This is a genomic window from Flavobacterium piscis (assembly GCF_001686925.1).
In the GTDB taxonomy this organism is placed as follows: domain Bacteria; phylum Bacteroidota; class Bacteroidia; order Flavobacteriales; family Flavobacteriaceae; genus Flavobacterium; species Flavobacterium piscis.
Genome location: NZ_LVEN01000038.1, coordinates 1 through 115,343, shown reverse-complemented (window position 1 = coordinate 115,343; position 115,343 = coordinate 1). Strand labels below are relative to the sequence as shown.

Sequence of the window (115,343 nt, the reverse complement as noted above, 5' to 3'; positions counted from 1 at the left end):
CCGACAAGGTAAATATCTCGGGCAGTTCTGCTTTAAACACTACTGTCACATCGCCTTGTTTGGACAGGATGCAATCGTGCTCTACATCCATAATTGGTAAAATATCATCTATCATCTTTTCCATCATCCTTTTTTTTTACCGCTCAGCTAATGCTGAGCAAATTCTATTTCTTCATCATAAATATTTTTCTGCTTTGCGATTTCACAGCTTTTGGAATCTGTCGTTTCGCTAAAGCTTTCATCATTCCATATTGACCGTATTGATGGCTCATTTTATATATTTTCAAAACCCACAATGTTCCTGAAATACCAATAATTCCGATACAGATTAAAGAGGGTAATCCGGCTATGTACATAATGGCAAACAGTATCATAAGCACAATGACACCACCACCCAAATACCAGATATACTGCGCTTTTAACCCTTTAAACTCGATGCTCTGGTTAATTCCTTTGTTGATTTGATACACACTGTTTGACATGGTCTTTATTTTAAAATTTCATCCTGCTGCTGCGTCTCATCTCCGAAAAAGAGCGCTCCTGCCATTTATCACTATTGCTTTCTGCCGCTTTGAAACCCTGTGATTCTTCACTGCTTTTTACTGGCAGTTGAATTACCAGAGTTGTATCCGTTAGTTTTGTTTCATTACTGAGACTAGCTTCTTGCGGATTGGCTTCTTTCAATTGGTTCTCCTGAATTTTCAGGGCTATTTCCCTTTCCAGACTAAAGAGGTCGCTTTTCATTTTTTGAAGCTCATCTTCCTGACTAAATACTCTTGTGCTTAATTGCTGTAATTGTGGTAGTTGGTTTTCAATATCATTCAGGGACTTTTGGTATTTTGCTGTGAGATGTTCCACCTTATCAATGGCATTTAGAAAATAGCGGGCTGCCAATTTTGGATTGTCCACATTTGGAGTTCCTCCATTGGAAGTATATTTAATGCCATCTTCCAAGCGTTGTGCATAAAAGCTGTTGGAGTAACGGTACTGGTACAAACCATCATTTTGATAGGCTTCACGTTCTCTTTTTACATAGAGTCCAAAATCATATAACTTCCCAATTTGTTTGGCCTGGTTTTCTCCTTCTGGAGGTTTCCAGTTTTTATAGAGCAGGATAATTTCTTTGCCGATACTTTCTGGATCTGCTGTCTTGCAGTTATACAACTCTATAGGATTTACTTTGGAACCATCAGGCTCATACTTTAGGTTGTTTTTGTAAAAGTTGTGATCAGCAGTTAGTTTGTCCAGTGTTCTAGAGGTGATTCCTTTTTCCTCCATTAGGTATTCGACCTGATATTTAGTTCTGGAAATTTCCTTGTAATGTGCTTTTTTAAGGCTTTCCATTACCGTTACTTTTTTCTCCAATTTTGATTTTTCCAGTAATGAAGTATCACCTGATAATACTGCGATATATTCTGAAAAGTTCATTCCGCTTTGCTCGTCCATAGCTCCCTCATCAATAGTCCTCACATTAAGTTCACAGTTTTTCATCTGACTGATAAAAGTCTGTTTGTTCTTCAAAAGGTTGAATTTGTAATTGTCCAGGGATTGCTCTGTGGCATAGATGAAGTTCTTTACTTTATTACCATAATGCTGTTTGGCAACTTCGTTCCCTTGTCTGCTGCCCCGGCCGTTGCGTTGTCCCAGATCTGATGGTCTCCAAGGAATATCCATATGATGCATCGCCACAACACGCTTTTGTACATTAAGCCCGGTTCCTGCTTTTTCTGTACTGCCCAGAAGAATACGTATCTCACCTGTATTCATTTTAGAAAACAATTCTGGCTTCTTCTTATCGGTCCAATCGTGTATATAGGTAATCTCATGAGCCGGGATATTAAAATCCCTTACCAGTTTTTCTTTAAGGGCATCATACATATTAAAGTCATCTGGCTTGGGTGTCCCGATATCCGAAAAAACAATCTGAGTACCTTTATGCTCCATGGAAGCATGGTAAATTTCATTCACATTTCTGGCGCATATATTCACTTTATTATTCGGATGATCACCATATCTTTCATTTATCAGCCTCATATCGGCAGCCATTTTTTTAGCGTAATTAGTAGCTATAAGCATCCTGCCTTTATCTTCCTGCGAGGTAAGAGGTGCCCTGCCGATAAGTGTCGCATTACCTGTTTTGGCAAACTGCATGAGCTGGGTAATAAACTCGCTTTGCTCAGGTATAGGACTGATATTGACAAGTCGCTCGTCAATTTCAGGTTTGTCCAGATCAATATGTTTTGCTGTTTTGTAATCGGTTATCTCATTATAAAACAGTGCCAGTTCCGGAACTTTAATAAAATGGCGAAAACGCTCCTTTGCAATAATCTCATTGGTGACCGAAAATTCAAAATCAGTTGTTTTTCTGGCAAAAACAGCTGCCCATCCGTCAAAGTTTTCAATATGCTGGCGTTCCATTTCTTTAGGTCGCAGGTATTTGAAAAGAAGGTACATTTCTGTCAGACTGTTTGAAATAGGAGTACCTGAAAGAAAGGTCACACTTAGATCCGAATCGAATTTTTCCTGAAGCGTGCGTACCGCAAATAACATATTAAGCGCCTTTTGACTTCCCTGCATATTTCCAATTCCGGCAACACGGTCATGACGGGTAGTGAAAGTCAGATTTTTGAATTTGTGAGATTCATCTACAAACAAATGATCAATCCCCATTTCTTTAAAGTTGATGCCGCTGTCCTTTTTATCTTCTATATCTTTCAGCAGTGTTTTTAGTCTGCCGTCCAGATTATTTTTTCGTATTTCAAGACCTTTTAATATTTTCTTGGAGATATCGCCTCCCAGATTTCTGGCCGTATCAAGGTCCCGTTCTATATTATCCAGCTCATTTTGTAAGATCTCTTTTTGTATTTCGGGTGACTGCGGAATTTTACCAAACTGATCGTGGGTTAAAATGATACAGTCCCAATTATTATTTTTAATCTCATGGAGGAGTCTCATTCTTTTGGCCGGAGTAAAATCATTTTCACCAGGTGCCAATATTCTTGCATTGGGATAAGCCTTTCGATAGGTTGCTGCAATTTGATTTACATTGGCATTCAATGCCAGTATTGCAGGCTTATGAATAATCCCTAATCGTTTCATTTCATTGGCAGCCACAATCATGGTTAATGTTTTTCCAAGCCCAACCTCATGATCGATTAAAGCGCCACGGTTCTGAATAATACGCCAGGCCGCATTTTTCTGAGAACTGTACAAGTCTTCAATCTCCAGGGCTTTTTTATCCAAACCCGGAAAGCTCAGATGACTTCCATTATATTCTCGCAATACGTAACAATTAAACGTATTGTTATAGAGATTTTCCAATTCATTTTTGTCATTTATTGGCAATTCCTGCAGCCACTCAATAAAACCATTACGGATGTTTTCAATTTTTTGATGGGCAAGCTGTATAGCTTCATTATCGGGCAGTCGGATGGGTTTTCCGCCGGCTCCCTCAACTTCATAGGTAAAAAAGGGAGCTGTATTTTCGAGCGCATGCTCCAATATCGTGTAACCATAAGTGGTTCTGCCGCTTTTGGGAGTCACCGAAAATTCTCTGTCTATTTTGGTATTGTGACCTGTACTTACTTTAAAGGTATCCAGTGATGGGAAATAATTAATTTCAGTTGGCTGGTCAAATAATTTTCCGGCAAAACTTTCATAGTATCGGTTGGGAATCCATCGCTCGCCAAGATTGAAATCGAGTAATTCAAAAGGGATACGCTCGGGCTGTACTTTTTCCAGTGCCTGCAATCCTTTATAGTATTGTGTGTTTTCAGGGTATAACTGCACAGCCTGTTTAGCCTGTTGTAACTTTTCTACAACATTGCCGCTTAAATAGAGGTCTGAAGTTTCCCAATTCTGATCTGTAGGATTCAAATAGATATGATGGTTCAGACGTTCTATAACCTCGTTTTGTTCAAGTCCTGTCGAGGCAGTTATAAATCCTAAGTCAACAGCTCCTTTTTCATTCAGACTTCGGGCCAGCGCTTCAACAGGATCATCTGTATAATAGCGCTCTTGCTGTTTTACTACAGATTCTATTAAAATATCCGACTTCACATAACGTTCGCCTTCTTTGCGTTCCAATGAAGAAAGAATGGTGAAACCGAAAGCGGAATCATGCATGATTAACCTGCGATTCTCGGCACCGTTCAAAATACCATAGTGGGACACAAATTTGGTATACTGCTCATCTAGATTTTTCCGAACCTGTTCACTGCCAGCTTTATCTGATTGTTCTTTCTCAAACAATTCCAGATAATGATCCCGAATAGCAATATAGGAATCATAGAATTTCAGATTGCCCTGTGATGCTAATGGCTGGAAAAAGGCTTGTTTGTGCTGCTCATTGATATCACTGATAATTCCAACGGATTCTGCAACTCTAACAAGAGTACCTTCTGTATAAAAAGATTTCAATGAAGCAACTTCTTCATAGAGTCGTTTTTCAAGGTTAAAAGCAGGTTCAAGGGTTTTATCTCCTTCATAAATATATTTGTGATCATAGTATTGAAGGGTATTGGATAAAGCCAATAATTCATGTGGCAGTAATCCGCCATTCATCCAATTGGCTGAAAAGCCATTGATTTCTTTTACATTGGAATATAATTTATACAGGTATCGATTAGTCTTAATTTGTTTAGCAGTGATAAGCACCACATTTTCATGTGAGGGATTATCATTTGTGCGTATGGTACTGAGTATTCGTGCTGTTTTTTTATCCACTACAGTTTCATCAAGAGGATTGATGTAATCCATAGCACGGTTGATATTCTCTGCAGGCACAGTATCAAACAAGCCAAGCTGGACTGAAATACCGCTTGCTTTACTCTCCGGCATGGGTAAATAAGTGAATTTTTGTCCGATTGCTTCAGCGGGCTGAACTATCTCCGTTTTTTGAGCCTGCTCAAAGCGTTCCGGGTTAAAGTTTTCTTTTAATCCCTTGGTAATATTTTCTGCAAGACGATCTTTAATAGAATTGATATCACCGTTTTGTCTCACACTTTGGTGTGCCTGTCCGTATTGGTTTTTACCGGCTTGTATTTCATTCCCAATGATGAGCTCTTCTCTATTGTGCAGATATTTATTAATACAGTATTTTCCAAATTCATTTTCGAGTTCAACGGTTTGCAGCAGCTCATTTTCATTGTCAGACAGCGTTTGTTTATGCTCATTTTTCTGAACAATAAGCAGATGATTAGGAGCATCGGTATTTCCGGTTTCCTTCATCAGGTTATCCGGCATAACTGCTACACTCACAAAATCTGCTTTTTGAAAAAGATATTCTCGCACACTCTGATTGGAAGGACTGTTTAAAAAACCGTCTGTAGTTATGTATGCCATAAGACCTCCATCAGCCAGTTTGTCCAGTCCTTTTGCAAAGAAGTAATTGTGGATTTTTCCTGAAATCGTTTTATCGGGATAGGTTTCGTCATAAACAGAAAAATTACCAAAAGGAATATTGCTGACCACAAGATCATAACTCCTATTATCATTTGTTGGAGCTTCTTCCAGTCCTATTACATGAGTGGTATTTTGGGTCGAGAGTGTACTGCTTAATACTGAAAGCACCAGTCCGCTTAATTGGTCTTTTTCCACAGCAGTAATTTGTTCCAAACTTGAAAATGCACTGTCTGCTTCAGTCATAAAAATGCCTGATCCTGCTGATGGCTCGTATAATCTTTTAGGGCTGATGCCTTCTTCTTTTAAAACATTATACAAAATCTTAGGTACAATTTCCGGCGTATAAAATGCGGTAAGGACACTATTACGAAGTGAAGAAACAACTGAATTATACTCTTTTTCAGAATAGTGTTTCTGAAGTATTGTGTGCAGTCGTGTCATTTCAGGATGCAGCTTCAAATCTTCTTTAGTAGCTCCTGATTTTGTCCAGTCTTCAATAGTACCATGTGGGTATAATACAACCTTGATGCCTCCAAAGCCGGCATATGCCTTAAGCGCAGCAACTGCTTCTGCCGATAAAGCATCACCTTGCAGCCATTGCATTGCAATGGTAATCGCCTCAATATTGGCACTTAGTTTTTGGGATAGATTGTAAGCCATAATTACTCCTTTTCATACTACATGCTATAAATAGCTCAATTCAAATAGTCAGCAATCTGACCAATAAGGGCATTTCTCAAATTAGGATCTTCTTCATTTTCTTTAGTAAAGCCAATGGTTTCAAAAATGGGTTTGCAGTTCTCCTTAAGATTGATTACTTCGTAGGTCAGGATACCTGATTCCTGAAAAGCGGCATAGGTTTTCTCAAACTCATCTGAAAGCAGCGAGCGGATATATAGAAACCGGGAAGGTTTCAGGTCTTCGGTAAGTACATTGAGACAGATTTCTTCGATGATATATTGAGGTGTACCATCAGATAACATATCATCCAATATGGATTTAACGCCATCTATTTTCTCATTGAGATAATCCAATACACTATAATCTTCCTGTAGTGTGAACATCAAATCTGGATTGTTATGAATAATATAGAACCATAACTTTTCTTTGAGTAGATCTTCCATGACGACCGTTTTTAAATCCCAAAGAAGGATTTGATTACGGTGGCCACTACTACCAAAAAAACACAGCTTCCAAACCAGGCTGCGGCTACTTTTCCGGTATCAGGATCACCTGCATTCCATTTTTGATATACTTTTACAGCACCAATAAGACCTAATAATGCCCCTACGGCATACATCAGTTCAGTTCCTGCATCAAAGTAACTTCGAACCTGTTGGTTGGCTTCGTTAATTCCTGCCAGACCATCCTGAGCATAGGTTTCATAACTGATCGCAAAAAGGATTTGTACCAGAAGCATACAGATACTATCTGTTCTTTGCTCAATAAACTTTTTAAAATTCCAGTTCCATTTTTTCATCACTCATTATTTTTAAAGTTTAAAAATTCAGATAAAAACGGAGGTGAAGCCGCTGTCGCAGTTCCACTTTCCTGTTACATATGCCATACTGCGCCGGGATGGACAGGGGCAATTCCTCCGTTATATTGTTTAGAGTTTATTCCCAAAGGGCTTCTGCTTCCTTCTGGGTTAAAGTAATTGATTCGAGTTTCTCACATTCTGAGACTATCAGTTCACTTATCGAAGAATTAAAAGGGGAATTTTTCACTGAAGGGAATTCTCTTAGGAGAAGCTGCAGATAATAGGTAAATTCTTTTTGGACTAATTTTTTCTTTGCTGCATCGGCGATAAAACTTTTTAATCGTGCCACCAAAGTATCAACGTCCTGAAAGGTAGTGTCAAACTCTCCGAAGGAAGTTTGTTCTGAGATTGCTTCAGGTGATTCCTGATAATTTAATTCGGGTTCAATATCTTGGTAATTTGGATTTTCAAATCCACGGAATTGAAGTTTCCGCTTTCCTGATATGACTTCTTTGAGGTCATCAAAATAAAATCGAAATCCAACAAATAAATACCAGCTTGCCAATAGCAGAATAACTACAACCATGTAATTACCCCATGAAATGTTTGTAAACATACCTCATCATTTTATCGTTCTACATTAGTTTCTCACAATCCCGGTAAATTGATAATTCCAAGCCAGGATCTTCATTATTACAAGGCAAAGAAACGATAGAGATAAAACTGCTACAAGTACAACTTTTTGTTGTACCCCTATTGTACCCCGTTGAACCCCCAGTAAAATCAAGGAGAAAAAAAATTAAAAAAATGCAAAAAAATAAAAAAGTCTCCCAAATGGAAGGCTGATTTGATGATGAGATAATTATTTAAGATAGTTTTTTAGTTCGAAAATTTTACTAACTTTTAAAATGAATTCAAAAGTGTGTCATCTGTTTTTTTTTACAAAAACATAATACAGTCATTCTAGCTCATAAATTTTATCAGCCAATTCAACTTCCTCTTCTAGTTTTATATTAGTTTATTTTTGGTGACATTAAAAAAAAATCTAAATTATTTACGGTTAAAAGATTCTTGGTTTTCAATTTTCGGTGATTCTGGAGTTGTCCTATATTCTTTAACTTCTTGAATAATTAATGTTGCGATATAACCAAGAAAACCACCAATTACATATTTTAGAATATCTTTTCTCATATCATCCGATTGAATAATATATTTTTTAAATGCCCATTTAATTCTAAAAACTTGGAATTGATTTGGTTTTATATTTATTATCTTAGTTTCTTCAACATCATTATGATATAATATTCGATATGTGAATTTTAGGTTTTTAGAATATTTTTCATAGAAGATTTTTTCTATACCATATTCAGAATTATATGAAGGTTGGTAATTAGTAAAAAATTCATTATGGTCAAATTTTATTTTTTGAATTTTGCCAAATTCTATAATTACATCACAAGGCACAAAATTTAAAATTCCATCTTTTAGATAATAACCTTTTAAATTTAATTTCATATTTATTTCTTAATGTTTTTTTTTAATTAACTACCAACGTTACCACGCTTAAAACAGTTTGCTATCTTTCTAAAAGAGTATTTCCTGATAAACGAAATACGATTAGAAACGGTAATTACACTAAATTTGCAAATTGCTAGAAACGTATGTTTGAACTAGTTTCATTTTCCTTTAGTAAACAACATTCTTTAAGTTGCTTTCCACTTCCACAAACACAAGGGTCAGTTGGCCTCATATAAGTGGTTTTTGTTACAAAATCAGGTTCCCCATCAAAAGTACCTTGTTTACCAGTTTCAGTTGCCTTTAAAATTTCTTCAAATTCTTTTCTTAATTCCTCCTGACTTTTAGGATGAGCTTTTAGAAAGTCACTTAATTTTAAATCGAAAACTTTATCCCATATCCTATATGTTTCAGTGTCCTTTATTGGTGGTCTATCATTTATTTCTCCAGTCTCTATTTGATATTTATGGAAGCTATTTAAATCACCTTTTAAAGAATTTGAATTTATAAAAAAAACATTTTTTGGGTTAATTAATTCAAATAAGAAAATCAAAAATTTATCATTGCTACTAAAGACTCGGCAACAAGGTGTGTAGTAAAGGTACTCCAAGTCTAATAAATTAGTTTTCCTTTCACTAAACAGTTTATTGTTTATTCCCACATAATACATTGCAGCTATGCTTATGCAATAAAAAGCATAAGGTGCGAAGTTGGAAATAGAATTGTTTTTTTCGGTTTCCCATCTGTAAAATATTTGTGCAGCTAAATTATAGTCTAATTCAAAATAATCAATTACTAAACTTAAATATTGCTGTTGTTTTTCAGGTTTATTCAATTCAATAAATAAAATATCTCTTAAGGCTTTTAAGTTTTCTAAATTGTCACCTAATTTTTTCTCCAATTTGATAAGAGAAAATTGCTCCATTTTGTTTTTAAATAACTGTACTACCTCTTCATCTTTACCCGTTGTTCTCCAAAACCAAGACATTATTTCATCTATAGAATTAAAATTTCCATCTTTCCATCTTCTGATGGATTTTTCATCTTCTGTTTCTTCAAATACAAGTCCTTGTTTTTTACCTGTGTTAATTGACTTACTTGCTTCTAGAAAAGGTCGATTATTTAGTTCAATTTTATTCCCAAGGAGAGATAGTTCCAAGAGCTTTTTGTAATTTGTATTTACATAAGTATTTGAAGGAAAAATTTTATTAGCCAAACTGATTACTACTTCTTTTGGTAACTTCTTGTTTTCAACTTCTTCTTTAGACAAATCGCCTAATATTTCAGAAACAAGAAGTGGTGTTACATTTATAATGTAATATCTATGAAGTTGAATTAATTCATCGTGTCCTAAACTCTGAAAAGTTGACTTGTCTAAAATAATTGGTAATGACATATTTTAATAATATTTTAAATTTCCACTTTTATCATTTGTAGAGTTAGGTTATTGAATTCTCGGAGGTTTTTCAAAATTACTGCCAACATTCTGGCTGCAGCGGGTTTGGCACTAAATTATACCCTATTTTCAGATTTGCCAAATCATTCCAAATACAAAACCAATTTCCATTAAGCCTATTGCTCAAATCCGTTTAGTAGCTTTTGTATACAGTTTTTATTCAATCAATTTCTCCAACGATTTAAACTCCAATTTACTATTCTCGAAATTATTTATTTTTTTGATTAATTCAGGATTTACATCAATATCGGAAAGCCTAGAAGAAACTTTTACTAGCCAAAAATATAATGCTATACAATCGCTGAGTAATCTAACCTCATGAAGATTCATTAAAGCTTCTTTTTGTGCTTCTGTTCTATTATTCTCTCTATCTAAAATTACTCCTAAAGCAGTTTCATCTGCGTGAATTAAATGACTTGATTGGGTAAAATTCCTTGCTAATCCTAATATCTCTCTGAAGTCATAGTTCACTGAAATAGTTTTTATCATTTCATTATATGACCAAGGTTGTTCTTTTCTCTGTCGCATTTGTTTAGTCCATTTTTCCGCCAAAAGTATTTGGTCATTTTCATTTAAAACGATGTCTGTTAAGAAAGCAGAATCAATATTGGTCAATTCAATAATCTGTTTTGCCTGATTTGATTGTTTTAGTCTATTTATTTCCGCTAAGTCTACCCAAAACTCGCGAACTTTTTCAATTCTCGTAGTTTCATCAAAAGAAGAAACATAGGCAAACTTTACAGTGCATTCAGCAATTGGTCTTAAAATAATATCTGCGTCCCAAAGACAACCATTTTGGACAAGTAAGAATAAAGTTTGAGTTCGTGAATGTATAAATGAGTAGTATGACCGAAGTAATTTATAAAATTCATCATTCTTTTTTAATGTTAATTCACAAATTGACATATGAAGTGAATCAAGAGTATCTTTGAACGTCTTTCTGAATTCCTTTGTTGGCATAGCTTTCTTTAAAATTGCCTATAATTTAGTTATTCGAGCCATAAAATGGTACCCAAATACAATTTTCAAATTGGCTTTGAGCTATGAGGTGGCTTTTCAAGCGAATATAAGAAATATTTTTACTACAATTTTATTAACTTTTGAATTAAAATAAAAATGATTTTTTTCAGTTTTATCTTATTGAAATTTTCTTTACGTGGTATAATAGAATGAGTCACTAACAAATTCTTAAAGATCAATAAATAGGAAATTTAAACAGGTCAATTTGATACATTACTGACTAATAAGAGTGTAACAATTTTGTAATAGAACTAATAATACAATTATGGTTGCCTACGTAACTTTTTGAATATCTAATAAGATAAAAATTCAATTTCCGACCTTTTATCCAACAACTGCCAGCCATCATCGTTTCGTATAAAATAGACTTCATGATTAAGTGTATCTTTCAATCCGTTTTTAATGGCAGCAGCAAAAATATTCTTTCTTCGAATCGTAGTGTATTCTACAATTGCCTTATTACCAGAACTCATCATCCTTATTTCTTTGATTGCTCCAAATTCTTCATCAGCTACTTTTACTCGCTGTATTTTACTTATTTTATCATCTGCTGGTGTATGTAGTAAATACGGTTTTGCTGCAGGAGTAAAACTCACAAACGAAGTTGTATCACCAAATTTCTTGCTTTGAAGTACTTTTACAAATCCTTTTTCTACGAGTCCGGATTTAAAAATGGTGTAAGCATGTGTCGGATCACCGCAAAAAATGTCATGGTGTACAATAGCAGGGTAATGATTTTTTTCCAGAATAAGGTTTATAGCCAGTTTCTCATCCAGCTTTTTAGGCTGGCAGCCTATGATTATCAGAATCAATGTCGCTAAAATGTAGGATAGCTTTTTCATGTTTTTAAATTTTAAATTAGTAGTATTTGATTAATATTCTTTGATCTGTTTGATCATGCGTTCCAATGTTTCAATTGCTATTTGCTTATCCCTTTCTTCAAAAACATAAGCCTTGCTCCGCATGGCATTGTATGAAAGATCTGCTTTGTTTGGAGTGGATAAAAAAGGAACGATTGTTTTAAATAAATGATTCATTGATTTTGAAATAAGAATTTTTAATTCATCGGATGCCCTTAATATTAAGGCTGTTTGATCGGTTGAAAGTTTACATAATACTTTACCAGAAAAGCCATTCATTACTATAGGACTAGTTGTCTTCCTTTCAACAATTTGAAAAGGGGCCGTTAAATAGTTTGCGAATCTTGATTCTATAAAAATTATTAATTCATTCAAACAGGATATTAAAGTAGTTGTTACTTCTTTTAGACTATCTCTGTGTAAATCATTACTATTATTTATTTCTGTGATTTTATCTAAAAGAAATAGTAATGTGGAATAATAATTTCCAACTAAAATTTTTATCTGTTTCTCCTTAGTAAGTGAAAAAACCTGTATAGTAAACTGTGACTGAATAAAAAATGTTTGTTCATTCGCTTTTTCAATAATCTCTCTTGATTGAATTGGAGAAATCATAGTAAGATCGGTTTTGCTGGGATTAAGGGTTGAAGTCACCGTTAAGTCCATCCATTCTAAAAGATAGGTTTGAGTCATTTCTTTTACTTTTATTTAGTAAATATTTCTCCCGACTTGCAATCGACAGTACTCTAAATCAATGCTTATAGAACATTCTTAACCCAGTCAAAACATGTGTTGTTAATATTAATTAGAATTTAATCGTAAACGGTATTCGGAAGGAGACAGGGAAGTATGCTTCTTAAAAAAAGTACTAAAAAAAGAAGTATTGGCAAATTTCAGTTCTTCTGAAATATATAAAATGGTTAAATCATTATTTTGAAGCAGGATTTTGGCCTCCAGAATAATTGCATTTTCGATGCATTGTTTCGCTGTGATCTCCGTAACCTGTTTGACAGTTTTAGTAAGATGCCCTGCAGTAACATTTAGGATATTTGCATAGAATTTCACACTGTGTTCTTTTCTGCAGTGTAGTTCTACTAACCTAAAAAAATGGATAACTATTTTTTCATTTCCAGTATGTTTGACATTATCGTACCAGGATGATCGATAGTATGTTCCTGCCAGTTCATAAAGAAAAAGATTAAAACTCAAAAGCAATGTTTCCTTTTTCAGAATATTCTTATTTGAACTTCTGACCTTACTATTGATTAATTTAAGTAAACCTACAAGTAATTCAATTTCTTTATTTTTGAGAAAAATCTTGGAAGTATTTTTTGCAATAAAAAATTCAAAATATCCTATGTGCGGCCATCTTATACTATTAGCAAAAGCAAACTCCGAAGAGAATGAAAGCTGGCATATTTGCAATTGATTACTCATTATTAAAACTTCACAAATAGACTTTTTTGGAATGACGATTAGTTCATTGATAAATAAATGAATCTTTTTACTGTTGATCAACAGGCATACTGCTCCGGAATTTATAATCAAAACTGTAAATCGATTCAATATAATTGATTCTTTAAAAGCAATTCTGGAGGAGAATGTTTCAAAAATGTAGACTTGTAAGCCTGATGGGTTATATTTTGATTTTAGAGATGCCAAAATAAGCGTTTTAAAATGTTTAATTTTGCTAGAAAGTATTACTTATCAAATAATCTGGCCATCAATGAAACGCAAACGAACAATAAATTTGATATGCCGTTTACAAAAAATAGATATGCCAATTTTCTGGGAGAATCAGTTTTTATCCCGCCATCGGTTAAATAGCCTATTATTTCATCATAGGATAATAGATCTATGATGAAATAAAGGCTTACAATATTGAAAAGAATCAAAAACACGCAATACGCATATTGCAATTGTTTTTCAATCGACTCAGGTATATACATAACTATTGTGTTAGGAGATTTTGAATTATGAGTCCTGTCACTATTGATTTATTAATCGCAGTTGAAGAATTTGCTACTGCACCTTGTACCGCTCCAACACGATTTCCAACAGAAGCTTCCCAATCCTTATCTTTACGTTCTTTAGCATAATACGATGAATATCTTGCTATAGAGGAAGTCGTGAGAATGATCCTCTTATCCTCATTGCTAAACTGTGTGTTAGATATAACGGACGCCTCGAATGAGATTATGGATTGATGAATGATAGCATATTCATTAGTTTCCCATAATAGTATGGAATCCATAAAGTTGGAAAGAGAAATTTTAGCGGCATTTGTCATTGAGGAATTTACAATCGCTTGCTCTAATTTTATTTGAGGACCATCGACAGTTTCTTGAATTTCCTGAAAGTTACAGGGAAGACTTGTTGCCATATTTAATAGATCATTATTCAGAACCGAGATAGAATCTACTTTTTGGCTGATTTGAGCAATCGTATTGAATGTATAATTTCCAGACAAGTAAACATCAAGGATGTCATTATGTATTTTACCTGCTATGTCATATTCATTATCCGGATTTTCAGGACTTAGGGTCTGAAGTAGCTTTTCTGTTTTTTTAGATTTATTTTCAATAAGACCATCATCTAAAATTTCAGTATTATAAATACTATCGTTGGTACAAGAAACAAGTAGTGATGCTAATACAACTAGCAATAATAAAAGATTTTTCATGATTAAAAGTGTTAAATGTAAAGACTGTTTTTTTCAGTCAGTTCATTTCACCCGGGTTAGCAGAACTTTAATCCGGCACGATGCCAAATGTTTTTTGCTATTGAATTCAAGACAAATCTAGAAGTAGATTTTTTGATTTGCAAAACGTTGTATATGGATTTTCCGAATTTAGGCTATCGATTTTCCGAAAATCGACATACCTTTTTTTTATTTAAAATAGACTAATTCTAAATAGATTGCAGTATATTTAACATTGTTTTAAACAAAACACAATGTTATGTTATATTTACACAATAGTGTTTTTCGCTGATAAAAATGCATTTTCACATCAAATAATGTCTCATTTTTTAATTTAACTTATGATTAAAAATTATATATTATTAGTAATTCTTTGCTTTGGAAATCAATTGTATGCTCAGGAAATGGAATCGAAAATTTTCGATACGCTTAAAAGAAAAAGTTATGATTATCTTTTTGAACGTATAGAAGCAACAGCTGAGAATAAAGTTAAACAGGCATACTATCTTAAGTACTTTTTGAACAAGGCAAAAAAGGATAAAAATTCCGAGGAAATTGTAAATGGATATAAAAATTATTTATTCTATGCACCTGAAAAATCGAAATTGATATATGCAGACAGTATGATTTACACTGCCAAAAAAGCCAATAATAATGCTCTTATCGGCTCAGCTTATCTTTCAAAGGGAATTGTTTACTATGCCAGAAAAGAGCACAAAAATGCATTGGATAATTACCTCATAGCTGATAATTTTATTTCCAAAACCAATGATAAGTACTTAGTGTATAAGGTTAAATATAATATTGCTATCATAAAATATTTTCTAGGGTTTTATGACGAAGCTATTTCTTTGTTTACTGAGTGTACTGATTATTTTAAAGAGAAAAATACAAGAGCATACTTAAATTCATTGCATTTACTCGGTTTGTGCCATAATAGGATTGGTAATTATGGATTATGTTCTGAAATAAATAAAAAAGGAATTGAAGAAGGGATAAGAATGTCAAATACTGAAATGAAAAATTATTTTATTCATTCAGAAGGCATTAATCAGTACTTTAAAAACAACTATGCAGAAGCTATAAAAAAAATTAATTATTCCATTCCATCTATAAAGGAAAATAAAGATTTTGGCAATGAGTCTGTTGGGTATTTCTATATTGGAAAAAGCTATTGGGATCTCCATAAACCCGAAATGGCTTTGCCATATTTTTTTAAAGTTGATAAGATTTTTGATGATAAAGGATATATACGTCCGGATTTACGGCAGAACTACGAGTTACTATTAAAGTATTATAAATCTAAAAAAGATCTTCATAAACAGCTCTATTATACGGATAAGCTACTAAAGGCAGACAGTATATTAGACAACAAGTTCATCTATCTTTCCGGCAGAGTTCGCAAAGTGTATGACACGAAAGTATTACTAAAAGATAAGCAGGATATTGAAGAATTGTTTAATAAGAGGAAGTATAACGATTTTATTTTTACTGGTATTGTACTAGTATTATTTTTAATCGTATCATTCATTGCTTACAGGCATATCAGGAATAAGAATGTTTATAGGCAAAAATTTGAGGAATTGATGGCAAAAAATGAGGCAGTTTCTAAAGTGGAAGTCAAAAATGTAAGTAATGGAATCGGAAATATAAATAAAGATACTGTTGCTGAAATACTTAAACAATTGGAAAAATTTGAAAGGGATAAAAAATTTCTTGCAAAAGACTTGAATTCTGCAAAGCTTGCCGCTATCTTCAATTCCAATCCAAAATATTTATCACAGATAATCTATCAATACAGAGGAAAGAAATTTGTGAAATACATCGCTGATCTTAAAATCAATTATCTAATAAAGTTATTAAAAGAAGATAGTAAAATAAGGAAATATTCTAATAGTGCATTGGCTGAAGAAGTTGGCTTTAGCAGTACTAAAACATTTACTCAGGCTTTTTTTGCAGAAGCCGGGTGTCCAACGTCTTATTTTATTGAAGAACTAAATAAGATGTCTCAAGAAAACAAAATTCTTTAATAAATAATTCAAGAAAATGTTTTCTATACTATTTATAAATTAAAAACGTTTAATGTGCAGCAAAGTTGCTATAAAACGAGCAAAATTTTACTTTTGCTGCCTTAATTTAATAAAAATATATCATGAAAGATTTAGTAGCAAAAATAAACGCCGAAATCGAAACATTTAAAACAGAATCTGAGTCATTAATTGATAAAGGTGTTAAAGCAGCGGGAGCTAGAGCTCGTAAATCAACTTTGGAAATTGGAAAACTTTTAAAAGAGTTTAGAAAAGTTTCTATTGAAGAATCTAAAAAATAATTCATTCTTGCTTATTGGGGCTGCTTTTAAAAGGCAGCCTCAATAAAAATATAACCTTTTAAAGACATTCTTTGCTAACCATTAATTTTTTCCTCCACCTCTGCTAGAGGAATAAGCTTCATTATTTGGATTCATCTGATTTGCATGATTGTCCATTTCATCATTTGAAGAACTGCTCGTTTCATGTTCCCAATTATCTGGTCTTTCACTGTAGCCCCTACTTTTCCAATAGGAATCATTATTGGGGTTTAATTGATTTGAGCGATTATCTAAATCATCTTGCGTTTGAGCGATTTCCTCTTCAATTAGTTCTCGCCAATTTTCTGGACGTACTATATATCCTCTACTTTTCCAATATGCATCGTTATTAGGATTGTCCTGATTGGAATAGTTATTTTGATTAAAATTTCTCTTGGAGTTCTCATATGAGGTCTTATACAATACTTGGCGGGATTTTTTTTCAGTACTTTTGTTGTCTTGAAAAGTATTGGAAAAATGCTTCTTATAGTATGCTGCTAAATTTCCATTAACAATTGATATGCAAAATACAAATGCAACTGGCTTTAAAAATATCCATGCTAGGTTAGATTTCTTTTTTTTAGTAGGTTCTCTTTCCATATATTTTTTTAGCGCAGTTTCAGCTTATTATCTTTTTAATTTTTACTTGTTCTTTTTTTGTTTCTATATGAGGCAGTATTTCAAACAATACTTTTTTTCCAACGAAAATATTCGGTGTAAGATGAAAGTTAGATGAAACTGAAAAGTAATATTTTTGTCCATTGCTTTTTAAAAATCCATCTTTCCCACGTTCATTGTCGTTTCTTATTTCTATAATTTCTCCCTCAAAGTTATTGTTTGTTGCTGTTCTTGATTTATCAAATGTTTTTATAGGTGTCGTATTGAAACTATCCCAAAATTTTTGAAGTTCCTTTTTTAATTCTTTTAATTCCGTTAGTGGAACTTCTGTAAATGTAAAACCTCTTAATTCTTCAAATAACTTTTGAGGCAATTTCCATTCTTCTGATTGTCTAACTAATTTTGAAAGCGTAAAATGCTTGAATGATAAATCTAATTTGTCTTGCTGTTTGAGGATTTTTCCAATCAAGTACAACAAATCAACTTTAAACTCCAAAGGTCCAAAATTATTTATTGCATTTATAGCCATTTTAAAAGCTAAATCAATGTTTCCTTTTTCAAGATATAATTCGGCTAATTCTTTTTGAATAAACCATTCACGTTTTTTTTTAAGAATTGTTTCAAGTTCTTGAATTGTATCTTCTGTATTACCAAGATTTTTTTTCGCTATTGCAACACGTCTTGAAAACCAAGCATCGTTTGAGTAATGAAAATTTTCAATTTTTTCAAGAGCTTCTTTTGACAAATCTAAACATTCTTGCCATTCGCCTATTTTTGTTAATGATTTTGTTTTGTAAGCATACCAATTTTCGAAATCAGAAGCCAATTCCATATCTTTCAATTGACCTTTTCTTTCGACTTGAATAGTTGAACATTCTTTTGAAAGGTTTTCATTGCCTATTTTGTTGCAAAACTCATTTACTAATCTCCAATTTGGTGCCGGTTTTTTCTTTTCTGATTTTAAAACAATTGAAAAAAGATTAGATGATAATGTTTTTGTGAAATCGTTATTTAGCGAATTTAGAATAGGAATTAAAGTTTCAACATTTAAAAGCAATTCACTTTTATCTAAATTGAAATTTTGATTGCTAATTTCTTCATCTTCCTCGTCAAAAAAATCTTCTTCGATTGCTGAATGTCCGTTAATTCCATTTTCAGCTTTATATTTTGCCCAAAGCAGCCAACCATAAGCACTTAAAATTCTTTCTTTTTGGTCAAAATTTATTTCAATACCATAAATGCTCAAAAATTGAAAACCTGCATCTAAATGATTTGCGTGTCTCAAACAAGAAATCATATCAGAAACGATATACACATTGTTTGCTATTTGATCTTTTGTAAAACTGTTTTTATTTTCTCTGAAATACAAAAGTGCTTCTGGAAATTTCTTTTCCTTTTTTAAAGTGGCAATTTGTTGGCTAAATTCAAATAGTGTAGGCATTAGTTTTCTTTCATTTTGTTAAAAATGAATTGAATTTCATCCCAAAATTCAATAGTTGTACAAGAAATTGCAATTATTGAAGTGAAAAATCCGCCTCCGTCGTAATACAATTCTGCAACAAGTGTTTCTTTACCATTGTTTAATTGAATGGTGTCTTTGTAAGGAACTTGTATAATGTAACTAAAACCAATTTCTTTTGATTTTAATTTTTGATTTAATTGCTCGTATGCTGATTTTCTCCAATTGCTTTGAATAAAAGTAAAGTCAGAAATTTGGTTTTCAGATTTTAAAAGATTGATAAGTTCTTCTCCAAATTCTTTTGGTGTTGATTTCATCAAATTGGGCATTTTAAATTGCCCTTTGTTGTTGTAATAAACTGAAAATGTTGCGTTTTCGCCAGAACTACCATTAATTTCATAAAGTTCTTGATAGTTTGGATGATTTAATAAATTTATTGATAAACCATTTTGAGCAATTTTATTTTCAACAAACTGAAATAATTGCAATAGTGATGATTGGTTTTCAGTATCAGGGAAATTAAATTTTTCTGATATTGTTTTATTAGAGGTTGAAAGGTCAGCCGTTTTGTCTGCAACGTAAAACAATTCTTTTCCCTTGTCGATTTTTGGAACAGAAGGATTTATAGTTAATATGAAAAAAGGACTAATTGGTTCGTAGTTTATTAAACTAACTTGTTGAGTTGCTCTAATTAAACCTGTGTAAATCCATTTAAAATAAGTTTCATTTGTTTTTCCGCCACCAGTTTCAACATTGAAATAGATTTCATTCCATTTGTAAGACATAGATTTATGGACGGTTAAAGCCCAACCGAAACGGATTTGTGCGGAATTTTTGTATTTGTAATATTCTGACGATGGAATGCTACGCAAATGTTTTTTAAGTGCTTTTTGTAGTTTTGATATTCCTTTTCGTGTGTTGGGAACGTATTTTTCTAATAAACTTTTTAGGTCTTCGTCAGCATAATATTTACCGTTTTTGAAATTGGATATTTCTTTTTCGGCAAGTTGATTGAGTAAAATATTAAATGAAATTATTTCCTCTTTTGAAAGGTCGCCTTTGTCACTCAAACGAAAATTTTCAAAACTTAAAAATGAAAGAACGTGATTTGTTTCTTTGAGTTGTATTTTCGTTTGACGAAAATACAATGGCGCAAGAAGTCTTTCATCTTTTTTGATTAAATCTGAAACACTTAATATTGTTCCGAATTGACCGTTGTAAATTTTCTTTGGTTCTGCAAATGGGTCATTTTCATCTTCAACACGAATGTTGTTTCCGAAAATTATTAAATCTTCATTTGTTAATTCATTTCCGTTTTTTAGAATAGAATTTTTAATCCAATAGTTTACTTTTTGCGCGTCAGAATTTGAATAACAAAGAATTTTTGAATTTTTATTTATAGAGTTTTCTATTTCGGATTTTAAATCTTCTTTCGCTAATGTTCTTATGTTTTCTGAAAAATTAAAAGCAAGATTATTGAATGATTGTTGTCGAATACACTTAACTGCTTTGAGTGCTTCTGAAACAATGATTGATTTATTTTCTTTGTCAATTAGCTGAAAAGCATTGTTTTTGAAACTGTATTCTTCACTCAAATATTCGGGATTTAATGAAGCTTCTTCTTTTTTTCCTAATGATAATTGAAAACTGTCTCCAATAAAAATTACTTTTCTTTTGGTGTTTTTTAAATCAGTAAATTCTAAAAAATCGTTTAATAACTTTCCAGAACCAAATCTTAAATCAACAGATTGATGATAATTATCAGAAATTAAATGTGCTTCATCAACGATAAATATTGCTTCTTCTGTGTCGTCAGATTTTAAAAGTGGAACGATTTCTAAATTTAAAGAATTTTCGTTTTCTTCTTCATTTTCTTTCTCGTCTATGTTTGTAGAATTACCACCATAAATGTAAGAGTAGATACTTTCAAATTCTAAATTTGAACTTTTTAAAAGATTGTTTGCTATTCTGCTTGAAGAAGCAAATAATTTTACTTCTGCAACTTGATTATTAAACGCAACTTCTTGAATGAAAGGAATTAAATGCGTTTTACCGCTCAATGAAGTTCCTTGAAGTATAAAAATCTTTTCTTCTTCTGATTTGATGAAGTTTTCAATTTCATTGAGTGCTGATTTTTGGTCAGGATAAAGATTGTCAAAATCTAATTCGGTATAATAAGACGTAAAGTCGTTTGCTTGGTCGTATTTTTCAGAAGTGTCAAATAGGTCAGCTCTAAAAATTTCTTTAAAAATGTCAAACGAGTTTTTGGATAATGAAACTTCTTTGTCGGAAATATCAATAATATCTTTGATTGTTTCCAGATAAGTATTTTTATCAAAAATGAAGAAGTTCAATTCTTCATTTGACGGAATTTTTCCAATTAATTCAATAGGTTTCTGAAAACAAACCGCTCTAACTGTATGATAAGCATTAAAACTGTCGCTTGGCGACAGTTTTTTTAAAATTTGCTTTTCAACAACTTTTATAAATCTTTCTTTTTGTGTTTTTAGTTGAATAAAAGGATTTATAGAACTTCCACCTTTTATTTGTTCTCCGTTTTTATTTGTCCACTTACCAAAGTCAAATTCGGATTTAGCATTTTTCGGTAAAGTTATTTTACCACCGAAGTTTTTGAAGTCAATTATTAAAACTGCTTTTTCCGTTACAAGTAAAGCGTCAATTTGAAGTCTTTTTTCAGCTTCGCATTCAGAGTTTGCAATCAGTAAACCGTCAAGCGAATATTTGTCAAACATCTTTTTTAAATTGTCTGCAAACTCTCTAAAAAATGTGTTCTCATAATTTTTTGTCGCTGTTCCTTTTCTGATTTCTAGCATTTCTGTCGGTACGGTTTTTTGTTTTGTGCAGTGTCGTTGTGCTATTGGCTATAACGTTCTCAAGCCTTGCGCCGTTTGCGACTTACGAAGACGAGTATTTTCGGCTAAACGAAAATACGATAAAAAACGGTAATTCCACTAAATTCGCAAATGGCGCAAGACGTGTGTTGTAGGGCGTAACAATATGCGTAAACTCTTGCCATTTCTGTTTATCTATTACATAGTTCTTTTTACAAATGATTTGAACTATAATGTTTATTGATTTATAATTTCAGCATCTTCGATAACTAAAATACCTTTTGGATCTTTAATTAATATTCCTTTTATAGTGACTAAATCGATAATTTTAGAGTCAACAGGCTCATTTGTATTATCAACATCATTTCGGGTAGTTACATACGTTTTGTTAGGATCAAACATTTTTAATTTTTTTAAATCTCTAGGGTTTTTTAAATGTGCTACAAAACTTGGTGAACTTAACATTAATTTATTTAAGTTGTTTCCATTAAGGGATTTAGTGTCGTTTTTTTCATAACCATAAGTATACACATATGTATTTGTTTTTTTATCATAAGGAGTACAATAAAGTGTACAAGAATTATAACTACTAATATAACTATATGTTTCTATTAAAAAATCTGAAATTTCAATTCCTTTATTAAGATTTTCATCTAAAAAAAACATGTCTTTTTTTATAGAATTTACGAATTGAAATGAAGTAATTGTTTTATTTTCACTTACGGTTTCTTCCTTCTTTACTTTATTTTCAGTATCACTGTTTTTCTTATTACAAGAAGAAGAAAGTACAGTTAATAAAAGAAATGTTGAAATGCTTATTTTTTTTTTCATTATTAAAGTTTTAGGTTATTTTTTCGTTATTTAAATTTCAATATTTTTTGCGATAGGCTATTGAATTCTCCGATTTTCTTCAGTTATGCCCTACAACGTTCTGGCACTACAGCGGGTTTCGGGTTAAATTAAGCTCTATTTTCGGATTTGCCAAATCATCCAAATACAAGACCATTTTCCATTAATCCAAATGCCCAAATCCGTTGTAGTGGCTATTGTGTGTAGTTTATATTTCTACTATGTATGAATTTGCAATTAAATTAATTTCTTCCATTTCTATTTCATCAAATTCGGGAGAATCATCAATATCATAAACTCTGAATAATTTATAATTGTCTTTATTGTTTTTATAAAATTCAAATTCAAAATTTGATATATAGAAGCGATTTGCTTGATAATCGCCTTTTTTTCGTGTTGTTGTTTTTACTTCGATAAAAATATGGTTTTCGTTCTTGTCACAAGACTTAATATCATATCCAAAAGAATCAGATATTAAAGACATGTGAAATAAATATTTATTATGTTTTATATTTAATTTTGTTAATCTTTTAATTTCATTTTGTATAATAAATTTTTCACCCTTTAATCCAATTAACGCTTTTCTTTCAGCTTGCTTAGCTCTTTGTTCGGGAGTTAAATATGAATATTTTATAATTGATTTTTCGGTTCCTTCAGATGGAATTAATGCCATTATGAACATAAGCATTTTAACATAAAGCGTCAAGATAGTTAAGTCAATTATTCCATTTTCATTTGGTTCTAATTTATAAACTAATTGACAATCTTGTGGATTTGAAGCAATAATATTCAACCAGTTTTCGCTATCAACTTTATTATTTGCAGAAATAGGTTGGAATCCAAAATCTATTAAATCTTCATATTGCTTTCTTAATTCAATATTAGATTTGATAGAGGATGATAATGTGTTTCCTAAAAACTGTAATCTTTCAAGATCAGGAGATTGACCTCTTGAAGAAGCTCTTCCAAAATAAAAACCAAGATCTATTGATTTGTTTTGTTCATTAACTACAAAACTTATCTGAGCTGAATATTGTTTGTTTTGTGCTCCTTTGAAAATTCCTGACCAAACTCTGTTAAGTTTTGTGCCATTAAACTTTATAGGGTTTCCTGAGGATGCATTAAATGTAAATTCTCCGAACTCATCATTAAATTGATTTTTAAAATATTCGGCTAATGATTTTAGTTTCTTTTTGAATAACCTAAACTTTATTCTTTCTTCTTCACTAGAGTTTGAATTCATAGTGTTACCAGTGTAACTTCTCTTAGATAAATCATTTATAAATTCAAGTTCTTTCGAGTAAATTTCTATCATTGACAATTTTTGTTGTTAAATTACACACAACGTTCTCGCGCTACACGCAGGCTGGGATTAAAAATGCGTAATGTTTCGGTTAAACACTAATTTTTCAAAAACAAAACTATCTTCAAATTAAGCCAAATGCCCAGCTTGCTTGTAGCGTGTGTTGGCGGTCGTTATTTTAGCTCATCATATCTAATCTTAAATCTTTCAGCATTTCCTTGAAATTTATCAATCATAAAAAAAGCTTCTTTATGCTCTTCAAAGGTTTGTCTTTTGGATTTATGTAATTCCATAGTAAATTTCAAACGAAAATCGTGCATTTTGTTTCGGTCAGTCATTTTGATACCTTCTTGCTTAATTCCATCTTTAAATCTTTCGCCTATAGCTTTTGGTGTAAATTTTTCTGAAAAATATTTTTTATTGACGTTTATAAATGTTTGTTCTGAATTAATAAACTTAAATGATGACTCTAATTTCGGATTAGCATTATGAAGTTTTTCAACTGCTTTATTAAGATCAAAACTTTCCAAGAATTCCGTATAAAATTCATTGTATCTAATTACAAGATCATAAACGTATATTTCTTCAAATGACCCAATAATTCCCCAAAATGGTGACGCTTCATTCACTTTGATTAATTTCATGATAAATGCACCGAAGCATACTGCCATTGTTATAAAAAGATTATTTTCTATGATTGTATTTAAATCCCGTAAATCTTTGACAAGCTCTTCCCATGTTACAAGTTCGTTTGATTTTAGGACGAGACCTGTCTTGTCTTCACTGCCATGTATTTCAAAATGAAGAATTGGGAAGTAACCTTCGGTTATACTTTCATTTTTAATATGTTCGAGTTTTTCAAAAAAATCTTTTTTATTTTCAATTTGAAATAATTCAGCTTTGAAGTCCTTTATTTGATATGTCTTTCTTCTCAATAAGTCCTCATATAATTCCTGACCTGTAAGTTTATCATCGTTTGAATCTAAAGATTCAATTACGTAGATTTTATTAAATTTGAAACCACTCATTTTTTTTTTAGTTTATGTTTGTTATAATGACCGCCAACGTCTTGGCACTACAACGTGTTTGGGATTAAATTAAGCCTATTCTTCGGATTTGCCAAATCATTCAAATACAAGACCATCTTACCATTAAGCCAAATGCCCAAATCCGTTGTAGTGGCTGTTATGTGACGAATTTTTCTGCGTATTTTTTGAACTTTTCAACGATGTTCTCGGGTAAGTTTAGACTTGCTTGAGGAAGTTTTTCAGGGTTAAAATCCTTTATTATTCTTATTTCCGTTTCATTATCTTTAAATATCTCAAAAGCTAAATCTTCAAATATGATAAATACATATCTTCCAACATTCCAAAATTTTTGTTCTTTTTTATAGTTTAAATGTAAATCATAATATTGAAATGGATAATTTTCCATTTCTACTTCATTATCTTCTTCATCAAGCCAGTACATTTCGTCTAAAAAACCTACTCCGCCAAGCTCATCGTAATTTTCTTTGTATTCATCAAATGATGTGAGCCTATCATTTGTTGTAATCTTTTTTAGATGTTCCAAAACTCTAATTATTATTTTCCCGTCAAAATCCCCATAATAATCATTTCTGCCTTCAAAAGCTTTGTATTGTTCATAAAAGTTTAAGATTATAAACCCTAAATCTTCTTTATCTAATTTATCTAAATTAATGTTTTCTATTATTTCTTTTAATATTTCATAACTTGGGTTTATATTAAATTTTATTTTATAATCCTTCATATCCTTAAATAACTTCTCATATTTATTCTCGGAAAAATAGCGTTCAACCAAATCTGAATATTGAACAATTCTATTTTTTAAATCAGGCCCTTCAACTAATAAAATTTTGTATTTTTTTTGTGTAGAAATTTTTTCTAACCAATCTCTTGCTGAAGTTGTAATATAAGAACTTACAAAGAATACTAAAAAATTAGGTTGTTCTGCATCTGCCCAAGCAATTTTTGAATTTAAATCGGCTGGAGGAACTCCTGCTGAATAATGTTTACACTCAAAAAACCATTTTTGTTCAATAGTGCTAAAAGGGTTTAAATAATTAGAATTCCCTTCAATATCTCTTCCGTTATCACTACCGCCATCTCTCCATATCAGATTATGAAAATTATAATTTACCAATAAATCGTAGCACAAGTTTTCAAAAGCTTTTGGAGTAATTTTTGTAAAATTTATATCTTCTATTTTATATTTCATTCTTTTACAGTTTGTTGTGGTAATTTGTCACATAACGTTCTGGCGCTTGGAGAGGTTGGGGAATAAAGATGCGGGATTTTTTGGTTAAACACAAAATTTTCCAAATACAAAACCAACTTTAAATTCAGCCTAAAACCCCAATCTTGCCAAACGGCTGTTAGCGGTTGTGTTTTTATTCACTTTTATAATTCAACTGTTGCGTTTTTTTGCCAACAATCTATACACATTGTAATTCCACTTTTACCTAATCGTTTCATTTCTTTCGGATTAAATTCCATCCCACATTGTTGGTCATATTCATAGTTTAACCAAAATGTTATATGTTTTTTCTTAATTCCTATTTGTTTGAGTTCGGCAAATTTTGGTTCAATTATATCTAAAAAATTATTTATGAAATCATAATATGGCGTTTCGAGGTCATCTTCATCAAAAGTATAAGTCCATAAACTATATAAATTTTCGTCTTTTTTTTCGGTATTAAATTCCGTTGGCTTAACTCCAAGAATTTCAGTTATTTTGGAATAAGTTTCAAAATTGTTTTTGCAGTCAATATGTAATCTATAATATTTCATCTTTTCCGATTCGTTCTTTCAACATAACCGCTAACTCGTTTATTCATGCCATATAATGGCGTACTACCGTACATTTTCAGATGGCTTTATGCCATTTTTAAGCTTTTAATGCCAAACTTAAAGAACCACTTTCATTTTCTTTTACGGTTTTCCATAATTGTCCCTTGAAATGGCAAATTAGTTTTTTAATAAATAGAGAAACCCCGTATAAATACGTGTTTTTATCTTTCACCTAAATTAAAAAGATGCCTAAGCATCTTTTTTTATGTATTGTCGAATATACCACTATCAAAAAAATCTTTAAGTGTAATTTTTAAAGCTTTACAAACTCTGCCGATAGAATAAATGCTCATTCCTCTTCCAATCTCCAGTTTTTCCCATGCCTGAAAATTTTGTCTATCTATCTCAACATCTTTCGATAGATTAGACTTATTTTGGCTTGCTTTTTCTCTTAACTCTTTAAGCCTTAATTTAATCTGATCTCTTAAAATTATATCCTCTGGTCTTAAATTTCCCATATAGCAATTTCATTTTTTTTTATATTTTTGATGTAATGCATTTGCATTACATATTTTTTTTCTATACTTTTGAATAGAATTATTAAATTTGCGATACTTCATTTGAAAATATTTGAAGCATTCGCTTTGAATCCTGCTCCTTAAAACTGGTAATTTTCGTACGCGCAGGACGATAAGTGTAAATGCTCACGCCTTAAAGGGCGTGGGCTCACTTATTCGCGTACGGGTATACCAGTACCTTAGGAGCAATAAGCTGAGTACCTGCCCTTTTTATTTTTTTAAGCAAATCCTTCAGTTTTCATTCATAGCACCAATCTTCATTGTTTTTTAGGCTCGTAAAAATTCTACTTAGTTTAACTAACCAAAATTTAGTGCCCATGATTTAACAAAAATGGTAGTCGATACCATAAACCATTCAAGTTACCGTATAAAAAATGACCCTCTACTTCGTCTCGCAAACTAGTATAGAGGATCATAGCTAATCAAATCTTAGTTTAACTAACCAATCCAATATTATGAATTATTTTTCATTTTACAAGGATGGGAAAGATCTTTATTGCCTATTCTTTATATGGCTTTGTTTTTCTTTTTCATCTCTTTATTCCAAAAATACAATCCGGCACAGTACTATTTTTACTCAACAACATCAAATACAGGGAACTATAACCGATGGTATTAATCCTTTGCCAGGCGTAACTATTGCAGTAAAAAACAAACTTAATGTTGCAGCCATTTCCGACTATAGTGGCCAATACACCCTTTCCGTCTCTGCTACCGATACCTTAATTGTTTCGTTTATAGGTTTTAAAACTGCCCTTGTCCCAATAAATGGGCGTAAAACTGTAGATGTTCAATTGATTTATGACACTACAACCTTGCAAGAAGTTCTTGTGAATGCTGGATATTATTCCGTAAAAGAAAGTGAACGTACAGGAAGTATTACCCAAATTACTTCAAAAGACATAGAGAAACAGCCAGTAACAAATGTGCTTGCCGCCATGCAGGGGCGGATGGCCGGAGTAAATATTACCCAGACAACCGGTGTTGCAGGTGGAGGGTTTGATATTCAAATTCGAGGAAGAAACAGCATTCGAAGTGATGGAAACACACCTTTGTATATTATTGACGGAGTTCCCTATTCTTCACAAACTGTCGGCAGCAGCCGCAGTACCGTTGTGCTTCCTTCTGCTTCTGATCCGTTAAATTCTATTAATCCTGCTGATATTGAAAGCATTGAAGTGCTGAAAGATGCTGATGCGACTGCTATCTACGGTTCGCGTGGAGCGAATGGTGTTGTTTTGATTACAACCAAAAAAGGAAAAGAAGGATTGACTCGTTACACAGTAGATGTACGGCAAGGTATAGGCAAGGTTACAAATTTTATGGATCTGTTAAAGACAGATCAATATCTGGAGATGCGTCGGGAAGCTTTTGCTAATGACGGTATTGATTATGGCCCTAGTGATTATGATGTAAATGGCACCTGGGATCAAAGCAGATATACCAACTGGCAGAAAGAACTTCTGGGAGGAATGGCAAATTATACAGACATTCAGGCATCATTATCCGGAGGTTCTTCAAAAACACAATTTCTTATCAGTTCTGCCTTTCATAAAGAAACAACCGTTTTTCCGGGAGACTACCACTATAACAAAGCAAACGTGCGTTTTAATCTTAATCATCAATCTGAAGATGGCAGATTTCAAATCAACACGACAGCAGGATTTACGGCACAGAAAAATAACCAGCCGGGAATTGACCTCTCACAATTTGTGGTTCTTCTGGCTCCAAATGCACCTTCTTTATACGATGAATCTGGAAACCTTAATTGGGAGAACAGCACTTGGGAAAACCCTCTGTCTTATCTGGAGGGCAAATATAAAACTGCAACCAATGACCTGATTGCAAATACAATGCTATCATATGCAATATTGCCTAGTTTAACTGCAAAAGCAAGTCTGGGTTTTACCAATACAAATCATAACGAAACCCGCACCCAGCCTTCTACTATGTTTGATCCTGCCTATCAGCTCGGAAGCGAATATTCTATTATAACTGCAACCGACACCCAAAGGCAGTCATGGATTATAGAACCCCAAATCGAATGGCAGAAATCCTATGGAAAATTAAAAACACAGGCATTATTGGGTAGTACATTTCAAAAATTATCCGGCAGTCAGCTTGTACAGGAAGCAACCGGATTTACAAGCAATGCCCTTATTTACAGTTTATCTTCAGCAACGGTTCTAAAAGCAATAGCAGATACTGAATCCATTTATAAATATCAGGCAGTATTTGCCCGTTTGAATTTTGTTTTTAACGAGAGGTATATTTTAAACCTGACTGGAAGACGTGATGGTTCAAGCCGTTTTGGTCCCGGAAATCAGTTTGCTAATTTTGGCGCTGTTGGAGGCGCATGGATTTTCTCTAATAAAAACCAGACTAAAACCATTAATCCTGTTATTAGTTTTGGTAAGTTAAGAGCCAGTTACGGAACTACGGGCAGTGATCAGATTGGGGATTATCAGTTCATGGACACGTATTCTACTGCCAGTACAAATTATGGAGGCGTAACCGGAATAGCGCCAACTCGTTTATTTAATGCAGACTTTGCGTGGGAAATTAATAAAAAAGCGGAAGCTGCCATAGAGCTTGGTTTTTTCAGGGACAGGATTTTCTTTACGGGTGCATGGTATCAAAACCGTTCCTCCAATCAGCTCGTTGGTATTCCATTACCTGGAACAACAGGGTTTCCATCTATTCAATCTAATTTGGATGCATCAGTACAAAATAGCGGAGTTGAACTCACTTTAAGAACTGTCAATTTTGAAAAAGAGAGTTTTAAATGGATCACGAACTTCAATATCTCTTTTGCCAAAAATAAATTATTGTCCTTTCCCAATTTAAAGGGGTCGACTTACCAGAACCAATTTGTAATCGGTGCCCCACTTACTATAATAAAAGCCTACCATTATACCGGAATAGATGCGCAGAGCGGAATTTATAAATTTGAAGATATTAATAATGACGGCCGTATAACATCGCCCGAAGACAAGCAGACTGTTGTAGATTTCAGTCCTGATTTTTTTGGCGGATTGCAGAATCAAATTAATTGGAGAAGATGGCAGGTTGATTTTCTGCTCCAGTTCTCAAAGCAAAAAAATTATAGTGAGGAATATAGTCTTGGCTTACCAGGAGCAAAGAGTAATCAAACAACCAGAATTCTTAATAGATGGCAGAACAGCGGAGACAATGCCGAATTTCAAAGATTTAGCACCAGCGCTGATGGGGAGGTTCTGGATGCCTCGGATAAATATTTCAACAGTGACGGAATCATTACCGATGCGCCTTATATACGCCTGAAGAACATCGCAATATCCTACACATTACCTGAGGACTGGATAAAAGGAGTCCGATGCCGTCTTTCTTTTGAAGGACAGAACCTGCTGACTTTTACCCCATATAAAGGCAATGACCCTGAATTTAAGTTTGCCGGATACCTCCCGCCGTTGAAAGTATTTACAACGGGGCTTAATCTAACTTTTTAAACTAATACTAACATTATGGAAACTAAATTATATCTACGGAAGCAAATAACCCTATTTAAAAGAATAATTATCTCTTTATTAGTGATGTCGGGTTACAGTTGTGAATCGTTTGTCGAGGTTAACAGCCCATCGGGACAACTTTCTACAGAAGCAGTCTTTGAAGATAAGAGTACCGCCAATGCAGCAGTTTCAAATATTTATGCCAGCCTGCGCGATTCGGGGATGCTAACTGGAAATAGTGTGTCGATAACCACAAAAATGGGTGCTTATACAGATGAACTGAATTTCTATGGTATTAGTTCAGGCACATCATTAAATTTTTACAACAACACACTGCTGCCTACTAATCCACAAGTTGTAAGTTGGTGGAAAACAGCTTATTCTCAAATATATGCCGCCAATTCAGTAATACAGGGAATAACTGCTTCCGCTACCCTTGCCACTACAGATAAAAATCAGTTCATTGGCGAAGCCTTATTTATAAGGTCTCTTTTGCATTTCTATTTATTGAATCTGTATGGTGATGTTCCTTATGTTACAGCAACAGATTACAAACAGAACACTACAATTGGGCGTTCGAGTACAAACCTCTTGTATTCGAAAATAATAGAAGATCTTCAGACTTCGTATTCACTTCTTCCTGAGAGTTATTTGTCCGCTGATCGCACACGTGCTAATAAAGCAGTAGCAATGGCACTTCTTGCAAGGGTTTATCTGTATTCAAGGACATGGGCTGAAGCTGCCAATGCGGCTTCATATATCCTAAACAATACCGGAACATACAAATGGGAAAACGATCTGAGTAAAATATTCCTAAAAGGAAGCACTGTCACCATCTGGCAGTACAAGCCCGGAGTTGAAGGTCAGAATAGCGCAGAGGGAGGATTAATGATTTTACTTACCGGACCACCTGCCGATGTAGCACTTAATCCAAACTTTGTCAATGCCTTTGAAATTGGTGACCAGAGAAGACAAAAATGGATTGGCTCGGTATCAAAAGGAACTTCCACATGGTATTTCGCAGCCAAATACAAAGTCAAATTAAAGACTGCCACTTCAACTGAATATTCAATAATCTTCAGGCTTGCCGAACAGTATCTCATACGTGCTGAAGCAAGGGCGCAGCAGGGAGACCTAATAGGAGCCAAAGAAGACCTCAATAAAATAAGGCAGAATGCAGGATTAGGAAATACCCCTGCAGTTTCACAGCAGGAAATATTGGAAGCTGTTATCCGGGAGCGCCGATTTGAACTATTTACTGAATCGGCCCATCGGTTCTTTGATTTGAAAAGAACCGGACAGCTGGATTCACAATTGATAGGACTAAAAAATGGATGGAATTCAACAGACAATCTACTCCCTGTTCCTGAAACTGAACTGACCCTCAATCCTAATTTACTTCCTCAGAATCCAGGATATTAATACCATATAAAAGATGAAAAAGGATTTAAGATTTGTTTACGGAGTGCTTTCCGTACTCATATTTGAATTAGTAACCTGTTCCGCTTCGGGACAGGGACTAATCAAAAAAAATATCAGTGATGCTGATTACAAATTGTGGAGCACCATGGAAACAAAAAACATTTCAGAAAATGGACAATGGTACACCTACAGTTTATCTTATGAGCAAGGCTCTGATACACTGTTTGTAAAAAGCACCCAGAAAAATAAAAACTATGCTTTTTCAAGTACTCTGACAGGAACCTTTCTGAAAGAAAAATGGTTTTGCAGCCGAAACGATCAAAATGAACTTTTACTGCTTAACCTGCCTTCAGGGAAAATTGAGATTACAAAAAATGCAGATAACTACTTATTTACTTCAGACGAAAAATATTTGATTATTTTTCTGCGTACAGACAAGCAAAAAAAAATAATTATTAAACCATTAGATGGTTCTGCATCTTATGAAATAGAAAATGTCAAGGGATATGCTTATAATAAAAAATCAAATCAGCTGATCTACAGCAAATCTGTATCCAATGGTTGCAGTGTTTCGATTTTAACTATAAAAGAAAAGTTCTCAGAATCAAAAATAATAGAAAGCGACAACTTTAACTATACAAGTTTTGTCTGGCAGCAAAACACCGGATCCGCAGTATTCACAAGGTCAAAAACTGATGTAAATACAGATTCTTCAGCAGAGGTAAAAGAATTGGTTTACTACAAAACCGATACACAAAAAATGTTTATTTTCCAGCCCGACACCACTTTTGATTTTGATAAAAAATATGTAATAAAGTCTGAAACTGTTTCAGATATGATGATATCAGAGGATGGGAAAAGCGTGTTTTTTAAAATTAAAAGCCGAAATCCGAAATCCGAAAAAGCAGCAAAAAAAATCGTGCAGGTATGGAATGCAGATGACAAATATTTAGAACCTGCTGAAAAGGAAAAAGACGGCAGTGTTAAAATGCCCAAGACAGTTGTATGGTGGCCTGAAAAAAATAATTTTAGAATACTGACAGATACTGTTTTCTCTAAATTGATGCTTGACACCAATAGAAAATTTGCAATCACATGGAATCCTGTCGCCAATGAACCACAGTCAAATCTTCATGCTGCCAGAGATTACAAAACAATCAATCTTGACACTGGACAGGAACAATATTTTTTAAAAGATTTTAATTATGAAGTTGATAAAATTGCCTTATCTCCAGCGGGAAAATACGTTACCTATTTTAAAAATAATCATTGGTGGATTTATAATATTGAGAAAAATATTCATACTAATCTCACTTCAGCTTTACAGGAATCTTTCTCTGTTGAAGATTTGGATCGCGGAGACGGTCCTCTTCCATACGGAAATCCCGGATGGACACCTGATGACCAATCCATTCTGCTCTACGACCGGTTTGACATATGGGAAATATCAATCGAAAATTTGAAAGCACTAAAATTAACACATGGAAGGAGCGAAAAAACAATATATAGGATAAGGCCTGTTTCAAATGAGCAGAAGCTAAAAGGTAATTTTGATGGTGTAACAAACGCTGTAATAAATTTAAGCAAATCCACTATATTTCAATCAAAAACTGAAAATGTGAATGGGTTATGGTGGTATAAAAAAAATAGTTCCACGATTCCAATTGTATTAAGCAAAAATAAAATCTCTGATCCTGTAATGGCTTCAAAAAGTGAAAGTGTAATCTACAAAGAAGAAAGTTTTGAAACACCGCCTAGACTTGTCTTACGAAACATAAAAGAAAAAAAAGTAAACACTCTTTATCAGAGTAATTCTCATTTTAAGCATTTCAATTCAGGAACCTCCTCAGTAATTCATTACCGTAATAGGAATGGAAATAATATTAAGGCTGCATTATTTTATCCTGCAAATTATAATCCTGAAAAACTTTATCCTATGATCGTTCATGTGTATGAGAAACAATCAGCAACTGTACACGATTATATTAATCCATCGCTTTACAGTGGCAATGGTTTTAATGTCAGTCACTATACAAATAATGGCTATTTTGTTTTGCTCCCAGACATTGTGTATGAGTTTGGCAATCCGGGAAATTCTGCTGTTGATTGTGTTGTTGCAGCAACGAAAAAAGCTTTGGAAATTGTTCCGGTCAACCCTAAAAGGATAGGCTTGATTGGGCATTCATTTGGAGGGTATGAAGTAGATTATATAATTACGCAAACTAATATTTTTTCCGCTGCCGTAGCGGGTGCAGCAATCACTGATCTTATAAGTGGCTACCTTTATGTTTCGTGGAATTTCAACCGCCCCAATTTCTTTCAGTACGAGTCCGGTCAGCTTCGAATGGACGGCTCGATTTTTAAAAATTTCCTTAGTTATCTGGCTAACTCGCCGGTGTATTATGCAGATCGGGTAACAACTCCGCTTTTATCATGGGCAGGTGAGGCAGACAGACATGTAAATTATTATCAGACTATAGAATTTTATCTAGCCTTGCGCCGTCTTGGTAAAAAAAATGTAATGCTTCTATATCCGGATCAGCAGCATGTTTTAACTGATAAAGAACAGCAAAAACATTTAACAGAATATGTGATGCGGTGGTTTGATAATTACTTATCAGCAAAAAGTAACCCTGAATTTGTTAAAGTAAATTAAAAAATAAATGCAGTTCTTTTGGAACTGCATTTACCGTTTTTATTGTTGCGGTCTATAAACTTCGACCGTACAGGCACCATTAGCATTTTTTGCATATACCTGTTGTGAGGCTGGATTAGCTGACACTCGGCAAATTGCACCGAAATTATCAGTATCACATTCATAAGTCTGCTCCTCATTACATAATCCGGCCGGATTTAGCCTTACGTAACCATCAATCAATGCTGTAGATCTACTATTTTTCTCCATAGCATTAGTTGTAAAAGCACCTGCTATCGCAAGGGCAAATACGGCAGCAGGAATAACCACCTGTTTTGAAAAAATTGTTTTCATGATTTAAATAATTTATGGTTAATGATCTACTCTATCACAGGTTTTCGATCTTCCCCTGATACTGCGCTGTATATTATAATTACTTTTTGTAATGTATTGTAATACCACTGCTAAGCACGTAACTGACCAAATGAGTCCCGATAATGGCATACAATTGATTGTCACTCACAATAAAATCTTTTAGTTTTTTATTTTCAATATGGTAGACATAAAAACTGGACACATAGGATCTGTCATTTAAATTGTATACATCTATTACAGAGGCCTGATTCCACATTTTTTTATCTTCATATCTTCCAATTATTCCTGAGTTTATAAACAGCAGATTTTTATGAATAGCAGCAGATTTATTGACAATTACTGGTGGAGCGGCAAACTTTTTTTCGCCTCTGCTGCTTATATAAGCAACTTTTACTTTTTCAGGACTAAGTGTATCAATAGTATTACTTCTAAAAGCAAGATTTAAATTTTGATCTGCAACTATAAACTCATTACGGTAATAATAGATGTAAACATGTTTCCGGGAATAAAAGTCATAATAAAATCTTCCGTCAACATCAAACATTCCATCAACTTGCTTTTGTAATAAATCAGACTTTATAGTTATTTTAGAGGGATTTCCAAAGTATAAAGTTCCTAATTCACTTTGATTGCTTTGTTTGTCAATAGTTCTAAATGATATATGAACCGAATCAATGACCTGAGGCTGTGTGAATCGAATAGAACCATTCCATTTATATCTTGCCTTCCAATTTGAAATACTGCCTTTAAATATTGAAGCAACATTTCCATCAATCAAATAAAAAGAAGAGTCAATAATTTTTAACCGTACAGCGGTAGACAAAAGGTCACTATTCACTGTGATTTTATGTTTCGCATTACTTCTGAGTAAAGAATCCCACTCTGTTACCTGCAATGGACTACTTGTATTACCCAGATAGATTTTACCCTTTGAGAAACCTGAAAAATAAAAAGAATTGTATTGTATCTGTGTATCATATTTTTTTTCTGTACCCTGAGGATAGCGCCTGATAAATGAATTATCATAATGCATCATATTTTCTGACTTGATAAATAATCCGGCCGTTAGCATAACAGCCAACAAAGCACAGCCTGCAAGAGAGAGAGATTTTCGTTTTTTTTCTTTTCTAAAGCCTTCCTCTGCAGGATTTTTAAATGGGATAAGCAATATTGCAACTGCGGAGATAATAACAAAGAAAATATTAAAAACCAAATGCTCTTTCCAATTTAATTTTTCCAATATGCCTCCACAAGAACAAGGTATAAAAGAACTGTAATTTAAAATAATGTATATGTAAACTGTAAACATGACCATCAACCCAAAAGCAAAATATAATGCAAGTATTCTGGTTCTTTTAAATACAAGTAAAACTGAAATCAAAAGTTCTAAAATGATAACTCCCCAGGAAATTAGTCCGGCAAATGCACTAAGTAATGGAGATTGCGCTAATTGTATTTGAAAATTCTCAAAGTCAAGCATTTTACTTACTGCCGCATAGACAAACAATAGTACCAGCAATAAGCAAATTGAGTCCAAAATTATAGTCTTAAGTTTTGCATTTGATTTCATTGTAATTGAAATTAATTAAACGAAGCAATTAATCATATTTGAAATAATAGCAATTCTTTAGATGAGGTTTTATTCAAGAACCAATTTAGTTGCAGTATTTAATAAGTTTTAAGCCTAGCAGAAATTAACAACTTGTAAATAAAGAATTGATTTATAATGTCATAGACAAAATTAAATCACTTGCTGATATAAATTATTATCAAAAACCTGCCAAGATTTTTCAATAACATTCAATCGTAGTTAAAAAACAGGATAAGGTGCAGTTTATAATGAAAAAGATGCCATTAGAAAAAATAATTTCTAATGACATCAAAGTAATTTGTGATTTTTAACTGTTGCTACTTTATTGTATCGCCAAGTAAACTTAGTTTTTCACTAAGTTCAATTAGCCCTGCTTTTTGTAAACATTCCTCTCCAAATAGTTTTAACTCCTGAAGATTTTCTTCTTGAATACTTGTCATAAGAATCGATGGTTTATCATTGTCCTTAGCAGATAATCCACGTTCAATAACATGGTTTAATAGCAATACATTTTTTCGTGAAATTTTCAAATCAATCTTCACTACATCATTCATGCCTGGAATACTAAGTACAGTATCAAAAACCTTGGCCACATCATTTGTTGTCATAATCTTCACGTTTTTAATTAATAATTTATTTATACAAAGGTATAAAGCCAGTCTTAAAGTGTCATGGACATAATATGTCCATCATGGGTAAAATCCATTTCGCTTACTTAATTTTGTCTCTGAATTAAACAGCAAAGATCAAAATGAGCAATCAAAAACCTTCCTTAAAACAGTCAGGATTTTGTTGTTTTTAAAATTGGTTTATTGCTTTGAAAGAGCACGTTTTCAATCTAAAATTCGGAAGATAAATCGGCATAATAGTTACCAGATTATAATAGTTCTGAATTTTATGCAGTGTGCACTTTCTTTGAGTTCTAAAATAAAAATGAAATAGATTTTAGAAAAAAAACATTAAAAATTTAATGACTGTCTTTATAGTGTATTAAGTTCTATTAGCAATACAGTCAAAATATCAATTTGTCAAAAAAGAGGTAATAATTGGATATTTTGAATTTTTAAAATCTTAGAAAATACTAGAATGTCTACAGAACATTAAAGTATCAGGAGGATTGCCACGTTCCTGCAATCGGCAAGATGTCCTGTTGTTAAACAACAGCCTTCTTGCTGCTCTACACTCGGAACTCGTGAGCAGTGATACTGAAAACATAAATTAAGGTTTGATAACAATGAAAAAGAGAGAAAATGAAAAGAGAAAATTCAAACAGAACACGCATAGTTGGGTTACGCTTTACTCCCGAAGAGTATACGAAAATTGAGAAAAAATGGAAAGCTAGTACTTGCCGCAAACTGAGTGATTATATTCGCAGGCACTTATTTGAGAAATCTATAAACACCATTTACAGGAATCAGTCTTTAGATGATATGGTCCATGAAATGATGCAGTTATTCAAGCAATTAAATGGCATTGGAAACAACTTCAATCAGGCAGTAAAAAAACTACATACACTAAATCAAATTCCGGAATTTAAAGTATGGATAATAAGTGCTGAACTGGATAAGAAAATCCTTTTTGACAAGATTGATGAAATCAAAAACTACATCCGGAAAATCTCCGAAAAATGGTTGCGATCATAAAAACAGGATACGCTATCCACAAGGTTTTCTATTACAATGAAAACAAAGTAAAAGAAAATGTGGCAGAGTGTATAGGTGCCGGAAATTATCCAATTGATGTTGATCAAATGGGGCTTACTGTGAAACTGAACCGTTTTTTAAAACAGCTGGAACTAAATGAAAATGTAAAGCGAAACAGTGTACATATTTCGATCAACTTTGATCCTTCAGAAAATCATTCCAAGGAAAAATTAATGGCTATCGCGGATACTTATATGGAAAAAATCGGTTTTGGTGAACAGCCTTATCTTGTGTATCAGCATCACGATTCCGGGCATCCGCACATCCATCTAGTCTCCATAAATGTTCAAAGAGATGGTAAACGAATTGACATGCAAAATATTGGCAAAAACCGATCTGAACCGGCAAGAAAAGAAATCGAAGAACGCTTTGGACTTGTTAAGGCGCAAGGGAATAAAAACAGTACTGATTTTACGCTTAAGCCAATCATCTCACAAAAGATTCAATACGGGCGAAGCGAATCGAAAAAGGCTATTACAAATGTTCTGGGTCAGGTGCTTTCATCGTATAAATATGCCAGCCTTCCGCAGCTCAATGCAGTGCTCAAACAATACAATGTTTTAGCAGAGCCAGGCAATGAAGATTCAAAAATGTTTAAAGCAAAAGGATTGATGTATAGAATACTTGATGATGACGGTAAACCTATCGGAGTCCCCATAAAAGCCAGTCTGTTTTACAACAAGCCAACACTTAAATTTTTAGAAGAAAAATTTGCGTCTAATAAAACAAATGAAATCTCAAATATAAGAAGGGTAAAAAATGCCATTGATATGGCATTCTTCAAAACTCAAATATCGCTCGCAGAACTAGTTCAAGTACTGCAAAAAGATGGAATCAATACTGTTTTTAGAAAAAACGCAGAAGGATTAATTTATGGGATTACCTATGTAGATCATACCACAAAATGTGTATTTAATGGAAGTACACTTGGTAAACAATACAGTGCTAAGGCAATACAGGAACGCTGTACATTCATTAATCCGGCCGAACAAAAAATAACAAATTTGGTTAGTGAAAAATTACACGAAATCACATTTGAAACACCGAAATCGGAAATTATTGCAACGTTGTTTGGGGATGATTTTAGGAATAACAAATACATAGGATCTAGCACTATAATGGGGCAGTTAGCAGATATGCTCACGCAATCTGAACAAACAGCTAATTATCTTCCCTATGAGCTGAGAAACAAAAAGAAAAAAAGAAAAGGACAGTCTAATAATAGATAAAAAATGAAATCATGGCTATGCAGACAGGAGAAAACGAACAGGCACTGAGAAAGATCTTGGATATGACAAGACTTATTAGCATCATTATTTTAGTAATTCATTTTTATTATTACTGTTACGAGGCTTTTCGGGAGTGGCATCTGGTAAGCGGCTTTAGTGATAAGATAATGGGAAATATTTACCATACCGGATTATTCAGTAATTTTCATAAATCCAAACTCTTTACTTTGGGATTTTTAATCATTTCTTTAATTGGCGCAAAAGGGCGAAAAGATGAAAAACTGAATTATAAAACAGCTTTCGCTTACATAATTACAGGCATTCTGATTTACTTTATAAGTTATCTTTCACTATACCTGAAAATAGAACTAATGCTGGCAGCAATTGCCTATATGACCATAACTTCCAGTGGTTTTCTTCTAATGCTTTCCGGTGGCACATTATTATCACGTATCATAAAAAATAGGCTGAACAGTAAAGATATTTTTAATAAAGAAAATGAAACTTTCCCGCAGGAAGAAAGACTTCTAGAAAATGAATATTCTATTAATCTGCCAGCCCGATACCATTTAAAGGATAAGATAAGGGATAGCTGGATAAACATTATTAATCCTTTTCGGGGACTCTTGGTTTCCGGGACTCCCGGAGCCGGAAAATCTTATTTTGTTATACGTCATGTGATTACCCAGCACATACGTAAAAAATTCACCATGTTTGTCTATGATTTCAAGTTTGATGACCTGACAAGAATTGTCTATAATACCTGGCTTAAATACAAACATCTCTATCCAAAATTACCTAATTTTTATGTCATTAATTTTGACGATTTAACCCGGACCAATCGGTGTAATCCGTTAGAGCCATCAGGTATGAGTGACATTACGGATGCTTCAGAATCAGCGCGTACTATTTTGCTCGGACTCAACAGAGAATGGATCAAAAGACAGGGTGATTTTTTTGTAGAATCACCGATTAATTTTCTATCGGCCATAATATGGTATTTACGAAAATACAAAGACGGCGAATTCTGTACACTTCCCCATGTAATTGAACTCATGCAGGAAGATTACGATAGTCTCTTTACGCTGCTCAGAACCGAAAAAGAAATCGAAGTACTTATTAATCCCTTCGTGAATGCCTACCTAAATAATGTTATGGACCAATTAGAGGGGCAAATTGCTTCTGCAAAAATTGCCATGGCACGGCTTTCCTCTCCACAATTGTATTATGTTTTATCGGGTAGTGACTTCACATTGGACATCAATAATCCGGACGATCCTAAGATCGTATGTATGGGCAATAATCCGCAGAAAATCCAAATATATGGCGCTGTATTATCACTTTACGTTAACCGATTGGTAAAGCAGGTAAATCAAAAAAAGAAACAAAAAAGTAGTCTGATATTCGATGAATTCCCAACAATTTACCTCAACAATATGGACAGCTTAATTGCTACAGCCCGGAGCAATAAAGTAGCGACTTGTCTGGGTATTCAGGATTTTAGCCAGCTGCGTAAAGATTATGGACGAGAACAGGCAGACGTGATTATGAATATTGTTGGAAACGTAGTAAGCGGACAAGTTACAGGTGATACTGCTAAACAATTGTCAGAGCGTTTTGGAAAAATTATGCAGGACAGGGAAAGCCTTTCCATTAATAGCGGAGATACTTCTATAAGTCGGTCCAAACAATTGGAATCGGCAGTGCCTCCATCCAAAATTTCCGGACTTAGTTCCGGTGAATTCGTGGGTATGGTAGCAGATGATCCTGATTGTAAAATTGAACTCAAAACATTTCATTCTGAAATAGTAAATGACCATAAAGCATTAAAAAAAGAACAGGATCAATATGTCGATATTCCTGTTATTCGCAAAGTTGATAATGCAATGGTACAGCGGAATTACTTACAGATAAAAAAGGATATCAAGGATATTATTTATGCTGAAAAAGAAAGACTACTAAATGATATTGAATTAAGCCATTTAGTAATTAAGAAGTGATAATAAATAAAACTCAGAAATAATGTTACAGGAACAATTTACAGATATTATTCAATTAATAAAACAATCCAGATCAAATGCTATTTCAGCGGTTAATACTGAAATGATCAATCTGTACTGGAATATTGGACAGTACATTCACAATCGTATAGAAACAGCACAGTGGGGAAAATCAATAGTAAAAGAACTGGCAGATTTTTTACAGAAAAGTGAACCTGATTTAAAGGGATTTTCGGACAAGAATCTTTGGAGAATGAAGCAATTCTACCAGACATACAAAGCTTTTCCAAAACTCTCAGCACTGCTGAGAGAAATTAGCTGGACAAACAATCTTATCATTTTAAGCAGAACTAAATCAATCGAAGAACAGGAATTTTATTTGCGCCTCTCCAGTCAGGAAAAATTTAGTTCAAGGGAATTGGAAAGGCAGATAAATAGTGGCGTTTTTGAAAGAACTATTATAGGAAATACAAAAGTCTCATCAGTGATGAGAGAATTACATCCTGATATCACAAACACATTTAAGGACAGCTATATCTTTGATTTTTTAAACCTCTCTGAAACCTATACCGAAAGTGACTTACAAAAGGGGCTGATTAATCAGATGAAAAATTTCGTACTTGAACTCGGTAAGGATTTTCTATTTATCGCAGAAGAGTATAAAGTGCAGGTGGGACATAGTGATTTTTATATTGATCTGGTTTTTTATCACAGAGGCTTACAATGTCTGGTAGCATTTGAATTAAAATCAGATAAGTTTAAACCTGAACATCTCGGACAGTTAAATTTTTATCTAGAAGCATTAGACCGGGATGTGAAAAAGCAGAATGAAAACCCAAGTATTGGTATTTTATTATGCAAAGACCAAGACCATGCAGTGGTAGAATATGCTTTAAGTAGAAGTCTATCTCCTACCATGGTAGCTGAATATAAGATTCAACTACCGGATAAGTATTTGCTTAAGCAGAAACTACACGATTTATTTTAACATTTATATTTTTTCAATTAAGAAATTTACGCTCAATAAATTCTTCACATGTAGAGTCATCATCTACTTCGTATTGTAGATTAATAAATTCATCAATACTTCTTAAAAGCATACTCAAATTATGGTAAAGATTTTTAGGTTCATATTTTGAAAAAAGATCGAATTCTTTTAAAAATTCGCCTAATTCGTTTCCTTCGAGTTTTTTTTATTTAGGAATTGGATCTATTGTCTTTTTAATATGTAAAGTATAGTTAAATTTGTTAGAAAAGTTATATATAATTTAAAAGAAATGAATACTAAGAAACAAGACGATATGAAAAGATACATTGCATATTTTGACTTCCTGGGTTATAAAGAGTTTATTCTTAATAATGATAGTACATATTTAAAAGGGCGGGTAATACATATATTAAGAGATATAGAAATGGCGTTAGGCCAAGGAAAATACCATGAGCCTGAGAATGGCCGAATTTTATCTGACACGAGCCAAACAAGAATTAACTGCTTAAATATTTCGGATACAGTCATTTTCTGGACTAACGATGATAGTATTGAAAGCCTTGAAGAATTGTTAATCGTAGCTCACCGATTTAACTGGCAGGAGATTCTCTATAATTTCCCAATAAGAGGAGTGATATATTGTGACGAGTTGGAAATGATTTCTGGGAAAAAGACAAATACAGTTGGCTCAATTTATAGTGCTAACATGATTTATGGAAAAGGATTAGCGAATGCTCACATTAAAGGTGATAATTTAAATTGGTCAGGTTCCGTCATTGATCACACTGTAATTGAAAATATCTCTGATCAAACTGATATTGTAAAATTCTTAGAGCCATTTGCAAAGCTTTATAAGGTACCTTATAAAAAGCCTTACCCAGATATTGGAGAAGAATATGCCCTTCACATAAATAAAGGGAAGTTAAATCAAGAAGCTTTTGAGAATACTAAAAAGGGAATAGAAGCAACCTTTAAAAGTGATAATAAAACTTTTGACCATCCTAGAGTTCAGGAAATACTGGCAAATACAATTAAATATTTGGAAACCTATAAAGAATAATACTGTAAAATTTAGTTTTCTCTTTTTATAGATTTTTTTTTTTTAAAATTGATACAGAATATTGTTGTAAATAGTAATTAATAATCCAGTTGCAGATAGCGAAAGGTTTATAAGAATGAAACAAAAACAGAAATAGTAAATTAAAATCAATAAAATGGAATCAGAAGAAATTATAGATAAAGGCATTGAAGGTGAGAATTTCGTAACAAAATTTGCAGAAACATCTTATCTAAAATATTGGTGTTACCCCAATCCGATTGATATGACTGGTGACAAAAAAGAGATTTGTGACTTACTTATTCTGTTTTTTGATACGGCGATTATTATTTCGGTTAAAAACTATAATGTTAATGGCAATTATGAACGATTCTTAAAAAGAGTTGTTGAAAAATCATCTAAACAATTGTTCGGAGCACAGAGAAAATTGTTTGGCTCTAAAGAAATAGTCTTGCAGCATATTCTGCAAGGTGATAGAAAATTTGAACCTAATGACTATAAGAATATATTCAAAATCACTGTTAGTGTTGGCGAAGATTTTGAAAACTATGACTTTATTGACCATGATCAAGTCAAGGGTACCGTTAACATATTCAATCGACAAACCTTTGAAACTATCATTTTTGAATTCGATACAATCAAAGATCTGACGGAATATTTAATAGCACGAGAAGAATTGCTTATTGCCAATAAGGGGCTTTGTTGTAATTGCCGCGAAAAAGATTTAATAGCACAGTACCTGATGAATGCAAGGGAATTTCCCGAGGAATTACTAAAAGATTTTGAAAATTTCACAAAATCATTACAAGGAAAATGGCAAAGATATCATGCTAACAAAGAAGTGATTTTAAAAAAAATAGAAGAAGAGAACAGCTATTTTATCGATCGCTTAGTAAAAACTGATGTATTACCACTGGAAAATGGAGAACTATTAGCAAAAGAATTTATGACCATGAGCAGGTTTGAGAGAAGAATCATGGCAAATAGTTTATTTGAACTCGTAAACAAGTATGAAGGCAACCAAGATGTTTTGGCTAGAAGATATACAGTATTCAATGGCATAGGGTTTCTTTTTGTATACTATCCCAAAGAAAGGGATGAAAAAGAAATTGATGCAATATTGTTTAGTGCCCAGCAACTATATTCCTACTTCAAAAAAGATAATAAAATCGTAATGCTTGCTGCTTCCAGGGGAATGAAGCAATGGAAATTTGGATTATTTCAGGCTACCGAAATGACTCTTGGTGCAGAAAAATATTTGCAAGCTTTAGCTTTACAATTCGGATGGTTCCAAAATGAAAAGAGAGTTGAGCGCAATATCAAGGAATATCCGAATGAATAATTTTATATTACCCAAGCAATTACAAGATAGGATCCAAAGCTAAAGTAAGATCTTATCCTTAATCCTATGTTGTCTGTTCTATAATCGCGTTAGTTATCTCATCTATCAAAGGTGACCAATTTCCTTGTCTGGAAAAGCTGATAATTCTATATTTAGTTTGATCATTTTTTCTCAATTTAACTTCGTTTATGAATACATTTTGTCCTTTGTAATCATTTAGAAGTGTCAAATCTTGATAGGCGGAGTGTCCTAATAAAACAATAGCCTTTGGTTTTATAACATTGATAGTATCAATCATTCTTTGTCTGAAGAAATTTTTTACCATAGCTGATGTAACTTTATCTTTAGTTCCTATTATTTCTCCAATGTTTTTTTCTTTTGAAAGTAGATTGAAAATTTCCTTTAGTTCTTTTATAGATACAGTAGCAATTGGACAGATATTCGTATAGACGATTTTATTATGGACGTCATTTTCAATTAAATCATTAAGTTTTCTGATATCATGCTTTTTATCAGGATGTAATTTTTCACTATAAGAATATAAAATATCAATCATACGTGATGGGAATGAATTGTTTATTTTTTTTGTTTTTTCAAACCAATGATACCCATACCACTTCTTTTCTATAAACTCTCCTCTGGCATTGCCCTTTTTAAACCAGTCCAGGTTTAAGCTTTTTAAGTAAACGGGATCACTTATTATTCTTTTTGGAAAACCCTCTTTGGATTTAAGTTCCTTAAAAGCACCATCACCTGGATTTATCCCAAGTAATAATAGTTCCGGATTATGATTGATTTTACTTTGAATGGTTATAAAACCTCTATATAATTTTTTATAAATAGGATTTATTTCTAAGATTTTAATGATTGGAAGATATTTGTTTTCAATTTTTACCAATTCTTCAATTAAATTTTCATTCATATTTCACATATATTGCTGGTTAATCGATTAATGTTTACAATCGAATTAAACAAACTCTTTTTTTTACTTAAAAAAAATAGGTCTAAGTTGTTAACTAATTATATTTTAGCACAAAAGCAGCAAGTTAGTCAGCTAATAATACAATGCATTACGGTTTTCCTTCTTTTTATTGTTTGAACATTCTTTACATTAGCAAATGTAAAAGCAGTAAATCAGAAACGGGCTTTTAAAAATTGTATTTTATGAGTCTTTACCGGTTTAAAACTTAAAATGATTGAATAATTAAGAAGTCTTTAAAATCTATCAAAGCAATAATAAAAATAAAATATTTATGAACAATAATACCTTAAAATTAAAATCAATTTTTGAACTTCTAAATGAACAGTTCTATATTCCTTCTTATCAAAGAGGTTATAGATGGACTGATATTCAAGTCAAAGCTTTGCTTGCAGATATTTGGGATTTTAGAAATAAAGACCCTAAAAAGGAAGAGTTTTATTGTTTACAGCCTGTGGTTGTTACAAAACCGGACAATAGCTCCGCTATTGCGTGGGAACTTATTGATGGACAGCAAAGACTAACAACCATCTATATTATCTTAAGTTTTTTTAATAAACGCTTTTCCGAAGAGTTTAGAAATCCCGTTTTCTCGCTGGAATATCAAACAAGAACCGACAGTAAAAAATACTTAGCCGATATTAATGATGCCGAAAAAAATGATAATATCGACTACTATTTCATTCATGAAGCCTATACAGCCATAAGAGAATGGTTTAAAGGAAAGCAAAATTTCATCAACGATTTCGAATCTATTCTACTCAATAATACCAAAGTAATCTGGTATGAAGTAAATGATGATAGTACTGATTCTATTGATATTTTTACACGTATCAACATTGGAAAAATTCCATTAACCAATGCAGAGTTAGTAAAAGCATTATTCCTTCAAAAAGATAATTTTCAAGATAAAGCTACACTTAAACAACTTCAAATAGCCTCAGAATGGGATGCAATGGAAAAAAAGCTGCAAAACGATTCATTTTGGCATTTTATATACAGTACAAAAAATAACATGCAGTATGAAAACCGAATTGAATACATTTTTGATTTAATTCACGAAAAAAAAAAAGAGAACGAAGACCATTTTACATTCAATAAATTTCAAGATGAATTTACCGATGATAAAATACGAAACAACGGTATTCTGGATGTGGATGGACTTTGGCTCAAAGTCAAAAAATATTTCCTAACCATCGAAGAATGGTACAGCGAACGGGATTTATATCATTTAATAGGATTCTTGATTGAATATAAGGCAGACATAAACGAACTCAAAAAAACATCCGATAAACTTAGCAAAACGGTGTTTAAAGAACATCTTAAAACAGAGATAAAAGACAGACTAAGCACCATACAGATCGAATCTTTGGAGTATGGTCAAAATCCTTATGAAATCAGAATGATATTATTACTGTTTAACATCCAAACCATTTTAGCGACCAAAGAAGCCGATATGCGTTTTCCGTTCGACAAATACAAATCAGACAATTGGGATATTGAACACATCAATTCACAATCAGATAAAACAATAAGCCCCAAAGACCGAAAATCTTGGGCTATTGATATTTTAGAGTTTTATACAGGTTTGTATGGATATGCTTCGGATGTTTTTAATGAAAGAGGAATATCCCAGATAAATGCTCAAAAAGAAAAAATTGAAATATTAAAAGATATCACAAAAACAATCGCAAATAAATTAGTAACTATTTTAGAGAGCGAACACGTAAACGACGAACTTTTTCAGGAAGTCTACGAAGAGGTTCTTGAACTTTACATAGAAAAAGAAAACAGTCAGATTGATAACATTTCCAATCTCGCTTTACTCGATGATGTAACAAACCGAAGCTATGGGAATGCTATGTTCTTTATTAAAAGAAAACGAATTATTGAAAATGATAAAAACGGAATCTTTGTGCCGATTTGTACTAAAAATGTATTTCTAAAATACTACACTAGGCATTCTGATAATAATATGTACTGGAATCAAAAAGATGCCATTGATTATTTGGAAACTATGAAAGAAATATTAGGAGATTATTTAACGGTTAAAGAATAGAAGATGAGTCAAAATGATACATTATTACAAGGTAAAAGATTATCCTTTGTTCAGTTATTTATAGAGAATAATTACAATATAGAAATCCCTATTATTCAACGAGATTATGCGCAGGGTAGAAAATCTACTTTTGAAGTAAGAGAGCTTTTTCTTCAGGCATTACATGATTATTTAGAAGACGATATTCCAAACAGGGATTTAGATTTCGTATATGGAAGTACCGAAATAGATGGGAAAATTGAAAAATTTATTCCGTTAGATGGTCAGCAGAGACTAACGACTTTGTTTTTGTTACATTGGTATTTGGCTGTAGCTTCTAAAAATATTGAAGAATTTAAAGAAGTAATAACACATAAAAATAAATCAAGGTTTTCTTATTTAACGCGTACCAGTTCCTCTGAATTTTGTGATGCTTTATTAGAAAACACAATAGATCTTATAAATCTGTTAAAACCGGATAAAGGCGTAAAAAACAGTTTGTCTAAAACGATAAAAGATTGCGGTTGGTACTTTCTGTCTTGGTCTTATGACCCTACTATCCAATCAATGCTGGTGATGCTTGATGCCATCCATGATAAATTTCAAAATAAAGAATATTTCTATGATAGACTAATAAATATTGAAAAGCCTATTATTACTTTTTTGTATCTTGATTTGGGAGAATTTAAGCTCACTGAAGATTTATACATAAAGATGAATTCCAGGGGTAAAACATTGACATCTTATGAGAATTTTAAAGCCAAATTCGAGCAGCACATAGCAGGTTCAAAATTGAATTTGGATAAGCAATATCAACTATCTTTTAAGGATAAACTAACTGATGTAACTCCTAAAGAATACTTTTCGTTTAAAATTGATACAGCTTGGGCAAATTTATTTTGGCAGTACCGGGAGTTAAAAGGCGACATTCATACTTTTGATGACGAACTGATGAATTTCATTAGGACCATTATGTTATCCCAATTTGCAATTGATACAGCAAATAACAGCAGTGAAGTATTAGAATATTTAATAGGAACTAGTGCTGCTAAAAAACGTGATGACTATTCAGATACTATTTCATTTTACAAATACAAAAACTTTGACGTTCTCTCTGGTAAAGCGATCAAATATTTGATAGATGCTTTTGATGCCTTAGAAAATGGCAATGATAAAATAAAGGAACATCTAGGAGATAATTTTTATTTTAATGAAGCAAAAAACTTTGAAGACGTTTTACAATTTAATTTGAAATTACCTCAAATAGTTCAGTTTCATGCCTACTTAAGATTTCTAATTCTCAATAAAGATGATTTGTCAGGATTATTTCAATGGATGAGAGTAATCTTTAATTTAACAGAAAACACGAATTTTGACAAAGCTGAAGATGTTGGCACTGCTATAAAATCAATCGAAAAAATAGTGCCTTTCAGTAATGATATTGTAAAATTTTTAACCTCGAATGATAATAAAATAGACTTCTTTCTTGGTCGTCAGGTTCAGGAAGAAAAAATAAAGGCACATTTAATACTAAAATCAGACCTCTGGAAACAAGAGATTGAAAGTGCTGAACAGCATAAATATTTTGCAGGGCAAATAGCTTTTATGTTTGAATTTGCTGGTATTTTGGAGTATTATGAAAAAATGGAAAACTGCAATTGGGCAGAACAGGATGATAATAAATATTTAACAGAATTTGTAAACTATAAAAACAAATCTTTAAGTCTTTTTAATCTTTTACATACAGATAAAAATAGTGATTTTAAACTGGAAAGAGCAGTACTGACCAAAGGCGATTACTTAATAAATTCGTACTCGCGCTATAATTTTTTGAGCACAAATAAGAATTTAAGAGATTACAGTTGGAAAAGATTACTTCGTTTGCCGCCAGTTAACTCAAAAGAAGAGGAAAAAAACCATTGGAAAGCCAAGAGAAATTATGTAAAAGAATTGTTTGATGACGTAAAATTCAACACGACGGATGTAGAAAAAGCATTGAGTAGCATTGTAAAGGCAGTTCCAAAAGATTGGAGAAAACACTTTATAACAAATGAAGATTTAATTACGTATTGTTCTCAGGGATATATAGATTTTAAATCAGATGAAGAAATTTACCTTCTCATGCATTCGCAAAGAAATCATAGACATAGGGAAATGTTCACTTATAATTTGTATTTAAAATACATTGAGCCGGAGCTTCAGCATTTTACTCCTTTTCGTTTTGTTACTCATATGGAAATAAAAAGTACAGATGACATCTCAGGTATTCATCTTTATGATTGGCCCTATAAGAGAAAACAGTATCAATTTGAGATCTATAAATCACATGATTCAAATAAATATTTTATAGTTTTTAATAAATCAAAAGGAGATAAAAAGCAATCTGATTATGATACAAGCATTGGAGAAATATTGGAAAACCATAAACTTACCTGGGATCCAAAATTTAATTTTTATAGTTATGCTTTATCCAATGAAATAAAGGTTGTAGAACTTTTGAAATCAGTTTGTAAAGAATTGACTAACTTGGTTAGTGAATAATATTGGTAGTCTAAAAATATGATCATCACAATACTTTGGCTCTCTTTTAAAGACGAGTAGAAAAACAACATTTAATTAATATACAAAGAGGCAGTCTAAATAGACTGCCTCTTTTTTTTTAGCTTTTATCCGGCTTTTGCCTTGCGATTTAAGCTTTCTTTTAAAGATACTTCAAAGTTTTAACTTATAGCTTTCACTCGAAACGGACTAAAAGGGCAGCTAAGATAGTGACTTAAGCATGCCCCGTGCGCATAATGGCGGCGCTCCCCTTGCCACCCTTCGGGACTTATAGCACTTACTCATCCTTAAGCCACTTACATCTTGCTTTCTTTTTTTCCGTTTTTTCGTTTTGAAAACAATTTTTGTGGGAGCAGGATTAGAGAAAACTAAAACAGTAGTAATCTTTAAATTTTAAAATTATGGAAATCACAGGACGATTAACAGCAGATGCATCAGTTCAAAAAGTGAACAATGACAAACAAGTGGTCAATTTCAGTATTGCCATCAACGACAATTACAAACCTAAAGGAGGTACCGAAGTAAAGGAAGTAACAACCTATATCAATTGCTCTTATTGGTTAAATACTGCTACAGCACAGTGGCTTAAAAAAGGAACTCTTGTACAGCTCTTTGGGCGTATTGGCATGAATGTTTACAATAACAGCGAAGGTATGGCAGTAGGCACTTTGACCTTTCACACCAACAATATTAAAATTTTGGTTTTTCCCAAAAAAGTAGAGACTACTAAAGCCTCTTCAACAGTAAAAGAAAAGAAATCTAAAAAAACAGCAGACGTACCTTTTTAATAATAGCGTAATCACTTAAAATGTAACATCATGGCACACAATATAAATTACAACGAGAAGTGCGGAAAGCACAGTTTTTTCAGTACTAAACAAAAAGCATGGCACAATTTGGGGCAGATTATTACCGATTACCCAACAAGCGCCGAGGCAATTATCCACGCAGGTTTGGATTATGAGGTAGAAAAACGCAGACTCTTTACAGCTAGTTCTTCCGAAATTATTTTAGATAATGAAATCATTCACAATAAAATAGAAATACCAAATTACTACAGTACGGTGCGAACCGATAATGATACCGTACTCGGTGTGGTAGGCAAAGATTACCAAATTGTACAAAACAGGGATGCCTTTTCTTTTTTTGATAGCATCGTAGGGGGTGACGGTATCCTATACGAAACCGCAGGGGCACTCGGAAAAGGGGAACGCATCTTTATAACGGCAAAATTGCCCGATTATATCAGGGTCGGTAACGATGATTTGATTGAAAAATATCTTTTCCTGACCACTTCCCACGATGGAAGCGGAAGCATAACGGCGGCATTCACGCCTATACGCATCGTATGTAACAATACGCTAAATGCTGCTATGAACAATAAGACCAATACCGTGCGCATTCGCCACACCTCAAATGCCAAACAGCGTTTGGAACAGGCGCACAAAGTGATGGGTATATCTGATATGCTGTCTTCGCAGATGGAATCCATTTTTAACCATTGGACAAAAATCCGAATCACAGACAATGAAGTAAAAAAACTAATACAGTCTGCCCTTGTTCCCAATAAGGAAGTGCTGAAAACCATACAAGAGGGTAAACAAGACGAATTATCAACTTGTTTTACAAATATGGTAGATAGTGCTTTTGAGTATGCTATGAGCGACCCGACACAGCTTATGGATACCACCAAAGGGACTGTATTTGGGGCATACAATTCTTTGACAGGCTATTTTCAGAATGTGAGAAATTACAAGAACGATGAAGCTAAACTAACCTCTCTTTTGATGGGGGGTACAGGGCAAATCCGTACACAGTCGGCTTTTAACCTTTGTGTGGATTTTGCCAGTAAAGGCTCAGATACCTTGATTTTCAATTAGCTAATCAGGACAGGCATAATCTGCCTGTCCTTTTAAACCCTGAAAACATGATACAAATAGAAGATAAAAATGGAGAGAATATTGAAGTTCTAAATTTAGCAGAGACAATAAAAAAAGCAGACTACTCATTACGCAATCGCAATATAGCTAATGATGTTTGTGTGTTTATTATTTTTATTTTCAAACATCTTTAGTAATCGACAAACACGTATATAGGCTTTAGGTAGATGTTAGTTCCGTATGAACGGTTTAAATCACCTTTTGTCGATTTTTTAAAGATAAAAATCAGAAATTAATACATATATTCGCAAAAATTTTTGTGAATGAAAGTACTATTACACTTATTAATATTTTGCTCTTTTTTTAACGCTGCTCATGCACAAAATGAGACTAATATCACCTACGGATTAAAACTCGGAGGAATTTATTCTAAAATCAGTAATTTACCCGAAAGTATTAAAGGCAGGGATAACACTTTTGATAATAGTGTTATGGAAAGTAAAGGTGGCTACGGAATCGAAGGTGGATTCTTTTTAAACTGCAAACTTTACGATACACGTGTTGCCATTCAGCCGGAACTTTTATTTAGACAGTCTTGTCAAACTGTCAATTATCACGATACTACAGGCAAAGAATTTGAGTTAGGATTAAATTATTCCTATTTGCAGATTGGGGCTTTATATAAAGTATATCCTTACGAAGGTTTAAATTTAGGATTTGGTGCTTTCTACGGCATCAGTTTATCTCCTAACAATATTACTTATAAATCTAACGAAGCTGGCGGAATGTATGATGTTGCCACTAGGCAGTTCTATCAGGATGGTCTTGACGGCGCAGACGATTTTTCATTGTGCTTTGCATTAGGTTACGAACTGCACGAAAGTATTCACTTCGATTTACGCTATTATTTAGGGGTCAAAGATGTGGTAAAAAGTAATGCATCTTCTTTTCAGTTTATCGAAAATCAAAACAAAAGCGGGGTATTTAGTTTTTCTTTAGGCTACAGTTTTCATCAATGGTAATTTAAATAAAAAACATGAAAAAAATTATTTTGCTAGTACTATTAGTAAGCACAAAATCGCTGTTTGCACAAGGTGACAGAGAGATAACATATGGTCTTTTTGGTGGCGGTATTTATTCTAAAATGTCAAATCTTCCCGATGTGATAGTACCGAAAGGTGTCTATGAGGGCTATACTTTAGAAGAAAAGGGTAAATTTGGAGGAACGGGAGGGGTTTTCATTAATTGGAAATATCCTTACGCCAAAGTGAGTATCCAGACCGAAATATCCTATTCGGGACAAAGTACAGATTTGAATTATGAAGATATCAAAGGATTAAAATACAAAATGACTTTTGGATACAGTTATATCAATGTCGGTGCACAATTTAAATACTATCCTGTTGAAGGGCTGTATGTAGGTTTTGGACCATACGTTAGTTTTAATATTGCGAGCGATAATATAAAATACACTTCTAATGCGCAGGAGATATTTGCTGATTCAGGGACTTATTTTGAACCTGATGCCAATGTGCAAAAAGTACTGAAAGAATCCCTTACCGGTAAAAATTATTTCTCTGGAATATTCTCTTTGGGTTATGAATTTAATTCGAATCTTTCTATAGGAGCCCGCTACACTTTAGGTCTTACAGATGCTTTAACAACGGAAGAAAACGGGCATCGTTACAGTGAAAATAAAAACAAAATCAATAGTATTTCATTAATTATTGGTTACTCATTTGACTTTGATGATCTGGCCAATTTCTAGGAATCGATTTCATTTTAAAACATAGAGAATTATGTATAGAAAGATTTTTTCAGCATTGGTTTTTATAAGTTTATCGGCAACTAACCTGGTTTTTTCACAGCAAAAGGTATTGCCCGGAGCAGTCGAAGACCCATCTTTTTGGATTAAAACCCGAAACAACGCAGATGCCTATTACTGGGAAAGCCTTACTAAAAAGGAAGGGAAAATATCCCAAAAAAAACAGTCTGGAGCCGCTTTTAATTTTAACCCAAGTATTGTTTTTGATACGGCTCAGGATTCCCTGATCCTGCCTTTGGGCATAGAAAGTAAAAGACGTCAGACCTTATTTATGGTTTACAAAGTAAAAGACAGTTTGAAAGAGCAATTTTTATGGACGATAAACGATCCTCAAAAAACACTTTCAGTTGCGACCAATAAGCGTTTGGTGGATCTAAAAAAGTACTCCTATCAATCCTATCAGGAAAAAATAAAACCTCATAAAGCTAACATTCATTTTTTTCAACAGAATGTAACGGATAGTGTTGCAAAGTTATCGTCATTAACGATTGGGCAAAAGTCTAAACATGAGAAATTACCTCCCGAAGAGTTTAAAGGAAACATTAGCGAAATTCTGGTGTACAATAGGGTATTATCCGGTAAAGAAACCCAAAAAGTAGCCAGTTATCTCGGAATCAAATATGGCATTTCCCTTTCTCAATATAATTTTAAGAACTATCTCAACAGTCAGGGAGAAATCATTTGGGATATTGACAAGCATAAAGGTTTTGGCTCCTCTATTACAGGAGTTGGAAGGGATGATAAAAGCGGCTTGTTACAGCCTAAAAGCAGTAATATGATCGAAGAGGGAATGTTGATTATAGAACTAAAAAGCAAATCCAACACCATACCCAACAATTACTTCGCTTTTTGGAGTGACAACGGAAAAAACCTTCTGGTAAAAAAACAGGAACAGGGAGAGCCAATTGGTATTTCAAGGCAATGGCAATTGGATTTTACAAATCCAACAGATCTTAGTCTTGACTGGGCTTTTAACCCTGCTTTTATAAAAGGCACTTTACCCAAAGACACCTATTACTGGTTGTTGGTGGATTATTCAGGAAAAGGAACCTATGACGAAAATGATTCAAAATATATTCGTTTGGCAAGCACGTCAAGTACAGAAAAATTAGTGCTGAACGATTTTAACTGGGACAAACAAAAATCAGGCACAGTCAAATTTACGATAAAAGTCGCGCCTGAAATGTTCAGCAGAGTCTGGATAACGGAAGCCACTTGTGGTGTATCAGGGTCCGGGCAGTTAAATTATAGCATTGAAGGCGGCGAAGCTCCTTTTACCGTTACTGTCAAAAAAGACGGAAGCGATGTGGTTGTAAAGCAATGGAATCAGGCTGCAAAAAGTATAACAGGTCTACAGCTTTCCTCCGGAACTTATGATTATATCGTTAGGGACGCAAAAGGGAATTTATACTCCGAAACCGTTTTTGTGGCTGATAAACAAGGGACATTTCCTAATTTAAAATCAGATTATTTATTGACGGGTGGAAATGCCATAACACTTGATGCAAGTGCAGGTTTAACAACAGGAAATTATGAATACCAATGGTTTTATGAAGGCGATTTTATAGACAATAACCCTAAAATTCTAGTTGATCAGCCAGGTAATTACGAACTAAGATTGGTAAATGATAAGGAATGTAAAACGGCTACCAAGATTGCCATCGCTACGGATGGAAAAGAAATTACCGATTCGAGTATTATTATTTTATATCCTAATCCAACTACAGACGGTCATTTTTCTGTAGCTATGCAATTTCCACACAAGACTAATGCAACCATAACAGTATATTCTCCGACAGGTGCGCTTGTAAAACAAAAACAGTTGACGCAAATAGAAACTTATTTGTATGATGATACGATCAATAGTTCGTCGGGAATGTATCTGGTGTCTGTTCATTCAGAATTTGGCACAAAAACTTTTAAAGTTATTGTGAAATAATTTAAACATAAACGATTTCCCCATAATCGATTAACCTGCTTTATGAAAAATAAAATTATAATACTGGTGTTTTTAATAGGTACATTTTTGTTCGCCGCAAATTTTGGACCGTACAAAATAGCTTCTTTATTCACTGAAAGTACTTCTAAAAAAGAATCAGATGTTGCAGAAACAGATTTGATTAGTATTGTTAAAAACGAAACTAAAAACACAAAGTCATTTAGCGCTGATATTCCGGAGGGAATCATTGGTGTTGTCGATGCTTCAGATGTGGATGATGCTTATGATAACGTTTTTCATCTTAAAGTAGATGATTTACCTGAAAATGGAGAAAGCGCTTATTTAGAATACGAATTATACGGATACGATCAGGCGGCTTCGATTTCAAGAAGTTTAAACAATCAGCCAAGTATTGGAGGGCAGTTTTTATCTCAAAATAAAAACTGGACAAAACAATCAGAACTGCTTTCTGAAAAATCTTTGCGTACCGGAGATAACGTCTTGTTATTTACCGCACCAGAAGGAAATTCAAATTCCTATAAAATTAAAAATGTTCGTATTGTTTATAAATCGGCACTTGCTTCGACTGATTTTACATTATTGAAATCAGCAAATAAACTATATATCAAAGGAACGAATTTTCCTTCTCAGATAAAAAAATTGAGTATCGGCGGAATTGCTATTGATGTAAGCCAGCCTGAATTTGAATTGGTTTTAGATGCCAAAGAGACCGGAAATTCTATTGTTGTGACTAAAGAAACTTCAACTGGATTGATCACTAATGAAAAATTAGATTTAAAGCATTTTACACAAGTAGACACTTTCAGACCGATAGAAAATGCAAAAGAAAGAATTTTCAAAACCATTAATTTTGAAACTGAAAACAAATTAGCATACAAAGATTTTCAAGCCGTTTTTCCGGCTGGAGCCTTAAAAAGTAATATCTCAGTTACAGTAAGTGGACTCCGAAAAATAGACATTGCGCCGCTTAATTCAGCAATGGTGAATGTTACCGGAAAAAATGCAGGTTTCCGATTATTGCCGCACGGAACTATTTTCGAGAAAGCAGTAACATTATCATTACCATACGACAAAAAAACAATTCCCGAAGGCTACACCGAAAAAGATATCAATGTATTTTATTTTGATGAAAATAAAAGATTATGGCAGGAAGTAACCAAAGATTCATTGGACATCAAACAAGGAATCATTAAAGCAAAAACGACTCACTTTACTGATTTTATTGCCGGAATTATTAAGATGCCGGAATCTCCTGAAACTTCCGGTTATACGCCAACAAGTATAAAAGATCTAAAAGCCGCAAGTCCTTTGGTTGGAATTCAGTCTATTGCACCACCTTCGGCAAACGTAAGAGGAACAGCCAGCACCGGGTTTTCAATCGTAATACCTGCCGGAAGAGGCGGCATGCAGCCTTCACTGAATTTACAATATGACAGCGATGGCGGGCACAGCTGGGCTGGTATGGGCTGGGATATTTCGGCTCCTGCAGTAAGTATTGATACCCGTTGGGGAGCGCCTCGTTATGATGCAGCAAATGAAACTGAAACTTATTCTATTTCAGGCGAACAGCTTATTCCGAATTCTCACAGAGCGGCTTGGACTTCGAGAACCACTGATAAACAATTTTACCCAAGACGCGAAGGTGCTTTTCAGCAGATTATCCGTAAAGGATCTTCTCCTAAAAATTATTACTGGATTGTAAGAGATAAAAGCGGAGTTGCCAGTTATTACGGAGGAACCGCTTCCGGACTTTCTACCGATGGAACTTTACAAGATGCTTCAGGAAATATTGGACATTGGGCACTTTGTCTTCAGGTCGATTTAAAAGGAAACACTGTTGAATATGCGTACGACAAACGTGATGGAGAACTTTATCTTAAAAAAGTATATTATACCGGTTTTGGTTCTCAAAAAGGAAATTACAATGTAACATTTGTAAAAAATTCCGATTTGGGTGAAGCCAACCGTCCTGACGTTCAGATTTCTGCCCGTTTAGGTTTCAGACAATTGAACAATCAGTTGTTACGAAAAATCGAGGTTCGCTACAAAGATGATATGGTGCGCAGTTACGAACTGAATTACAAAGAAGGTGCCTTTAAGAAAACCTTATTGAAGTCGATTTCAGAATATGACTCCGAATCAAAATTATTCTATACCAATACAATGGATTATTTTGATGATGTTCGTGATGCTTCCGGAAAATATAATCCGTTTGGACCTGAACAAAATTGGACTGTGCCGGATGATCATTTAAAGAATAATATTTTACCGAATATAGATCTTTCGGGTAAGCATACACTGGGTAATAGTTCTAACGGTAAATCTGGGGGAATTAATTACAGGATTGGAGTTGGATTGTCAACTGATTCCGGAAATTTCAAACAAAATACGGTAGGTGCCCATGGTGGAAACAGCTGGGGGTCATCTGAAACTATTGTTACATTAGAAGATTTAGATGGCGATCAGCTACCGGATAAAGTCTTTAGGAAAGGAGATAATGTTTATTACAGAAAAAATCTCTCTAATCAGGGTTCAAATTCGTTTGGAGAAATTCAGGAAATATCATTAAATACTATAGGAAATTCATCCAGCAAGACTTTCAACTGGGGAGTCGATTTAACGATAGGATACTCAAAAGTCAGCGCCAATGTTGGTTTTGATAAACAATATTCGAAGAGCAACACCAAAAGTTATTTTATGGACTTTAATGGGGATGGATTGGTAGATTTTGCCAATAACGGACAGGTATATTACAACCGGCTAGTTAATGGAGTGCCTACTTTTAAGCCAGGAAGTGCAGAAACGCCTTCGCCGGTTTCAGGTGATGGAAAACTTACTTTAAGTTTTCCGATCCCGGCAATGACTTTTGAAGAAATGCAGGTAAAAAACCCACTGCATGACGTGGTGCGTATGTGGGAAGCGCCCGTAACCGGACAGATTCAGGTATCGCATACTTATGAACTGCAAAAAGATTTATCAAAAGAAAGAGCAGAATATCTGACCAATGACGGAAAAGATAAAGCCGATGGGGTGCAGTTGTTTTTCCAGAAAGGAAATGCTTTAGTGTGGAAACAGGCCATTGCTGCAGATGACTATATTAGTAAATCTAAACAAGATTTAATAACGGTAACAAAAGGGGAAAAATTATTTTTCAGGGTAAGTTCCCTTATGGATGGAAGTTTTGACCAAGTTCTCTGGAGTCCCAAAATAGCTTATATAACCATAAATGATAATACAGGAAGTCTGGTTCCGATACCGGATAATGCTGTAGATGCCAACTTATATTCATTGAAAAATTATGATGCTGAAAAAGACTTTTTAAGCAGTACAAATTCTGGTTTATTGGTTTCTAACGGCAACATCACATTTGCTGGGAATTTTGTAAAACCCATTACATCAGATCATATTACCCTTAAGATTTTCAGAAAAGATCTTGATGCAGGAGCAGTTGAAACCGTGCTTTATCAGAAACAGTTTAATGCAAATGAAGTAGTGTCTTTTGACCTAAGTACTATCGGTGTTGTAAATAACAGTACTACGTCACAGATTCGTTTTGTTTTAGAGAGCCAGACCAATATTAACTGGAACACGATTTCTTTTAATCCTTCGATAAATATGCCTGCAATAGCGCCTGCAGCATCGGAGAATAAAAAAATAGATGTGTTTTTACAACGCTATAAAAAACGAAAAGGAGATTATCTTTTAGAAAAGAAATCTTCTGCTATTGACGGAGTTTTAGCCCTTAATTTAGCCCTTACCGATCTTAATCTGCTTCCAGCGGGATTTAATAATCTCAGATTTAAATTAAACGGTGCTGTTATCATTACTGCAAAACAGAACAATCAATTAATAGCCCGAAAACGCTACAAAATGGTTAATGCTGTTTTGACAGAAGATTTAAGTGTTACAGAGCCGGCAACTTTATTTACTGCAGTAATACAAGACCAGCCCATTGATTTAGAAATCAGTATTCCTGCTTTAGAAAGTAATGAGGTAACACAGCAGTGTGTAGCTCTTTTTCAAATGCCGATTTATTTAACTGTACAAAATGATACCCCGGGTTTATGGACAGCAGATACCAACAAATATGCTGTTTATTCTAATTTTTATACAGAAGAATTGCAACTGGGATTAGGACATAGAGAATGGGGAGGATTTGTAATCAATAATACAGGGACTTTTGCTTCTGATTTAGTAGCCGTTTCTCAATTAAGAACATCCGATACATACAACGCAGAACCCAACTTAGATCCTGACAACCAATCAGAAACAGAACAGCAAGGCTATGATATTGCAAAAGTTTACTTTGTAAGCATGCAGAGTACCTATAGTAAAAAGAATATGATTGGTCTGGAAGAAACTACTTTTATAGACAGTAGATTTATGGGAACTTCCCGTCTTGGAGAAGATGATATTGTGTCTTATTTTGATGCAAGTCTCCCAAGTCTAGATGGCGGTGGTACTATGGCACTGAACATCTTAAGTGAAAACGAAAGCACCAGTTATTCAGCCGGACTAAAAGTGGGGCCGCTTGGACCAGGAGGTAGTAAAGGAGAAGGAAAAAGTTACGTTACCCAAACCATGGCAGATTTTAACGGTGACCGTTTTCCGGATTATGTGCGTGGAAAAGAAGTGCAGTTTACTTCTCCAACAGGAGGAATCAGCACTAAAACAACTGAAATTTATAATTACAGCCATGGAGAGAGTAAATCAGACGGAATTAGTTCTGATGGAAGTTATTCTCATGCCTTTACCAAAACCGTTCAAAAAAGTATACCTATTACAGATAGTAACGGTTGCATTACAAATGAAATTGTGTCAGAAAAAGAGGCAACAGGTATCTCTGCAACCATGTCGCTGTCCGGTAATTTAGGAAAGAACGAAGATGAATCGCAGTACATGCATATTGATATCAATGGAGACGGGCTTGCTGACAGAATCAAAAAAACAGGTGAAGTAGCTTTAAACTCAGGTTACGGATTTTTACCTGAAGAAAAATGGAATTTTGAAGGGCTTGCAACTGGAGTTTCAGAAAGCTGGGCAATTAGTCCTTCAAGTGGTATGTCTTATAAAGGAGGATCTTTTACCGGTGGATTCAATTATGGGAAAGGAACAGATAATTCCAATACTTTAATGCTGGATGTTAACTCAGACGGGCTGGCTGATAAAGTGGAATATACCGGTGGGAAAATGATGGTGGCACTCAATATGGGAGATAGTTTTATGACTCCTATTGCTTATCCTAAATTCTCAAGGATGAACGAAAACAACAGTACCAATTATGGTATGAATGTAGGTTTTAGTTATGATATTCCTATTTTCCTAATTAGGATTACCCCTAGTCTTGGAGGCTCAACAGGTTTTAGTACCAATCGTACCGAAGCTACTTTTAATGACATGGATGGAGACGGAAATTGGGATTATGTGCTTTCTGATGATGAAGATCATTTGGTTGTTCGTCTCTCGAACATCAAACGAACCAATAAACTAAAAGGTGTAACCAATGCGGCAGGAAACAGTTATGTTGTAGATTATGAGCTACTAAAACCAAGTTACGAAAACCCTTCTGCTAAATGGGTCTTGCAGTCTGTCGATGTTTTTGACGGACATGTGGGTGACGGAATCGATCATTCGAAAGCAAAAATCAGATACGAAGACGGGTATCAGGATCGCCGTGAAAGGGAGTTTTATGGATTCGGAAAAGTAATCCAGGAACAAATTGATGCCGCAGATGATTCGGTTTTCTCAACAACGGTACAGGAGTTTTATAATCAGGATTATTACCGAAAAAATCTGTTGAAGTATAGTTATATACTGGATAAAAACAACAAAATGCGTCAGGAGTCTGAAAACGAATATAGTTTTGTTGATGTAGCAACGCAGGCAAGTGTTCCGGTATCAGACCTGAATTTACCTTCGTGCGATGACAAACGTATTTTTATAGGGCTGGTACACGCCAATCAAAAAATGTATGAAGGTGGTAGTGAGTATTTGGAAACCAATACCTATAACAAATATGACGCCAACGGAAATATTATACAGTACATCGATTCAGGTAATGGAACAGCTGATGACAAAGTAACCGCGAAAATAAGCTATTACGAAAGTACAACGCCTTATTACGGTGGGATTCCGAAACAATTAGAAGTTTCTACAACTGACGGGCTTCGTCGCAAAAGGGCTACAACAATCAATACAAAGACAGCCGAAGTAACCCAAATAAAAAATTACAGTGACGCAACTAAAATTGCTATTACAGATATTGAATATGATACATACGGAAACCTGCAAAAAATAATCGGACCAGAGAATCATAAAAAACAGCGTATGACTTTGGAGTATGTTTATGATGGCGACAATCATCAGTACATGACAGAAATAAAAGATGCTTTTGGATATCAGAATAAAATGGAATATGATTACCGCTTTGGAGCGGTATTAAAAACCACAGATCGCAACGATCAAAGTATGATTTATACACTGGATAGCAAAGGAAGAATGGCAACCATACAAGCGCCTTACGAGATTACATCCGGAAAACCCTATACAATTGCTTACGAATATTTTCCGGAAGCTAAAGTGCCGTATGCTAAAACGAGAAACTATGATCCTGAGTTAGATAAAGACATCGAGATTTTCACCTATACTGACGGATTAGGCAGAGCCTTGCAGGTTAAAAAAACGGCCAGTTTATTTACTCAGGCAGGAAGTCCCGATAAAGAAGCACAAATTGTATCAGGGAAAATTATTTATGACGGATTGGGAAGACCAACAACAAGCTACTATCCAACAACCACAACAACAGTCGATAATAAGTTTAGCACAGCAGTATCAACTGTAAACCCAACAAAAACAGAATATGATGAAGTTGGGCGTGCTGTAAAAATGACCTTGCCTGACGGTAGCACTAATACAATTGTTTTTAATGTAGAAAATTATGATGGTGTACAGACCTTGCATACGACGCAAACTGATGCATTAAATAAAATAAGCCAGAGTTATACAGATGCTAAAGGTAAAAATATAGCGAGAATGCAAAATGATCTACTAACGAAGTTTGGAATAAATGCTTTGGGAGAAATTATAAAAGTAACAGATGCTATGGACCATATTACCAAAAGCAGTTACGATTGGTTAGGTCGAAGAATTGAGTTTACACATCCTGATGCAGGGACAACAAGCATGAAATATGATTTGGCAGGTAACTTAACCAGTCGTGTTACGCAGGACATTAAAAATACAGTTCCAAACGATGGTGCGATAGTTTACGAATACAATTATAACCGATTAGAAAGTATAAAGTACCCGAAGAATCCACAAAATAATGTACAATACAATTATGGCAAATCCGATGGAACAGCGTCGCGCCGGGGCAGATTGTGGTTTGTACAAGATGCCAGCGGTGGACAGGAATTTTTCTATGGAAAATTAGGAGAGATTGAAAAAGAAATCCGTACTCTTCGCATTACGCCTACAGATATACAGACCTATATTTCGGAATTCGAATACGATACATGGAACCGTATCCAGAAAATGACCTATCCGGATGGTGAGGTTGTTGAGTATACCTATAACCGCGCCGGAAACCTGCAAAGCATGCAGGGCAAAAAAGAAAGCCATACGTACGATTACATTAAACAATTGAGTTACGATGAATTTGAACAGCGCAAGTATCTAAAATACGGTAACGATACCGAAACCAATTACACGTATGACGATGTAATGCGTAGGTTGCAGCAACTTCAGGTAAAAAGCGGTACCAGACAAGTCATGAACAATACATATGGTTATGATTTGGTGGGGAATGTACTAAATATCAAAAATACCGCGCCAGTTGTTAACAATACTTTAGGGGGAACTGCTTCGCATGAATACCAATACGATGATTTTTACAGGTTAAAATCGGCAAAAGCAACTTATCAGGGTGAGTTTACTAAAGCAAGCTATGAGCTGAATATGAGCTACAACAAAATGCACAATATTACCAAAAAAGATTTGGTGCATACCGTAAATAATGAGCAGAAAGGCTATGTATTAGATTATAATTACGATAACGAATTGCATCCAAATGCACCTAGCAAAATTGCTGAAATAGGAAAAACCGAACCAAGAGAATACATATATGACGGAAACGGAAACCCAACGAGTTATACTGAAGAAAAGAGCTTTAGAAAAATGACGTGGGACGAAGAAAACCGTTTGATGGGTATCAATGATAACGGCAGGATTCATCAATTTACCTATGATGCAGCAGGAGAACGAGTAATTAAAAGTTCTGGTGATTCTCAGAATGTTGCCATCAATGGAGAAACGGCTGCAACGATTGTACACACTGATGATTATACCGGTTATGTAAGTCCTTATTTTGTAATTAACAAAGGCAAATTCACTAAACATTACTTTGAGGGTGCAGGACGAATTGTAAGCAAATTAGGAAACGGATCATTTGCACAGCCATTAAAAATAACAGCAGGAGGCATAAATTACGGTAAGCTTACTGCCGAGCAGCAAAAAGCATTGGATAATTATGTTAAAACATTGGGGGTTCCACCAGGGCCGCCAACGCAACAGGGAATATATGCAACTCCTGAATTTACAGGTGATCCTTACCCAAGTGAAACACTTAAACCAGTTGAAGAAAACCAAGAACCACCAGAAGGTTGGCCGCGAAATCCGGTATTTAATGCACCGGGTGATGTACCGGGACCACCCGTACAATTTGGTCCTCCTGTTGAACCTGCTAATGTTAAACCCGGAGAAGGATTTACGGGAATCGGTCTGCCGGAAAATGATATTTTTTATTTTCATCCTGATCATTTGGGAAGTACTTCGTATATTACAACTAAAAACGGAAGCATAAGTCAGCATGTTGAGTATATTGCCTTTGGAGAGGTTTTGTTTGAGGAGCATTCCAGCTCGTTTTCCAGTCCATATTTGTTTAATGGGAAGGAACTTGATCGAGAAACTAATTTGAGCTATTACGGTGCTAGATATTATGATGCTAAAGCAAGTTTATGGTTAAGTGTTGATCCTTTAGCAGAAAAGTTCGCTGGACGCTCTCCTTATGAATATTGCTTTAGTAATCCTGTTAGATTAGTTGATCCTACAGGTATGGGACCAGACGATCCGCCTGCATGTAAAAACATTTATATAGTTTTAGATTATGACGGAAACAATAGTAATGATCGTAATCGAGAAAAAGTAGAATTTTCAAATATGGAAAGATCTGGCTGGAAGGGAATTTACGCGGCAAACATACAAGATGCGAATGAGCAGGTAACAAATTATTTAAATGGTACAAAAGCAAATAATATACTTTTAGAAACCCATGGTGGACCTGAAAATTACGTTAATAGAAATGGTGAAATAGTTGGGACAGGTACGTATGTATCTGTAGATAATAACAATCATAATCGAATAGGTGAGAAAGATTTATCTAAAAGTATTGCAGGAACAAATACAAGAAATCAAGCAGATGTCGATGCTCTTGTTGGAATAGTAAACCAAGTCAAATCACAGGGGAATTTTTATGTGCAAAGTTGCAATACTGCTGACAGTGATAATTTTTTTAATAACCTACGTTCTTTAACTGGCAGTACTGTAAATCTGTTTGGAAGTACAGAATTTACTTCCACACCGTTTTTTATAAATAGAGATAGACCGGGTGTAGCGAATTATAATCCAGCACAACTTTTTAATAGAAACACAATTACTTCTTCCAATGGAGGAAAAATGTATCAAGCTGGTTGTGGAGATGATCCCCCAATATTATTAAAAAATATACAAATAAATAAGTCAGGAATTGTTACATTTTAAAATAAGCAAAATGAAAAAAATATTATTTTTTTACTTCATAGTGTTCTGTGCTCATTCGCAGACTCCACTTCATAATTTACTAAAATCAATAAATGGAGTTGCTGAGATTAATATATCAAAAACTAATAGAATAAAATTTTTATTAGGAAAAGATGAATTAAGCGAATTTAACTCAAATAAAGTCATTGAACTTTATAAAAGTTCAGATACTAAAGCAGAAGTTTGCATGGTACCTATTAGCATATCCAGTAAGTTCCATGTTTACGTTGAAATACCATTGTTTCTTTTTATGGAGAAGAAAAATCTCCTTACTAGCAATACATATGGTTCTTATATAATATTTGATAAACAAACAAGTACATTATATCGAATAGAATCTGATATGGCTTGCGGTTCTGTATATAAAAAAAACAGAAAAATTCTAGTTACAAATAGTTATTTTGGAGCATTGATGGAAAGTGTTTTTATTTTAGATAATAATCTAAAAAATATTAAGATAGCTAATGGAAATATTGCAAATTAAATTTTTTGTATTGATAATCAGTTTTCACGTTTATAATTGAATATATCACTTATATCGCATCCCTCACGAATCCTTTCGTGTGATGCAAAGAGAGCAGACAAATAAAACAAATTTGATTATTGATAAAAAAAGATGAGGAATTAGTCTATTTCAAAGCTAAATTGTATGAAAAAAATTATGTTTTTTTACTTTGTTTTTACATCTGTATATTCACAGACTCATTTACACGATATTGTGAAATCTTGTAAAGAAGTGTTAGAAGTTAATATATCAAAATCTAACAGAGTCAAATTCTTACTTGGTAGTAATGATTGTAGTGTTTTTAAATCAAATAAGCTTGCTGAACTTTATAAAGATTTGAGTATAGAACCTGATATTTGTCTTGTGCCAATTAATGTTTCCGAAGACATGAATGTGTATGTTAAAATTCCAATACTACTTTTTAAAGAAGAAAAGAATGCAATTATATTTAACGTGTTTAATTCTTATTTGATATTTGATAAAAAAACAAGTACCTTTTATCAAATAAATTCAGATTTTGCATGTGGTTCAATATATAAGAAAAACAAAAAACAGTTGATAATTAATAGTTCTTTTAATAAATTGACTTCAGATGTTTTTAAACTTGATCAATATCTGAATATATCGGGAGCTCAAATTAATTAAGATTATTAATTACACTTAAGTAACCGTACTGGTGAGGTGTGGTGTGAATGGATAACGACTATGTGTGTTGTACAATGATTTATAAAATACGGAAGTAGGTCTTCCACAATCGTTGTGCAATCGAGGTTTTCTTATGTTTAAAGAGCATTTAAAAACCCTGATCATTTGAGAAGTACTTCATATATTACTACCAAGAACGGAAATCTAAATAATGAAAAATAAACTATTCTGCAGAAGCAAGATTCTTTATATATTATTGAACGTTATTTTTTTGGGATGTTCAAAGAATAATAATTCGTTTTATGATAAAGTAGTATACTATCATAGTAATTTTTATATGTTGCCTGGGCCACCCGATAATAGTGAAAAATTTGAGATTTATTATTCTGACTTTGTAGAAAAAAATACTAAAATTCATTATAAAGACCTATCTCAATTTGGATTTATAAAAAGTGAAATTAACAATAATTTTTCTGACAAGATAGATGCCTTCTTTACAGATCAAAACCCTGGGAAATATTATCCTGATTATAAATGTTTAAATTGTTACCAAGATGTTTTACTTTTTTATAAAAATAACCAATTAATTGGTATCGCTAAGTTTGACTTTAAATGTGATAAATATTGTTATACCAACTTTGAGGCAAATAAAGAAAGATATTTAAAGAAAGATTGTCTACAGTATAAGTATCTCTTTAAAGAATAAGGTTTGTCTGGACAAAAAAATCTGAACGTGATAAAGGGTAACACTTATAATTATGAATAGAAAAATAGAAAAATACATTTTAGTATGTATTTTTTCAATATTGTTTTGCAATTGTTCCCATTATAATAATGTAGATGAACTTGAAACAATTTATGGTAATACAGGAGATTGTAAAGAATTATACAAGATAAAATATACTGAAAGTACGATTGTAATGATAAATTCTTCTATACAAGGAAAAAGTACTCAAACTGATAGTACTATTTTTTATAAGAAACAAAATGGATATTATGATAAAAGAATTTTAGAAAATCAGATGTTTTCTAAAAAACCTAAGACAGCACCTTTATTAAGTTTCTCAAGTAAAAAAGATACATTTTATACTTATAGGAATTTGCTAGGTGAATTTTATTGTCAAGTTAATAAAATTAACTCTAATAAATTTAGAACAACTTTTGCTTTTAAAGATAGTTTAAAGTTTAAGTACAAAACTGTAATCTATTATGATCAAAATTATAGAATTCAAAAAATTGAGGAGGACTACAATAAAGATAAATTTATTTTTATCAGTAAAAAATATTGAAAAATCAACTATGAAAAAAATAATATTACTTGTAACTATCCTTTTATTTACAACAACCGGACACGCTAAATTTATTAAAGCTGTCTTATTTATGGAAGACGGATCAACTAAAAAAGGCCTTGCTGAAATGGTAGAAAGTGATGATTCTAAAGTCTATTTTAAAACAGATGAAGAAGCTAAAAAAGAAAAAATTGAAAGTGTCAACATCAAAAAAATTGAATATGCAGATTCTGAAAGCAAAAAATATATTGCGGAACGATTATATGCCACAACAGCTAATATTCTAACAGGCAAATTTTCGAGATCAAAGAAAAAACTGTGGTTTTATATGGTTCATGATAAAAATGTAAAAATAGGTGCGATTGCCTCGGATGGCAGTAATCGTCGAAATGCAGCAGGAACGAGTACTGTAGTTACTTTTGCGAATACAGCTTATTATTTTGGTAAAAAAAATAGTATAGAATTAGTATTTGGTTATGCTACAACAGGATCAAATGGTTTCGCAATAGGAACAGATTCACTTATTAGAAAAATGTCAAGAGAAGCTTTTGCAGATTGTCCAAAACTTATTGATGCAATTTCGAAAGAAGATTTTAAATCCGGATCTGTCATGGATCAATTAAAAACTATTTTTGAGAAAATAAAATGCAAATAAACATTTTAGTAGTGCTAGGTATTGTATTCATATAGTTTGTTTTGTAAAAAGATTTATTTAATGATTAAAGATTTACATTCATTTGTAAGAATTGAAGTTCCTCGTGCTGAAATCTTTCCACATTTTTTCGCATACAATCTGTTGAAGGTTTTCGAAAAACTATGGTATGTACCTAAATTTTTATCTCCAACCTTTAAAAATAATTTTTCCAAACCAGGAACAGGTAATTATATTATTTATTTTGATGACAACAATACCGCAAGATATCAATTACTAACTTTTCTGCAAGACATTTCATTTTCTACTCAAATCAATGATCTTACCGCTGTTCGTTTCATCGGATTAAAGTTTGTTGAGTGTCATTTTTCTTTTTCTGACTTGGAAACAGGTAAGACAAATATTCAATTTGAATGTCTACTTAAGCTGAGTTCACGCTTTTGGGGATTATTATTTGAAACTTTAGCACGTAAAACAGTACAGCGTCATTTGGATACATTTTTGATTCAAAGTGCTAAGGAATATGAACAGTTTTGGTTATTAAAACGCAGAGATACTTTCGTTCAAAACATTTAACACAAAAAAATCTTCTGTAACGGAAATGATAAAGTACTGAACGATCTATGTCTTTTCATAAACTAGAAGTAGTTAAAATAAGTAATGAACAAAGTTTGCTGAGATATTTTTATAATGTATTGATTAATGCACCCACAAATGGAAAAAATTAAAAAAATCAATTCCAAATATATATTAAACATTTCTATTTTAATTGGTCTTGTATTATTAGCTGCCTTTTATATTAATAATTATAAGAAAACTATAGAATTAGAAGAAGAGCTAGCCAGAATTAATAGAGAAATATATCAGAATCAAATAAATTCTAAAAAAAGAGAAAAAGAATTTACAGAGGAAGAAAAAAAACTTGAGAAAAAGAATAATAGTATAGAGAATTAAATGAATGCATTCAATATTTATCTTGTAAGTTACTTTAACATATAATTTAAAATTCAATCTGTTCAATCTTAGAACTAAATGCACCTATTGTTCTGAGAATAAGTCAATTTAGATCGACAAACAAAATGAATAAAATATGGACCTTAATGAAGCTATCAATATCGTTAAAAGTTTTAAAAATGAAAGTGTCAAAGAAACTTTAAAGGATTTAGAGAGATTAGAGAAAACCATTTCGTTTTCAAATTTCGAAAGTATTTTTTTGGCAGCAAAAATAATAAAAGATGCTTCATCACAAATTGATGAAATCGTCCATGCATCAGGTATAATGATAGCAAAAGAAGTTTGGCTAAATGAAGATGAGGAAGTACAATATTTATCACTTGGTGCTGGAAATCATAAAGAACGTTTTGATATGGAAACCAATTTGCGAATTGCTGAATTTAAATTTGGTAAATGGAATGATAACAGTGCAAATGGGATAAGACGAAGAGGCTATTTCAGCAACTATATTAATCTTCTAACTGCAAACGATCAACGCAATAAATATTTCATAGTGGAAGATAAAAAGTCCTTCCTAAAATTTGTAAGTGGAAAAGCAACGTGGAGAAATGTATTGAGTAAAAATCCATCAGGTTTTAAAAAGCTGGAAAAATTTATAATTGAGAATAAAAAAGAACATTTAGTTACAGTTGGTGAAATTCATAAAGAATTTGAAGAATTGGTTGCTATAATAGATTATAATCAAATAATAGAAAACATAAATTAACATCAAATTCCTATAGAAAGTTGAGGTTATTTTTAGTTTTTTCTAAATATTAGTTTTCAATACTTCTAACAAGATTTATCCAATCGGTCAATTCCATTGACGGATATTTATTATTGTAATATTTCCCAACAATCTGAGCAGCCGAAAGTAATCTACTAGACTTCAGATATGGATTTATTTCATTTAGAAGTTGTACATTATTTATTTTTAACAATTTACCATCTTTAAATATATCTTGTTCAATTTCACTTACTTCATAAATATTGATATTTTCATTATTATCTTTTTCCTGAACCAAATTTGGCGTAAAAAAAGTATTTATATTTTTAAAAAAATCAATAATATTAGATCTTTTAAATAAAACTGGCAAATCACCATTTTTAAGTCTTCTTCTTACTAGTTCACCATCTTTTACTTCTGACTGAAAAAATGTTCGGGAATAAAATGAAACACTTTTCCCTACATTTAATCTCTCTTTTGCTACATGGAAATTCCAGCAAACAAAAACATCATTTACACCATCATATCCCAAAAAAATAAATGGATTCGGAGATAATTTTATCGAATCAAATTCAGATTTAACTGGTAATTGAGCTCTTGTTGTTGTATCTCTATCTGAAAAATATGCACTAGATATATTCTTAACATAAACGTGATATTTTTGATCTTCAAATGACATTAAAAAAGGTTGTACGCCCTCAATATAACAAAAATCGTCAGACTGTTCTAAAATTTCTCTAGTTAATGCTAACAATGTCTCGGGCTTTATTTTATCTATATTCTTAAATTCATTCATAACCCTAAACTTTTAAATAATAAACTATCATGTATTTCCAAACTTTGTTCAATAACACTTGGAATGTTCGAAAGATCACAATCAAATGTTATATTAGAAATCTGAATAGGAATTGCGTTTGAATGAATGTTAGGAATATCTGCAACTTTATAAAAAGACAATGTATCTGATGCTTGTTGGTAATCAAAAAATACATCTCCTAACTTTTCATATTCATTTCCCACAGTCTTGTATATAATTTCGTTCATACGAAGTTGCACATTAATATTAGTTATTTTTGCAACAATCATATCTCTAATATTCAAAATACTGATTCCCATACCAGTTTCAATAACAAAGACAGAACCTATCAATAAATTTGAACTTGGATTATTATTTAATTGTTCTATAGAAAACCTGTGTATTCTTTTTGATTTAGTTGTTGATTTTATTTCAAGTTTATCTTTACCATCATTAAAATCAAATTTATCAAATGGTGAAATATGCCAAGAATTAATTAAATATTCCGGATCTAAAGATTTTTCAATTACTAATAATTCCCCCCACAAACCCTGAAGTGATTTAACAGCAGGCTTAGTAATAGAGCTAAATAGTTCAATAACTTTCCTCACTTCTCTGTAAAGATCTCTTTCAGTAGGTATTGAATCAATCTGCTGTAATATGATTGAAAAAACATCCGTAAAATATTGTTGTAAATCTTTATTTAAAGTCTTTAAAAGTACTATAGTGAAAATTTCACTCGAATTATTTTCATTCTCTCTTATACTGCATTCTTGAGAAAACAATACAGAAATTAATTCTAAATTAATATCTATTGAATTGGTTAGATTATCACATTTTATAAAAAACAATGGGTAGCCATCAGTTGATGCACCAATTTTATGATTGCCCGAAAATGGTACAGATTCAACTGAAACATATTCTTGATCTCCATTGTTTCTATGCTGAAGTTCTAAAAAAACCTTATATCCGGAGTTTTCCATACTATTCATCATCTTCAAACGTTAAAATATCCGGCTCAATTGTACTATATCCTGTTGCAAAATTCTGTGGATAATAAATAGCAATAGTGTATATTATTTTTCCAACATATTTATTAATTTCTTTACATTTCAATTTAATTTTGTGAATTTGGATATAAATTGAATCTTCATCTTTAATTTTGCTATCTCCCGGATATACTTGATTTCCTGTAGTTGATCGCCCAGTAAACAACTGATCAATTTTTAAACTGGAAGAGTTGAATGAACGCTCTCTAAATTCACTTTCAAATGCCATCTGAACAAATTTAACATTTGAAATTGGACATACAACTTTTTCTGACAAATACTGCAAATACCTGATTGTAGCCATCTTACGCGCTGTATCTGAATAATTACCAAATTTAAACTGAGTTAAAAAATCAATTGCTTTATCGACAGAAACTGTCGAAATTTTATGATTTCTGTCTGCTGTTAAATACTGTGGCTCCCATAATGTAAAATTATTATTAGCTAAAAAGTTTTCAATTACTCCTTTATTTGATTCAATAAATTGTAAAGCATTCATTGCATGCCATCCTTTCATTTTTGATTGTACAATACTAAATGGAAGAATGTTCTTTCTTGTAGGACTTAATTTCTCAGCTAAAATCAGTTGTTGTTGAACGTTTACTAAACTATCCGTATTTTTCAACCAAGATCGCATCTCTTCTTCATGTTTAACGTATTCAACATATTCAACAATAGAATCTGTAGGTAAATAAACCCTACAAGCGTTTAAATACTTCTGTTTATAACCAAAAAAACGACATCTTTGTTGAATTGTGTCAGCATTCGATTTACCCTTAGTATATCTTGGCATATACGTTACAGCAAGGTTTTCTACAGTAAAGCCACGATTAAGCATATCGGCTCCAACTAGTATATGAGATGAAGCGCTATCCCAATCAACTTCTTTTGTAGCATCAATTTCACTTATTATTAAATATAATTGAGAATCATTAATTGCATCAGAAATAAATGGTTTTATTTCGGAAAAATGAGGAACTTCATCTCCACTGGAATAGAATTGTGCAGTTTCTTTGTTATACAATTCTTCAAACTCCCTATCTAAATCAATTCGAGCGATGTCATCATTTTCAAGATTAAGTATGGTAGTCCACCTACCTATTAATTCCTTCGTCCAACCATGAAATTTTCTACTAACCTCCTTCTGCCTATCAGCGTGTATCATCATCGACAAAAACTTAACTTTTTTCCAATACGAAGTGATGAGTGCGACACTTAGTATATAAAATTGTATGGCCTCTTTAAGAGAATCTGGTGCATGACCTAAGTTATTATCTTTATAATGATAAACTTCATTGTCCGGAATTGATATAACTAAATGTGGATAATCTTGAAAAAAGGTTTTTCCTCCTGTATATTTTTTACCAGGAGTTAATACTGTATGGCTTTTCGGCGAAAGTAAATCCATAATACTAATCAATAATGGACCTTGTGGCGTTGCTGTATATTGAACATAAGAATGATTTGGAATTGATGCTCTTAAATTCAGTATACTAGAATAGGTACTAGATTCCTTATTATCAGTTTCTTCATCCCACTCAGGTGAAGTACTAGCCTTTTTACTATTCGCAAAGGCAAAGCCATTCAATGAAGCCTGGTCGGCCTCATCATCAATAATCAAAACTCCTTGTTTACCTAGTTCTTGTTGAATTATCCTTGATTTAAATATATCTGCTAATTCATTAACATGTTTAAAGTGTTTAAGTAAAGTAATTAAAATTGTAGGTTTAGTAGTCAATCTCATTTTACCTCCTATTTCATCAATTTTACTTAAGGTTGGGTTTTCATATATTTTATAAACATTATTTAAAGAGCTATCTTTAATTAAATCCTTTGTTAAACGCTTAGTTGTCTGCGAAAGTAAATTTGTCTTTGTACCCGCTAGAAAAATAATAATACGATAACCATTGTCTGCTGCTAATGCGGTTAAAGAAGTAAAAGACATCGTTTTTCCACTTTGTACATATCCGACAGAAAGATGTGTAGTATCCTGATCTTGCAATAGCCTAGGGTTAGTGCAGTTAGACAAAATTTGATTGGTTTCACTAATTAGATTTTCGATTTCATCTTGATCCAAAAATTCTTGAAAACGAGTAACTAGATCATCCATTTTAGGCCCCATTTCTGGTTTAAAATGATTATTTAAATTTTCAGAAGAAAGTATTTTTATTTCCATAAAATAAATTTTACTCTTGTACTATATAATTATTAAAAATAGTTCTCAGTTCAGAAGGATATTTCATGCTTTTTTTTGTTGCGAGAAATTCCGCTAAAGCAAAAGATTTAAATATTGCAATAATAGGTTGATAATCATTAGCCTTTTTAAACTGTTCAAAACGATTAAAAAAAGGATGAGCCAAATTGATTTTACAAACAAGAACTTCAATATTGTCACTTGATAAAGATTTCTGTTTCACGGAATATAAAGCATCTGATTCATCTTCATTTATTAAATCCACTTCAAATTTACAGGTAACTCCTTCATAATCAAAAGAATCAACTACTGACCCTAACGATAATGCTTCTGAAATTATCTGTTCTTCTTTCTCTGCATTTTCTAAATCCGATGTAAGGACTTCAACCTTCTTAATTTTATCTGTTAATGGCTCTTTTACAACTTCTTTTTTTTGAGTATTAACAATTCTTGTTGCTATTTTAGAATTTTCCTCTTTCGTTTTAACTCTATAATTATCCGCTTGACTGAGTAAATTGAATGAAGGATCCTTAAGTTCATCTCGTAATGCATCAATAAAAGCATTTAAATTTTCTTTATCTGTGAAACCATTTTTATTAAATGTAACATCAAATCCTTCTAATTCAAGTTCTCCAAAAAGTCGTTTATATCGAAAATTACCTGGAGAGCCAAAAATTGAGGGAGGAAAAAAGCGATCCTCATCACTTCCAACAATCACTCTACCTCTTCTTAATAAAACTAGACCATTTGCATTGTTTTGAATAGATTTTAATATAGCTATGAATCCCTTAGCTTTGTATTTTCCAAGTTGAAAATCGATCTGTTTTTTCCATAAAACTTCTTTACCACTTTCATCATTAAAAAATGGGACATTTAAAACCTCAAACTTTGGAGCTTGAAGATATTCTCCATTCACAATAATTTCAATTTCTTCCTTTCCTAAAAAAACTCTATAAATACTAGCTAAATGTCTTCTTACCTTATCCATTTGATATGGCGAAGGCGCGTTATGTGACAAGCCAGAAAGAACAATCTCTGTATAATGGAGGCTTTCATTCACTGGAGATTCCACTACAATTAATTCTTCTTTGTTTTCAGACGTTATCCTTTGTAAATCAAATTCTGTAAATCGCTCGACAGACTCACTTATAGCTTTGGTACGAACCGTCCACTTATCTGCTAGCCAAATAGATGCAGTTTTCATACCCATACCAAACTCATTTAGTTTAGTATTGTCCAAAGGAATATTTGCAGGTTCAAAGGCTCTGAGGTAATTATTAAAATTAATACCTGCGGCGTTATCTTTAATTATAATTTTACTAGCATTTTGATCAACATCAATACTTATTCTAAAAACATATTGATCATTAATCTTTAATATATTGTCTTTATTATCAAAATATGATTGAACAGAATTATCTACATATTCACTTAATGCAAGAGCAACAGTATTATTTAAGGCACGAAATGTCTTATATACATTCAGTTGTAATGCGATTGACACTTTTTCTATTTGGCTCATGGCTAATTAATTTTTCTGCGATTGTTTTAACAAGATCAACATTTACGGCATTTCCAAATGCTTTGAAAGCAGCTGGGATAGTATCTGGATATTTTTTCAATCTTTGCATACCCTGCAAAGAGGCTGCCTCATCCTTTGTCATATATCTACCTTTTAAACCTTCCCCCTCATCTAATGATTCGGTTGGAAGAGTTACCCAAGGAAAAATTGGAATTTGTGTTGTAGTTAAAACTAGTGCAGGAGAATAAGTTGGTTTTTTGACTCTGATGCCTGAGGGTCTGAATTGAATAATTTTATTAAAAATTGTGGGATTGTCTTCAGTTCCACAGTTCCACTCAAATTTTTGATGACTATTCTCAAATGTCTTAATTTTAGGTAGCCAAGAATCTAACCATGTTTTATTTTGCTCGTAGAATTCTCTATTACGCTTTATAAATTGAATTTTCCAAGTTGGAAATTTTTTACTCTTACTAGTTACTGCATAATTTGGTAAAAAAGTCAAACAATCATCCTTGGTAGGTCCTTTTACGGAAGCGCCAAATTTACCTTTTTTATTTTTTAGCTGTTCTAACGATTGAAAAGCTGGTGCTATTTCCTCATAATCATAATTTGCTCCAAATTCCATTGCCCAAATTGGAAAAGTAGGTAATTTTCCGCCATGCTTATATAGTTCGTCTAGGAACTCTTGCCAGATTAATAAATGATTTCTTGTATCATTTCTTAAATGCATAAAATCTTTAGCAGATTCATCTACTATATTTTTTATATCACATTCATAGCGTTTTGGTAAAGGAAACTCAAAATCTTTAAGAGGTTCTATTGATTTTTCAGTTTTTAATTTACCTACAATGTAAAATCGAAACCTATGTTGAGGCGTACCAAACTGATGTGGTGATAAAATAGTTTCTTTTACATCATATAAAGTAGAAAGTGTTTGATAAATAATGTTCCATGTATTTCCCTTATCATGATTTTTTAAATTTTGCACATTTTCTAGAAAAACATACTTTGGTTTATGATATTCTAGAATTTCCATAATATTTGTAAATAAGTTACCTCTATCTTCAGTAAAACCTAATCTTTTTCCAGCCTGTGAAAAAGGTTGGCAAGGAAAACCGCCACACAAGATATCGTGCTTTGGAATTTTACTAACAGGTATCTTCGTAATATCTCCATAAATTGGAGTTTCAGGAAAATTTTCAGCATATAGTTTTTGTAATTCTGGCTGAAGTTCACTTGCAAAAACACAATCGTGTCCTAATTCTTCTAAAGCAAGATGAAATCCCCCAAGACCCGCAAATAAATCTATGAATTTAAATTTTTTTGGATTCTTTTTTGACATTATTTTTATTAAATTATATAGATTACCTTAACTATTGTCGAGTAGATTAAATTCAAATCCTAAATACCATGAGAATTTAGATAAGTAATCTAAGCTACAATTGAATTTACCACTTTCAATCTTTGAAATTGTGGTTCTGCTCACCTTCATTATTTCCGCTAGCTGCTCTTGATTGTATCCTTTTTTCTCTCTTATTTTACGAATACTTTCTCCCATTTTTATACGGCAATTATGAAGATGGTTTTCTATTGTACAATCAGCACTTTGTTTTTCAACTTTCATGAGTTCTTATGATTCGGATATTTGTCTCGTAATGATTTCGACGGCTTCTTCTTTGCTAAGAATATTGTTAAATTCCCGCAATGAATCTTCATCTCTGTAAACTCCATTTCTGTCATTCCAACTTAACCATTCAATTAGATTTTCACGAGACCAAAATTGCAATTCAGATTGAAGTTTATCTCCACTTAAATTCATTAGCTTATAAAATGGATGTCTAAATTTTTCTTCTTCAGTTACACTTAGATTCATTATGATTGAATTATTTGATTAAAATTTTATTTATTTTACTCTGGAATTACTAATAATGTTCCTGCATGTTCATCTCCATTCCTATCTAAAATAGTTAACCAAACATTGGTTTCTATTCCATTTATACTGTTAGACATATTAACTTCCATTTTTTGTTCACTAACTTTAATGACTATTCCTTCTACTTGTGAAAAGTCAGATTTATTTATAGTTACTTTTTGCCCCATTAGATCATCAGTTTCGACTTCAACAACCTCTAAATCCGTTAATTTAACTTTATTTATCGGAGGAAAAGGTAGACCAGTATTCAATGCTTGAATTTCCGCTCTAGACCTTTCTTGGTCTGTAATAACTTCTAAAACCACATATAATTGGTTTGGTTTTTCATGTGCTAATGGGGTATGAAATTTTACAATTTGGCCTTCTTTAACTGCTTTCATGATGCTAATTTTATTTATTATTTATGCATAAAAAATATGATTCAAATATAATAAAAAAAGTCCTTTGAAGGTGCAATATATTGAACATTTAAAAAAGATAACTTATGAAAACTACAGAGATGTGGAAAATTTAATTATTGTAGAGAATTTTAACAACTAAAAATAATTATATTAAAAATACAAACAAATCATAACAACTATAATTATGAAAAAACTAAAATAGAAAGTAAGTTTATATCTGTTATCTATTTGCACCAATTTCGATGTTAGTTTTATTTTTTCCTGATAAATTATATTTTGATATCTATCTTTCATTATTTCAAAGATATTAAAGTGATTGCATTTTGTTTTACGGATTCCCATAATTGCGACGATTTTTTGAATGTACTCGAAGATGTCGGGAACTTTTTCATGCGCCATAAGCACGGTCTAAAAAATAGATTTGCCCAAAAGTATTTTTAAAGAGGTTCTGCAGGGATTAAAATTGCTTTTTATATAGACTATTTTTCTGAAGCAAAAGTCAAGAAACTACAATCTCAAACTAAAAATAAAGTTTACTAAATTCTTCGATTGTTTTATAACCTAAAAATGAATGCCTTCTTTTTTTATTATACCAATTTTCAATGTATTCGTATACATCAACTTTCATCTGTTTCCTCGATATTAGCTTAAGAAAAACGAAATTGATTATGATTTAACAAAGTTTATAATGTTTATTTGAATTTTAATCTACTATATTCCTATGGTAAGTTTTTTTATGTCGTCTGTTTTTAATGCGTTAGTTACTAAATAAAATTTATAGTCTGAAACTTTTAGACTCTTTGTTTTTTTTATCCATTTTATCAATTCTTGAGCCTTTTCATAACTCGTAAAGGCTAAAGTAGCTGGCTTTTCCATATCAATGTTTTGTATACCTAATTGTTTATCTTCTATAACAATATACCAAAGTTTAGGAGCCCAGCTATCACTATCTGACAAAATTATAGGCGAAGTTGCAGTTACAGAACCAGTTACATATTGAATCACGTCGTCATATTCCGGTACTGTATTTTGTCCTTCAATCACTTTTCTAAGTAGAAAATCATAGGATAATAGTAATGGTATATTTGTTATGGATACTTTTTTGCTATCATAACCAAAATCAGGACTCATGAGTTCCATCTCATTTACCCTAATTTTATTTTGATCGGTAATCGCTATTGTCCCATTATATAAACCATCAAAATCAAAATAACTCAGAGATTTTTCATTTTTTGCTTTTAGAGTTACTTCCACAATTATATTTCCGCTAATATTCTCATTTGGCAGTGAGGATCTATTAACTTCAAATTCATTTTTATTAACTAAAGCTGCACTTAATCCCGCCATTTTCTCTGAAAAACTTTTCTCCTCACTAAACGTTTTTGTATTTGATACTTCTGCTGCAAGTTTGCCTTGAATAGTACCACTCATCCCTATTTCAGGTGAAAAAGAAGTTGTTGTAGAAGTACCTCCTATAATTTTCCCTAGATCGATAGTCACAGTCTCGGTGGCAATTTTATCCCAACTCACAAATTCAATTTTATCTTTCAGGGCATCTGGTATACTAATTTTAAAATTTATTCTTTCAAGTCGATCTGCTTTTTGAGTTCCTATCACATTAATATTAATTACGATTCTCTTTTTAAATGACAAATTCCCTGAGACTTTTGTTTTTTGTGAGGATTCTTTAACTGAAAGTGCCATTGAGCCAAACAGTTCTTTGGCGTTAGTAGATTTCTTGCCTAAGTCTTCTATAATAGCACTTTGACCTGCCTCGGAAAAATCAAATATCGTTTTATCTGACTTTGTATCTGGATCAAGGACAAAGGCATTAATCTTAACTATTTTATTCGCTGAATCTAAATCATTGTATGATACACCAGCGTTACCTAATTCTTTATAATAAGTCATTACTTTTGGTGTACTACCACAAGAACTAAGCAGCAGTGTGATAAGAAAGAGAATGAATATTTTTTTCATATTATAGTAAATTAAATTTATTAGATAATTGAAAATTGGGAAGCTTGACAATACAAAAAATTGATTTATTTCTTGTTGAACAATTCTCCTTCTTAAGTCCACTTTGTACAACCTCACCATCATATTGCGATTTTGGTAACTTAAGTACTTCCGATGAGAAACAATTTAATGATACTAATCCCTGTACAGTATCAGCAATATTGTAACAGTTCCAGGTAGTTCTTGAGATTTCGGATTCTAAGACCAGTGCATATTTCATAACATAAGTATTTAATTATCAACAACTAAACAAATATAAATTAATAATTATCATCAAAAACAGGTAATTCTACCTGTTTTTCATAAAAATCAATAATAAGAAATAAGTTATTCTATTGCAATCCCGCTCAATCCAAATTATAGTTAACATAATCAACAACTTGTCAAGATAGATATTATATATTAGAATAAAATGAGTATCTAAAATTATACGTTTAAACAGATATTCATTATCTTTACATTGTAGTGATTTAATACGCCGAAAGTTAAGTGACCCTATAGGTGACCCTTGCTTAAATAATATATCACAATCCTTGTATTTACTGGAATTGACATAAAATCAGCGGAACCTCTTTCTCCGCCAGTAGAAGTTTCAAAAGAAACTTTAAAAATCAATAGCCTTCAAACATTATAGTTTGAAGGCTATTCTGTTTTCTGGCGATTTCAAAAATACATATTATTTTAACTGTCAATAGAGAAACAGATCGATACAAAAAGCTATGTGGGAGAAAAAAAATATCGCAGACAGCACAAAGTTTTGTATTAATTTAACTTTGCGTTTTCTTTGTTTTCTAAAGCGTTATTGGATAAAATCTTCCTGTTTTCTGCGGTAAAAAATAATTAGGGATTATGCTTTTATATTTAAGCTAAAGTTCGTAATCTTTATATGAATGTAGCTTTGCTAATTCTATGCTTTTTAAGACGTTTTTAGATAAAAATATTGGTTAAGTGTAACTTCATTTCGTCGCAATCAAAAGTATGTAAAAACTGCCACTGAAATAATAAAATAAAAAAAAACGCTTTCTTGGAAGGAAAGCGTTTCTTACGTCATGTTTTTTTGTTTTTTCTTTGAAAAAGAGGTCGATTTATTTATCGATAGAACCTAAAACACGTTTCATAAACGCATTAAGAGCTTCTTTCTTATCGGTGCCCTGAACAACCATTTTGTGTACTTCAAGCGCGCCATACATATTAGAAATTAATTCACCAATTACATCTAATTCTTCATCTTTTAGGGATGGAATTTCGGTCATTGCTTCCAGAACTTCGATTGTTTCAATAATATAATCCTGATCGTTTTCTTCGATAAATTGGGTCAACTGCTTTATTACAGGTAATTTCATATTTATACTTCTTAGATTTTTAGACATTCTTAGACTCTTAGACTTTTTTAAAAATTAAGACAACATCTAAGAAGTCTAAAAATCTAAGCCAGTCTAACTAATCTAAATTTAAGCAATTGCGTTTACCAAGTCGATTAAAACTTCTTGTTTGTTGGTTTGAGTTTCTCCAACTAATTTTCCATTTACAAAAGTGGCGAATGTTGGCAGGTTGCTTACATTAGCTAATTTTCGTGATTCAGGAGAATTTTCTGCATCAACCAAAACAAAAGTGATAGCTTCATTTTCTGTTGCTAATTTTTTGAATTTTGGTTTCATAATACGGCAATTTCCACACCATGAAGCTGAATATTGTACTACTACTTTTTCGTTTTTAGCAACTAAATCTGCTAATGTATCTTCGTTTAAGTCGATTAACATAATTTTTAAATTTTCAATGTCAATTTCAATAACAAAAATCAATTTTAGGTAAAGTCAATTTAAATGCCCATAGTAGATTTGAAAAATATTAGAACGTAGTTAAAAAACGATCCTAAAATTTCCCTGACATTGAAATTGCAATTGATTTTTGACATTGCAATTGAAATTATTGTTATTGATTTTTTGAGAGAAAAACTCCAAATCCTCAAATTGGGATTTGGGATTTGGAATTTTATAAAATGTGGTATTCTATTTCTTAGTTTGCGCTCAAGTATTCAGCTGTACTGATTCTGTCTGCGCTCATTGCTTCTTTTCCAGCTTCCCAGTTTGCAGGACAAACTTCTCCTTTTTCCTGGATATGAGTATAAGCATCAACCATACGTAAATATTCGTTTACGTTACGGCCTAATGGCATATCGTTTACACTTTCGTGGAAAATTTTTCCAGTTTCGTCAATAAGGTAAGTAGCTCTGTAAGTTACGTTTGAACCTTCGATGATTACTGAATCCGTTTCTTCGCTGTATTCTGTAGAATCGATATCTAAAATTCCTAAGATATTAGATAAATTACGGTTTGTATCTGCCAAAATTGGGTAAGTTACACCTTCGATTCCACCATTGTTTTTTGGAGTGTTTAACCAAGCAAAGTGTACTTCGTTTGTGTCGCATGAAGCTCCGATTACGATAGTATTTCTTTTCTCAAATTCTGGTAATGCAGCTTGAAAGGCGTGTAATTCAGTTGGACATACAAAAGTGAAATCTTTTGGGTACCAGAACAATAATACTTTTTTGTTGTTGTTTACTGCTTCTTCAAAGATGTTGATTTTTAAATTATCACCCATTTCTGAAATAGCATCTACTGCAATACTTGGGAATTTTTTTCCTACTAAAGACATATTTTTCGTTTTACGTTAAAAATTTATTTCTGATGCAAAAATAGGGTATAACTACACCTTCTTACAATAAGAAGTGATTATAAATATTTATAAGTTGATAGTTTTTGGCTATGTATAATTGTAAGTTATTGGATGTCAATATTTACCGGAAGAATTCCGTTGCAAGGAATATTTTCTAAAAATTGAATTCCTGCATTTTTTTGGAACTCATTAAAATCCTGATAGACCTGAATTAATCCTGAAGCCTTTGTTAGATAAGGAATAATAGGTAATACGTAAGGATTTCCGAAAACGTAAACAATACATTTTTTGGTTTGCAGTAAGTTCGAAAGCAATTCTAAAACCTCGTCATTGATTTCAAAATTGTTCATAGGTTTTGCTTTTGGAACAAATAATGAAATAATAATAGTTTCGAAATTCTCTAAACTCGATGCAATTGATTTAATATCTGAAACTTCTAAGTTTTCGAAAGCAAATTCGGGAGATTGTAATTTTGAATTTAATGTTTGAAAGAAAGTATTCTCTACACCTTTATATAAACTCAGTTTTGCTAATTGATTGTTTTTTTGTGCTTCAAAAGCTAATTCAGTATTTAAGTTGTCGATAATTTTTGTAATCGAATGTTGCGCAACTTCAAAATTTAATACCGAAGCTTTTTCGAAGTCGAGTTCTCCTGAAGTAAAAGTATTATCAGACAGGATTCCCACTTTTTCTTTGGCTTTCATGATTCTGTTGAAACTTTCTTCGATACGTTCCGGTGATGCATTTTTAAGGATCGCTTCAATTCCCTCGGGAACATTTTCGGCGAAGCATAAAACGTCGTTTCCGGCGTTGAAGGCTTCCCATTCAAGTTCTCCTTTGGTTTCGTAGAGTTTAGAAACACTGTGCATGTTTAGCGCATCAGAAATTACCAAACCGTCATAACCCAATTGCTTGCGCAAAAGCGTTTCGATAATAGGTTTTGATAAAGTTGCTGATGTATTTTTTCCGTCATTCAAACTCGGAACGGCCAAATGACCAATCATAATCGAGTCTACATTATTTTCGATTCCTTTAATGAAAGGATATAATTCGTTTTCTAATAATTCTTCAAGCGTTTCATTTAAAACCGGTAATCCCAAATGCGAATCGACATTGGTGTTTCCGTGTCCGGGAAAGTGTTTCAGGCAGCCCAAAACACCAACTTCCGACATTCCATTAAGATATTCAATCGAAAAATCAGCTACTTTTTCTTTGTTTTCACCAAAAGAACGATACCCAATAACAGGATTGTTCGGATTATTATTAATGTCTGCCAAAGGCGATAAATTATAATGAATTCCGGCGGCTTTTAAATCTAAACCAATTTGTTTACCTACTTCGTAAACCAAACTTGATTTACTTTCTGGCAACGCGCCAAGTGTAATGGCATACGGATATTGAGGTGTTTTTTCGATACGCATCGCCAGACCCCATTCGGCATCAATACTGATTAAAAGTGGAGTAGAAGCGGCTTTTTGGTAACGAACAATCAGATCTTTTATTTTTTTATAGCTATCATCATTAAAAACGATTTTTTTCTTGCTTTCGTAATTTGTTGCAGCACTCGCACGGCTGTGAAAAAACGTCAGTCCGCCAATGTTATGTTCTTTTATTAAACGTTCAGTTTCCTGAATGTTTTCTTCGGTATCGTTTATAAAAACTGCGGGAAAAAAGAATTGTCCCACTTTTTGTCTTAATGCTTGAGCTGTCATTTTCATTATTATAAAGTCTTTTTCATACAGACACTATTATCTATCTTTTCGTAAGGCGGATAATTTGGAATTATGGTATAATTTAGTTTTTGATATAAGTTGATGGCTTCGGGCTGGTTTTTTCCGGTTTCGAGAATAGTATAGACATAACCGACTTCTTTCGCCCAAATTTCTAATGCTGCTAAAACTGCAGAAGCAATACCTTTTTTACGATGATCAGGATGCACGTACATTCGTTTGATTTCGACTGTATCTTCTTTTTTTTTGCGAAAAGCGCCGCAACCCACAGCAATGTCATTTTCATAAAAAACGATAACATGTTTTATTGCATCGGTTTTATTAAATTGATTGTAAAAGGCGTGATCTTCTCCGTCTCTGATTTTTAAATCCTGGTCTAATAAAACTACCAGATTTTTAAAATCGATATCTTCAGAGTTGGTTCTTTTTAAGGTAATCATGATTCAATAAAAATATTTTAATAGAAGTCTTATTTTTTTACCATTAAGATATTAAGGTCATAAAGCTTGGCTTAAATTACTTAATATCTTAATGGTAAAAGAAAATTAAGTTTAATTTTTTTTAAAAAATCAGTTACGCTCTCTTTAAATATTTAGAAATATTATTTTGAGGCATTTACTTATTTCAGTTTTGCTTTCTTTTGTTTGGCTAATTGTTTTTTAGTTTCAATTGCTTTCTCGAGTCGGTTTTTAAAACGGAAAAGTTTGGGTAAACCTTCTAAACGGTCTTCGAGAGTGATTTCCTCATAAACAATAATGGCTTTTTCTAAAACCCTAATCTCATTGTCGAGATCGATTTGGTTTTTGTAGATCGTTGCCAATCGGTCGTAAGGATGATTTCCTTTAAAACCTTCGCTAATATTTTCTTCGTATAACGCAATTGCTTTCTCAATTTCTCCTGCTTTCTCCAATTCAATTGCTTTCAGGTTTCGTTCAACCTGGATGTTTTCATTGATTTCCATGGGCGTTATATGTATAGCTGTTATGCTGTTTTTTTACCGAAATCTTTTGGGAATTCTAAAAAACGGGATAGAATTAAACCCGGCATTGTAGCCAGAAGAACCCAAATAAAGAAGTTATCATAGCCTAAATATTTCTGAATATAACCACTTAACATTCCCGGAAGCATCATTCCTAATGCCATAAAACCAGTTGCAATTGCATAATGTGATGTTTTTGATTCGCCTTCGGCAACATGAATTAAATACATCATAAAAGCTGTAAAACCAAAACCGTAACCAAATTGTTCTAAAATCACTACGGCATAAATATAATAAATGGATGTGGGATGGAAAAAAGCCAGTAAAATAAAACCAACAATAGGTAAATGCATTGTCAGGAACATCGGAAGCATCCATTTCGTAAGACCTTGTTTCGATATCGCGATTCCGCCTAAAATTCCGCCCAGAGTCAAAGCTCCAACGCCAAAAGTTCCGTAGATTATTCCAACAGCTTCGGTATCTAATCCCATACCGCCTAATTCTTTTCCGTCCAATAAAAACGGACTCAGCATTTTGAGCAATTGAGATTCTCCTAATCTGAAAACCAGAATAAAAGCTAAAATTAATCCGATTCGTTTTTTCTTGAAGAAACTGATAAATACAGTAGCAAAGTTTTGATTTTGATGTGCTTCTTTATTATTCGCTAAAGCATTGATTTCATTTTTTGGTGTAAAAATAAAATTATAAACTGTTATAAAAGTCATTAATAAACCAACAGCAATCATCGTGGACGACCAGGCTTTGGTATTATCTCCGTATTTGTGTTCCAGATAACCGGCAAAAAGTACAATTAGTCCGTTTCCTGCAAGTAATGAAAGTCTGTAAAAAGTACTTCTGATACCCAGGAAAAAAGATTGTTTGTCTTCCGGTAAAACCAACAAATAAAAACCGTCACTCGCAATATCATTAGAAGCCGAAGCAAAAGCAGCAACCCAAAAAATGGCCAGAGTCATGATGAAAAAGCCACTCGCCGGAATCGTAAATCCGACCAATAAAAAAGCAATCGAAATAAGCAATTGCATCGATAAAAACCATTTTCTTTTGGTTCCGTGTAATTCTATAAACGGACTCCAAAGTGGTTTTATAACCCATGGCAGGTATAATAAACTGGTGTAGACGCCAATATCTTCATTTGAAATTCCCAAATTTTTGTACATAATGACAGAAACTGAGATGATTACGGCATAAGGTAAACCAGATGCGAAATTGAGAAGCGGAATCCAAAACCAGGGTTTATTATCTATTTTCATTAGGCTGAGCAGGTGAATAAAGTTTAAATGTCTTTTTTAAGTCGATCGTAGTTGGGGTACTTTCGTTTGCAAAATAATCAATAAATGTCACAGCGCAAGCTTTATACTGATTCATTTTTTCAGCCGGGATCGAAAACTGAATAGTCCCGTTGTTTTCGTAAACGGTAATCTTCTCAATTATTTTTGAAGGATCATTAATGTCTATTTTCGATGTGCTTTCTCCTCCGTAAACCACCATATAACGCACCTTTGTATTCAAAGGAGCTTTGATGTTAAAGGCATAATGAACACTGTCTTTTTGGTATTCATTTACTACCGGAATATCAATTACAATGTGTTTTAAATTAGGAACCGCAGCGGGAAGCGCAGGATATTTATATTGATTTTCTTCTAAAACCCTTACCACATCAAAGTTTTTGTTCATGAACCATTTCGAACTAAAATACGCACTTCCGCTTACTTTTTTGAAACTTCTCGCAAAATCAATCTGAGTTGGAATTTCATTTACAAAGTTCCAGCTTTTGTCACTGTCACCTCTAATTTTATACGAAGCGTGGCCAATATACAAAGCAGTATTATTAGAGTTTTCTGACCACCATTTCACCAATTTAGAGTAAGAAGCCCTTGGGTTATTCATACTCCAGTACAATTGAGGCAGGATATAATCGATCCATTTTTGGTCCATCCATAAAACAGGATCTGCATATAAATCATCGTAATTGGATGTCGATTGTGTCTCAGAACCTTTTGGATCCATCGATTTATTACGCCAAACTCCAAACGGACTGATTCCGAATTGTACCCATGGTTTACTGGCTTTTATGGTAGTCGAAATCGTGTGTACAAAACTGCTCACATTCGCACGACGCCAGTCTGAAAGACTTAAACCTGCACCATATTTTCTATACGATGCCGTGTCGTTAAACGTCTTTCCCGGAACGGTATAAGGATAAAAATAATCATCAAAATGAATCGCGTCGATATCGTATTTATCAACGACTTCTTTTACAACTTTGGTCAAATGTTGCTGAACTTCGGGCAATGCAGGGTCGTAATAGTATTTTCCGGCATATTCTATCATCCATTCCGGATGTTTAAAAATGTCGTGATTTGGGCTTAAAAGATTTTTGTTTAAATCGAAACTTGCACGGTACGGATTCAGCCAGGCGTGAAATTCAAAACCTCTTTTATGCGCTTCCTCAATCATCCATGCTAATGTATCGTAATAAGGGTTGGGTGCAACACCTTCTTTACCGGTTAAAAAACGCGACCACGGCGCAAATTCTGATGGATAGAAAGAGTCACCAACACTTCTAATCTGAACGATTACCGCATTATAATTGAGCTTTTTGTAAGCTTCTAAAATCTCAAGATAATCAGCTTTTTCTTTTTCAACACCGTCAATGGCTGTTTTGGGCCAGTCGATATTGACAACGGTTGCAATCCAGACACCTCTAAATTCGTTTTTAGGGTAAATTATTTTTTCCTGTGCATTAGAAATTAATCCAACGAAAAATAAAAATATAATAGAGAAAAGTACTTGCTGATTTTTATGCATTTCAATCTTTTTTAACAGAAACCAAAAATAGTTTTTTTAGCGGACTATAATAAATAATTAATAAATTATAATTTCAACGGTATTTATTGGGTTTTCATATAATAGCTTGTGTTTTTTATGATTTAGGCTGTACTGAAAAATAGTGATTGGGTTTACAACCGAAAATTGTACCATGGATTTCACTATGTGGATTTCAGTATTTTATGTGATAAACGGAATAAACAGCAAGCAAATCTGATGCCGAAAAGTTTTTTTAATTCTGGCGAAGTGATTTTTCTTGCTTTACTAAATTTGATGTCAACAGCTAAAAATAAAAAAGATTCATTTTGTTTTTTATTTATATTTGAACCCAACCAATTAAAACTAAATTCATGTTTGTTATTTTACCCATCATTATCATCTTCATATTTTTATGGATATTCTATTATAATTCCCTTATCGGAAAAAGAAATCAGGTAACGAATGCTTTTTCGGCTATTGATGTGATGCTCAAAAAACGTTTTGATTTGATTCCGAATCTGGTTGAAATTGTAAAACAATATACCGATTATGAACAAAGTACTTTAACAAAAATCGTAGAGCTTCGTGCCAAAGCGACTTCCGGTTCGGTTAGCGATACGGAAAAAGCGAGTCTTGATGCTGAATTGAGCACGACCGTAAGAGGTTTAATGGTAAATGTCGAAAATTATCCTGACTTAAAAGCAAACGCAAGCTTTACTAATTTGCAAACCACCTGGACAGAAAGCGAAGAGCAAATTGCTGCTGCCAGAAGAACCTATAATGCTGTAGTAACAGATTTTAATAACGCGATCATGATGTTTCCGGGTAATTTATTTGCCGGAATGTTGAGTTATACCCCAATTGAAGTTTTGGCAACAGCCGAAGAAGAGCGTAAAAACATTAGTGCAAAAGAGCTTTTTAATCGCTAATGGATTCAGAAATTAGTAATAATCCCGGCTTGCAGGAGGTTTTGAATACATTAGAAGTCGACCGTAAAAAAATTGCGTCGACTTATACCGTTTGTTACACCGTATTTGGTATTGCGGCATTGCTTATCGTGGGCGGTTTGATTATAGGAGCTGCAACGGTGGCTGTTATATTAAGTTTGATTCCGATAATTGTGGGTGTTGTAATGCTTTTTCAGATCGATGATGACGCACGAAAATACAAAGTAGCTTATAAAATGAATGTTGTAGCAACGGCATTAAAAAAGATCAACGAAAGTCTCACCTTTGTTCCTCAAAGCGGACTTGCCGAAGGTGAATTTATAAATTCTGATCTTTTTACAACCGAACCGGATCGCTATAAAACGCAGGATTTAATAACCGGAACTGTCGATAAAACTTCTTTCTCATTTGCCGAAGTTCACGCCGAATATAAAACCGAAACGCAAACCAAAAACGGAACGCGTACCGAATGGCACACCATTTTTAAAGGAATTATTTTTGTCGCCGACTTTAATAAAAACTTTACCGTGTCGACAGTTGTCAGACCAAAAAGCTTTGGAAATACGGTTGGCGCATGGTTTTCTAAAAATATTTTCAGTTTTGGAAATACCGAAATTGTTCAGTTAGAAAACACCAATTTCGACAATCAGTTTGTTACCTATTCCAGAAATCAAATCGAGGCAAGATATATCTTAACGCCCGCCATGATGGAAAGAATTTTGGACCTAAACAACAAATCCGACGAAACGATTTCGCTTTCGTTTATAAGTTCAAAAATGTACATCGCTTTCCCGTTAAGCAACAATTACTTCGAAGCGCCTATACATTCGTCGCTTCTAGTACCCGATTTACTTACCGATGATCTTTCGATTGTTCAGTTTATGCAGGATATTGTTCATGAACTGGATTTGAATACCAGGATTTGGGGGAAGGTGTAAACTTCTTACAAAATATTTTAAACCGTTTAATAGATTTTGATTTATTAGACGGTTTTTCTTTTGAAATAATCAGGTATAAATACTTGGTTGTTTAGAATTGTTAATTAATATTTTTGAAGAAGAGATATTTTATTTTTTAAATTAAGGTTTTCCGTAAAATGCTAATTAATTTTAAAATGATATTTGGCAATTATTAACCAATTAATTTAAAAAATATGCAATTAGAAGGAGCCATTATAAAAGAACAAGGTCAGAATTTTGCGATTGTAATTGTTAAATCTCATGTCTTGAATTCAAATGAACGGGATAATGCCGTTCAGCAATTTTCGAGATATTTTCCAGGAATGCCAATTATTTTAATGGCACAAAATTCTAGAGGTTTACCAACATATTATGGACGAACTGATATTGTGAATTTTTTATCTAAATTACATATGTCTCAAATTCCTTGGAAAAAGTATACTTTCAATTAAACATTTGTGTCATGCTGAAAAAAGTTTACATATTTAGAAAGAAAATGTTTGCATATTGATTTAGATGCGTTCACGAGCGAGACATTCATACAATCCGGTGGGGCTACGTTTAAGATTTCTTTATCTATGTATACTTTAGTAGAGAAAGATATAAATAAAAAAACAGGTATTTATACGTAGTTGTTTATGTGGGATGATTAGTATTTTTGGAAAAAATACAATAAAACTATTTGTTTAATTTTTATTTATGAACTAAATTATTGATGTAATTGCTTTAAAATGGAATATTTGGCAATTGCATTAACAGGCTTTTGTGATATTACTTTAGCCAACTCTTCATAAATGAAGAAATCTTTTTCTATTTTTATGCAAAATTTAAAAACTTGAAAACTTCATATAAAATTGATCAATTACGGGACTATTCGTCCTTATTTTCTCGATCTGAAGTAAACAGATGGATGAAAAATGATTTCAATTCGTTAAACTTAAAAATTAAAAGATATGATTCTAAGTTGATAAATAAAGAGATAAACTATTTAAAATACTTGAAAAATGTCTATAAAATTTTACAAAAATTTTATGCTAATGAGTATATTTATAAGAATGAATTCTTAAATAAATGGTTAATTAAGGAATTAGGAACTTCAAATTCATTGATATATAATGAATTTCGTTTGGGAAAAGCAATTGCTGATTTGGTCATGTTTAATGGATGTTCAAGAGTATTTGAAATTAAAACACTATTAGATAAAGAATCACGATTAAATTCGCAATTGTACGAGTACAAAAAAATTTTTAATGAAGTTTATCTAATTGTTCCTTTATCACAAATAGACAAATACAGATTATATGACGAGAGTGTAGGTATAATTTCGTACGACCAAGAAAAAAGTATTTTTAATTTAGTAAGAAATTCAATTAAAAATATTAATATTGATTCAGGTTCAATTATGGAGATTCTTCATACAAAAGAATACAAAAATATTGTTGATCAATATTATGGTGAGATTCCAGTATGTAATGATTTTGAACAATATAATATTTGTAAAAAGCTGATTGCAAAAATTCCAGTTGAAGATTTAAATAGATTATTTATTAAAGCTATGAAAAGTAGAAAGATAAATAATGATTTATCTAATAAGAAGAATAAGGAATTTAATCAGATTTTCTTGTCTCTTAATTTAAATGAGATGCAAAAAGTAAAGCTATTTAATAATTTAAATTCAATAATTTCATATTAATATGTACTATCCTTATTTACGAGCAAGACAATTTGAATTAATTACTTTACGGGAATTGGTAGCAGAAAATATAATTCAAGGCTACGTTACTCCTATATTGGAGCCAGTAAAAGATACATTTAACAATTTAAACTTAGCTCATAAATTGTTTAAGGAAAAAGATTTTAGTTCATACTTAATAGTAAATCCTATTGTTGGCGAATTAAATGGAGACAATATTACGGTTTTAGAATATTTATCTACACTAGATGATTGTCGTTTTTTAGCAGCATTTCACTATACTCAAAACTCAGAATATATTTCTCAGAATGTAGTAAATTATAATCTAAATAGTTGTATGCTAATTTGTTATGAGAATTTTATAGATGATGATGGTTTTAGAGAATTATGTCAACAAGATTATATTACTCATATTACTGTGTTTGAGCCACATAAGTACAGAAGTCTTGACCGTTTTTTAAAAGGTTTAGGAAAAAATTATATTCGATTTGATGATGTCTTTGAAAGACAATCTAAGAATGCTGATTTTTTAGATATTCAGGCACATAAATTTTCGGAAGAACATCTTTATTATCAAGGGGAAAATTTCCAAGGATTCTCTGATTTTACTGTTTTGCCAAGTGAATTTATTGATGGAGGAAGTACTCCTCGTGCTGTAGCCATTCATTTAACATATTTAAATGTTAATGAAGAAAATCAAATTTGGATCAGGCATTTTACTTCAGATACAAATGATTCAATAGCTAACGTGCAAGGTAAATTTGCAGAAGCCGCAGCGAAGGCCGTTACTTTTTGTGTGGAGAATAATTTTGAAAATTCAGCAATTATTGAGTTACGGAACTATTTTTGGAATGGAAAATACCCAGGTTTAGGAACAGTAAAGAAAATATCAGTAAAAAATCATCTCAACATTGTGAGAAATTATCTAGCGCGTTAACATGGCGAGTAATGTATGCACCAATTGCTTTTCGGAAAGGGAGTTAAAAGCTTTCATAAATTCACACTCACAATTAGGGAAGTGTACATTTTGTGAGAAGGAAAATATTGAGATTCTCGAAATTTCCGAACTGTATGATTTTTTTAAAGAATTATTAGATAATTTTCAAAAAAAAGAAAATGGACAACCTTTAAAAAATATCATTCAAGGGATTTGGAGTTTGTTTTCTTCTGCGGAACTTTCGAATAAAATTTTAAATTTCATTATTCATAACATTGATACAGAAATATTAAGCGCCGATGAGTTAGTGGATTTTAATGAAGATATTTATGAAAATGTTAACTATTGGGATCGCTTAAAAGAACAGCTTATTTGGGAACGAAGATATCTTACTGATATAAATTATTTAACAGATGAATTAGGTTGGGATGGTTTTTTTAATAGTCAAATAGCTTTAACTAAAACAACTGAATTGTACAGAGCAAGATTACATAATAAAAGTGACGCGAAATGTTATGAATTAACTGAAATGTTTTGTCCTCCAAGAAAAATTTCTACTGCGGGTAGGGCTAATCCATCTGGAATTCCTTTTTTGTATTTAAGTGATAATAAAGATACAATCTTATATGAGATTAGAGCTTCTTACTTAGACGAAATATCTATAGGCACTTTTACTTTGAAAGATGATTTAAAAAAACTTATTTATATCTCTGATTTTACTGAATCTTCCACAATTTTTCATCCATCAAGAGTCAATGAGAAGATAAAATCTACATTACTGAAACAAAAAATTAGTATAGATTTATCGAAACCTATGAGAAGATATGATTCTGAGCTAGAATATATTCCTACTCAATTTATTTGTGAATTTATTAAGGTCTACACTGGAGTGCAGGGAATAAAATTTAGAAGTTCTCTTCATACTTTAGGAAATAATCTCGTACTTTTTGATCAAGAACTTGTTGAATGTATTCACGTCGAAAAAGTAAAAGTTAAAAAAGTTCAGATTGGAACTTAGGTTTACGATTTATTTTCTTGGGATGATAGTGTATATTTTTAATATGTACCTAGAGAGTATCTTTTTTCTTTTATTGCATCAAATTGTTGAAAAACAAATCAAGATTATAGATGTAAATAAAAACCTTGATTTTTCAATATCTGATAGCGCGGATTTGCAATCCGTGCCCATAAAGTATATAATTTTCCCCACCAGCTCTCCGAAGTCTTCTCGAAACGTGAAATTTTGCTGTGCGAAGTCTCCTGACTTCGTACCCGTTTCAATTTAAATAACCGTATTTGCCAATCGTTGTCGCTACGAAGTCGGCAGACTTCGCAGAGTGGTTGCTCAATGCAATCGAGCACCAGAAGAAGACATAAATTTACTACCCACTATTTCGCTAATCAATTAAGATAAAATGAATATTATAGTCTGATTGAAAAATATTTTTTCTTAAATTAGAGAAACAATTAAATTCAAAAGACATGAATCCATTAAAAATAATAGGAATAATTCTAATCGTTATTAGTCTCGGTGTGGGATATATAGGTATCAATAAAATAGCTGATAATACAAAAGAAATCAATTTATTAGGACTAAAAATTAATGCGTCAAACGAATCCGGTAAACAACAGGGATACCTTTATTTAGGACTGGGCATCATTTTACTTGTGGGCGGAATTTACACTGTCAACAAATCAAAGTAAAGTCATGTAAGTAGGTATTGTAAATATTGAAGGGCATTGCCAAGTAACTATTTCTTGTCAATTAATTTTACAACAAAACTTCTGATGAAACCTAAAGCCCTAGCCCTGATGGGAGGGAAAATCCTTTTGTGTCCGCCGCGGCGGACACAAAAGATTGGAAGGACAGCAGGAAATAGCTCCTTATCCTTCGACTTCGCCCAGAATGACAATCGCGTAAAGCAGAAATCTCAGAAACTTAGCTTCTCAGTATCTTAGTATCTCAGTGTCTCAGAACCTTATTTAAGTACAAATTCATTTTCTTTTAAAGCATTCAGCACTTCAGAAATAATTTTGGAACGGTTTTCGGCTTTGTTGGTTGCCGTGCCGGTTTGCACCCAGTAGCGAATGTTGAGTTGAGCGACGCCGGCGGTGACATCGGTAATTATAGCCGAATCGTTATGATCTTTGTCGGTTACTTCATCGTTGCGCTCGAGGACTTCTTTTACGAGTTTGATGGCACGATTGTAATCAGAACCAAATTCGAGTCCTACGGTAAAAGTCTGAAGGAGAAATCCGGCGCTGTTATAATTGATGAGCGTATTTTTTATTAAAAGTGCGTTCGGAATATAAATGATTTTCGAGTCGCTTTTGACTTCGGTATCACGAAGATTTAGGTTGATGACTTCGCCTTTTACACCGTTGCTTTCGATAATATCGCCAATAGAAAACGGCCGTTTGAAGGCGAGCAGAATTCCGGCAAGGAAATTTTCGCCAATATCCTTAAGCGCAAAACCAATTACGAAAGCCGAGATTCCGGCACCGGCAAGCATGCTTTGTGCGATTCCGTCAAGACCAATAATCTTGAACATGATGAGAACGCCAATAATAATAAGGACAGATTTTATGAGGCGCGCAATAAAAGTCGCCAAAAGTCGGTCGTGCATTCTTACTTTGAGTCGGTTTCCGGCAAAAATACCTACTCGGGTTGCGATAAACCAGGAGACGAGAATTACGACGACGGCGAGAATAAATTTTGGTGTAAGATCGACAATGCTGTAATAATAGGTTTCTAAGTGTTTGAAGACGTCTTGCAGAAATTTTTCCATAATTGTAAAAGGCGTAAAAATGTAAAATCTTAAAATTAATGATTTCGAATTTTCGACGTTTTACAGAATTTGGCTTTTATTTTATAAAATAACAGGGAGACGATTACATAAATTGCCAATTAGTAACATTTTACCATGCTATATATTTATATTTGTTGTCTCAGTTTTTGAGGAATTTTTTTTAAAACGCACCATTTACATGTTGACCCAATCTCAGTTAGAGCAATTCGCCGGAACGCTCGAAGGCACACTTTTATACGATGATCTTCATAAAACACTTTATTCGACCGATGCTTCGGTGTACCGGATTAAACCAAAAGCGGTTGCGGTGCCTAAAACGATCGCAGATATTAGTAAACTGATTCGGTTTGCGGGGGAGCATCAGATTTCGATTACGCCAAGAACGGCGGGAACTTCGCTGGCCGGACAAACGGTGGGCGACGGAATTGTGGTGGATGTTTCGAAGAATTTTACCAAAATCCTGAATTTCGACCCGATTCAAAAAACAGTTACGGTTGAGCCTGGCGTGATTCGCGATGAACTGAATTTGTTTCTGAAACCTCATGGCGTGTTTTTCGGCCCGAATACTTCGACATCTAACCGCTGTATGATTGGCGGAATGGTGGGCAATAATTCTTCGGGAACGACTTCGATTCGCTATGGTGTGACGCGCGATAAAATTGTGGAGATCAAAGCGATTTTGAGCGATGGATCTGAAGTGGTTTTTAAGGAACTGACTTCGGCGGAATTTATCGAGAAAACCAAAGGCGATACCTTAGAAAATAAAATATACAAAAGCGTTTACGACGAACTTTCGGTAAAAGCAACGCAGGATGAAATTGTAAAAGAGTTTCCGAAACCGGAGATTCACCGAAGAAATACGGGTTATGCGCTTGATATTTTACTGAAATCGGATTTGTTTGGCGGAACTGAACCGACCATAAATCTCGGAAAATTACTTTGCGGAAGCGAGGGAACTTTGGCCTTTACTTATGAAATTACCTTAAAAGTGGACGATTTGCCACCTGCGAATAATATTATGGTCGTGGCGCATTATCATAGCATTCAGGAATCGTTGGAATCTGTTGTGGTGGCGATGAAACATCATTTGTACACCGCAGAAATGATCGACGACACGATTCTGGATTGTACGAAAACGAATCGCGAGCACATTAAAAACCGTTTCTTTTTGGTTGGAGAACCAAAAGCGATTATGATGTTTGAAGTGGCTTCGCACGATGCTCAGGATGCCGAAAATCAGGCGAATGCTTTGGTTGCTGATTTAGAAAAAAATAACTTTGGTTACGCGCTCGTAAAAATTTACGGAGCGGATATTGAAAAAGTAAACGAACTTAGAAAAGCCGGCCTAGGACTTTTGGGAAGTATCGTTGGAGACGACAAAGCAGCCGATTCTATTGAAGATACAGCAGTTGAGTTGAGCGATTTACCAGCTTATATTGCAGAGTTTTCGGCGATGATGCTGCGTCACGGACAAGGTGCGATTTATTATGCGCATGCGGGTGCGGGCGAACTGCATTTGCGTCCGGTTTTGAATTTGAAGAAAACATCTGACTTAAAACTCTTTAGAACCATCGCGACCGATGTGGCGATTTTGGTGAAGAAATACAGAGGTTCGCTAAGCGGGGAACACGGCGACGGAATTGTGCGCGGCGAGTTTATTCCGTTTATGATTGGCGAGTCGAATTATGAATTGCTGAAACGAATCAAATTGGCTTTCGACCCGAATTCGGTTTTGAATATCGGGAAGATTGTGAACGCTTTAAAGATGGATGAAAACCATCGTGTGATTTCAGGCAGGGTAGAACCGGATATTAAAACGTTTCAGGATTTCTCAGACAGTTTAGGGATTTTGCGTGCGGCCGAAAAATGCAACGGTTCTGGCGATTGTAGAAAATTGCCATCGGCAGGAGGAGCAATGTGTCCGAGTTATCGTGCGACCAAAAATGAAAAAGAAACCACACGTGCGAGAGCCAATGCATTACGTGAATATTTGACGTATTCTGAGAAAGAAAATAAATTCGACCAGAAAGAATTATACGAAGTTTTTGAGTTATGTGTGAGCTGTAAAGCCTGCGCCAGCGAATGTCCGAGTAATGTGGATGTTGCCACTTTAAAAGCAGAATTTTTATACCAATACCAAAAAGCAAACGGTTTCTCAACCCGAAATAAGATTTTCGCCCACAACGCAAAACTGAATAAAATGGGAAGTTTGTTTCCGTCGCTAACCAACTTTATTTCGAATCAATCGTTCGTTAAAAAAAGTATGGGAATTGCACCGGAAAGACAAGTGCCGCTTTTGGCGAAAAAGACTTTCAGAAAATGGCATGAAAATCATAAACCTGCAGTTACGGACTTTCCGAACGGAAGATTGTATTTGTTTGTAGATGAATTTACCAATTATTATGATGTAAATATAGGAATCGATGCTTTCGAATTGTTAACCAAATTAGGTTATCAGGTTCTGGTTATCGACCATCAAGAAAGCGGAAGAGCGTATTTATCTAAAGGCTTTTTGGAGGAAGCAAAAAAAATAGCCAATCACAATGTCAACATTTTTAAAGATTTGGTTTTAGGCAATGCGCCTTTGGTTGGTATTGAGCCTTCTGCCATTTTAACTTTCCGTGATGAATATCTTCGCTTGGCAGATGATAAGGAAGAAGCAGAGAAGTTATCCCGAAATGCTTTTACCATTGAAGAATTCTTTAAAAAAGAAATTATCGACGGTAAAATTACACCGGATTCATTTTCGGATGAAAAGAAAGAAATCAAGATTCACGGACATTGTCATCAGAAATCATTGAGCTCTGTTGAAGCGACTTTCGCGATGCTGAATTTGCCAACCAATAACACGGTTACAATTTATAATTCAGGTTGTTGTGGAATGGCGGGATCTTTCGGTTATGAAAAAGAACATTATCAGGTGAGTATGCAAATGGGAGAAGATACTTTATTTCCAAAAGTGCGTGCCACGTCTGAAAATGTAAAAATCGCCGCCGCAGGAACCAGCTGTCGCCATCAAATTTATGATGGAACGAGTAGGGAAGCCCAGCATCCTGTGAGTATTTTAAGAGCTTGTTTGAAGTGAAAAAATGTTTGCCACAAATTACACAAATTTTCACTAATTATTTTCTCACGCAGATTGAGCAGATTGAGCAGATTTTTTATCAAAGATTAGAAACAAAAAATTCGTGAAAATTTGTGAAATTCGTGGCAAAAAAACTTTGTGTCCTAGAGCCTTTGTGGCAAAACTACTTTAGTGAGACTTTCTTTCCGGTTTCGGCGGCTTTGTATATCGCGTTTATGACTTTAATGTCTTTTAGGCCTTCTTCGCCGGTAATGTGACTTGGGAGTTTTTTGTTTTCTAAGAGTACTTTCGCTATTTCATCCATTTGCGTTTGCTGTTGGTTGATTTTAGGGAATTTTAATGGACCTTTTGACGTTTTTCCTTCGTACGGGCCATAACTCAAAGAGGGACTTAACTGAAAATTACCTTCATCTGCAGTGGCATAAATTCGGTCAATATAATACCCAACAGAAGAATTACAGTTTGCCATTGCACCGCTTGGGAATTCCATTTGCCATGAAATACTTTCTTCTGTTTCTAAAAATCTGTTTTTATCATTTACTGTTCCGAATTGCGCTGTTACCGCGATTGGTTCTTCGCCTAAAATGTAACGGCTTGCTTGGATACAATAAATTCCCAAATCCATTAAGGGACCACCGCCGGACAACTTTTTATTTAACCTCCACACACTTGGATCATTTATATCGACAGGTTTTTTGGCAATGGTATCATAGGTTTTATAGCCAAGGGATGTTTCTATATAGCGTACTTTTCCGAAAACTTTCTCTTGCCCCAGTCGTTTAATTTCCATGTGTGTTGGTTCATAATGCAAACGGTAACCAACGGCCAGTTGTACCTTATTATCGTTGCAGGCTTTAATCATTTCCTCACATTCTGCGACCGTAATTGCCATAGGTTTTTCGGTAATGACATGTTTGCCGGCTTTGGCAGAACGAATAACAAAATCTTTGTGCATACTGTTTGGTAATATCACGTAAACCAAGTCAATATCCTTGTTGTTAGCGATCTCATCAAAATTTTGATAGTTATAGATGTTCTTGTCGGGGATATTGTATTTCGCTTTCCATTTGGTTGCTTTTTCAGGAGTACCGGTAACTATTCCGGCAAGCGTACAGTATTCGGAAACCTGAAGACCTTTCGCTACCAGATCGGCATAAACTCCCAATCCGCAGAGCGCGACATTTAATTTTTTTCCGCTATAAGGTATTTTGTCAGGATCGGGTGCAGTTAAAAAAGATGGGAGTGTCGTTATAATGACGGAGGCTCCAACGCCAGCCCCAAATTTATTTACAAACGATCGTCTTGAGATTTTTTCCATCTGGTTTGGTTTTATAGTAGTAGTGGTTTGTTAATAGGTGATTTTTGAGAAATATTACATTGGTGATTCTTGTAAAATGCTCATTCAAAAATAATTATAAATTTTAGTGTGTGATTTACATTTGTCATGGTGTAACAAATGTAAAAAAAAGATAAAAGATTCTTATTTAGGTTAGTAGCAAAAAACTGTGAGAATTTTTCTAATTTGTGAAAAAAATAGGAATACATTTGAAATGAGAGATGGCACGCGGATGACACGGATTTAGGCGGATTTGCGCTGAAATTTTGTTTCCCGCAGATTTAGCAGATTTGACAGATTTAATTTGATATGAAATAAATCTGTAGAAATCTATTTAATTAGTGAAATAGAAATCCGCGCAATCTTCGAGAGAAATAATTCCTACTAAGCTTGGTTACAAAAAAAACTTCGTGCCTTAGAGCCTTAGTAGCAAAAAACAATTAGTGGAAATTAGTGAAATTCGTGGCTAAAAAAACTTAGTGCCTTACCGCCTTAGTGGCAAAAAATAATTCCAATTAAAACAAAATGGTTTTATATATTTGAAATCAGGATATTTTTTGCATTATTTGCAAAATAAAACCGCAAAGACCTACATAAATTAATTTATAAAAGCAAAATCATATATGGCATTATCAGGTTTATTCCGAAAAAAAACGGTACAAGATATTCTCAAACAAGTTGCGAAAAACGAAGCAGATGGTCATAATGCATTAGGAAAACATTTAACGACCAGAGATTTAACTGCTTTTGGAATCGCAGCAATTGTTGGAGCAGGTATTTTTAGTACTATCGGAAAAGCAAGTGCCGATGGCGGACCAGCCGTTATTTTCTTGTTTTTATTTACCGCGTTAGCTTGTAGTTTTGCAGCCTTTGCTTACGCCGAATTTGCCTCAATGGTTCCGGTTTCAGGAAGTGCTTATACGTATTCTTATGTAGCTTTTGGAGAACTTATTGCCTGGATTATCGGTTGGGCTTTAATTATGGAATATGCCGTGGGAAATATAACGGTGGCGATATCGTGGAGTGATTATTTCACCGGACTGCTCCAGAGTGGCGGGATAAATTTACCGCAATGGGTTCAGATGGATTATCTAACAGCCTCAAACGGATTTAAAGATGCCACAGCTTTAATGCAGGGCGGAAAAACATACGAAAACTTAGGTACAGGATTACAAACTGCTTATACAGCCTGGACAACAGCACCAACAATAGGTTCTTTCCATTTTGTTGCCGATTTACCGGCTTTATTCATCATTGTTTTGATTACAGCTTTGGTTTACAGAGGAATGAAAGAATCTCGTAATGCCAGTAATGCAATGGTTGTTGTAAAGCTTTGCATCGTACTTTTAGTTATTGCAGTTGGTGTATTTTATGTAGATACTGCCAACTGGAATCCGTTTGCTCCAAATGGCGTTAGCGGAGTTTTAAAAGGAGTTTCTGCCGTATTCTTTGCTTATATTGGTTTTGACGCGATCTCGACAACGGCCGAAGAATGTAAAAATCCGCAACGCGATTTGCCTCGCGGAATGATGTGGGCGATTATAATTTGTACCATATTATATATAGCTATTGCCTTGGTTTTAACCGGAATGGTGCGTTATAACGAATTGAATGTTGGAGATCCTCTTGCATTTGTTTTCGATAAATTAAACTTAAAATGGATGTCGGGAATTATTGCCGTAAGTGCTGTAATTGCGATGGCCAGCGTTTTATTGGTTTTCCAAATGGGACAGCCTCGTATCTGGATGAGCATGAGTCGTGACGGTTTATTGCCAAAGAAATTTTCTACAGTACATCCAAAATTCAAAACACCATCTTTTGCGACAATTGTAACTGGTTTTGTGGTTGCAGTTCCTGCTTTATTTTTGAATCTTACAATGGTAACGGATTTATGCAGTATCGGAACCTTATTTGCCTTTGTATTAGTTTGCGCCGGAGTTTTGGTTTTACAAAACAAACCTGAAATTCCGAGAGGAAAATTTAAAACACCTTATGTAAATTCGAAGTATATTTTACCGGTTTTAATGATTGCCGGGTTGTATTATGCGTTTGCTTTCAATAATAAAGCAACAATGGCTTTCATTAATAATGAATCACAAACAAACGATGCAACGACGATTATTACCTCTTTAGATAAAGAACAGTCGGCTAAAGTTTTTAATTATTTGGAAAGCATCGACGTTAAAAATAAAACAGCCGAAACTTCAGATTTAGAACATTTATTAAGCCAATACCAGGACGATGACGCTAAATATGCTGAAGTTGTAAAAGGTTTGCCAATCGATGATTCATTAAAATACGAATCAGGTTTCAGCTTATTCAAACACAAAATCCCAATGTGGATTTTCCTTTTCGTTTTAGTTGGATTAGCCGTTTGGTCATTCAGACAAAACTTGTCTTTAATTCCACTTTTGGGATTAATCTGTTGTTTGTACATGATGGCCGAATTAAGCGTTTGGAACTGGATTTACTTCACGATATGGTTATTAATCGGATTGTTTATTTACTTCACTTATAGTAGAAAAAATAGTAAGCTGAACTTCCCTGCAGAAGCATAGATAATTATTAATTGTGAATTATAAATTATAAATGAAAAGCCGTTCTGATCGATTCAGAACGGCTTTTTATTTTTTGCCACAGATTAAAAGATTAAAAAGATTTTTCCTCACGCAGATTCAGCAGATTTGGCAGATCTTTTCTAAAAAAATAATCTGCATGATCTGCTAAATATGCGAGAGCAAACAAAAAAATCTTTGCGATTCTCTGCGGAAACGCTCCGTGAATCTCTGTGAAATAAAAATTACAAAATCCCTAATTCCACCATACAAGCCTTCATCATCTCATAAGTACGCTGAATATCATTATCCAACCCAATCGAGAAACGAATCAAACCATCCGTCAATCCCATTTCAGCTTGTTCCTCTAACGGAATTTCACTAGAAGTTGAGGTTCCCGGTGCGCTGAAAAGTGTTTTATAAAATCCTAAACTTACTGCCAAATAACCTAAGTTTCTGGACTGCATCAATTCCATCAATTCATTGGCTTTTTCCAAAGTGCCAACATCAATAGTCATCATTCCGCCATAACCATATTCCGGATTAATCATCGTTTTATAAAGTTCATGACTCGGGTGGCTTTTCAATCCCGGATAAACCGTTTTCAAGCCATCAGCTTCAAATTGATCTGCCAAAAAATGTGCATTATGACTGTGTTGTTTGATACGAATATGAAGCGTACGAAGGTTTTTCATTACCGAAGCCGAACGTAAACTGTCCATCGTAGGGCCCAAAAGCATACTCGCTCCAGAGTTTACGTTTTTCAGCGAATTGATAAATTCCTTAGAGGCACAAGTCACACCACCAACCGTATCACTGCTTCCGTTAATGTATTTTGTCAAACTGTGAATCACGATATCAGCACCTAATTTTGCAGGCGAAACAGATAATGGCGAGAAGGTATTATCAACAACCAATTTCAAATTATGCTTTTTAGCAATTTTCGCCAAGCCTGCAATATCAGCCACTTCCAATAATGGATTACTTACGGTTTCACAATAAATAACTTTCGTTTTTGGAGTAATCGCTGCTTCTACAATGTCCAATTTTGTAACGTCAACAAAGCTCGTTTCAATTCCGAATCGAGGTGTAAAATTCTTCAAAAACGCATACGTACCGCCATAAATAGTTCGGCTTGACACAATGTGGTCGCCCGCACTGCAAAGCTGCAATAGCGTAGGCGTAATGGCTCCCATTCCTGAAGCTGATACGTTTGCCGTTTCCGTTCCTTCCATCGCCGCCAAAGCCTGATCCAAATATAAATTACTTGGCGAAGAATGGCGCGAATACAAATAACAGCCTTCCATGTTGCCTTCAAAAGTATCAAACATCGTTTTCGCCGAAAGAAATGTATAAGTAGAAGAATCAGAAATCGAAGGATTCACTCCCCCAAATTCTCCAAAGTATTGCAAATCCTGAATTTTATCTGCTGGGTTAAAGTCTTTCATATAGTTAGTTTTTGTTTTGTTTTAAGTTTCAGGTTTCAGGTTTCAAGTTCCAACAACGTGAAACTTTAAACCTGAAACAAAATTATCAAGGAGCTATTCCAGCTTTCCGTTTCAAGTCCTCATAAAAGGCAAAGTTTCTAATGTTCTAAAAAGAGCTTCCGCTGGTCGCTTTTTTAGCCCAAGAAACTTTTGCCTTTTTTACTCCGGGCTTTCTACTTCAATCTGGGCTAGGGCACTCGTTTTCAAAAGAAAACCAGTTCAAAATAACATCTAATTAGAAAATTAATCAATGATTGGCTTGATAATTAGATTTTAAAACTATAAAAATGACTTGTGAAAGATTTTTAATTTAAATTTGTTTAATAAAACCCAAACCAATAGATTTTTTTTCATTTCAACAGCAAACAGCAAACAGCAAACAACAAACAACAAACATGACCTTAGACGCCACCGATAAAAAACTCCTGGTTCTACTACAAACCGACAGTAAAAAAACAACCAAAGAATTATCTTTAAAACTGAACCTTTCGGTAACAGCAGTTTACGAAAGAATCAAAAAACTGGAACGCGAAGGAATCATTAAAAACTATGTAGCATTAGTTGATAAAACCAAAATAGATAAAGGATTTGTGGTCTTTTGTCATTTAAAACTCATCCAGCACACCAAAGAATTTCTAACCAAATTTGAAAGCGAAGTCATCAAACTAAATGAAGTTTTAGAATGCCACCACGTAAGCGGAGATTACGATTATATTCTCAAAGTTCTCGTAAAAGATATGGAAGCTTACAGAGAGTTTTTGGTTACCAAACTAACTTCATTACAGCATATTGGAAGCACACAAAGTACTTTTATGATTAGTGAAGTGAAGAATTCGACGGTGATTTTTTGAGGAAGGTTCAAAGATTCAGAGCATCAAAGGTACAAAGGTTTTTTCTCATTTTATGTCATTTCCACGCAGGAGAAATCCTCGCAAGTAACTCCGCAACGAGAACCCAATCTTTGTCTAGCTTCTCGCGAGGATTTCTCCTGCGTCGAAATGACAAACTGGAACGGAAAACTGAAACTTATAAAAAAACTTAGCGAACCTTTGCTGTAAAAAAACAATATCCCCCAAAAAAAAACTTCGTGTCTTCGAGCCTTCGTGGCAGAAAACCTTCACCTCAAATTTCACACAAAAAACATTGAAATTTAAACTTTAAACAAAACTTTATTCCTTAATTTTGTATCGCTAAAAATAAAATAGACAAACTATGAGTTCATTTGACGTAGTCATTATAGGTTCAGGACCGGGCGGATATGTATCAGCAATTCGTTGCGCACAATTAGGTTTCAAAACAGCCATTGTAGAAAAGTATAACGCACTAGGCGGTACCTGCCTTAACGTAGGTTGTATTCCTTCAAAAGCATTACTTTCTTCTTCTCATCACTATTCAGAAATTGCTCATTTTGCAGATCACGGAATCGAGGTTTCTGGTGATGTGAAAATCAATTTAGAGAAAATGATCGCGCGCAAACAAGCAGTTGTAGATCAAACCGTAGGTGGAATCAACTACTTAATGGAAAAAAATAAAATCACTGTTTTCAATGGTTTAGGTTCTTTTGTAGACGCAACACACATTGCAGTTGCAAAAGCAGACGGAAGTTCTGAAACACTCGAAACTAAATATGCTGTAATCGCTACAGGTTCAAAACCATCTTCTTTGCCTTTTATCAAAATTGATAAAGAAAGAATCATCACTTCTACTGAAGCGTTGGCTTTAAAAGAAGTTCCAAAACACTTAGTAATTATTGGTGGTGGCGTTATCGGAATTGAGCTTGGACAAGTTTACCTTCGTTTAGGAGCTCAGGTTTCTGTAGTAGAATTCATGGACAGAATCATTCCGGGAATGGATGCGTCTTTGTCTAAAGAATTGACTAAAGTATTGAAAAAACAAGGAATGAAATTCTACGTTTCTCACAAAGTAAAATCAGTTGAAAGAAACGGCGATGCTGTTGTTGTTCAGGCTGAAAACGCAAAAGGAGAAACGATTACTCTTGAAGGAGATTATTCATTAGTATCTGTTGGTCGTCGTCCGTACACAGACGGATTAAACGCTGACAAAGCAGGAGTGAAAATTTCAGACAGAGGACAAGTGGAAGTAAACGATCATTTACAAACTAATGTTCCTAATATTTACGCAATTGGTGATGTTGTTCGTGGAGCAATGTTGGCGCACAAAGCAGAGGAAGAAGGAACTATGGTTGCTGAAATCTTAGCGGGTCAAAAACCACATATTGATTATAACTTAATTCCTGGCGTAGTGTACACTTGGCCGGAAGTTGCTGCAGTTGGACAAACTGAAGAGCAGGTAAAAGCTTCAGGAACAGAATATAAAGTGGGAAGTTTTCCTTTCAAAGCTTTAGGTCGTGCAAGAGCAAGTGGAGATCTTGACGGATTTGTAAAAATCATTGCTGATGCTAAAACAGATGAAGTTTTAGGAGTTCACATGATTGGAGCCCGTACTGCTGATTTAATTGCTGAGGCAGTTACGGCAATGGAATTCAAAGCTTCTGCTGAAGATATTTCAAGAATGAGCCATGCGCATCCAACTTTCGCGGAAGCGGTAAAAGAAGCAGCATTGGCCGCTACAGATAATAGAGCGTTACACGTATAAATTACAGATATCATAATTTTAAAGCCGCCATTCCAATATTTTTGGGATTGGCGGTTTTTTTATTTTTGCAGTCCCTACGGATAATGTCATTAAATTAAGATATTTTAGATTGTGTTTCATCGGAACACCTCATTGGTAGAAAAAAAATGCATCGTGAGAAACATCGTCCCATTGGGACGTTTGAGAAATTGCATCTGTAATCTGCATATGTTTTTACCAATTATTATTTATAAAATCAAACGTTCCTACGGAACGTGAAAAAACGCCGTATATATTGGGCTACCAACGAAATGTTCCGATGGAACAAAAATAAAGTGACCAGATATTGTCTTTAGCAAATTGTTTCATTGAATTTTCGTTAACTTAATGAAATTGCCCCTACATGATACTTTTTACCAACTAGGTTATTTTGTTTTTACCAACATTAAACTCCTAACAGAGTTGAACGAACTTAAAGCATAATAGATAAATTTTATATCTCGGAGAGATTATGTATTGGCAGAAAAAAATATAAAATCAGATAGAAATGTTGTAAATTAAATTTAGGTTTCTCAGGTTATCTTTACAAGTCTAAAAGGTAATATTATGAAAAATAGATATATAGCTCCAGTTCTTATTGGGGCAGGAGTTGCACTTGCGCTTTATTCCTGTGGAGCGACAATTCCGGAAAAAGCAAAAGCAGTCACTAATTTTGACAAAACGAAATATTTAGGAAAATGGTACGAAATTGCCAGACTGGATTTTAAGTATGAAAAAGGTCTCAACAACGTCACAGCCGAGTATTCTTTAAACGAAAACGGAACGATAAGAGTTGATAATAAGGGCTACAATGTCAAAAAAGACAAATGGGAAGAAAGCATAGGGAAAGCCAAATTTGTCAAAAAAGACAATATTGGAATGCTTAAAGTCTCATTTTTTGGTCCTTTTTATGCAGGATATAACGTAATTGCTATTGATGAAAATTACAAGTACGCACTTGTTGCCGGTGAAAACTTAAAATACATGTGGTTACTTTCGAGAGAAACTACAATGCCTGAAAGTATAAAAGCAGACTACCTTATAAAAGCTCAGGATATTGGTTATAAAGTAACAGATCTGGTTTGGACAGAACACAATAAGGCAAATTAATAGAGATTATTAACGTTGAGTCTTTAGTAAATAAGAAACCCGATGCTAAAAAGTATCGGGTTTCTGTATTTTAAGTAAAAATAGATTATCTGGTAAAAACTGATTTATAATTGTCCCAATATCTGTAAATCAAAAATAAATTAGCTAAGAACAATAAAACCGCAATTGGTAAACCCTGGGGAGCTAAAAAATAATTGATAAACAAAATGTTTACCGTAATAGGTAAGATCAAAATATTAGCCAATGTTACATAACGCCCGGTTACAAAAGCAATTCCGCAAAGCAATTCAATCGACTTTGCTAAAGGCATAATATACGTAGAGGCCATTAAACCAACATTAAAAGCTTTAAAGTTTCCTGTTGTTTCTTGTTCAGGTGCCAGGTGAAAAAAATAACTGATAGAAGCAAAAAGCAACAAAAGACCAATTAAAACGCGGACAATAATGGTAGCAATTTTCATAATACTAGATTTAATAAGGTTAAAAAATATATTTATTTGCTGATAAACATCTTAAATCTGAATTCCCTAATAAAATGAAAATCTGTTTTTATCGTTATTTTATTGAGGATTCAATAATCATTATAACTGTAAATTGTATTTAATTTAATGCTATATCAAATATAATGATTTTTTGATTATGAAATTGCTAATTTATTAACACTTTTCTTATTTCTTCGTGTATTTTTTATAAAGGAAAAATCCAATTCCTCCAATTAAAATGAAAGGCCATAGATTGATTAAGAAAACAAAAATAGTTTCAAGAATGAACCAGCCATTTTTAAGCGAATCAAGAATTTGCAAACCTAAATTTGGTTTGTAAGCATTGCTGTTTTTCTCGCTTGCCATGGTTTCTTGTCTGATGGTTTCGTTTTGATAAAGCTGCAAGGTAATAGTGCTAAAATTAATCTGATCTTTTAATGATAAATTATCAATAGTACGATTATCATTGGCTTCTTTTTGGTTGGCCAAAGTATTTTCGGCTTCAATAACATCATTTAGTTTTTTGCCTTTAGCATCAATTGCATTTTCAACTCTTTTTTCGTTAGTTGTACTTCTTTTCTGCGAAAGCTGATTCGATAATAATTTTAAGGAAACATCATCGGCTTTGATGACTCTAAAATCAAGGAAATCAATTTGTTTGGCAATAGTTTTTATAACAGTATCAAGTTGTGTGTTTGGAACGCGAATCGTAATACTGTTTTCTACCGTATATTTAGTAGTTTCAAGCGTACTATCCTGACTGATTTTCGTTTTAATCTGATCGTGAATATTACTTTGCAAATTGGTGTAAGTAACATAACCTCCAAATTTTTGAGTAGCGTTTTCAATTGCGTAGGTAGACTTGACGACATTCTTGACCTTGAATTTAATATCGGCAGTTCGAATAAATTTTTGCTTACTGTTTTTGTCGACTACCGCTGCCGATGATGAAACAGCCGTGCTATCTGCTGAAACTTTCATATCTGCCGATTCTTCGTACGAAGAATTGTCGGCTTTTTTACAAGAAAATAGTAATGCGATGATTACTACACAAGTCAATCCTAATTTTGCAATTGTTTTCATAAAGGTTTTTAAAGTTGATTAATAAATGATTTTTTTGGAGTTATTACCAATACTTTTTGTTAAAAGCAGATGTATGAATAAGTCTTAATTCGGTATACTAAAAAGTGTGCCAATAATTTTCGAGTATTATTTTATCGAAGGATTTTTTTTGTCGTAATTTTGAAATCTAAAAATTATACTTTTTTGAGAGTTTCTATTCATAAACATATTTCAAATCCAGAGCACTTTAAACAACAACTTTTAAGCTGGTCGCAACAATTTCGCGAGGTTATTTTTTTGGATAGCAATTCCTATCCGCAAGAATATTCCAGTTTTGATTGTGTGTTGGCTGTGGATGCTTTTACATCTTTAAAAACAGATTTTCACAACGCTTTCGAGGACTTAAAACAATATCAGCAAACGACCAAAGACTGGCTTTTTGGCTATCTTACGTATGATTTAAAAAATGATATTGAACCGTTAAAATCTTCTAATTTTGATGGTTTAGATTTTCCGGATTTGTTTTTCTTTCAACCTAAAAAAATATTTTTATTGAAAGGAAATCAACTCGAAGTACAGTATTTATTGCTTTGTGATGATGAGGTTGAAGATGATTTTGACGAGATCGTTACAAGTAATTATGAGCCGTTTGTCACACTGAGCGGAATCGAAGTGGAACAACGGATTTCAAAAGAATTTTATATCGAAAAAGTGACAAAAATGCTGCATCACATTCACGTAGGTGATATGTATGAAGCCAATTTTTGTATGGAATTTTATGCTGAAAATGCAGTTATAAATCCGTTAGAGAAATTTCAGAAATTAAATAGTATTTCGCAAGCGCCGTTTTCGGTTTTCTTTAAAAATAATAAACAATTTCTACTTTCTGCCTCGCCTGAACGATATTTAAAAAGAGTAGGAGAGACTTTGATTTCGCAACCTATAAAAGGAACTTCAAAACGATTTACAGATCCTGTTGAAGATGAAAAATCAAAACAATTTTTGGAATCCGACTCAAAAGAACGTGCAGAGAACATCATGATAACCGATTTGGTGCGAAATGATTTATCGCATACGGCTCAAAAAGGTTCGGTTGAGGTTGTAGAACTTTGCAAAATTTATTCGTTTTTGCAGGTACATCAAATGATTTCTACTATAACTTCAAAATTAGACCCGCAATATTCGCCAATAGATGTTTTAAAAACCACTTTTCCGATGGGAAGCATGACGGGAGCTCCAAAGATTTCAGTAATGAAGATCATCGAAAATCTGGAAGAAACTAAACGCGGTTTGTATAGCGGATCAGTAGGTTATTTTACACCCGAAGGTGATTTTGATTTTAATGTTGTAATCAGAAGTATTTTGTACAATCAGGAGAATCAATATGTTTCATTTTCTGTGGGAAGTGCGATTACGGCACAATCAATTCCGGAAAATGAATACAAAGAATGTTTTTTGAAGGCGAAAGCGATGCATGAAGTTTTACGGTAAAAAAGGTTTGCCACGAATTATTTTTGCCGCAAAGACACTAAGACGCAAAGTTTTTTAATCTTTTTAATCCTTTAATCTGTGGCAAAATAAATCTGCACAATCTGCGTGAAAATAATTAGCGAAAATTCGTGTAATTCGTGGCAAAAAAATATTCACGCTTAACAATTCATTTAAAAATAGATCGAATTTAATTTTTTACATTTATCGAATGTTTTCAAAATTTCAAAATCACATTATTTCAAGGTTTCCATTTCTGGAAGATAAAAAACTATTTCTCGCTGTTAGCGGAGGATTGGACAGTATGGTTTTATTGCATTTATTAAATCAATTGCCTTATGAAATTGCGGTTTTGCATTGCAATTTTCAGCTTCGCGGACTGGAAAGTTTTGGCGATCAAAATTTCATTCAGGAGTATTGCGATCAGCATAATATTCCCATTTACACCACACAATTCGATACAGAAGCGTTTGCCAAAGATTATAAATTATCGACACAAGTTGCAGCACGTGAATTGCGTTACAGTTGGTTTTATGAGCTTTTAGAACAGGAGAATTTCGATTATATCTTAACAGCACATCATGCTGATGATAATCTGGAAACTTTTATTATCAACTTAACCAGAGGAACAGGGCTAGAAGGTTTAACAGGAATTCCGGAACAAAACGATCGAATTATTCGTCCGCTTTTGCCATTTTCACGAGAAGAAATCCTGAAATATGCCGAAGAAAATAATATCGAATGGCGGGAAGACAGCAGTAATGCATCGAATAAATATCTTCGAAATAAAATCCGTCATGATTTAGTTCCGATGCTGAAAGAAATTAATCCTAATTTTTTAAACGCTTTCCAAAAAACACAATCGTATTTGCAGGAATCACAGGAAATGGTCGAAGATGCATCGATTATGATTTACCAGCAAGTGGCAAAAGAAGAAGGCGATGACATTCATTTTGATTTGAATCAACTTAAAAAATTACCCAATTATAAATCGTATTTGTACCAATGGCTGAATGAATTTGGCTTTTTGGCATGGAATGATATTTATGATTTGGTGGATGGACAATCTGGAAAACAAGTACTCTCTGCAGAATTTCGTTTGTTAAAAAACAGAAATACTTTGATTTTAAGCCCAATTTCTGAAATGTCAGAAAAGGAAGAATTTGAGATAACTGCAAACGATACAGAAGTTAATTTTCCCTTAAAATTGAGGCTTTGTAATGTAAGTCACATAACAATAGATTCAAATAAGGCTATCTTTGTGGACGCTGAAAAAATCCAGTTTCCATTGATTTTACGTAAATGGAATGAGGGGGATGTTTTTCAGCCTTTTGGAATGAACGGAAAGTCGAAGAAAGTAAGTAAACTTTTTAAAGATGAAAAATTATCGCTGATCGAAAAAGAAAAAACATGGATTTTATCTTCAGATAATCAGATTGTCTGGGTTGTTGGAATCAGGCAGGACGAACGTTTTAAAATTGAAAATACCACAAATAAAATACTTAAAATAGAATTACATAATGAACTTTAATCAATACCATCAAACGATAATGTCGAAAAGTGTTTGGAATAAAATCATCATATTTTTCCTGTTTTTTGCTTTTGCAAAAGGAAATGCACAAATCCTGGAGCCGGTAAAATGGACTTCTAAGATTGAAAAAAAATCAGGGAATAATGCTGTTTTAATTTTTGATGGAACAATTGAAAAAGACTGGCATATGTATTCGCAATTCACGCCGGATGGTGGACCGCTTGCGCTGGAAATTGCATTTAAAAATCAAAAAGGGAATTATACTTTAGTTGGAAAAGCCAAAGAAGGAAAAACAAGAACGGCTTTTAATGACGTTTTTGGAGTAAATGAAACTTTTTTTGAAGGCAAAGCACATATCGAACAGGAAATTACCATCATAAATCCGAACTTAAAAACGGTTGATGTTGAGTTTGATTTTCAGGTTTGTAAAGAAGTTTGTATCAATTCGAATAAGAAATTCTCCATTGCAATTCCGTCAACATTTAAGATGGATGCAGTTGCAAGTGTTTCAGAAGTAAAGAAAGATGAAACTAAAGTAGTTGGTTTAGCAATTGATACCGTAAAACCAACAATTGAAACACCTAAAACTGAAACTGCAAAAGCAGCTGTTGCTGATACTTCTGCCGAAGAAGATATTCCTGGACCAGCTCCGGCAAGAAGTTTATGGTCGATCTTTTTTATTGCTTTTATATCAGGATTTGCAGCGTTGTTGACGCCTTGTGTTTTCCCTATGATTCCAATGACCGTGAGTTTTTTTACGAAACAAAGTAAAAGCAGGGCGAAAGGAATTAGAAATGCTATAATTTACGGTTTCTCTATTATTGCTATTTATGTTATTTTAGGATTAATTGTAACTAAAATATTTGGTGCAGATGCATTAAATGCTTTGTCTACAGATGTTTGGTTTAACTTAATCTTCTTTATTATATTGATTATTTTTGCTACTTCGTTTTTGGGAGCTTTCGAAATTATGCTGCCAAATTCATGGGGAAATAAAGTAGATCAACAAGCAGACAGAGGCGGAATAATAGGTATATTATTTATGGCTTTGGCGTTGGCAATTGTATCCTTTTCTTGTACAGGACCAATTGTAGGAACTTTATTGGTTGAAGCAGCTTCAAACGGGGGAATTGCTCCGGTTGTGGGAATGTTAGGTTTTTCTTTAGCATTGGCTTTGCCATTTATGTTGTTTGCAATGTTCCCGGGTTGGTTGAATTCATTACCAAAATCTGGTGGATGGCTGAATACTGTAAAAGTAGTTTTAGGATTTTTAGAATTGGCTTTAGCATTTAAATTTTTATCAAATGCCGATTTAGTTTTACAATTGCATTTATTAGAAAGAGAAGTGTTTATCGCAATCTGGATTGCCATTTTTGCCGCGTTGACTTTATATTTATTCGGAAAAATTTCATTACCGCACGATAGTCCGCTACAGCATATTTCAGTTGGAAGATTGTATTTAGGATTGCTGACATTAGTATTTACGGTGTATTTAATTCCTGGTCTTTGGGGAGCACCTTTAAAATTAATCAGCGCTTTCCCTCCGCCGCCACAATATAGTGAAAGTCCGTTTGGAGTAGGAGGTTCTGCTAATTCAGGCGGAAGTACCGAATCTGTAAAAGGATTGCCCGACGGAGCAGAATTAGGACCACATGGTATTATGGTTTTTCATGATTACGAAGATGGAGTAGCTTATGCAAAATCTATCAACAAACCAATCATGCTTGATTTTACAGGTTATGCTTGTGTGAATTGCAGAAAAATGGAAAACAATGTTTGGTCTGAACCAACGATTTTGCCCATCCTTAAAAACGATGTTGTCTTGATTTCTCTTTATGTAGATGATAAACGCGAATTGCCAAAAGAGGAACAATTTGTAACAACATCCGGAGATAAAATCATTACCGTTGGTGATAAATGGACCGATTTTATGATTTCAAAATATAAAACCAATACACAGCCATTATACATTATCACTGATTTAGAAGGCAAGAATTTAAATGCTTCAAAACCAACCATTAGTTATGTAAGTGCAGACGAATATTTGCGTTGGCTGAAAGAAGGAATTTCTAAATTTTAGATTTTAGATTTTAGAATATAGAAAATAGAATA

92 protein-coding genes (1 of these 92 running past the window's edge) are annotated in these 115,343 nt (G+C 33.3%); 44 read left to right on the top strand and 48 right to left on the bottom strand.

Annotation, left to right across the window (positions count from 1 at the left end; translation table 11 throughout):
• From FLP_RS17115 to FLP_RS17060, 12 genes are all read right to left on the bottom strand, one after another.
• Window positions 1-124: the 5' end (the start) of a TraG family conjugative transposon ATPase gene (locus FLP_RS17115; protein WP_065450777.1), read on the bottom strand. Its footprint begins 2,339 nt before the window's first position; the window shows 124 of its 2,463 coding nt (coding positions 1-124); the start codon lies at window positions 122-124; its stop codon lies off the left edge, out of view.
• Window positions 125-164: 40 nt separating this feature from the next.
• Window positions 165-482, bottom strand: a complete 318-nt coding sequence (locus FLP_RS17110) for a DUF4133 domain-containing protein (protein ID WP_065450749.1) — start codon at window positions 480-482, stop codon at window positions 165-167.
• A 10-nt stretch (window positions 483-492) separates the two neighbouring features.
• Window positions 493-6,063 carry a helicase-related protein gene (locus FLP_RS17105; RefSeq protein ID WP_065450748.1) on the bottom strand — a complete coding sequence of 1,857 codons (5,571 nt, stop codon included), beginning with the start codon at window positions 6,061-6,063 and terminating at the stop codon, window positions 493-495.
• Between the two features lie 35 nt (window positions 6,064-6,098).
• Complete coding sequence (locus tag FLP_RS17100) at window positions 6,099-6,527, bottom strand: DUF1896 family protein (protein WP_065450747.1); 429 nt, start codon at window positions 6,525-6,527, stop codon at window positions 6,099-6,101.
• A gap of 11 nt (window positions 6,528-6,538) precedes the next feature.
• On the bottom strand, window positions 6,539-6,883 hold the full coding sequence (locus tag FLP_RS17095) for a DUF4134 domain-containing protein (protein WP_065450746.1): 345 nt from the start codon (window positions 6,881-6,883) through the stop codon (window positions 6,539-6,541).
• Between the two features lie 136 nt (window positions 6,884-7,019).
• Window positions 7,020-7,499: a hypothetical protein gene (locus tag FLP_RS17090; RefSeq protein ID WP_065450745.1), complete on the bottom strand. Its 480-nt coding sequence runs from the start codon at window positions 7,497-7,499 to the stop codon at window positions 7,020-7,022.
• 434 nt (window positions 7,500-7,933) lie between these two features.
• Window positions 7,934-8,398, bottom strand: a complete 465-nt coding sequence (locus FLP_RS17085; RefSeq protein WP_065450744.1) for a hypothetical protein — start codon at window positions 8,396-8,398, stop codon at window positions 7,934-7,936.
• Between the two features lie 136 nt (window positions 8,399-8,534).
• The gene (locus tag FLP_RS17080; protein WP_065450743.1) at window positions 8,535-9,794 is read right to left on the bottom strand and encodes an SEC-C domain-containing protein; all 1,260 of its coding nucleotides are present in this window, start codon (window positions 9,792-9,794) and stop codon (window positions 8,535-8,537) included.
• A gap of 216 nt (window positions 9,795-10,010) precedes the next feature.
• Window positions 10,011-10,814 (bottom strand): DUF5677 domain-containing protein, encoded by an 804-nt coding sequence (locus FLP_RS17075; RefSeq protein WP_065450742.1) that lies wholly within the window; start codon window positions 10,812-10,814, stop codon window positions 10,011-10,013.
• A gap of 353 nt (window positions 10,815-11,167) precedes the next feature.
• The gene (locus tag FLP_RS17070; protein ID WP_065450741.1) at window positions 11,168-11,716 is read right to left on the bottom strand and encodes a hypothetical protein; all 549 of its coding nucleotides are present in this window, start codon (window positions 11,714-11,716) and stop codon (window positions 11,168-11,170) included.
• Between the two features lie 30 nt (window positions 11,717-11,746).
• Window positions 11,747-12,427: a hypothetical protein gene (locus FLP_RS17065; protein WP_065450740.1), complete on the bottom strand. Its 681-nt coding sequence runs from the start codon at window positions 12,425-12,427 to the stop codon at window positions 11,747-11,749.
• Window positions 12,428-12,535: 108 nt separating this feature from the next.
• A complete protein-coding gene (locus FLP_RS17060; RefSeq protein WP_123921683.1) occupies window positions 12,536-13,396 on the bottom strand; it encodes a helix-turn-helix domain-containing protein in 861 nt (286 codons plus the stop codon).
• Window positions 13,397-13,411: 15 nt separating this feature from the next.
• Here FLP_RS17060 and FLP_RS25560 point away from each other — a divergent pair, with 15 nt between their 5' ends.
• A complete protein-coding gene (locus FLP_RS25560) occupies window positions 13,412-13,561 on the top strand; it encodes a hypothetical protein (RefSeq protein ID WP_165606692.1) in 150 nt (49 codons plus the stop codon).
• A gap of 124 nt (window positions 13,562-13,685) precedes the next feature.
• On the opposite strand, the gene FLP_RS17055 is transcribed toward FLP_RS25560, so the two are convergent.
• Window positions 13,686-14,399 (bottom strand): hypothetical protein, encoded by a 714-nt coding sequence (locus FLP_RS17055; protein WP_123921682.1) that lies wholly within the window; start codon window positions 14,397-14,399, stop codon window positions 13,686-13,688.
• 377 nt (window positions 14,400-14,776) lie between these two features.
• On the opposite strand from FLP_RS17055, the gene FLP_RS17050 reads away from it, so the two are divergent.
• Window positions 14,777-16,465 carry an AraC family transcriptional regulator gene (locus tag FLP_RS17050; protein ID WP_065450737.1) on the top strand — a complete coding sequence of 563 codons (1,689 nt, stop codon included), beginning with the start codon at window positions 14,777-14,779 and terminating at the stop codon, window positions 16,463-16,465.
• Window positions 16,466-16,587: 122 nt separating this feature from the next.
• Window positions 16,588-16,764: a histone H1 gene (locus FLP_RS17045; protein WP_065450736.1), complete on the top strand. Its 177-nt coding sequence runs from the start codon at window positions 16,588-16,590 to the stop codon at window positions 16,762-16,764.
• Window positions 16,765-16,845: 81 nt separating this feature from the next.
• On the opposite strand, the gene FLP_RS25645 is transcribed toward FLP_RS17045, so the two are convergent.
• The 9 genes from FLP_RS25645 to FLP_RS17000 form a co-directional block, all read right to left on the bottom strand.
• Window positions 16,846-17,382, bottom strand: coding sequence for a hypothetical protein (locus FLP_RS25645; RefSeq protein WP_065450735.1), 537 nt, complete (start codon window positions 17,380-17,382; stop codon window positions 16,846-16,848).
• Window positions 17,383-17,401: 19 nt separating this feature from the next.
• Window positions 17,402-18,841: a tetratricopeptide repeat protein gene (locus FLP_RS17035; protein ID WP_065450734.1), complete on the bottom strand. Its 1,440-nt coding sequence runs from the start codon at window positions 18,839-18,841 to the stop codon at window positions 17,402-17,404.
• Entirely contained in the window at window positions 18,841-21,693 is a 2,853-nt protein-coding gene (locus FLP_RS17030) for an NERD domain-containing protein/DEAD/DEAH box helicase (RefSeq protein ID WP_065450733.1), read from the bottom strand. The genes FLP_RS17035 and FLP_RS17030 overlap by 1 nt, the downstream gene beginning before the upstream one ends.
• Window positions 21,694-21,948: 255 nt before the next feature.
• Window positions 21,949-22,542: a hypothetical protein gene (locus FLP_RS17025; RefSeq protein ID WP_065450732.1), complete on the bottom strand. Its 594-nt coding sequence runs from the start codon at window positions 22,540-22,542 to the stop codon at window positions 21,949-21,951.
• Between the two features lie 226 nt (window positions 22,543-22,768).
• Window positions 22,769-23,875 carry a protein NO VEIN domain-containing protein gene (locus FLP_RS17020; protein ID WP_065450731.1) on the bottom strand — a complete coding sequence of 369 codons (1,107 nt, stop codon included), beginning with the start codon at window positions 23,873-23,875 and terminating at the stop codon, window positions 22,769-22,771.
• 161 nt (window positions 23,876-24,036) lie between these two features.
• Window positions 24,037-24,891, bottom strand: coding sequence for a hypothetical protein (locus FLP_RS17015; RefSeq protein WP_065450730.1), 855 nt, complete (start codon window positions 24,889-24,891; stop codon window positions 24,037-24,039).
• A gap of 157 nt (window positions 24,892-25,048) precedes the next feature.
• Entirely contained in the window at window positions 25,049-26,101 is a 1,053-nt protein-coding gene (locus FLP_RS17010) for a restriction endonuclease (protein ID WP_065450729.1), read from the bottom strand.
• Between the two features lie 182 nt (window positions 26,102-26,283).
• Window positions 26,284-26,673, bottom strand: coding sequence for a hypothetical protein (locus tag FLP_RS17005; RefSeq protein WP_065450728.1), 390 nt, complete (start codon window positions 26,671-26,673; stop codon window positions 26,284-26,286).
• Window positions 26,674-26,936: 263 nt separating this feature from the next.
• Window positions 26,937-27,191, bottom strand: a complete 255-nt coding sequence (locus FLP_RS17000) for a helix-turn-helix domain-containing protein (protein WP_065450727.1) — start codon at window positions 27,189-27,191, stop codon at window positions 26,937-26,939.
• A 515-nt stretch (window positions 27,192-27,706) separates the two neighbouring features.
• Here FLP_RS17000 and FLP_RS16995 point away from each other — a divergent pair.
• From FLP_RS16995 to FLP_RS16985, 3 genes are read left to right on the top strand one after another with little or no spacing between them, the layout of a single operon-like run.
• Complete coding sequence (locus tag FLP_RS16995) at window positions 27,707-30,739, top strand: SusC/RagA family TonB-linked outer membrane protein (RefSeq protein ID WP_065450726.1); 3,033 nt, start codon at window positions 27,707-27,709, stop codon at window positions 30,737-30,739.
• Window positions 30,740-30,754: 15 nt separating this feature from the next.
• Window positions 30,755-32,161 (top strand): RagB/SusD family nutrient uptake outer membrane protein, encoded by a 1,407-nt coding sequence (locus FLP_RS16990; protein WP_065450725.1) that lies wholly within the window; start codon window positions 30,755-30,757, stop codon window positions 32,159-32,161.
• Between the two features lie 13 nt (window positions 32,162-32,174).
• The gene (locus FLP_RS16985; protein ID WP_065450724.1) at window positions 32,175-34,817 is read left to right on the top strand and encodes an alpha/beta hydrolase family protein; all 2,643 of its coding nucleotides are present in this window, start codon (window positions 32,175-32,177) and stop codon (window positions 34,815-34,817) included.
• Between the two features lie 39 nt (window positions 34,818-34,856).
• Here the strand turns inward: FLP_RS16985 and FLP_RS16980 are convergent, their stop codons facing one another.
• The 3 genes from FLP_RS16980 to FLP_RS16970 form a co-directional block, all read right to left on the bottom strand.
• The gene (locus FLP_RS16980) at window positions 34,857-35,150 is read right to left on the bottom strand and encodes a DUF6520 family protein (protein ID WP_041516071.1); all 294 of its coding nucleotides are present in this window, start codon (window positions 35,148-35,150) and stop codon (window positions 34,857-34,859) included.
• A gap of 79 nt (window positions 35,151-35,229) precedes the next feature.
• The gene (locus tag FLP_RS16975) at window positions 35,230-36,741 is read right to left on the bottom strand and encodes a DoxX family protein (RefSeq protein WP_065450723.1); all 1,512 of its coding nucleotides are present in this window, start codon (window positions 36,739-36,741) and stop codon (window positions 35,230-35,232) included.
• A gap of 338 nt (window positions 36,742-37,079) precedes the next feature.
• Complete coding sequence (locus tag FLP_RS16970; protein ID WP_315246670.1) at window positions 37,080-37,370, bottom strand: hypothetical protein; 291 nt, start codon at window positions 37,368-37,370, stop codon at window positions 37,080-37,082.
• Window positions 37,371-38,012: 642 nt separating this feature from the next.
• Here FLP_RS16970 and FLP_RS16965 point away from each other — a divergent pair.
• The 6 genes from FLP_RS16965 to FLP_RS16940 all read left to right on the top strand — a co-directional run bounded on the left by FLP_RS16965 (window position 38,013) and on the right by FLP_RS16940 (window position 45,081).
• Complete coding sequence (locus FLP_RS16965) at window positions 38,013-38,405, top strand: plasmid mobilization protein (protein ID WP_065450722.1); 393 nt, start codon at window positions 38,013-38,015, stop codon at window positions 38,403-38,405.
• On the top strand, window positions 38,390-39,694 hold the full coding sequence (locus tag FLP_RS16960; protein ID WP_065450721.1) for a relaxase/mobilization nuclease domain-containing protein: 1,305 nt from the start codon (window positions 38,390-38,392) through the stop codon (window positions 39,692-39,694). Before FLP_RS16965 ends, FLP_RS16960 begins: the two co-directional genes overlap by 16 nt.
• A 17-nt stretch (window positions 39,695-39,711) precedes the next feature.
• Window positions 39,712-41,694 (top strand): conjugal transfer protein MobC, encoded by a 1,983-nt coding sequence (gene mobC / locus FLP_RS16955; protein ID WP_065450775.1) that lies wholly within the window; start codon window positions 39,712-39,714, stop codon window positions 41,692-41,694.
• 22 nt (window positions 41,695-41,716) lie between these two features.
• Window positions 41,717-42,682: a PDDEXK nuclease domain-containing protein gene (locus tag FLP_RS16950; RefSeq protein ID WP_065450720.1), complete on the top strand. Its 966-nt coding sequence runs from the start codon at window positions 41,717-41,719 to the stop codon at window positions 42,680-42,682.
• 289 nt (window positions 42,683-42,971) lie between these two features.
• Window positions 42,972-43,742, top strand: coding sequence for a hypothetical protein (locus tag FLP_RS16945; protein ID WP_065450719.1), 771 nt, complete (start codon window positions 42,972-42,974; stop codon window positions 43,740-43,742).
• A 154-nt stretch (window positions 43,743-43,896) separates the two neighbouring features.
• Complete coding sequence (locus FLP_RS16940) at window positions 43,897-45,081, top strand: hypothetical protein (RefSeq protein WP_065450718.1); 1,185 nt, start codon at window positions 43,897-43,899, stop codon at window positions 45,079-45,081.
• Between the two features lie 64 nt (window positions 45,082-45,145).
• On the opposite strand, the gene FLP_RS16935 is transcribed toward FLP_RS16940, so the two are convergent.
• Window positions 45,146-46,003, bottom strand: a complete 858-nt coding sequence (locus tag FLP_RS16935) for a hypothetical protein (protein ID WP_065450717.1) — start codon at window positions 46,001-46,003, stop codon at window positions 45,146-45,148.
• 331 nt (window positions 46,004-46,334) lie between these two features.
• Between FLP_RS16935 and FLP_RS16930 the strand changes: the two genes are divergently transcribed.
• From FLP_RS16930 to FLP_RS16855, 17 genes are all read left to right on the top strand, one after another.
• Window positions 46,335-48,119, top strand: a complete 1,785-nt coding sequence (locus tag FLP_RS16930; protein ID WP_065450716.1) for a DUF262 domain-containing protein — start codon at window positions 46,335-46,337, stop codon at window positions 48,117-48,119.
• Between the two features lie 3 nt (window positions 48,120-48,122).
• Entirely contained in the window at window positions 48,123-50,639 is a 2,517-nt protein-coding gene (locus FLP_RS16925) for a DUF262 domain-containing protein (protein ID WP_065450715.1), read from the top strand.
• A 419-nt stretch (window positions 50,640-51,058) separates the two neighbouring features.
• Window positions 51,059-51,445, top strand: coding sequence for a single-stranded DNA-binding protein (locus tag FLP_RS16920; RefSeq protein WP_065450714.1), 387 nt, complete (start codon window positions 51,059-51,061; stop codon window positions 51,443-51,445).
• A gap of 30 nt (window positions 51,446-51,475) precedes the next feature.
• Complete coding sequence (locus FLP_RS16915) at window positions 51,476-52,537, top strand: DUF932 domain-containing protein (RefSeq protein WP_065450713.1); 1,062 nt, start codon at window positions 51,476-51,478, stop codon at window positions 52,535-52,537.
• 47 nt (window positions 52,538-52,584) lie between these two features.
• Window positions 52,585-52,731, top strand: coding sequence for a hypothetical protein (locus tag FLP_RS25555; protein WP_165606691.1), 147 nt, complete (start codon window positions 52,585-52,587; stop codon window positions 52,729-52,731).
• A 129-nt stretch (window positions 52,732-52,860) separates the two neighbouring features.
• Window positions 52,861-53,559, top strand: coding sequence for an outer membrane beta-barrel protein (locus FLP_RS16910; protein ID WP_065450712.1), 699 nt, complete (start codon window positions 52,861-52,863; stop codon window positions 53,557-53,559).
• 14 nt (window positions 53,560-53,573) lie between these two features.
• On the top strand, window positions 53,574-54,305 hold the full coding sequence (locus FLP_RS16905) for an outer membrane beta-barrel protein (protein ID WP_065450711.1): 732 nt from the start codon (window positions 53,574-53,576) through the stop codon (window positions 54,303-54,305).
• 31 nt (window positions 54,306-54,336) lie between these two features.
• Complete coding sequence (locus FLP_RS16900; protein ID WP_065450710.1) at window positions 54,337-56,301, top strand: T9SS type A sorting domain-containing protein; 1,965 nt, start codon at window positions 54,337-54,339, stop codon at window positions 56,299-56,301.
• Between the two features lie 42 nt (window positions 56,302-56,343).
• Window positions 56,344-66,138 (top strand): SpvB/TcaC N-terminal domain-containing protein, encoded by a 9,795-nt coding sequence (locus FLP_RS16895; protein ID WP_065450709.1) that lies wholly within the window; start codon window positions 56,344-56,346, stop codon window positions 66,136-66,138.
• Window positions 66,139-66,148: 10 nt separating this feature from the next.
• Window positions 66,149-66,661: a hypothetical protein gene (locus FLP_RS16890; RefSeq protein ID WP_065450708.1), complete on the top strand. Its 513-nt coding sequence runs from the start codon at window positions 66,149-66,151 to the stop codon at window positions 66,659-66,661.
• 165 nt (window positions 66,662-66,826) lie between these two features.
• Complete coding sequence (locus FLP_RS16885) at window positions 66,827-67,327, top strand: hypothetical protein (RefSeq protein WP_065450707.1); 501 nt, start codon at window positions 66,827-66,829, stop codon at window positions 67,325-67,327.
• A 211-nt stretch (window positions 67,328-67,538) separates the two neighbouring features.
• Window positions 67,539-68,033, top strand: a complete 495-nt coding sequence (locus tag FLP_RS16880; RefSeq protein WP_123921681.1) for a hypothetical protein — start codon at window positions 67,539-67,541, stop codon at window positions 68,031-68,033.
• Between the two features lie 52 nt (window positions 68,034-68,085).
• Complete coding sequence (locus FLP_RS16875) at window positions 68,086-68,616, top strand: hypothetical protein (protein WP_065450705.1); 531 nt, start codon at window positions 68,086-68,088, stop codon at window positions 68,614-68,616.
• Between the two features lie 10 nt (window positions 68,617-68,626).
• Window positions 68,627-69,271, top strand: a complete 645-nt coding sequence (locus FLP_RS16870) for a hypothetical protein (protein ID WP_065450704.1) — start codon at window positions 68,627-68,629, stop codon at window positions 69,269-69,271.
• Between the two features lie 60 nt (window positions 69,272-69,331).
• Window positions 69,332-69,844: a hypothetical protein gene (locus FLP_RS16865; RefSeq protein WP_065450703.1), complete on the top strand. Its 513-nt coding sequence runs from the start codon at window positions 69,332-69,334 to the stop codon at window positions 69,842-69,844.
• 138 nt (window positions 69,845-69,982) lie between these two features.
• The gene (locus tag FLP_RS16860) at window positions 69,983-70,222 is read left to right on the top strand and encodes a hypothetical protein (protein WP_123921680.1); all 240 of its coding nucleotides are present in this window, start codon (window positions 69,983-69,985) and stop codon (window positions 70,220-70,222) included.
• A 136-nt stretch (window positions 70,223-70,358) separates the two neighbouring features.
• Entirely contained in the window at window positions 70,359-70,988 is a 630-nt protein-coding gene (locus FLP_RS16855; protein WP_065450701.1) for a hypothetical protein, read from the top strand.
• Between the two features lie 49 nt (window positions 70,989-71,037).
• On the opposite strand, the gene FLP_RS16850 is transcribed toward FLP_RS16855, so the two are convergent.
• From FLP_RS16850 to FLP_RS16760, 17 genes are all read right to left on the bottom strand, one after another.
• Window positions 71,038-71,784, bottom strand: coding sequence for a hypothetical protein (locus FLP_RS16850; RefSeq protein ID WP_065450700.1), 747 nt, complete (start codon window positions 71,782-71,784; stop codon window positions 71,038-71,040).
• A complete protein-coding gene (locus tag FLP_RS16845; RefSeq protein ID WP_207797848.1) occupies window positions 71,781-72,779 on the bottom strand; it encodes a PD-(D/E)XK motif protein in 999 nt (332 codons plus the stop codon). Before FLP_RS16845 ends, FLP_RS16850 begins: the two co-directional genes overlap by 4 nt.
• Window positions 72,769-75,009, bottom strand: a complete 2,241-nt coding sequence (locus tag FLP_RS16840) for a Z1 domain-containing protein (RefSeq protein ID WP_065450698.1) — start codon at window positions 75,007-75,009, stop codon at window positions 72,769-72,771. The genes FLP_RS16845 and FLP_RS16840 overlap by 11 nt, the downstream gene beginning before the upstream one ends.
• 10 nt (window positions 75,010-75,019) lie before the next feature.
• The gene (locus tag FLP_RS16835) at window positions 75,020-76,549 is read right to left on the bottom strand and encodes an ATP-binding protein (RefSeq protein WP_065450697.1); all 1,530 of its coding nucleotides are present in this window, start codon (window positions 76,547-76,549) and stop codon (window positions 75,020-75,022) included.
• Window positions 76,500-77,891 carry a DNA cytosine methyltransferase gene (locus FLP_RS16830; protein WP_065450696.1) on the bottom strand — a complete coding sequence of 464 codons (1,392 nt, stop codon included), beginning with the start codon at window positions 77,889-77,891 and terminating at the stop codon, window positions 76,500-76,502. The genes FLP_RS16835 and FLP_RS16830 overlap by 50 nt, the downstream gene beginning before the upstream one ends.
• Before the next feature lie 27 nt (window positions 77,892-77,918).
• Window positions 77,919-78,173 carry a helix-turn-helix transcriptional regulator gene (locus FLP_RS16825; RefSeq protein ID WP_207797847.1) on the bottom strand — a complete coding sequence of 85 codons (255 nt, stop codon included), beginning with the start codon at window positions 78,171-78,173 and terminating at the stop codon, window positions 77,919-77,921.
• Between the two features lie 6 nt (window positions 78,174-78,179).
• On the bottom strand, window positions 78,180-78,422 hold the full coding sequence (locus FLP_RS16820; protein ID WP_065450695.1) for a hypothetical protein: 243 nt from the start codon (window positions 78,420-78,422) through the stop codon (window positions 78,180-78,182).
• A 35-nt stretch (window positions 78,423-78,457) separates the two neighbouring features.
• The gene (locus FLP_RS16815; protein WP_065450694.1) at window positions 78,458-78,862 is read right to left on the bottom strand and encodes a hypothetical protein; all 405 of its coding nucleotides are present in this window, start codon (window positions 78,860-78,862) and stop codon (window positions 78,458-78,460) included.
• A gap of 732 nt (window positions 78,863-79,594) precedes the next feature.
• Window positions 79,595-80,863, bottom strand: coding sequence for a hypothetical protein (locus FLP_RS16805; protein WP_065450692.1), 1,269 nt, complete (start codon window positions 80,861-80,863; stop codon window positions 79,595-79,597).
• Between the two features lie 1,124 nt (window positions 80,864-81,987).
• A complete protein-coding gene (locus FLP_RS16795; protein ID WP_017495510.1) occupies window positions 81,988-82,245 on the bottom strand; it encodes a DUF6952 family protein in 258 nt (85 codons plus the stop codon).
• A 108-nt stretch (window positions 82,246-82,353) separates the two neighbouring features.
• Window positions 82,354-82,662, bottom strand: a complete 309-nt coding sequence (locus FLP_RS16790; RefSeq protein WP_041519142.1) for a thioredoxin family protein — start codon at window positions 82,660-82,662, stop codon at window positions 82,354-82,356.
• Between the two features lie 256 nt (window positions 82,663-82,918).
• On the bottom strand, window positions 82,919-83,557 hold the full coding sequence (locus FLP_RS16785) for a peroxiredoxin (RefSeq protein WP_065450690.1): 639 nt from the start codon (window positions 83,555-83,557) through the stop codon (window positions 82,919-82,921).
• 125 nt (window positions 83,558-83,682) lie between these two features.
• Complete coding sequence (locus FLP_RS16780) at window positions 83,683-85,296, bottom strand: glycoside hydrolase family 3 protein (protein WP_065450689.1); 1,614 nt, start codon at window positions 85,294-85,296, stop codon at window positions 83,683-83,685.
• A gap of 2 nt (window positions 85,297-85,298) precedes the next feature.
• Entirely contained in the window at window positions 85,299-85,748 is a 450-nt protein-coding gene (locus tag FLP_RS16775; RefSeq protein ID WP_083195896.1) for a GNAT family N-acetyltransferase, read from the bottom strand.
• 179 nt (window positions 85,749-85,927) lie between these two features.
• Complete coding sequence (locus FLP_RS16770) at window positions 85,928-86,269, bottom strand: hypothetical protein (RefSeq protein WP_065450688.1); 342 nt, start codon at window positions 86,267-86,269, stop codon at window positions 85,928-85,930.
• 20 nt (window positions 86,270-86,289) lie between these two features.
• Entirely contained in the window at window positions 86,290-87,558 is a 1,269-nt protein-coding gene (locus FLP_RS16765) for an MFS transporter (RefSeq protein WP_065450687.1), read from the bottom strand.
• Window positions 87,545-89,116 (bottom strand): glycoside hydrolase family 10-like protein, encoded by a 1,572-nt coding sequence (locus FLP_RS16760; RefSeq protein ID WP_065450686.1) that lies wholly within the window; start codon window positions 89,114-89,116, stop codon window positions 87,545-87,547. The genes FLP_RS16765 and FLP_RS16760 overlap by 14 nt, the downstream gene beginning before the upstream one ends.
• A 371-nt stretch (window positions 89,117-89,487) precedes the next feature.
• Here FLP_RS16760 and FLP_RS16755 point away from each other — a divergent pair, with 371 nt between their 5' ends.
• The 7 genes from FLP_RS16755 (at window position 89,488) to FLP_RS16725 (ending at window position 95,356) form a co-directional block, all read left to right on the top strand.
• Window positions 89,488-90,045, top strand: coding sequence for a LemA family protein (locus FLP_RS16755; RefSeq protein WP_065450685.1), 558 nt, complete (start codon window positions 89,488-89,490; stop codon window positions 90,043-90,045).
• Window positions 90,045-91,001 (top strand): DUF3137 domain-containing protein, encoded by a 957-nt coding sequence (locus FLP_RS16750; protein ID WP_065450684.1) that lies wholly within the window; start codon window positions 90,045-90,047, stop codon window positions 90,999-91,001. The genes FLP_RS16755 and FLP_RS16750 overlap by 1 nt, the downstream gene beginning before the upstream one ends.
• Window positions 91,002-91,216: 215 nt before the next feature.
• Window positions 91,217-91,474, top strand: coding sequence for a hypothetical protein (locus FLP_RS16745; RefSeq protein WP_065450683.1), 258 nt, complete (start codon window positions 91,217-91,219; stop codon window positions 91,472-91,474).
• Between the two features lie 458 nt (window positions 91,475-91,932).
• The gene (locus tag FLP_RS16740; protein WP_165606690.1) at window positions 91,933-92,715 is read left to right on the top strand and encodes a sce7726 family protein; all 783 of its coding nucleotides are present in this window, start codon (window positions 91,933-91,935) and stop codon (window positions 92,713-92,715) included.
• Between the two features lies 1 nt (window position 92,716).
• Complete coding sequence (locus FLP_RS16735) at window positions 92,717-93,652, top strand: sce7725 family protein (RefSeq protein WP_065450681.1); 936 nt, start codon at window positions 92,717-92,719, stop codon at window positions 93,650-93,652.
• 1 nt (window position 93,653) lies between these two features.
• Window positions 93,654-94,670, top strand: coding sequence for an RES domain-containing protein (locus tag FLP_RS16730; protein WP_065450680.1), 1,017 nt, complete (start codon window positions 93,654-93,656; stop codon window positions 94,668-94,670).
• Window positions 94,671-95,134: 464 nt separating this feature from the next.
• Window positions 95,135-95,356 (top strand): hypothetical protein, encoded by a 222-nt coding sequence (locus tag FLP_RS16725; protein ID WP_065450679.1) that lies wholly within the window; start codon window positions 95,135-95,137, stop codon window positions 95,354-95,356.
• Between the two features lie 275 nt (window positions 95,357-95,631).
• On the opposite strand, the gene FLP_RS16720 is transcribed toward FLP_RS16725, so the two are convergent.
• On the bottom strand, window positions 95,632-96,441 hold the full coding sequence (locus FLP_RS16720) for a mechanosensitive ion channel family protein (RefSeq protein ID WP_065450678.1): 810 nt from the start codon (window positions 96,439-96,441) through the stop codon (window positions 95,632-95,634).
• 199 nt (window positions 96,442-96,640) lie between these two features.
• On the opposite strand from FLP_RS16720, the gene FLP_RS16715 reads away from it, so the two are divergent.
• The gene (locus FLP_RS16715) at window positions 96,641-99,547 is read left to right on the top strand and encodes an FAD-binding and (Fe-S)-binding domain-containing protein (RefSeq protein ID WP_065450677.1); all 2,907 of its coding nucleotides are present in this window, start codon (window positions 96,641-96,643) and stop codon (window positions 99,545-99,547) included.
• Window positions 99,548-99,710: 163 nt separating this feature from the next.
• On the opposite strand, the gene FLP_RS16710 is transcribed toward FLP_RS16715, so the two are convergent.
• A complete protein-coding gene (locus FLP_RS16710; protein WP_065450676.1) occupies window positions 99,711-100,865 on the bottom strand; it encodes a Gfo/Idh/MocA family protein in 1,155 nt (384 codons plus the stop codon).
• Between the two features lie 641 nt (window positions 100,866-101,506).
• On the opposite strand from FLP_RS16710, the gene FLP_RS16705 reads away from it, so the two are divergent.
• The gene (locus tag FLP_RS16705; protein ID WP_065450675.1) at window positions 101,507-103,441 is read left to right on the top strand and encodes an amino acid permease; all 1,935 of its coding nucleotides are present in this window, start codon (window positions 101,507-101,509) and stop codon (window positions 103,439-103,441) included.
• Window positions 103,442-103,683: 242 nt separating this feature from the next.
• Here the strand turns inward: FLP_RS16705 and FLP_RS16700 are convergent, their stop codons facing one another.
• Window positions 103,684-104,886, bottom strand: coding sequence for an aminotransferase class I/II-fold pyridoxal phosphate-dependent enzyme (locus FLP_RS16700; RefSeq protein WP_065450674.1), 1,203 nt, complete (start codon window positions 104,884-104,886; stop codon window positions 103,684-103,686).
• A 434-nt stretch (window positions 104,887-105,320) separates the two neighbouring features.
• On the opposite strand from FLP_RS16700, the gene FLP_RS16695 reads away from it, so the two are divergent.
• The 3 genes from FLP_RS16695 to FLP_RS16685 all read left to right on the top strand — a co-directional run bounded on the left by FLP_RS16695 (window position 105,321) and on the right by FLP_RS16685 (window position 108,669).
• Window positions 105,321-105,776, top strand: coding sequence for an Lrp/AsnC family transcriptional regulator (locus FLP_RS16695; protein ID WP_065450673.1), 456 nt, complete (start codon window positions 105,321-105,323; stop codon window positions 105,774-105,776).
• A gap of 361 nt (window positions 105,777-106,137) precedes the next feature.
• Window positions 106,138-107,541, top strand: a complete 1,404-nt coding sequence (lpdA, locus tag FLP_RS16690; RefSeq protein WP_065450672.1) for a dihydrolipoyl dehydrogenase — start codon at window positions 106,138-106,140, stop codon at window positions 107,539-107,541.
• A 585-nt stretch (window positions 107,542-108,126) separates the two neighbouring features.
• Window positions 108,127-108,669: a lipocalin family protein gene (locus tag FLP_RS16685; RefSeq protein WP_065450671.1), complete on the top strand. Its 543-nt coding sequence runs from the start codon at window positions 108,127-108,129 to the stop codon at window positions 108,667-108,669.
• An 85-nt stretch (window positions 108,670-108,754) separates the two neighbouring features.
• Here FLP_RS16685 and FLP_RS16680 read toward each other — a convergent pair whose 3' ends face one another.
• Both FLP_RS16680 and FLP_RS16675 read right to left on the bottom strand, forming a co-directional pair.
• A complete protein-coding gene (locus FLP_RS16680; RefSeq protein ID WP_065450670.1) occupies window positions 108,755-109,129 on the bottom strand; it encodes a DoxX family membrane protein in 375 nt (124 codons plus the stop codon).
• Between the two features lie 207 nt (window positions 109,130-109,336).
• Window positions 109,337-110,233, bottom strand: a complete 897-nt coding sequence (locus FLP_RS16675; protein ID WP_065450669.1) for a DUF4349 domain-containing protein — start codon at window positions 110,231-110,233, stop codon at window positions 109,337-109,339.
• A gap of 183 nt (window positions 110,234-110,416) precedes the next feature.
• On the opposite strand from FLP_RS16675, the gene FLP_RS16670 reads away from it, so the two are divergent.
• The 3 genes from FLP_RS16670 to FLP_RS16660 all read left to right on the top strand — a co-directional run bounded on the left by FLP_RS16670 (window position 110,417) and on the right by FLP_RS16660 (window position 115,311).
• Entirely contained in the window at window positions 110,417-111,703 is a 1,287-nt protein-coding gene (locus FLP_RS16670; protein ID WP_065450772.1) for an anthranilate synthase component I family protein, read from the top strand.
• A 208-nt stretch (window positions 111,704-111,911) separates the two neighbouring features.
• Window positions 111,912-113,231, top strand: coding sequence for a tRNA lysidine(34) synthetase TilS (gene tilS, locus FLP_RS16665; protein WP_065450668.1), 1,320 nt, complete (start codon window positions 111,912-111,914; stop codon window positions 113,229-113,231).
• Window positions 113,221-115,311 carry a protein-disulfide reductase DsbD family protein gene (locus FLP_RS16660; protein WP_083195895.1) on the top strand — a complete coding sequence of 697 codons (2,091 nt, stop codon included), beginning with the start codon at window positions 113,221-113,223 and terminating at the stop codon, window positions 115,309-115,311. Before tilS ends, FLP_RS16660 begins: the two co-directional genes overlap by 11 nt.
• Window positions 115,312-115,343: the final 32 nt, after the last annotated feature.

Coding starts and splice junctions, on each gene's coding strand:
- FLP_RS17110 (WP_065450749.1), bottom strand. CDS start 482: ATGTCAAACAGTGTGTATCAAATCAACAAAGGAATTAACCAGAGCATC.
- FLP_RS17105 (WP_065450748.1), bottom strand. CDS start 6,063: ATGGCTTACAATCTATCCCAAAAACTAAGTGCCAATATTGAGGCGATT.
- FLP_RS17100 (WP_065450747.1), bottom strand. CDS start 6,527: ATGGAAGATCTACTCAAAGAAAAGTTATGGTTCTATATTATTCATAAC.
- FLP_RS17095 (WP_065450746.1), bottom strand. CDS start 6,883: ATGAAAAAATGGAACTGGAATTTTAAAAAGTTTATTGAGCAAAGAACA.
- FLP_RS17090 (WP_065450745.1), bottom strand. CDS start 7,499: ATGTTTACAAACATTTCATGGGGTAATTACATGGTTGTAGTTATTCTG.
- FLP_RS17085 (WP_065450744.1), bottom strand. CDS start 8,398: ATGAAATTAAATTTAAAAGGTTATTATCTAAAAGATGGAATTTTAAAT.
- FLP_RS17080 (WP_065450743.1), bottom strand. CDS start 9,794: ATGTCATTACCAATTATTTTAGACAAGTCAACTTTTCAGAGTTTAGGA.
- FLP_RS17075 (WP_065450742.1), bottom strand. CDS start 10,814: ATGCCAACAAAGGAATTCAGAAAGACGTTCAAAGATACTCTTGATTCA.
- FLP_RS17070 (WP_065450741.1), bottom strand. CDS start 11,716: ATGAAAAAGCTATCCTACATTTTAGCGACATTGATTCTGATAATCATA.
- FLP_RS17065 (WP_065450740.1), bottom strand. CDS start 12,427: ATGACTCAAACCTATCTTTTAGAATGGATGGACTTAACGGTGACTTCA.
- FLP_RS25560 (WP_165606692.1), top strand. CDS start 13,412: ATGTTTAATTTTGCTAGAAAGTATTACTTATCAAATAATCTGGCCATC.
- FLP_RS17050 (WP_065450737.1), top strand. CDS start 14,777: ATGATTAAAAATTATATATTATTAGTAATTCTTTGCTTTGGAAATCAA.
- FLP_RS17045 (WP_065450736.1), top strand. CDS start 16,588: ATGAAAGATTTAGTAGCAAAAATAAACGCCGAAATCGAAACATTTAAA.
- FLP_RS25645 (WP_065450735.1), bottom strand. CDS start 17,382: ATGGAAAGAGAACCTACTAAAAAAAAGAAATCTAACCTAGCATGGATA.
- FLP_RS17035 (WP_065450734.1), bottom strand. CDS start 18,841: ATGCCTACACTATTTGAATTTAGCCAACAAATTGCCACTTTAAAAAAG.
- FLP_RS17030 (WP_065450733.1), bottom strand. CDS start 21,693: ATGCTAGAAATCAGAAAAGGAACAGCGACAAAAAATTATGAGAACACA.
- FLP_RS17025 (WP_065450732.1), bottom strand. CDS start 22,542: ATGAAAAAAAAAATAAGCATTTCAACATTTCTTTTATTAACTGTACTT.
- FLP_RS17020 (WP_065450731.1), bottom strand. CDS start 23,875: ATGATAGAAATTTACTCGAAAGAACTTGAATTTATAAATGATTTATCT.
- FLP_RS17015 (WP_065450730.1), bottom strand. CDS start 24,891: ATGAGTGGTTTCAAATTTAATAAAATCTACGTAATTGAATCTTTAGAT.
- FLP_RS17010 (WP_065450729.1), bottom strand. CDS start 26,101: ATGAAATATAAAATAGAAGATATAAATTTTACAAAAATTACTCCAAAA.
- FLP_RS17005 (WP_065450728.1), bottom strand. CDS start 26,673: ATGAAATATTATAGATTACATATTGACTGCAAAAACAATTTTGAAACT.
- FLP_RS17000 (WP_065450727.1), bottom strand. CDS start 27,191: ATGGGAAATTTAAGACCAGAGGATATAATTTTAAGAGATCAGATTAAA.
- FLP_RS16995 (WP_065450726.1), top strand. CDS start 27,707: ATGAATTATTTTTCATTTTACAAGGATGGGAAAGATCTTTATTGCCTA.
- FLP_RS16990 (WP_065450725.1), top strand. CDS start 30,755: ATGGAAACTAAATTATATCTACGGAAGCAAATAACCCTATTTAAAAGA.
- FLP_RS16985 (WP_065450724.1), top strand. CDS start 32,175: ATGAAAAAGGATTTAAGATTTGTTTACGGAGTGCTTTCCGTACTCATA.
- FLP_RS16980 (WP_041516071.1), bottom strand. CDS start 35,150: ATGAAAACAATTTTTTCAAAACAGGTGGTTATTCCTGCTGCCGTATTT.
- FLP_RS16975 (WP_065450723.1), bottom strand. CDS start 36,741: ATGAAATCAAATGCAAAACTTAAGACTATAATTTTGGACTCAATTTGC.
- FLP_RS16970 (WP_315246670.1), bottom strand. CDS start 37,370: ATGACAACAAATGATGTGGCCAAGGTTTTTGATACTGTACTTAGTATT.
- FLP_RS16965 (WP_065450722.1), top strand. CDS start 38,013: ATGAAAAGAGAAAATTCAAACAGAACACGCATAGTTGGGTTACGCTTT.
- FLP_RS16960 (WP_065450721.1), top strand. CDS start 38,390: ATGGTTGCGATCATAAAAACAGGATACGCTATCCACAAGGTTTTCTAT.
- mobC (WP_065450775.1), top strand. CDS start 39,712: ATGCAGACAGGAGAAAACGAACAGGCACTGAGAAAGATCTTGGATATG.
- FLP_RS16950 (WP_065450720.1), top strand. CDS start 41,717: ATGTTACAGGAACAATTTACAGATATTATTCAATTAATAAAACAATCC.
- FLP_RS16945 (WP_065450719.1), top strand. CDS start 42,972: ATGAATACTAAGAAACAAGACGATATGAAAAGATACATTGCATATTTT.
- FLP_RS16940 (WP_065450718.1), top strand. CDS start 43,897: ATGGAATCAGAAGAAATTATAGATAAAGGCATTGAAGGTGAGAATTTC.
- FLP_RS16935 (WP_065450717.1), bottom strand. CDS start 46,003: ATGAATGAAAATTTAATTGAAGAATTGGTAAAAATTGAAAACAAATAT.
- FLP_RS16930 (WP_065450716.1), top strand. CDS start 46,335: ATGAACAATAATACCTTAAAATTAAAATCAATTTTTGAACTTCTAAAT.
- FLP_RS16925 (WP_065450715.1), top strand. CDS start 48,123: ATGAGTCAAAATGATACATTATTACAAGGTAAAAGATTATCCTTTGTT.
- FLP_RS16920 (WP_065450714.1), top strand. CDS start 51,059: ATGGAAATCACAGGACGATTAACAGCAGATGCATCAGTTCAAAAAGTG.
- FLP_RS16915 (WP_065450713.1), top strand. CDS start 51,476: ATGGCACACAATATAAATTACAACGAGAAGTGCGGAAAGCACAGTTTT.
- FLP_RS25555 (WP_165606691.1), top strand. CDS start 52,585: ATGATACAAATAGAAGATAAAAATGGAGAGAATATTGAAGTTCTAAAT.
- FLP_RS16910 (WP_065450712.1), top strand. CDS start 52,861: ATGAAAGTACTATTACACTTATTAATATTTTGCTCTTTTTTTAACGCT.
- FLP_RS16905 (WP_065450711.1), top strand. CDS start 53,574: ATGAAAAAAATTATTTTGCTAGTACTATTAGTAAGCACAAAATCGCTG.
- FLP_RS16900 (WP_065450710.1), top strand. CDS start 54,337: ATGTATAGAAAGATTTTTTCAGCATTGGTTTTTATAAGTTTATCGGCA.
- FLP_RS16895 (WP_065450709.1), top strand. CDS start 56,344: ATGAAAAATAAAATTATAATACTGGTGTTTTTAATAGGTACATTTTTG.
- FLP_RS16890 (WP_065450708.1), top strand. CDS start 66,149: ATGAAAAAAATATTATTTTTTTACTTCATAGTGTTCTGTGCTCATTCG.
- FLP_RS16885 (WP_065450707.1), top strand. CDS start 66,827: ATGAAAAAAATTATGTTTTTTTACTTTGTTTTTACATCTGTATATTCA.
- FLP_RS16880 (WP_123921681.1), top strand. CDS start 67,539: ATGAAAAATAAACTATTCTGCAGAAGCAAGATTCTTTATATATTATTG.
- FLP_RS16875 (WP_065450705.1), top strand. CDS start 68,086: ATGAATAGAAAAATAGAAAAATACATTTTAGTATGTATTTTTTCAATA.
- FLP_RS16870 (WP_065450704.1), top strand. CDS start 68,627: ATGAAAAAAATAATATTACTTGTAACTATCCTTTTATTTACAACAACC.
- FLP_RS16865 (WP_065450703.1), top strand. CDS start 69,332: ATGATTAAAGATTTACATTCATTTGTAAGAATTGAAGTTCCTCGTGCT.
- FLP_RS16860 (WP_123921680.1), top strand. CDS start 69,983: ATGGAAAAAATTAAAAAAATCAATTCCAAATATATATTAAACATTTCT.
- FLP_RS16855 (WP_065450701.1), top strand. CDS start 70,359: ATGGACCTTAATGAAGCTATCAATATCGTTAAAAGTTTTAAAAATGAA.
- FLP_RS16850 (WP_065450700.1), bottom strand. CDS start 71,784: ATGAATGAATTTAAGAATATAGATAAAATAAAGCCCGAGACATTGTTA.
- FLP_RS16845 (WP_207797848.1), bottom strand. CDS start 72,779: ATGATGAATAGTATGGAAAACTCCGGATATAAGGTTTTTTTAGAACTT.
- FLP_RS16840 (WP_065450698.1), bottom strand. CDS start 75,009: ATGGAAATAAAAATACTTTCTTCTGAAAATTTAAATAATCATTTTAAA.
- FLP_RS16835 (WP_065450697.1), bottom strand. CDS start 76,549: ATGAGCCAAATAGAAAAAGTGTCAATCGCATTACAACTGAATGTATAT.
- FLP_RS16830 (WP_065450696.1), bottom strand. CDS start 77,891: ATGTCAAAAAAGAATCCAAAAAAATTTAAATTCATAGATTTATTTGCG.
- FLP_RS16825 (WP_207797847.1), bottom strand. CDS start 78,173: ATGAAAGTTGAAAAACAAAGTGCTGATTGTACAATAGAAAACCATCTT.
- FLP_RS16820 (WP_065450695.1), bottom strand. CDS start 78,422: ATGAATCTAAGTGTAACTGAAGAAGAAAAATTTAGACATCCATTTTAT.
- FLP_RS16815 (WP_065450694.1), bottom strand. CDS start 78,862: ATGAAAGCAGTTAAAGAAGGCCAAATTGTAAAATTTCATACCCCATTA.
- FLP_RS16805 (WP_065450692.1), bottom strand. CDS start 80,863: ATGAAAAAAATATTCATTCTCTTTCTTATCACACTGCTGCTTAGTTCT.
- FLP_RS16795 (WP_017495510.1), bottom strand. CDS start 82,245: ATGAAATTACCTGTAATAAAGCAGTTGACCCAATTTATCGAAGAAAAC.
- FLP_RS16790 (WP_041519142.1), bottom strand. CDS start 82,662: ATGTTAATCGACTTAAACGAAGATACATTAGCAGATTTAGTTGCTAAA.
- FLP_RS16785 (WP_065450690.1), bottom strand. CDS start 83,557: ATGTCTTTAGTAGGAAAAAAATTCCCAAGTATTGCAGTAGATGCTATT.
- FLP_RS16780 (WP_065450689.1), bottom strand. CDS start 85,296: ATGAAAATGACAGCTCAAGCATTAAGACAAAAAGTGGGACAATTCTTT.
- FLP_RS16775 (WP_083195896.1), bottom strand. CDS start 85,748: ATGATTACCTTAAAAAGAACCAACTCTGAAGATATCGATTTTAAAAAT.
- FLP_RS16770 (WP_065450688.1), bottom strand. CDS start 86,269: ATGGAAATCAATGAAAACATCCAGGTTGAACGAAACCTGAAAGCAATT.
- FLP_RS16765 (WP_065450687.1), bottom strand. CDS start 87,558: ATGAAAATAGATAATAAACCCTGGTTTTGGATTCCGCTTCTCAATTTC.
- FLP_RS16760 (WP_065450686.1), bottom strand. CDS start 89,116: ATGCATAAAAATCAGCAAGTACTTTTCTCTATTATATTTTTATTTTTC.
- FLP_RS16755 (WP_065450685.1), top strand. CDS start 89,488: ATGTTTGTTATTTTACCCATCATTATCATCTTCATATTTTTATGGATA.
- FLP_RS16750 (WP_065450684.1), top strand. CDS start 90,045: ATGGATTCAGAAATTAGTAATAATCCCGGCTTGCAGGAGGTTTTGAAT.
- FLP_RS16745 (WP_065450683.1), top strand. CDS start 91,217: ATGCAATTAGAAGGAGCCATTATAAAAGAACAAGGTCAGAATTTTGCG.
- FLP_RS16740 (WP_165606690.1), top strand. CDS start 91,933: ATGAAAAATGATTTCAATTCGTTAAACTTAAAAATTAAAAGATATGAT.
- FLP_RS16735 (WP_065450681.1), top strand. CDS start 92,717: ATGTACTATCCTTATTTACGAGCAAGACAATTTGAATTAATTACTTTA.
- FLP_RS16730 (WP_065450680.1), top strand. CDS start 93,654: ATGGCGAGTAATGTATGCACCAATTGCTTTTCGGAAAGGGAGTTAAAA.
- FLP_RS16725 (WP_065450679.1), top strand. CDS start 95,135: ATGAATCCATTAAAAATAATAGGAATAATTCTAATCGTTATTAGTCTC.
- FLP_RS16720 (WP_065450678.1), bottom strand. CDS start 96,441: ATGGAAAAATTTCTGCAAGACGTCTTCAAACACTTAGAAACCTATTAT.
- FLP_RS16715 (WP_065450677.1), top strand. CDS start 96,641: ATGTTGACCCAATCTCAGTTAGAGCAATTCGCCGGAACGCTCGAAGGC.
- FLP_RS16710 (WP_065450676.1), bottom strand. CDS start 100,865: ATGGAAAAAATCTCAAGACGATCGTTTGTAAATAAATTTGGGGCTGGC.
- FLP_RS16705 (WP_065450675.1), top strand. CDS start 101,507: ATGGCATTATCAGGTTTATTCCGAAAAAAAACGGTACAAGATATTCTC.
- FLP_RS16700 (WP_065450674.1), bottom strand. CDS start 104,886: ATGAAAGACTTTAACCCAGCAGATAAAATTCAGGATTTGCAATACTTT.
- FLP_RS16695 (WP_065450673.1), top strand. CDS start 105,321: ATGACCTTAGACGCCACCGATAAAAAACTCCTGGTTCTACTACAAACC.
- lpdA (WP_065450672.1), top strand. CDS start 106,138: ATGAGTTCATTTGACGTAGTCATTATAGGTTCAGGACCGGGCGGATAT.
- FLP_RS16685 (WP_065450671.1), top strand. CDS start 108,127: ATGAAAAATAGATATATAGCTCCAGTTCTTATTGGGGCAGGAGTTGCA.
- FLP_RS16680 (WP_065450670.1), bottom strand. CDS start 109,129: ATGAAAATTGCTACCATTATTGTCCGCGTTTTAATTGGTCTTTTGTTG.
- FLP_RS16675 (WP_065450669.1), bottom strand. CDS start 110,233: ATGAAAACAATTGCAAAATTAGGATTGACTTGTGTAGTAATCATCGCA.
- tilS (WP_065450668.1), top strand. CDS start 111,912: ATGTTTTCAAAATTTCAAAATCACATTATTTCAAGGTTTCCATTTCTG.
- FLP_RS16660 (WP_083195895.1), top strand. CDS start 113,221: ATGAACTTTAATCAATACCATCAAACGATAATGTCGAAAAGTGTTTGG.